103 protein-coding genes and 1 pseudogene (2 of these 104 cut by a window edge) are annotated in these 114,672 nt (G+C 58.8%); 37 read left to right on the top strand and 67 right to left on the bottom strand.

The genetic code is table 11. The annotated features are described in order from the left end of the window. Nucleotides 1–1,046 carry the 5' portion of a nucleotide 5'-monophosphate nucleosidase PpnN gene (ppnN, locus tag ACYZTS_RS21815; RefSeq protein ID WP_028623577.1) on the bottom strand. It extends 328 nt beyond the left edge of the window, so 1,046 of the gene's 1,374 nt are visible here — the first part of the coding sequence; the start codon lies at nt 1,044–1,046; the stop codon falls past the left edge of the window. 211 nt (nt 1,047–1,257) lie between these two features. Between ppnN and ACYZTS_RS21810 the strand changes: the two genes are divergently transcribed. Next, nucleotides 1,258–1,785, top strand: a complete 528-nt coding sequence (locus ACYZTS_RS21810) for a DUF3087 family protein (protein WP_461996513.1) — start codon at nt 1,258–1,260, stop codon at nt 1,783–1,785. Between the two features lie 22 nt (nt 1,786–1,807). Here the strand turns inward: ACYZTS_RS21810 and ACYZTS_RS21805 are convergent, their stop codons facing one another. The 3 genes from ACYZTS_RS21805 to ACYZTS_RS21795 form a co-directional block, all read right to left on the bottom strand. Further along, nucleotides 1,808–2,182, bottom strand: coding sequence for a DUF2784 domain-containing protein (locus tag ACYZTS_RS21805; RefSeq protein WP_028623579.1), 375 nt, complete (start codon nt 2,180–2,182; stop codon nt 1,808–1,810). Nucleotides 2,183–2,297: 115 nt separating this feature from the next. Further along, complete coding sequence (locus ACYZTS_RS21800; protein WP_028623580.1) at nt 2,298–2,570, bottom strand: hypothetical protein; 273 nt, start codon at nt 2,568–2,570, stop codon at nt 2,298–2,300. 237 nt (nt 2,571–2,807) lie between these two features. Continuing rightward, complete coding sequence (locus ACYZTS_RS21795) at nt 2,808–3,527, bottom strand: SOS response-associated peptidase (protein ID WP_461991984.1); 720 nt, start codon at nt 3,525–3,527, stop codon at nt 2,808–2,810. A gap of 216 nt (nt 3,528–3,743) precedes the next feature. Between ACYZTS_RS21795 and ACYZTS_RS21790 the strand changes: the two genes are divergently transcribed. Next, nucleotides 3,744–4,073, top strand: coding sequence for a hypothetical protein (locus ACYZTS_RS21790; protein ID WP_028623581.1), 330 nt, complete (start codon nt 3,744–3,746; stop codon nt 4,071–4,073). A 6-nt stretch (nt 4,074–4,079) separates the two neighbouring features. On the opposite strand, the gene ACYZTS_RS21785 is transcribed toward ACYZTS_RS21790, so the two are convergent. Next, nucleotides 4,080–4,868 (bottom strand): alpha/beta hydrolase, encoded by a 789-nt coding sequence (locus ACYZTS_RS21785; protein WP_461991981.1) that lies wholly within the window; start codon nt 4,866–4,868, stop codon nt 4,080–4,082. An 88-nt stretch (nt 4,869–4,956) separates the two neighbouring features. Between ACYZTS_RS21785 and ACYZTS_RS21780 the strand changes: the two genes are divergently transcribed. Then, nucleotides 4,957–6,243, top strand: a complete 1,287-nt coding sequence (locus ACYZTS_RS21780; RefSeq protein ID WP_461991979.1) for an NTP/NDP exchange transporter — start codon at nt 4,957–4,959, stop codon at nt 6,241–6,243. Then, nucleotides 6,230–7,174: an aldo/keto reductase gene (locus ACYZTS_RS21775; protein WP_028623584.1), complete on the top strand. Its 945-nt coding sequence runs from the start codon at nt 6,230–6,232 to the stop codon at nt 7,172–7,174. Before ACYZTS_RS21780 ends, ACYZTS_RS21775 begins: the two co-directional genes overlap by 14 nt. A gap of 12 nt (nt 7,175–7,186) precedes the next feature. On the opposite strand, the gene yghX is transcribed toward ACYZTS_RS21775, so the two are convergent. Then, nucleotides 7,187–8,074: a YghX family hydrolase gene (yghX, locus tag ACYZTS_RS21770; protein WP_028623585.1), complete on the bottom strand. Its 888-nt coding sequence runs from the start codon at nt 8,072–8,074 to the stop codon at nt 7,187–7,189. A 77-nt stretch (nt 8,075–8,151) separates the two neighbouring features. Further along, nucleotides 8,152–9,915 (bottom strand): L-lactate permease, encoded by a 1,764-nt coding sequence (locus tag ACYZTS_RS21765; RefSeq protein WP_461991976.1) that lies wholly within the window; start codon nt 9,913–9,915, stop codon nt 8,152–8,154. 157 nt (nt 9,916–10,072) lie between these two features. On the opposite strand from ACYZTS_RS21765, the gene ACYZTS_RS21760 reads away from it, so the two are divergent. Beyond that, entirely contained in the window at nt 10,073–10,309 is a 237-nt protein-coding gene (locus tag ACYZTS_RS21760; protein ID WP_028623587.1) for a hypothetical protein, read from the top strand. Nucleotides 10,310–10,506: 197 nt separating this feature from the next. Continuing rightward, nucleotides 10,507–10,887 carry a RidA family protein gene (locus ACYZTS_RS21755; protein WP_461991974.1) on the top strand — a complete coding sequence of 127 codons (381 nt, stop codon included), beginning with the start codon at nt 10,507–10,509 and terminating at the stop codon, nt 10,885–10,887. 17 nt (nt 10,888–10,904) lie between these two features. Here the strand turns inward: ACYZTS_RS21755 and ACYZTS_RS21750 are convergent, their stop codons facing one another. From ACYZTS_RS21750 to ACYZTS_RS21740, 3 genes are all read right to left on the bottom strand, one after another. Further along, entirely contained in the window at nt 10,905–11,390 is a 486-nt protein-coding gene (locus ACYZTS_RS21750) for a hypothetical protein (RefSeq protein WP_236645640.1), read from the bottom strand. A gap of 93 nt (nt 11,391–11,483) precedes the next feature. Then, nucleotides 11,484–11,732, bottom strand: coding sequence for a DUF6555 family protein (locus tag ACYZTS_RS21745; protein WP_028623590.1), 249 nt, complete (start codon nt 11,730–11,732; stop codon nt 11,484–11,486). Nucleotides 11,733–11,848: 116 nt separating this feature from the next. After that, entirely contained in the window at nt 11,849–12,406 is a 558-nt protein-coding gene (locus tag ACYZTS_RS21740) for an ATP-dependent Clp protease proteolytic subunit (protein ID WP_028623591.1), read from the bottom strand. A gap of 401 nt (nt 12,407–12,807) precedes the next feature. Between ACYZTS_RS21740 and ACYZTS_RS21735 the strand changes: the two genes are divergently transcribed. Next, nucleotides 12,808–13,254 carry a cupin domain-containing protein gene (locus ACYZTS_RS21735; protein ID WP_028623592.1) on the top strand — a complete coding sequence of 149 codons (447 nt, stop codon included), beginning with the start codon at nt 12,808–12,810 and terminating at the stop codon, nt 13,252–13,254. Nucleotides 13,255–13,261: 7 nt separating this feature from the next. Here ACYZTS_RS21735 and ACYZTS_RS21730 read toward each other — a convergent pair whose 3' ends face one another. Then, the gene (locus ACYZTS_RS21730; RefSeq protein WP_461991970.1) at nt 13,262–14,686 is read right to left on the bottom strand and encodes an MFS transporter; all 1,425 of its coding nucleotides are present in this window, start codon (nt 14,684–14,686) and stop codon (nt 13,262–13,264) included. 136 nt (nt 14,687–14,822) lie between these two features. Here ACYZTS_RS21730 and ACYZTS_RS21725 point away from each other — a divergent pair, with 136 nt between their 5' ends. Beyond that, nucleotides 14,823–15,740 carry a LysR family transcriptional regulator gene (locus tag ACYZTS_RS21725; protein WP_028623594.1) on the top strand — a complete coding sequence of 306 codons (918 nt, stop codon included), beginning with the start codon at nt 14,823–14,825 and terminating at the stop codon, nt 15,738–15,740. Here ACYZTS_RS21725 and ACYZTS_RS21720 read toward each other — a convergent pair. Beyond that, nucleotides 15,710–15,946 carry a hypothetical protein gene (locus ACYZTS_RS21720; RefSeq protein ID WP_028623595.1) on the bottom strand — a complete coding sequence of 79 codons (237 nt, stop codon included), beginning with the start codon at nt 15,944–15,946 and terminating at the stop codon, nt 15,710–15,712. The genes ACYZTS_RS21725 and ACYZTS_RS21720 overlap by 31 nt on opposite strands. A 324-nt stretch (nt 15,947–16,270) precedes the next feature. Here ACYZTS_RS21720 and ACYZTS_RS21715 point away from each other — a divergent pair, with 324 nt between their 5' ends. Together ACYZTS_RS21715 and ACYZTS_RS21710 are read left to right on the top strand one after the other, a co-directional pair. Further along, the gene (locus tag ACYZTS_RS21715) at nt 16,271–17,335 is read left to right on the top strand and encodes a hypothetical protein (protein ID WP_461991968.1); all 1,065 of its coding nucleotides are present in this window, start codon (nt 16,271–16,273) and stop codon (nt 17,333–17,335) included. Nucleotides 17,336–17,354: 19 nt separating this feature from the next. Further along, complete coding sequence (locus ACYZTS_RS21710; protein WP_028623597.1) at nt 17,355–17,708, top strand: DUF1428 domain-containing protein; 354 nt, start codon at nt 17,355–17,357, stop codon at nt 17,706–17,708. 11 nt (nt 17,709–17,719) lie between these two features. On the opposite strand, the gene ACYZTS_RS21705 is transcribed toward ACYZTS_RS21710, so the two are convergent. Further along, nucleotides 17,720–17,914, bottom strand: coding sequence for a hypothetical protein (locus tag ACYZTS_RS21705; protein WP_028623598.1), 195 nt, complete (start codon nt 17,912–17,914; stop codon nt 17,720–17,722). A 60-nt stretch (nt 17,915–17,974) separates the two neighbouring features. Here ACYZTS_RS21705 and thpR point away from each other — a divergent pair, with 60 nt between their 5' ends. Continuing rightward, on the top strand, nt 17,975–18,514 hold the full coding sequence (gene thpR / locus ACYZTS_RS21700; protein WP_461991966.1) for an RNA 2',3'-cyclic phosphodiesterase: 540 nt from the start codon (nt 17,975–17,977) through the stop codon (nt 18,512–18,514). A 276-nt stretch (nt 18,515–18,790) separates the two neighbouring features. On the opposite strand, the gene ACYZTS_RS21695 is transcribed toward thpR, so the two are convergent. The 5 genes from ACYZTS_RS21695 to ACYZTS_RS21675 all read right to left on the bottom strand — a co-directional run bounded on the left by ACYZTS_RS21695 (nt 18,791) and on the right by ACYZTS_RS21675 (nt 24,190). Beyond that, nucleotides 18,791–19,888, bottom strand: a complete 1,098-nt coding sequence (locus tag ACYZTS_RS21695; protein WP_461991964.1) for a polyamine ABC transporter substrate-binding protein — start codon at nt 19,886–19,888, stop codon at nt 18,791–18,793. 150 nt (nt 19,889–20,038) lie between these two features. Next, nucleotides 20,039–20,911: an ABC transporter permease subunit gene (locus tag ACYZTS_RS21690; protein WP_028623601.1), complete on the bottom strand. Its 873-nt coding sequence runs from the start codon at nt 20,909–20,911 to the stop codon at nt 20,039–20,041. Further along, the gene (locus ACYZTS_RS21685) at nt 20,908–21,789 is read right to left on the bottom strand and encodes an ABC transporter permease subunit (protein ID WP_161781302.1); all 882 of its coding nucleotides are present in this window, start codon (nt 21,787–21,789) and stop codon (nt 20,908–20,910) included. Before ACYZTS_RS21685 ends, ACYZTS_RS21690 begins: the two co-directional genes overlap by 4 nt. 29 nt (nt 21,790–21,818) lie before the next feature. Then, nucleotides 21,819–22,961 carry a polyamine ABC transporter ATP-binding protein gene (gene potA, locus ACYZTS_RS21680; RefSeq protein WP_028623603.1) on the bottom strand — a complete coding sequence of 381 codons (1,143 nt, stop codon included), beginning with the start codon at nt 22,959–22,961 and terminating at the stop codon, nt 21,819–21,821. 467 nt (nt 22,962–23,428) lie between these two features. Continuing rightward, the gene (locus tag ACYZTS_RS21675) at nt 23,429–24,190 is read right to left on the bottom strand and encodes a gamma-glutamyl-gamma-aminobutyrate hydrolase family protein (protein ID WP_461991962.1); all 762 of its coding nucleotides are present in this window, start codon (nt 24,188–24,190) and stop codon (nt 23,429–23,431) included. 280 nt (nt 24,191–24,470) lie between these two features. On the opposite strand from ACYZTS_RS21675, the gene ACYZTS_RS21670 reads away from it, so the two are divergent. The 5 genes from ACYZTS_RS21670 (at nt 24,471) to ACYZTS_RS21650 (ending at nt 30,797) form a co-directional block, all read left to right on the top strand. Continuing rightward, the gene (locus ACYZTS_RS21670; protein ID WP_461991960.1) at nt 24,471–25,847 is read left to right on the top strand and encodes a glutamine synthetase family protein; all 1,377 of its coding nucleotides are present in this window, start codon (nt 24,471–24,473) and stop codon (nt 25,845–25,847) included. Between the two features lie 577 nt (nt 25,848–26,424). Beyond that, on the top strand, nt 26,425–27,915 hold the full coding sequence (locus ACYZTS_RS21665) for an aldehyde dehydrogenase (RefSeq protein ID WP_461991958.1): 1,491 nt from the start codon (nt 26,425–26,427) through the stop codon (nt 27,913–27,915). A 52-nt stretch (nt 27,916–27,967) separates the two neighbouring features. Next, nucleotides 27,968–29,254, top strand: a complete 1,287-nt coding sequence (locus ACYZTS_RS21660) for an NAD(P)/FAD-dependent oxidoreductase (protein ID WP_461991957.1) — start codon at nt 27,968–27,970, stop codon at nt 29,252–29,254. Nucleotides 29,255–29,641: 387 nt separating this feature from the next. Further along, a complete protein-coding gene (locus ACYZTS_RS21655; protein ID WP_028623608.1) occupies nt 29,642–30,190 on the top strand; it encodes a cupin domain-containing protein in 549 nt (182 codons plus the stop codon). Between the two features lie 139 nt (nt 30,191–30,329). After that, nucleotides 30,330–30,797 (top strand): GNAT family N-acetyltransferase, encoded by a 468-nt coding sequence (locus tag ACYZTS_RS21650; protein ID WP_461996510.1) that lies wholly within the window; start codon nt 30,330–30,332, stop codon nt 30,795–30,797. Between the two features lie 140 nt (nt 30,798–30,937). Here ACYZTS_RS21650 and ACYZTS_RS21645 read toward each other — a convergent pair whose 3' ends face one another. Continuing rightward, the gene (locus ACYZTS_RS21645) at nt 30,938–31,156 is read right to left on the bottom strand and encodes a PLD nuclease N-terminal domain-containing protein (protein WP_461991954.1); all 219 of its coding nucleotides are present in this window, start codon (nt 31,154–31,156) and stop codon (nt 30,938–30,940) included. Nucleotides 31,157–31,432: 276 nt separating this feature from the next. Next, complete coding sequence (locus ACYZTS_RS21640) at nt 31,433–31,858, bottom strand: hypothetical protein (RefSeq protein ID WP_461991953.1); 426 nt, start codon at nt 31,856–31,858, stop codon at nt 31,433–31,435. A gap of 269 nt (nt 31,859–32,127) precedes the next feature. Between ACYZTS_RS21640 and ACYZTS_RS21635 the strand changes: the two genes are divergently transcribed. Next, nucleotides 32,128–32,799 (top strand): ATPase, encoded by a 672-nt coding sequence (locus ACYZTS_RS21635; protein WP_461991951.1) that lies wholly within the window; start codon nt 32,128–32,130, stop codon nt 32,797–32,799. A 170-nt stretch (nt 32,800–32,969) separates the two neighbouring features. Here ACYZTS_RS21635 and ACYZTS_RS21630 read toward each other — a convergent pair whose 3' ends face one another. Next, complete coding sequence (locus tag ACYZTS_RS21630) at nt 32,970–33,821, bottom strand: CAP domain-containing protein (protein ID WP_028623613.1); 852 nt, start codon at nt 33,819–33,821, stop codon at nt 32,970–32,972. 145 nt (nt 33,822–33,966) lie between these two features. On the opposite strand from ACYZTS_RS21630, the gene ACYZTS_RS21625 reads away from it, so the two are divergent. Then, nucleotides 33,967–34,587 carry a cell wall hydrolase gene (locus ACYZTS_RS21625; RefSeq protein WP_461991949.1) on the top strand — a complete coding sequence of 207 codons (621 nt, stop codon included), beginning with the start codon at nt 33,967–33,969 and terminating at the stop codon, nt 34,585–34,587. A 99-nt stretch (nt 34,588–34,686) separates the two neighbouring features. Here the strand turns inward: ACYZTS_RS21625 and ACYZTS_RS21620 are convergent, their stop codons facing one another. Together ACYZTS_RS21620 and ACYZTS_RS21615 are read right to left on the bottom strand one after the other, a co-directional pair. Next, the gene (locus ACYZTS_RS21620) at nt 34,687–35,385 is read right to left on the bottom strand and encodes a dienelactone hydrolase family protein (RefSeq protein ID WP_461991947.1); all 699 of its coding nucleotides are present in this window, start codon (nt 35,383–35,385) and stop codon (nt 34,687–34,689) included. A 54-nt stretch (nt 35,386–35,439) separates the two neighbouring features. Further along, nucleotides 35,440–35,955 (bottom strand): HvfX family Cu-binding RiPP maturation protein, encoded by a 516-nt coding sequence (locus tag ACYZTS_RS21615; RefSeq protein WP_461996508.1) that lies wholly within the window; start codon nt 35,953–35,955, stop codon nt 35,440–35,442. Between the two features lie 417 nt (nt 35,956–36,372). On the opposite strand from ACYZTS_RS21615, the gene ACYZTS_RS21610 reads away from it, so the two are divergent. Next, nucleotides 36,373–37,875, top strand: coding sequence for an aldehyde dehydrogenase family protein (locus tag ACYZTS_RS21610; protein ID WP_461991945.1), 1,503 nt, complete (start codon nt 36,373–36,375; stop codon nt 37,873–37,875). Between the two features lie 54 nt (nt 37,876–37,929). Here ACYZTS_RS21610 and ACYZTS_RS21605 read toward each other — a convergent pair whose 3' ends face one another. The 3 genes from ACYZTS_RS21605 to ACYZTS_RS21595 all read right to left on the bottom strand — a co-directional run bounded on the left by ACYZTS_RS21605 (nt 37,930) and on the right by ACYZTS_RS21595 (nt 41,165). Then, nucleotides 37,930–38,232, bottom strand: coding sequence for a hypothetical protein (locus tag ACYZTS_RS21605; RefSeq protein WP_461991943.1), 303 nt, complete (start codon nt 38,230–38,232; stop codon nt 37,930–37,932). 121 nt (nt 38,233–38,353) lie between these two features. After that, nucleotides 38,354–38,683: a hypothetical protein gene (locus ACYZTS_RS21600; RefSeq protein WP_028622142.1), complete on the bottom strand. Its 330-nt coding sequence runs from the start codon at nt 38,681–38,683 to the stop codon at nt 38,354–38,356. 532 nt (nt 38,684–39,215) lie between these two features. Then, nucleotides 39,216–41,165 (bottom strand): DNA topoisomerase III, encoded by a 1,950-nt coding sequence (locus tag ACYZTS_RS21595; RefSeq protein ID WP_461991941.1) that lies wholly within the window; start codon nt 41,163–41,165, stop codon nt 39,216–39,218. 292 nt (nt 41,166–41,457) lie between these two features. On the opposite strand from ACYZTS_RS21595, the gene ACYZTS_RS21590 reads away from it, so the two are divergent. Continuing rightward, nucleotides 41,458–41,826: a DUF427 domain-containing protein gene (locus tag ACYZTS_RS21590; protein WP_028622140.1), complete on the top strand. Its 369-nt coding sequence runs from the start codon at nt 41,458–41,460 to the stop codon at nt 41,824–41,826. An 83-nt stretch (nt 41,827–41,909) separates the two neighbouring features. Here ACYZTS_RS21590 and lldD read toward each other — a convergent pair whose 3' ends face one another. From lldD to ACYZTS_RS21575, 3 genes are all read right to left on the bottom strand, one after another. Continuing rightward, complete coding sequence (gene lldD / locus ACYZTS_RS21585) at nt 41,910–43,052, bottom strand: FMN-dependent L-lactate dehydrogenase LldD (RefSeq protein WP_028622139.1); 1,143 nt, start codon at nt 43,050–43,052, stop codon at nt 41,910–41,912. A 1,120-nt stretch (nt 43,053–44,172) separates the two neighbouring features. After that, a complete protein-coding gene (locus ACYZTS_RS21580) occupies nt 44,173–45,795 on the bottom strand; it encodes an MFS transporter (RefSeq protein WP_028622138.1) in 1,623 nt (540 codons plus the stop codon). 68 nt (nt 45,796–45,863) lie between these two features. Further along, nucleotides 45,864–47,570, bottom strand: a complete 1,707-nt coding sequence (locus ACYZTS_RS21575; protein WP_461991938.1) for a GMC family oxidoreductase — start codon at nt 47,568–47,570, stop codon at nt 45,864–45,866. 122 nt (nt 47,571–47,692) lie between these two features. Here ACYZTS_RS21575 and ACYZTS_RS21570 point away from each other — a divergent pair, with 122 nt between their 5' ends. Further along, nucleotides 47,693–48,589 carry a LysR family transcriptional regulator gene (locus ACYZTS_RS21570; protein WP_461991936.1) on the top strand — a complete coding sequence of 299 codons (897 nt, stop codon included), beginning with the start codon at nt 47,693–47,695 and terminating at the stop codon, nt 48,587–48,589. A gap of 246 nt (nt 48,590–48,835) precedes the next feature. Here ACYZTS_RS21570 and ACYZTS_RS21565 read toward each other — a convergent pair whose 3' ends face one another. Both ACYZTS_RS21565 and ACYZTS_RS21560 read right to left on the bottom strand, forming a co-directional pair. Next, on the bottom strand, nt 48,836–49,936 hold the full coding sequence (locus ACYZTS_RS21565; protein ID WP_461991935.1) for a DNA alkylation repair protein: 1,101 nt from the start codon (nt 49,934–49,936) through the stop codon (nt 48,836–48,838). After that, nucleotides 49,936–51,747, bottom strand: coding sequence for a monovalent cation:proton antiporter-2 (CPA2) family protein (locus ACYZTS_RS21560; RefSeq protein WP_461991933.1), 1,812 nt, complete (start codon nt 51,745–51,747; stop codon nt 49,936–49,938). Before ACYZTS_RS21560 ends, ACYZTS_RS21565 begins: the two co-directional genes overlap by 1 nt. A gap of 185 nt (nt 51,748–51,932) precedes the next feature. Between ACYZTS_RS21560 and ACYZTS_RS21555 the strand changes: the two genes are divergently transcribed. Beyond that, nucleotides 51,933–52,241, top strand: a complete 309-nt coding sequence (locus tag ACYZTS_RS21555; protein ID WP_028622133.1) for an RcnB family protein — start codon at nt 51,933–51,935, stop codon at nt 52,239–52,241. A 49-nt stretch (nt 52,242–52,290) separates the two neighbouring features. On the opposite strand, the gene ACYZTS_RS21550 is transcribed toward ACYZTS_RS21555, so the two are convergent. Beyond that, the gene (locus ACYZTS_RS21550) at nt 52,291–52,614 is read right to left on the bottom strand and encodes a protealysin inhibitor emfourin (RefSeq protein ID WP_461991931.1); all 324 of its coding nucleotides are present in this window, start codon (nt 52,612–52,614) and stop codon (nt 52,291–52,293) included. After that, nucleotides 52,611–53,675, bottom strand: a complete 1,065-nt coding sequence (locus ACYZTS_RS21545) for a M4 family metallopeptidase (protein WP_461991929.1) — start codon at nt 53,673–53,675, stop codon at nt 52,611–52,613. Before ACYZTS_RS21545 ends, ACYZTS_RS21550 begins: the two co-directional genes overlap by 4 nt. Before the next feature lie 147 nt (nt 53,676–53,822). Between ACYZTS_RS21545 and ACYZTS_RS21540 the strand changes: the two genes are divergently transcribed. The 3 genes from ACYZTS_RS21540 (at nt 53,823) to ACYZTS_RS21530 (ending at nt 56,330) form a co-directional block, all read left to right on the top strand. Continuing rightward, nucleotides 53,823–54,161, top strand: a complete 339-nt coding sequence (locus ACYZTS_RS21540) for an FKBP-type peptidyl-prolyl cis-trans isomerase (RefSeq protein WP_461991927.1) — start codon at nt 53,823–53,825, stop codon at nt 54,159–54,161. A 109-nt stretch (nt 54,162–54,270) separates the two neighbouring features. Further along, nucleotides 54,271–55,491, top strand: coding sequence for a putative DNA modification/repair radical SAM protein (locus tag ACYZTS_RS21535; protein ID WP_461991926.1), 1,221 nt, complete (start codon nt 54,271–54,273; stop codon nt 55,489–55,491). After that, on the top strand, nt 55,488–56,330 hold the full coding sequence (locus tag ACYZTS_RS21530) for a TIGR03915 family putative DNA repair protein (protein ID WP_461991924.1): 843 nt from the start codon (nt 55,488–55,490) through the stop codon (nt 56,328–56,330). The genes ACYZTS_RS21535 and ACYZTS_RS21530 overlap by 4 nt, the downstream gene beginning before the upstream one ends. 53 nt (nt 56,331–56,383) lie before the next feature. Here ACYZTS_RS21530 and ACYZTS_RS21525 read toward each other — a convergent pair whose 3' ends face one another. The 5 genes from ACYZTS_RS21525 to ACYZTS_RS21505 all read right to left on the bottom strand — a co-directional run bounded on the left by ACYZTS_RS21525 (nt 56,384) and on the right by ACYZTS_RS21505 (nt 62,684). Next, nucleotides 56,384–57,403, bottom strand: a complete 1,020-nt coding sequence (locus tag ACYZTS_RS21525; RefSeq protein ID WP_461991922.1) for a branched-chain amino acid aminotransferase — start codon at nt 57,401–57,403, stop codon at nt 56,384–56,386. 315 nt (nt 57,404–57,718) lie between these two features. Continuing rightward, on the bottom strand, nt 57,719–59,101 hold the full coding sequence (gene lpdA, locus ACYZTS_RS21520) for a dihydrolipoyl dehydrogenase (RefSeq protein WP_461991920.1): 1,383 nt from the start codon (nt 59,099–59,101) through the stop codon (nt 57,719–57,721). 3 nt (nt 59,102–59,104) lie between these two features. After that, the gene (locus tag ACYZTS_RS21515; protein WP_461991918.1) at nt 59,105–60,388 is read right to left on the bottom strand and encodes a dihydrolipoamide acetyltransferase family protein; all 1,284 of its coding nucleotides are present in this window, start codon (nt 60,386–60,388) and stop codon (nt 59,105–59,107) included. Continuing rightward, entirely contained in the window at nt 60,389–61,447 is a 1,059-nt protein-coding gene (locus ACYZTS_RS21510; RefSeq protein ID WP_461991916.1) for an alpha-ketoacid dehydrogenase subunit beta, read from the bottom strand. Between the two features lies 1 nt (nt 61,448). Beyond that, on the bottom strand, nt 61,449–62,684 hold the full coding sequence (locus ACYZTS_RS21505) for a thiamine pyrophosphate-dependent enzyme (RefSeq protein WP_461991914.1): 1,236 nt from the start codon (nt 62,682–62,684) through the stop codon (nt 61,449–61,451). 186 nt (nt 62,685–62,870) lie between these two features. On the opposite strand from ACYZTS_RS21505, the gene bkdR reads away from it, so the two are divergent. Beyond that, nucleotides 62,871–63,359 (top strand): Bkd operon transcriptional regulator BkdR, encoded by a 489-nt coding sequence (gene bkdR / locus ACYZTS_RS21500; protein ID WP_028621883.1) that lies wholly within the window; start codon nt 62,871–62,873, stop codon nt 63,357–63,359. Nucleotides 63,360–63,489: 130 nt separating this feature from the next. Continuing rightward, on the top strand, nt 63,490–65,241 hold the full coding sequence (locus tag ACYZTS_RS21495; RefSeq protein ID WP_461991912.1) for a PI-PLC domain-containing protein: 1,752 nt from the start codon (nt 63,490–63,492) through the stop codon (nt 65,239–65,241). Here the strand turns inward: ACYZTS_RS21495 and ACYZTS_RS21490 are convergent. Continuing rightward, on the bottom strand, nt 65,228–66,091 hold the full coding sequence (locus ACYZTS_RS21490) for an MBL fold metallo-hydrolase (RefSeq protein WP_461991910.1): 864 nt from the start codon (nt 66,089–66,091) through the stop codon (nt 65,228–65,230). The genes ACYZTS_RS21495 and ACYZTS_RS21490 overlap by 14 nt on opposite strands. Nucleotides 66,092–66,249: 158 nt before the next feature. Between ACYZTS_RS21490 and ACYZTS_RS21485 the strand changes: the two genes are divergently transcribed. Then, nucleotides 66,250–67,050 carry a sulfite exporter TauE/SafE family protein gene (locus ACYZTS_RS21485; protein ID WP_461991908.1) on the top strand — a complete coding sequence of 267 codons (801 nt, stop codon included), beginning with the start codon at nt 66,250–66,252 and terminating at the stop codon, nt 67,048–67,050. Between the two features lie 3 nt (nt 67,051–67,053). Here the strand turns inward: ACYZTS_RS21485 and ACYZTS_RS21480 are convergent, their stop codons facing one another. The 9 genes from ACYZTS_RS21480 to copC all read right to left on the bottom strand — a co-directional run bounded on the left by ACYZTS_RS21480 (nt 67,054) and on the right by copC (nt 75,770). Beyond that, nucleotides 67,054–67,923: an aldose 1-epimerase gene (locus ACYZTS_RS21480; protein ID WP_461991906.1), complete on the bottom strand. Its 870-nt coding sequence runs from the start codon at nt 67,921–67,923 to the stop codon at nt 67,054–67,056. 162 nt (nt 67,924–68,085) lie between these two features. Beyond that, entirely contained in the window at nt 68,086–69,366 is a 1,281-nt protein-coding gene (locus tag ACYZTS_RS21475) for a TRAP transporter large permease (RefSeq protein WP_028621887.1), read from the bottom strand. After that, nucleotides 69,367–69,894 (bottom strand): TRAP transporter small permease, encoded by a 528-nt coding sequence (locus ACYZTS_RS21470; protein WP_028621888.1) that lies wholly within the window; start codon nt 69,892–69,894, stop codon nt 69,367–69,369. It abuts the gene before it with no gap. A gap of 78 nt (nt 69,895–69,972) precedes the next feature. Next, a complete protein-coding gene (locus ACYZTS_RS21465) occupies nt 69,973–70,944 on the bottom strand; it encodes a TRAP transporter substrate-binding protein (RefSeq protein ID WP_028621889.1) in 972 nt (323 codons plus the stop codon). A gap of 65 nt (nt 70,945–71,009) precedes the next feature. After that, a complete protein-coding gene (locus ACYZTS_RS21460) occupies nt 71,010–71,897 on the bottom strand; it encodes an SMP-30/gluconolactonase/LRE family protein (RefSeq protein ID WP_461991903.1) in 888 nt (295 codons plus the stop codon). Nucleotides 71,898–71,941: 44 nt separating this feature from the next. Next, entirely contained in the window at nt 71,942–72,757 is an 816-nt protein-coding gene (locus ACYZTS_RS21455) for an NAD-dependent epimerase/dehydratase family protein (protein ID WP_461991901.1), read from the bottom strand. 286 nt (nt 72,758–73,043) lie between these two features. Further along, nucleotides 73,044–74,339, bottom strand: a complete 1,296-nt coding sequence (locus ACYZTS_RS21450) for an OprD family porin (RefSeq protein ID WP_461991899.1) — start codon at nt 74,337–74,339, stop codon at nt 73,044–73,046. Between the two features lie 201 nt (nt 74,340–74,540). Next, a complete protein-coding gene (copD, locus tag ACYZTS_RS21445) occupies nt 74,541–75,398 on the bottom strand; it encodes a copper homeostasis membrane protein CopD (RefSeq protein ID WP_461991897.1) in 858 nt (285 codons plus the stop codon). A gap of 3 nt (nt 75,399–75,401) precedes the next feature. Then, a complete protein-coding gene (copC, locus tag ACYZTS_RS21440; protein ID WP_028621894.1) occupies nt 75,402–75,770 on the bottom strand; it encodes a copper homeostasis periplasmic binding protein CopC in 369 nt (122 codons plus the stop codon). Nucleotides 75,771–75,910: 140 nt separating this feature from the next. Between copC and ACYZTS_RS21435 the strand changes: the two genes are divergently transcribed. Next, nucleotides 75,911–76,531 (top strand): TetR/AcrR family transcriptional regulator, encoded by a 621-nt coding sequence (locus ACYZTS_RS21435; protein ID WP_461991895.1) that lies wholly within the window; start codon nt 75,911–75,913, stop codon nt 76,529–76,531. Nucleotides 76,532–76,660: 129 nt separating this feature from the next. Here the strand turns inward: ACYZTS_RS21435 and preA are convergent, their stop codons facing one another. From preA to hydA, 3 genes are all read right to left on the bottom strand, one after another. Beyond that, the gene (preA, locus tag ACYZTS_RS21430; protein WP_461991893.1) at nt 76,661–77,932 is read right to left on the bottom strand and encodes an NAD-dependent dihydropyrimidine dehydrogenase subunit PreA; all 1,272 of its coding nucleotides are present in this window, start codon (nt 77,930–77,932) and stop codon (nt 76,661–76,663) included. Next, nucleotides 77,933–79,300 (bottom strand): NAD(P)-dependent oxidoreductase, encoded by a 1,368-nt coding sequence (locus tag ACYZTS_RS21425; RefSeq protein ID WP_461991891.1) that lies wholly within the window; start codon nt 79,298–79,300, stop codon nt 77,933–77,935. Between the two features lie 162 nt (nt 79,301–79,462). Then, on the bottom strand, nt 79,463–80,902 hold the full coding sequence (gene hydA, locus ACYZTS_RS21420) for a dihydropyrimidinase (protein ID WP_461991889.1): 1,440 nt from the start codon (nt 80,900–80,902) through the stop codon (nt 79,463–79,465). A 551-nt stretch (nt 80,903–81,453) separates the two neighbouring features. Between hydA and ACYZTS_RS21415 the strand changes: the two genes are divergently transcribed. The 7 genes from ACYZTS_RS21415 (at nt 81,454) to ACYZTS_RS21385 (ending at nt 92,570) form a co-directional block, all read left to right on the top strand. Next, nucleotides 81,454–82,938 carry an NCS1 family nucleobase:cation symporter-1 gene (locus ACYZTS_RS21415; RefSeq protein ID WP_461991887.1) on the top strand — a complete coding sequence of 495 codons (1,485 nt, stop codon included), beginning with the start codon at nt 81,454–81,456 and terminating at the stop codon, nt 82,936–82,938. 141 nt (nt 82,939–83,079) lie between these two features. Continuing rightward, complete coding sequence (locus tag ACYZTS_RS21410; RefSeq protein ID WP_461991885.1) at nt 83,080–84,363, top strand: Zn-dependent hydrolase; 1,284 nt, start codon at nt 83,080–83,082, stop codon at nt 84,361–84,363. 185 nt (nt 84,364–84,548) lie between these two features. After that, entirely contained in the window at nt 84,549–86,042 is a 1,494-nt protein-coding gene (locus ACYZTS_RS21405) for a helix-turn-helix transcriptional regulator (protein WP_028623055.1), read from the top strand. A gap of 180 nt (nt 86,043–86,222) precedes the next feature. Beyond that, entirely contained in the window at nt 86,223–86,474 is a 252-nt protein-coding gene (locus tag ACYZTS_RS21400) for a DUF1652 domain-containing protein (protein ID WP_461991883.1), read from the top strand. 861 nt (nt 86,475–87,335) lie between these two features. After that, the gene (locus tag ACYZTS_RS21395) at nt 87,336–88,028 is read left to right on the top strand and encodes a hypothetical protein (protein ID WP_461991881.1); all 693 of its coding nucleotides are present in this window, start codon (nt 87,336–87,338) and stop codon (nt 88,026–88,028) included. A gap of 92 nt (nt 88,029–88,120) precedes the next feature. After that, a complete protein-coding gene (locus ACYZTS_RS21390) occupies nt 88,121–89,434 on the top strand; it encodes a hypothetical protein (protein WP_461991880.1) in 1,314 nt (437 codons plus the stop codon). A gap of 268 nt (nt 89,435–89,702) precedes the next feature. Continuing rightward, a complete protein-coding gene (locus tag ACYZTS_RS21385) occupies nt 89,703–92,570 on the top strand; it encodes a hypothetical protein (RefSeq protein ID WP_461991878.1) in 2,868 nt (955 codons plus the stop codon). A 166-nt stretch (nt 92,571–92,736) separates the two neighbouring features. Here ACYZTS_RS21385 and ACYZTS_RS21380 read toward each other — a convergent pair whose 3' ends face one another. The 4 genes from ACYZTS_RS21380 to ACYZTS_RS21365 form a co-directional block, all read right to left on the bottom strand. Further along, the gene (locus ACYZTS_RS21380; protein ID WP_028623050.1) at nt 92,737–93,504 is read right to left on the bottom strand and encodes an SDR family oxidoreductase; all 768 of its coding nucleotides are present in this window, start codon (nt 93,502–93,504) and stop codon (nt 92,737–92,739) included. Between the two features lie 41 nt (nt 93,505–93,545). Next, entirely contained in the window at nt 93,546–94,613 is a 1,068-nt protein-coding gene (locus ACYZTS_RS21375; protein ID WP_028623049.1) for a phosphotransferase family protein, read from the bottom strand. Nucleotides 94,614–94,756: 143 nt separating this feature from the next. Beyond that, nucleotides 94,757–95,722, bottom strand: coding sequence for a 2-hydroxyacid dehydrogenase (locus tag ACYZTS_RS21370; protein WP_461991876.1), 966 nt, complete (start codon nt 95,720–95,722; stop codon nt 94,757–94,759). 193 nt (nt 95,723–95,915) lie between these two features. Continuing rightward, the gene (locus tag ACYZTS_RS21365) at nt 95,916–96,299 is read right to left on the bottom strand and encodes a tautomerase family protein (RefSeq protein ID WP_461991874.1); all 384 of its coding nucleotides are present in this window, start codon (nt 96,297–96,299) and stop codon (nt 95,916–95,918) included. 366 nt (nt 96,300–96,665) lie between these two features. On the opposite strand from ACYZTS_RS21365, the gene ACYZTS_RS21360 reads away from it, so the two are divergent. Next, nucleotides 96,666–97,946, top strand: a complete 1,281-nt coding sequence (locus ACYZTS_RS21360) for a serine/threonine transporter (protein WP_461991872.1) — start codon at nt 96,666–96,668, stop codon at nt 97,944–97,946. 115 nt (nt 97,947–98,061) lie between these two features. Here ACYZTS_RS21360 and ACYZTS_RS21355 read toward each other — a convergent pair whose 3' ends face one another. The 12 genes and pseudogenes from ACYZTS_RS21355 to ACYZTS_RS21300 all read right to left on the bottom strand — a co-directional run. Further along, nucleotides 98,062–99,732 carry an ATP-binding protein gene (locus ACYZTS_RS21355; protein ID WP_028622808.1) on the bottom strand — a complete coding sequence of 557 codons (1,671 nt, stop codon included), beginning with the start codon at nt 99,730–99,732 and terminating at the stop codon, nt 98,062–98,064. Further along, nucleotides 99,729–101,231: an ATPase domain-containing protein gene (locus ACYZTS_RS21350; RefSeq protein WP_028622807.1), complete on the bottom strand. Its 1,503-nt coding sequence runs from the start codon at nt 101,229–101,231 to the stop codon at nt 99,729–99,731. Before ACYZTS_RS21350 ends, ACYZTS_RS21355 begins: the two co-directional genes overlap by 4 nt. Nucleotides 101,232–101,345: 114 nt before the next feature. Continuing rightward, a complete protein-coding gene (locus tag ACYZTS_RS21345; protein WP_461991870.1) occupies nt 101,346–102,401 on the bottom strand; it encodes a tetratricopeptide repeat protein in 1,056 nt (351 codons plus the stop codon). Nucleotides 102,402–102,499: 98 nt separating this feature from the next. After that, a pseudogene (locus ACYZTS_RS21340) lies at nt 102,500–104,454 on the bottom strand (acetoacetate--CoA ligase). A 120-nt stretch (nt 104,455–104,574) separates the two neighbouring features. Next, nucleotides 104,575–105,360 (bottom strand): 3-hydroxybutyrate dehydrogenase, encoded by a 786-nt coding sequence (locus ACYZTS_RS21335; RefSeq protein ID WP_461991868.1) that lies wholly within the window; start codon nt 105,358–105,360, stop codon nt 104,575–104,577. Between the two features lie 7 nt (nt 105,361–105,367). Next, entirely contained in the window at nt 105,368–106,759 is a 1,392-nt protein-coding gene (locus tag ACYZTS_RS21330; protein WP_028622803.1) for a GntP family permease, read from the bottom strand. A gap of 287 nt (nt 106,760–107,046) precedes the next feature. Then, nucleotides 107,047–108,462, bottom strand: a complete 1,416-nt coding sequence (locus ACYZTS_RS21325; protein WP_028622802.1) for a sigma-54 interaction domain-containing protein — start codon at nt 108,460–108,462, stop codon at nt 107,047–107,049. A 162-nt stretch (nt 108,463–108,624) separates the two neighbouring features. After that, entirely contained in the window at nt 108,625–110,199 is a 1,575-nt protein-coding gene (locus tag ACYZTS_RS21320; protein WP_461991865.1) for an ABC transporter ATP-binding protein, read from the bottom strand. A 120-nt stretch (nt 110,200–110,319) separates the two neighbouring features. Then, nucleotides 110,320–111,342: an ABC transporter permease gene (locus ACYZTS_RS21315; protein WP_028622799.1), complete on the bottom strand. Its 1,023-nt coding sequence runs from the start codon at nt 111,340–111,342 to the stop codon at nt 110,320–110,322. Beyond that, complete coding sequence (locus tag ACYZTS_RS21310; RefSeq protein WP_461991864.1) at nt 111,342–112,403, bottom strand: microcin C ABC transporter permease YejB; 1,062 nt, start codon at nt 112,401–112,403, stop codon at nt 111,342–111,344. The genes ACYZTS_RS21315 and ACYZTS_RS21310 overlap by 1 nt, the downstream gene beginning before the upstream one ends. Further along, the gene (locus tag ACYZTS_RS21305; protein ID WP_461991862.1) at nt 112,403–114,271 is read right to left on the bottom strand and encodes an extracellular solute-binding protein; all 1,869 of its coding nucleotides are present in this window, start codon (nt 114,269–114,271) and stop codon (nt 112,403–112,405) included. Before ACYZTS_RS21305 ends, ACYZTS_RS21310 begins: the two co-directional genes overlap by 1 nt. A gap of 135 nt (nt 114,272–114,406) precedes the next feature. After that, nucleotides 114,407–114,672 carry the 3' portion of a peptidylprolyl isomerase gene (locus ACYZTS_RS21300; protein WP_028622714.1) on the bottom strand. 16 nt of this gene lie beyond the right edge of the window, so only the last 266 of its 282 coding nucleotides appear in the window; its start codon lies off the right edge, out of view — the gene reads right to left on this strand; it ends in the stop codon at nt 114,407–114,409.

Here is a 114,672-nt window from a genome sequence, read left to right as displayed (position 1 = left end):
AACGCGTCGTTGCGTTCGCGGCGGAACTGTTTCACCGCTTTCAGACCCTGGGTCATCTGCCGGGCCACTTCCGCCGGGTCGTTGATGATGATCTCGTAATGCTGCTTGGCCGCGTCCCCCAGCGTCGCGCCGACAAACGCGTCGAGCTGCTCCAGATACGGCGCGGCATGTTTCGGCCCGGTGAGGATCACGGGGAACGGCACGCCTTTGTTGTCCGGGTGCATCAGGATGCCGAGCAAGTACAGGAATTCTTCGGCAGTACCGGCGCCGCCTGGAAAGATGATGATGCCGTGACCGACGCGCACGAAGGCTTCCAGACGTTTTTCGATGTCCGGCAGAATCACCAGCTCGTTGACGATCGGGTTCGGCGCTTCTGCGGCGATGATGCCGGGTTCGGTCAGGCCGAGGTAACGTCCGCCGTGGATGCGCTGTTTGGCGTGGGCGATGGTCGCGCCCTTCATCGGGCCTTTCATCACGCCGGGGCCGCAACCGGTGCAGATGTCCAGACTGCGCAGGCCCAGTTCGTGGCCGACTTCCTTGGTGTATTTGTATTCTTCGGTATTGATCGAGTGCCCGCCCCAGCAGACCACGATTTTCGGCTCGATACCGGGACGCAAGGTGCGCGCATTGCGCAGCAGGTGGAATACGTAGTCGCTGATGCCCTGGGAAGTGCTCAGGTCGATTCGCTGGCTGTCGAGTTCATTCTCGGTATAGACGATGTCGCGCAGGGCGCTGAAGAGCATCTCGCGGGTACTGGCAATCATTTCGCCGTCGACGAATGCGTTGGCCGGAGCGTTCAGCAGTTCGAGGCGCACACCACGGTCCTGCTGGTGAATGCGGATTTCGAAGTCTTTGTAAGCTTCCAGAATGGTCTTGGCGTTATCAACATGGGCGCCGGTGTTGAGAATGGCCAGGGCGCACTGGCGGAAGAGGGTATAGGTGCTGCCGGATCCGGCTTCGCTCAGTTGTTGAACTTCGCGTTGAGAAAGGGTTTCCAGGCTGCCCTTGGGGCTGACGGAGGCGTTGATTACATGTCGTTGGGTCATTCAGTAATCCTTAAAACGATGTCACCCGCCGACGGCGCATGGCATCCGAATAGTGTGTATCCAAGAAAGAAGATGGCACGAACTGAGCTGTATCGCTACGTTCCCCTTTGACGATGAAAAGATGTAAAGGAGCCCCAGCATAGCTAAATCCCCCACAGAGGCGATAATGCCCCGCAGTCTTTTTGCCGATCACGTGAGGAAACCCGACGCAATGTTCGATATCCAGCCGCAAAATCCCGAATTCTACCGCCGCCAGACGCGCCGCAGTACGGTCATCATCGCCCTGATTTTCCTGGCCTTGGCGATGACGCTGTCGACTGCGGCGGTCAGCCTGTTTGGCGAGCCGGGCGGCGATAATCTGCGCTTCAACGTGGGTGGTGTGTTTGTCGCGGTGTTGCTGATGGTTGCGCTGATGCGCAGTGTGTTCTGGGAACAGGAATGGATGGCGCCGGCGGTCTACGGCTGGCAGCTCAAGCGCAGCCTGATGAGTGTTACCAACGTCATGCATCAAGTGACAGCGGCGGTTGAGAGAGAAGATCCGAGCGCCATGAAGCTGCTGCGTTTTTATCATTTGGGGTTGAGCCAGATGCACGAACTGGATGGAAATTCCAGCGATCATGGCCAGTTGATACGGGAGATGGATCTGCATAAGGACAGGATGGAATCCTTGGGGCTGGACCCGAACCAGACCCGTTTGAACCCGGCCTGGATCGATGCCGTGAAGCAACCGGCGTCCTGATCAACTGATTGCTCGCTGAGTTTCAGTGTGAGCGTTGGGTCGTCCGGCGTTTGATCAGCGTGGCGTAAATCACCAGATTGATTCCCAACACCACTGCGCCCAAAACCCATTGAATACCGGGCGTCAGACCTGCCGGATAAATGATCGGCCAGACGTAATGGTCGATGAAACCGCCGCCATAACCGGTTTGCCCGGCGGCAAGGCGGGTGGAGTTTTCCCAGGTTGTCAGCGGGCAGGGCAGGTGCAGGACCTCAACACACACTCCCCACAGTGCTGCGGGCAGATGCAGCCAGATCAGCGGCCGCCAACTGAGCACCAGCAGCCCGCCGAACAGCACGAACAGAATGAACGCCAGATGGAACAGCACCAGGCCGTCGGCGGCGATTCGATAAAGCATGGCTGGGCTCCACGTTATGTTGCTGATGCGCGGAGTCTGGCGCGAACTTCTGGCCAGGTACAGGTCCGATTGTCCCCATCACTGACCATGGAAAATCAGCCCCGGCGAAACCGGATCAGTGATCATCCACCGGCAATTCATCCGGATGAGCCGCGCGGAAGCCTAGCGTTTTGTCGATCCACGCATTCAGTTCGTTGACCCGCACCGGTGGCTTGCCCGGATAGTCCTTGAGGGCCAGGCGCAGGCGGCTTTCAATTCCCGAAACTGATCGAAGATTGCGGGTCTTGATGTATTGCCCGATAAAGCAGTCAAGCTGTAAGCGTTCAGTCTTGGAAAGATGAACATACGGCAGACTGACGACGGGATTCGATGAAAAATCGTCGCGCAATTTAATACTCTTCAAGTCTTGGATGTATGGAGATTTCAGCATTTGCTGACTGATCGGTCAGCCAGATAACTCAATGGTTATGCGGCGCGCATGCTATCCGGAGTAACCCGTAATGTATGTAATACAATCTGGTTGTCTGACAAGCGGTGGAATATCAATCTGCCAGTGACCGCCAGACTGTCTCTGCCATGAGACAGTCCGTGTAACGGATAACGAAGCGAACGGTCTATACAGGTATCAATCTATGAGAGGTTTTTGGCGATACTGATCGGATCCAATCGCTTCCTCGATCAGCGATGCATCTTTGTTTCTGACATTGCCAACAGCTTTACTGACCCTGTACCACTCGAACGCGTCGCTGCTTTCCCCCTGTAATAGAGCCATTTGCTCGGCACGTTCGCGTGGCGTGGCAGGGTCCAGCCATTCCCGCGCCAGTTCCGGGGAAAACACCACCGGCCGACGATCGTGGATGTCGAGCATGCCGCCGGCGCTGTCTGCCGTGATGATCACAAAACCGTCATCGTCCCGCGACGGCTCATCTCGTTGGGGAAACTGGCCGATGGCGGCGCAAAATACCGGCGCGCGATCACGGCGGCGGATCAACCACGGCTGACGGGTAGAATCGCCAGGCTCTGTAACCCATTCAAACCAGCTGTCGACCGGCACGATTGCCCTGCGTGACCAGATCGCCCGAAAAAAAGGACCGTAGGCGACTTTTTCGACCCGCGCATTGATGGGTGCCGCACGGTCTTTCGCCCAATGCGGGCGCCATCCCCAGCGCACTTTGTCCGCCGTCAGGCCGTTGTCTTCCTGATGCAGCAATGCCAGCTGATCGGTAGGCGCGGCGTTGTAGCGGGCCAACGGCTCGTCGCCGACGTGATTGATCAACGCATCGGGAATGCTCAGCACCGCGACAAAGTCATGGATGCCGCGGTATTGGGTCAGTCTTCCGCACATGGGGGTGATCTCTGGCCAAACGTTTTGATTAATCATCTTGAGTCAGAGCGCGGCCCGCAAGTTCGCTCTCCTTGACAACTTGACCGCACTCCGACCCTCTGCGAACGCCGCGAGTCATTCGTCAAATAACCAGTGAATAAGGCATTTTGCTGGCCCCTCGGTGACCTGCACCTCGGCAAAATCGCTTCATTTTCAGCCGGTTAGGGCAGGGTTTAAATGCGGATTGTATGGATCACACTGGTTTCCCTCGGCCTGACAGGCATCGCTGTCTCCGCGTCCGCCAAAGAGCTCAAGGACAACGACCGCTACATGTGCAGTTGGGGCGCGGGTACGGCGGCAAGGGCGCAGGAGCTCAAACTCGCAGGCGTGTCGTTGTATGCCGCCCGGCAGAAACTTCAAACGTACAAATTCAACAAGCCGTGGATGCGCATGATGGCCATGGGCATTACCGAGCAAACTTACGACAGCTCGTCGCGCCTCAAGCCGGCAGCGTTGCGCAAGAGTTTTTATGACGATTGCCTGCGCTACAAATTGGCGCGCAAGTGATCGCGCCTACAGACCTTCCGCCAACAGCTTGAAATAGCCGGGGCTGTCCGATAGCGAATTGTGCCCCGCACCCGGTATGACCTTTAACGTTGCCACCCCGGGGGCGAAATGCTCGAGCAGCGCTTCAGTGCTGGCGCGCGGGATGACCTCGTCATTTTCAGCCATCACCAGCAGCGTCGGCACGTTGATATCAGCGGCGTATTTGAACGATTCAAACGTGTCCTTCAATAACCACTTCACCGGAAAAATCGGGTACTGGCGCACCGCGAGGTCTTTCAGGCTGTTGTAAGGCGTGATCAGCACCAGACGCGTCGCCGGACGGTGGCTTGCCAGGCGCACCGCGACGCCGGAGCCGAGGCTGCGGCCCATCACGGTAATCTGTGGATGTTCGCCGTAAACGCTGTCGAACAGGGTCATCGCATCGCGCTGGATCGCTTCCTCCGAGGGCGAGCCGGTACTGCCGCCAAACCCCCGATAGTGCATCAGGTACAACGCATGTTCGGGAAACGCCTGGCTGAACTCCGGCAGGTTCCTCGAGACATCCTCGGCATTGCCGCCAAAATAAATCAGCGCTTTGGGCCCCGCGTGGGGTCTCACACTCACCAGCACTTGCGCGTCGGCGACCGCCAGCGTCATCAGGGTCTCGGCACCACCGACAGTACGCGGTTGCGGGAAATAGATCAGCGAGCGTTGAAACACGAACAGCGCCGCGCAGAGCGCCAGGTACAAGAGAACGGCGATGGCGAGGATGGTCATCAATGTTCGCGGCATTCGGCTAACGTTAGGGGTCGGCATTGATTGCTCTTGGCCGTAGTGTGCAGGTGCTTGAGCGCTGCCAGAGTGTAGTTGAACCCAGGCAAGTGGGCTGAAGAGGAGGGCACCGATGCCCATCGCCGCCAAATGGCTGAATGTCCTGCCCAGCGAAAGGGCCGCGCTGATCCTCGGCTTCGGCTTTCATTTCTGCGTGCTCGCCAGCTATTACCTGGTGCGGCCGTTACGCGATGCTCTGGGCCTGGAAGGCGGCGCCGGTCAGCTGCAATGGCTGTTCACTGCGACATTCGTAGTGATGCTGCTGATGGTGCCGGTGTTCGGTGCCCTCGCTTCGCGCCTGCCGGCCACGCGTTTTGTGCCGCTGATTTATCGTGCGATTGCCTTGTCGATGTTGCTCTTCGGTGGATTGATTGCCAACCACGTCGCACCGGTCGCGGTCGGGCGGGTTTTTTTCGTCTGGATCAGCATTTACAACCTGTTCATCGTGTCGATTTTCTGGAGCGTGCTGGTCGACCGTTTCTCCAGTGAGCAGGGGCGGCGGCTGTTTGGTTTCATTGCGGCGGGCGGCACCCTTGGCACGTTCATCGGGCCGCTACTGGCGGCCACCATGGCCACGCGACTCGGGCCGGTGGCGCTGACGGTCGGGGCAGCGCTGCTGCTGGAAATGGCGGTGCGCTGCTTTCGTGCCTTATTGTCGCGCACGGCCTCGCAAAGCGGCCGTTCGTCGCTGGATGACCGGCGCATGGGCGGAGGCATGTTGGCCGGAATCACCCTGATATTGCGCTCGCGCTACCTGCTGGGGCTGGTGCTGTTCATGCTGTTGCACACCAGCGCGGCGACATTGTTGTACTTCGAACAGGGACGAATTGTCGCCGACAGCTATTCTGATGTGGCCAGCAGGACGCAATTCTTCGCCCTGGTCGATTTGACCGTGTCGGCGCTGACCCTGATCTTCCAGCTGCTGCTGACCGCACCCCTGATTCGCCTGATCGGCATCGGCGGTGCACTAGCCATGTTGCCGCTGGCGACCATTGTGGCGTTTACGGCGATGGCCATGGCGCCGGTGCCGGCCACGGTGGCCTTGTCGCAAGGGCTGCGCCGCGCCGTCGAATTCGCGATCGTGCGACCGGCCCGCGAGGTGCTCTGGACGGTGGTCAGCCGCGAGGAAAAGTACAAGGCCAAGAATGTCATCGAGACGCTGGTCTATCGCGGCGGCGACGCGGCCAGTGGCTGGTTGTCCGTCGGTTTGACGACAGTGGGCGCGGGGTTCGGGCTGGTCGCGCTGGTGATCGTACCGATTGCCGGATTGTGGGGCGTTTTATGCGCCTGGCTGGCCAGGCAGCAGGCGCACAAGGCGCAGCGCAACGAAGCGGAGGAACACGGCCATGAGCCGCACTGAAGGTTTCACACGTCGCAAATTACTCACGCTGGCTGCCGGTGCTTCGGCGGTCCTCACCTTTGATCGGGCCTTTGCGACTACTGCGCCATCGAAGGACACAGGAGGCAAGACCATGCTGACCCGCGCCATTCCTTCCACCTCCGAACCATTGCCGCTTGTCGGTCTGGGCACGTATCGCGGCTTTGACGTCGCGCCCTCCGACGCCGCTTACAAGAATTTGCCCGCAGTGCTCAGTGCACTGTTCGCAAAAGGTGGAACGGTGATCGACAGCTCACCCATGTACGGTCGCGCCGAGCAGACCACTGGCGAGCTGCTGTCGATCCATGAACCCCGTTCGCCGGCGTTTCTGGCGACCAAGGTGTGGACTCGCGGGCGCGAGGAAGGCATTGCGCAGATGGAAGAATCCTTCCGGTTGCTGCAGACCGACCGCATCGACCTGATGCAGATCCATAATCTGCTGGACTGGAAAACCCACCTGCCGACGCTGCGCAAATGGAAGGAAGAAGGGCGCATTCGCTACATCGGCATCACCCACTACACGGCGTCGGCCTACGATGAAGTGGAGGCGGTGCTGAAGGCCGAGCCGCTGGATTTTCTGCAGATCAACTACGCGCTGGATGACCGAGGCGTGGAAAAACGCATCCTGCCGCTGTGCCGGGAGCGCGGTGTGGCGGTGATGTGCAATCGGCCGTTCGGCGGCGGCGGATTGCTCGCCCGCTTGAAAGACAAACCGCTGCCCGGCTGGGCGTCACAGGTGCAGGTCAACAGCTGGCCGCAATTGGCGCTGAAGTTCCTGCTGGCGCATTCGGCGGTCACCTGCGTGATCCCCGGCACCGGCAATCCGCGTTACATGGCGGACAATGCCGGTGCGGGGTTCGGCCCGATGTTGACCGGTGCACAGCGCGAGCAATTGATTGATCTGGTGGGTTAAAAACAGTTTGCGTCAGACCAGATAGCGGCGAAACCAACCCAGCGTCCTGTCCCAGGCGAGCTGGGCAGCGGCTTCGTCGTAACGCGGTGTGGAATCGTTGTGAAAGCCGTGGTTGGCCCCCGGGTAGATCCAGGTTTCGTACGTCTTGCCGCCCGCTTTCAGCGCCTGTTCGTAGGCTGGCCAGCCTTCGTTGATGCGCGTGTCCAGCTCGCCGTAATGTATCATCACCGGCGCTTTGATTCGCGGAACATCCTTGGCCTCTGGCTGCCGGCCGTAGAAGGACACGGCGGCCCCCAGCTCCGGAAACGCCACAGCCGCCGCGTTGGCTACACCGCCGCCGTAACAGAAACCGGTGATGCCGACCTTGCCTGTGGTTGCGTCGTGCTGCATCAGCCACTCGATGGCGGCGAAAAAATCATTCATCAGTTTCTCGGGGTTAACGGTCGCCTGCAGCTCGCGACCCTTGTCATCGTTGCCCGGATAACCGCCCACAGACGTCAGGCCATCTGGCGCGAGCGCGATGAACCCGGCTTTGGCCACCCGCCGCGCAACGTCCTCGATGTACGGATTGAGCCCGCGATTTTCGTGAACTACTACCACGGCGGGCACTTTGCCGCTGGCCTTGGCCGGACGCACCAGATAGCCACGGACCTGGCCGTTTCCCTTCGGCGAGGGATAGGTGATGTATTCGGCGATGATGTCCGGGTCGGTGAATGCCACCTGCTCGGCCAGCGCGTAATTCGGGCTCAACGAGGCGAGCAACGCCCCGGCGGTCAATCCACCGAATGTGAATAGCGCGGCGCGATCGAGAAACTCTCGCCGATTGATTTTGCCATGCGCGTAATAGTCATAAAGCTCCAGCAGTTGCGGGGCGAAGTCTTTGGCGGTCAGTCGATTCATCTGTTCAATTCCTCCAGAAGGTAGCGGCGCCAGGTTCGCTCGCGATGGGCAAACCTGGCTCCCGTGGATAAATCGCGTCAGCGCCCGCCGACGACCATGCTGCTGAACGGCTCCACGTAGGCCTGCAACGTCACCAGCCCGCCGACCAGAATGGCCAGGACGATCGAGTGGAAGAACACGTAGCGCAGGATTTCCCCTTCATGGCCATACCAGCGCGTGGCGGTCGAGGCCACCACGATCGACTGCGCGTCGACCATTTTGCCCATGACCCCACCGGAGCTGTTGGCAGCGGCCATCAGTACCGGGCTGAGACCGAGCTGCTCGGCGGTGACGCGTTGCAGGCCGCCGAACAGCACGTTGGAAGCCGTGTCCGAGCCGGTCAGGGCGACGCCGAGCCAGCCCAGCAGCGTGCCGAACATCGGGTAGAAAATCCCCGTGGCGGCGAACGCCAGTCCCATCGTCGCGTCGAGTCCCGAGTAGCGCGTGAGAAAGCCGAGGGCGAGCATCGCGACAATGGTGATCAGCGAATACCGCACCACCCATATCGTTCGCACGTACTGCTTGATCAGCTGCGGAATGGAGTAGCCCATCAGCAGGCCGCCGAGAATGGCCGACAGGAGAATGCCGCTGCCGGTGGCGGTGAGCCAGTTGAAGCGATACACCGCGTCTTCGGTTTTGGCCGTCGGCACTACCGGCGGTACTTTTTCGATCTGCTGGTGAATAGTCGAGAAGGTGATGGTCGGTGCGAACACCGGGTTGGCTTCGCGCATCGGCTTGCCTTGCGGATCCAGCCTGGCTGAGTTGGTCACCGGGTCGATGGCCGGGCGGGTGTCGAAAATGTTTTTGAAGCTCTGAGTGCCCCAGGCGAACACGAAGACGGTCAGGATGATCCACGGCATCCACGCACGCATCACCGCCGAGCGGTTTTCACTGTTGAAGCTTGAGGTCGCTGTCGGTTTGACGTCGTGCTCTTCGGCGATTTTGGAGTTGTCGACTCGCCCCGACAGCGCGGCCGAGGTGTGGATGGTGGCCGGCTTCCAGACCTTGATGAAGCCGGTCAGGCAGGCCATCGAGATCAGTGCCGCGATCACGTCAACCAGTTGCGGCCCGTGGTAGTTGGACACGATGAATTGCGGGACGGCGAAGCTGACCCCGGCCACCAGAATCGCCGGCCAGATTTCCAGCATCTTGCGCCAGCCGGCGAATGCCCAGATCAGCCAGAACGGCACGATCACCGAGAAAAACGGCAGTTGCCGACCGACCATCATCGACAGCTCCATTTCATCCAGCCCGGTCACTTTGGCCAGGGTGATGATCGGCGTGCCCAAGGCACCGAACGCGACGGGTGCGGTGTTGGCGATCAACGCGAGGCCGGAAGCGGCCAGCGGCGAAAAGCCGAGGCCGATGAGGATGGCCCCGGTCACCGCGACCGGCGTGCCGAACCCGGCAGCGCCTTCGAAGAACGCGCCGAAGCAGAAGGCAATCAGCAGCAGCTGCAATCGTCGGTCGTCGGTGATGCGCGCGAGGGAATCCTGCAGTACCTTGAACGAGCCATTCTCGGTGGTCAGCCGGTGCAGGAAAATGATGTTGAGGACGATCCAGCCGATCGGCAGCAGACCGTTGGCGGCGCCGTACAGCGCGGCGGAACCGGCCATGTCGGCAGGCATGTCGAACGCGAAAATAGCAATGAGCAAGGCTGAACCCAACGCCATCAAGGCCGCCAGGTGCGCTTTAACATGGAAAAACGCCAGGGCCGCCAGCATCACCACAACCGGCACGGCGGCCATGATGGTTGAAAACACCGGGCTATTGAACGGATCGTAGATTTGCTGCCAAACCATGTTCCACCTCTGCTTTTATTGTTGGTAATGCAGACCCCGGGGGGGACGGTGGCTTGTAGTATAGGTGGCATTACGACGCTGTCAGGCCAGGTTTCCATCGGTTTGAGTGAGCGATTTTGGTGCGTGAAGATGGCTTAACCACGATGAGGATGCAGTGATGACTGAACGGCATTTGCTTCACACGGAAACGCTTTCCAATGGATGCGAGATCAAGGTCAAGGCCGAGATTCTGAGGGATGGTTCGTTGGGGATGTTTATCGGGGTGTACTTGCCCAATGGCACGGCGGTCGAGGAAAACGACCATCCAAAGCTGCATTTCCTCGACATGGAAGGGGCGATGGAGTGGGGCGTCGGGGAGGCCAGGAAGATCGGCAACAGTCAACAGACGTTGTAGGGTCCGATAATCCTTGTAAGCCGGAGACCAGCACCGGCCACCTACTGATTCCCAACGCCCGCCTCGTGCGGGCTTTGTCGTTGAGGCCGATTGATCGTTGCTCTTGAAGGCTAACTGCAGGTTTCAAACGGCCGCCTGAACAACCTGTCAACGAGCCTGTAAACTGCACCACTTATCTCCACAAACAAGAGCACCTCATGGCGAACCAAGACATCTCCTTCCTGCCCGACCCAGACGCAGATTCCATCTCTTCCGACGTTGCCGGTTTTGCCGGGCTGCTGGTTTCCACGCAGATTCCGACCCGTGCTGACGGCAGTCTTGAATTGGGCGGAATTGTCGAACAGAGCGAGTGCACGCTGCAGGCGTTGAAAGTGGCGCTTGAACGTTCGGGCAGCTCGATGGATCGGGTGCTGCATCTGACCATCTACCTGACCGACATGGCTGATCGCGCCGCGTTCAATGAAGTCTACAAGCGCTTTTTCGCGAAACCCTGGCCGGTGCGCGCCGCAGTTGGCGTAGCGGCGTTGGCAGTTGAGGGCATGCGTGTGGAAGTGACGGCAATGGCTGCGAAAGGCTGAAGCCGGCGATCAGCGTATCAGGTGCAACTGACGCTGACGGCTTTGGCGGCGCGCAGCAATTGCTGCTTTACATCGACCGGTATGCGCTGTTTTTTCAGGCGCTGCTCGAGGAAGATCTGGTCGCCGCGGGTGTCCACTTCCGCGTCGATCACGGCGTTTTTGGCTTCGATTGACGCCGCGTGCGCCTCGATGGCCCGGTCAACTTCTGCTTCATTGGTGGCGGCATCGAGTGCGCGGATCAGCGCCGCCACTTCGTCCTCTTCCGCCTTGGCATAATCGTCAACCGTCAGCCCGGCCGCGAGCGCACGCGCCTGGACTTCCACACCTTTGAGGGTTTGCTTGGCTTCGCCACACAGCGATTGCTGCGTCCGGGTACCAACCGCCTCCCAGTAAAAGAGCCCGTAAGTGGTCGTGGCGATCAATGCCACAACGATGGACGCTGCCAGAATCCGCTTCACGGCGACGCTCTCGAATGCCTGGCGGGTGACTCTTCGCTCGAACATTGTGTTGCCTCTGCCAACGAACTAAAAGCGTAGCACTGGAATCGGTTTAACCCCGATTCCAGTGCTCGTGCAAGCACTATGCGGACCGGCTGATCAAACCTCGGTCCATTCAATGGTCTCGGATTCGCGCCATTTCACCTCCGTAATGCCATAACGCTCGGCCTGCGGCTTCGATAGAGTCTTCAGCGGCCGCCGCCCCGGTTTGGGAATCGGCGCAATGCCAGCGTCACAACTCGCCCAATGCCACGCATCCGCGTTTTGCATCATTTGCGCGCGGATGATGAAGGATTTGGCCTTGCCATGAAGGTTGTATTCGATGATGTACAGTCCCGTGCGATTCATAAGGCCCCCCTTAATGCTCTTAAGCAAATGAGTGGGCCCGTCAATAAAAATTCAAAAGAATTGCGCAGTGATTTTTAGCTCTTGATTTGCAATGGGTTTGCTTGAGTTGCGTTGATCTATCCGCCGCTAACCGTCCAGTGTTTTACGCCCTCGTCGAAGACCATCTGCTTGATCTCGTAAGCGATCCCATATGCCAGGGAGTCTTCGGCGGCGATGACTTTTTCCTCGGCAGACAGGCAGTGGAAAATATCCAGTTTGGTCTCGGCGTGGGCGGTTTCCAGGGAGAAAATCTGCACGTAGCGCGCCAGGTCGTTATCCAGGCTGGACAGGTATTCGCGCAGGCGTTGGTGATCTACGGATTTCTGATTGAAATACCAGTTCATCGGGTGAATCAGAAAACGTGAGTGCGGCGAGGTGATGCGGTGCCCTGCGGCGAGAAACATGATCATGCCCATCGATTCGATATTGCCGGCATTCACCGCGCAGAGCGGCACCGGCAACGACTTCAGAAACGTGTACAGGGTGAAACCGAAGTTGGTGCTGCCACCCGTGGTGGACAAGTTGAGCATCAGCGAGGTGGCCCCCTGATTCAGGGCTTCAAGGCAGCAATCACGGAATCGCTCAGTCGTGCCCTGATCGATCTGGCAATGGAAGTGGACGATGTGTTCGCTCATCGGCTTGTCCTGCTCTCTGGAGGGCCGGTTCAGCCCTTGTGCTTGATTTAAGGATTGACCGGTTTCAGAAAAAATCAACGTCGCTGCGCAGACGCGTTCGTGTAGCAGCTGCCGAGCCTGCGAGGCTGCGTTCGGCTGCGCAGCAGTCGTCAGTTCCGGGAACAAGGTTTTCCTGACCCACCGCATAGGTCTGTTTTACGACTGCTGCGCAGCCGGACGCAGCCTCGCAGGCTCGGCAGCTGCTACAGGGGCCTGCGGGAAAACGGGGATTTGTATCGCCACGTATCGCCGGCGTACGGAGCCATGTTCGCTTACAAAACCACGACATTGGCGACACGAGCGCGATACACGGCACCTGCTTAATCGGGCCACCACAAACGGTATCAACCCGGAGAAGAACCATGTCACTGATCAAATCCCGTCACCCAGGTCGTCTTTACGCGTTCGCCCTGGCCACCGTAGCTGCACTCGCCAGCTACTCGGGCGTTTCCCAAGCTGCCGACCCTGTGCCGGCAAAAAGCTGGCAGGCCGGGCTGCATCGCACTGATTTGCTGCGCCAGGACCTTGATGTTTCCGGGCGTGAAGTGATCCAGGTTCGCGTCGACTTCGAGCCAGGTGTTGCCTCGCCCAATCATTCTCACCCTGGCGTGGAAGTCGCTTACGTGATCGACGGGACGTTCGAATATCAACTCGAGGGGCAGCCGCCGGTGACGCTGAAAGCGGGGGATTCGCTGTACATACCGGCGGGCACCGCGCACATCGCCAAGAATGTCGGCACGGGCAACGCATCGGAACTGGCCACCTACATCGTCAAAAAAGGTGAGCCGCTGGTGGTGATCAAGCCATAAACGAGCGTCAGGGACGGTTTCGCCGCGCAACCAGTGGGTGGATGGTCAGTGCAATCATGATTGCCAAAGCCATCAATCCTGTGGCGACGGCGAAGGTGATGCGCATCCCGTGCGCTATGGCTGCGGGTGGCGCCGTGCGGATATCTGCCACGCCGGTGGCGAACACGAACACGGCGCCCAGCGCGGCCGCACCAGTGATCAAGCCGAGGTTGCGCGACAGATTCAGCAAACCCGAAATAACGCCGCGCTGGTCGGCTGCGACGTCAGCCATTAGCGCGGTACTGTTGGCGGTCTGAAAAGCACCATAACCGAGCGTCAGTAGCATGATCGATGCAACGTAACCAGCCATGCCCAGCGTCTGCGGCAATATTGACAACGCGAGGCCGCCGATCGCCATCGCGATCAACCCGGCGAGGGTCATTGGGCGGGCACCGAAACGGTCGGCCATCCGCCCGGCGGGCACACCCGTCAGCGCCGCCACCACCGGCCCGACTGCGAGAACCATCCCGATGGTCACGGCGTCAAGCCTCAGTGCATGCGCGAGATAAAACGGCCCGACCACCAGCGTCGTCATCATGACGCTCATCACCAACGCACTCATGATCAGGCCGCCGCTCAGCAGCGGGTCCCGAAACAGGCTCAACTGAATCAGTGGCGAGGCAGCGCGCGACTCGATGAGCACAAACAGCCCGACGCCGGCGACACTTGCTACCAGCAAAGCAGCATTCACCACTCCGAACTGACCCTGTCCCAGCGTCACCGACAATGCGTATGCCGCCAGCGTCAGGGCCAGCACCAGCGTACCGGGTGCGTCGAAGCGTGGCGGCGATGTGTCGGTTTTGTTGCGGTCGGCTGGCAGATAGCAATGACCGAGCAGCCACGTCATCAGGCCCAGCGGCACAGTGATCAGGAAGAGTGCGCGCCAGCCAAAACCCTCAATCAGCAATCCGCCGAGGGACGGCCCCATGGCCGTGCCAATCGCTGACATCGTCCCCAGCAAGCCCATGGCGCCGCCGGTTTTATCCTTCGCGACCGTCTCGCTGACCATTGCCAGGGTCAGCGCCATCATGATGGCTGCGCCGAGCCCCTGCAGCGCCCGGGCAGCGATCAGTATGTCCAGAGTCGGTGCAATGCCGCACAGGCCCGACGCCAGAGTAAACAGCGCGATTCCGATGAGCAGCAGACGCCGACGACCGATCCGGTCGCCGAGCCGCCCGGCACTGACAATGAGTGTGGTGATGGCCAGCAGGTAGGCGATGACGATCCACTGCACCTGCTGAAAACTGGCGCCGAACGCCTGTGCCAGAGTGGGCAGCCCGACGTTCGCGATGCTGGTGCCGAGTGACGACAACAGCATTGATAGCGACAGGCAAAGCAGTGCCCAGCGCCCGGATGATGTCCGTTGACCGCTGACGGCAATGGTCGATTTCACGTTATATCCCTCGATTTCGTTAGCGCCTGCAGCGACGCTGTTCGAAATCTACGCCGAGGCCTAACATGGCGGAAGGCGCACGGGTTGCACTTTATACATGCGCGTCACGCCCTATGACCTTGCCGCAGAGCGATGCCTGTCGATGCCTGATCTGAATTTGCTGGTGACCCTGGATGTGCTGCTCGCCGAAGGTAGCGTCGCGCGCGCGGCCAAGCGATTGCAGCTCAGCCCCTCGGCTATGAGCCGGGCGCTGGCGCGTCTGCGTGAAACCACCGGCGACCCGCTGCTGGTGCGCGCCGGACGTGGCCTGGTGGCGACACCGCGCGCGCTGGAACTGCGCGAACGCGTCAGTCAATTGGTGGAGGATGCGCAAGGGCTGCTGAGACCGGTGCAAGCGCCTGATCTCGCGCAACTGAGCCGTACGTTCACGCTGCGCATTCGCGAAGGCTTCGTCGAGAACTTCGGTGCGGCACTGCTCGCGCGCATCGCCGAGCAGGCACCGGGCGTGCGCCTGCGTTTCGTCGACAAAACAGACAAGGACAGCACGGCGTTGCGCGACGGCAGTGTCGATCTGGAAACCGGTGTAGTGGGGAAGTCGGCCGGACCCGAGTTACGCACGCAAGGCTTGTTTGGGGATCGCTTTGTGGGTGTGGTGCGCGTCGGCCATCCGCTGTGCGAAGGCGACATTTGCGCCGCACGATATGCGTCCGGTAAACATGTCAGCGTGTCGCGGCGCGGGCTCGACAGCGGGCCGATCGATGCAGCGCTGGCGGCGGTTGGGTTGCAACGGCAGATCGCCACGTTTGTCGGTGGTTTCTCCACTGCGCTGGCCCTCGCGCGCAGTACCGATCTGATCGCCACTGTTCCCGAGCGCCATACAACTAACCTGCGAGAGGGACTGTTCAGCTTTGAATGTCCGGTGACGCTGCCGACGTTCACGGTCGCGATGCTGTGGCATCCGCGCATGGACGCCGATCCGGTACACCGCTGGTTACGCGGTTGCTTGCGAGAGGTGTGCGCGGATTATGAGAACCACGTGGCACGGGCGAGGTGATCTTCGAGCACGTCGTTCAAAAAACGGAACTGATCGTTTAGCCCTACCACTTCATTGCTAAAATGATTGGCGGCGGCGGGCATCAGCACATCATCGAACGCCTCGTCGAACAGCAGTTCGAAAGTCTTGCGCGAGACGTGCGTCTGCGCGTAGTAGTTGCGGCCAAACACCGGAAAACTCACGGCAAGGGTCACGGCGACAATCATGATGGGCACTCCTCGGTCAGCACGTACCAGGAAAATACGCTGAGGGTAAAGGCTGTCAGGGCCAGGCAAGTGAGTAGGTGGATAATCATGATTCGCCCCTCCGATGCGGGGTTTTGCGTTGGGTTGAGAGTGATCCTACGCTGACGGTTATTGGGCGGAAGGCATTCGTCGCGATGGTGAATATCGACGGCAGTGATGGTCGGGCTTTGGTGGCGAGGGGGCTTGCAAGAGCATCATCAAACCCAAGTCCGCCACCTATACTCAAATCAAGCCTTAACCCCCCGAACATCCCGTTCCCCGGGGAACCTGCAGGAAATCACGATCTTGAACCTGCGTTCGCTGATCGTTGCTGTGCTGCTGATATTGGCCGGGTGCGCCACGCCTGAGCGCGCGCCGGTATCCGCGCCGCCGGTAGTGGTGTCCCGCAGCACATGGCAGCAAGTCGACCGCGAGATAGTTGCCGCGTCGCGCTCGGCCACCGAACAAAGCAAGATCTACGCGCGCGGGGCCATGGACTACTGGCGCACGCGGGTCTATCAACTGACCGAAGAAAATTTCATCCCCTGGTTCAGCAGCTACTGGACCCAGGAATGGCTGTCGATGAAAGTCAGTTGGTACGCCATCAGCGGCTCGGACGAGCAGAATCAGTCAGAGAAACGGCTGGCCGCATATCTGCTGGAGCAATACCAGCGGCGAGTGCTGGCACCGGTCGCACTGGAAATCGATCCCGATCAGATTCTTGGCCTGGCCACAGCGTTTTACGTCGACATTCTCCAGGAAGAATTGCAGCGCATCTCCCAGCGTCACGGCGTGCCGATGGCCCAGCTCAACGGCCGCATCCAGAAGATTCCGGCCATTGCCCTGGGACCGCCTGCAGCACGCAACGCTTCGCTGTACCAGGTGGTGCGCACGCAGCCGCTGAATACGTTGCCGGCTTACGCGGCGTTGATCGACAAGATTCACAAGGCCGGCGGTGACAGGGGCGTGGATTCGACCGACACCGCCATGGCACCAGTCGCCAAGCGCGCCAGCAAGCGGATCGAAGCCGAGATGGCCCCGCGTGGGGCGGCCAGTGCCGTGGCCGCCGTGGCCGGGAAATTGGCTGGGGCGCTGATTTCTGTAGGCGTGGCGGGCGTCAGGGCGGTGATTCAGGCCAATGACCGGCCCGACAGTGAGGCGCTGATTCGCAGCAGCCTGGGCAACACCTTCGACAAGGCGTGGATCAAACTGGTGCAGAATCCGACCACCGGCGTGATGGCGGGGACGCTGTACCTGGCGGCGCAAATCGAGGGCAATCTGGCCAGCAGTCTGCAACCGTCGGTCGGTCTCGAAGCCGGCACGGTCGAATGGAGCCCTGGGCAATCGACTAACCCGCAGATTGGCCCCTAACTCACGCAGGAGAATGACCATGTCATACGTCGACGGTTTTGTGCTTGCCGTGCCCACCGCCAGCCGCGAGCAATTCCGCCAGCACGCCGCCACCGCCGCGCCGGTGTTCATCGAGTGCGGTGCGCTCAGCGTCGCCGAGTGCTGGGGCGATGACGTCCCGGATGGCAAAGTGACGTCGTTCCCAATGGCGGTGAAGCTCAAGGACGATGAAACCGTGGTGTTTTCCTGGATCATCTGGCCCGACAAAGCCACGCGCGACGCCGGCATGGATAAAGTCATGAAGGATCCGCGGCTGCAGGCCGACATGAATGCGATGCCGTTCGACGGTCAGCGCATGATCTTTGGCGGTTTCGAGGTGATCGTCGAAGCCTGACTCGTACCGGATCACTCCGACACCGGGGTGATCCGGCAACTTTTGCGTTGCTGGATTTCCCGGTCTGACGGCCGCTCCCGGATAAACTCGAAACGCGGCTCACCTTCGCTATAGTGAACCAGCCAGCCCCATTCCAGCTCGGACTCAGCCTGACCAGCCTGCGGCGGCGCGGCCCACCAGGGTTCTTTGCTGATGATCTGTCGCATGGCGTCCTCCCGTTGAATCGGTTGGGTCAACTATAACGTGCCTACAAGGAGCTGCCAGGCGTGAGCGACGAAGCCCATGAGCCGGTCAAACGGCTGTTTTTTGCCCTGAGCTGCCCGGCCGAGCAACGCCGGGCCATTGCGCAGTGGCGTAACGCGCTGGAGCTGCGGATCGGGCGCCCGGTGCCGACGGAAAATTTTCATCTGACGTTGCTGTTTCTCGGCGCCGTAGGTGCGGCGCATATTGCTGAGATTTGCACGGCAGCAGGCAAGGTTCGTGTGCCAGGGGTGGCGTTGCGGGTGGCGCTGGATCGTCTGGATGTCTGGCGCAGGGCAGGGGTGCTGGTGCTGGCGCCGGAACAGGCGCCGCCGGAGTTGCTGAGGCTGGTGTACGCCCTGGAACAGGCGATGTTACCGTTTGGGCTGGAAGAAACGGTGAAGGAATTCCGACCGCACGTGACGCTGATGCGCGAATTCCGCGCACCGGTGCCGGAGTCCGCTACGCCGCCGGAATTTTTTCTGCGTGCTGATCGCTTTGCGCTGTTCGCATCGCACAAGGGCCGCTACCGGGCGTTGGCCGAATGGCCGTTGGTTGCGCCATAAAAAAAGGCGCCCGAGGAGGGCGCCGAATTCACCTGAACCGAGGAAGCCAGGTGAGGCCGTTCTAGACAGAGGTGCAGCGGTGGTAAGGCGCTGCGTGAACGGAAACGGTTGAATGGTGTGTGGCCAGCGATGGGTTCTTCGCTGGAATACCGCCATCGCGAGCAAGCTCGGCTCCCACAGGTATGCGGGTCGCCTACAGTTCTGCGTTTCAACACAATCACTATGGGAGCAAGGATTGCCCCGGGCGGTGTTCCAACGAAGCGTCGGATTCAGCGCCTACTTCCCGAGCTTCACCCGAGTCCAGCCGCGCGTCATCACCCGCTGCACACCGATCGGCATGTCGGGAATCGCATACAAGGTCGCTATCACCGCTTGCGTTGGATATGAGCCCGGATCATTGCGAATCGCGTCATCCACCAACGGTGTCGCCGCCGCGTTGGCGTTGCTGTAGCCGATGTTGTTGGTGATCTCGGCGATGATCTCCGGACGCATCAGGAAATTCATGAACAGGTAGGCATTGTCGACATTCGCCGCATCCTTGGGGATCGCCACCATGTCGTAGAAACTGCCGGCGCCTTCTCTCGGAATGCTGTAATCGATCTGCACCTTGCCGCCGGCTTCCTGGGCGCGGGCCTTGGCTTGCAGCACATCACCGGAATAGCCCACCGCCACACAGATGTTGCCGTTGGCCAGATCGGAGATGTATTTCGACGAATGGAAATAAGCCACCGACGGCCGAATCTTCATGAACAGCGCTTCCGCTTCGGCGATCTGCGTCTTGTCCTTGGAGTTCACCGGGTAACCCAGATAGTGCAGGGCGGCCGGCAGCATCTCGGTTGGTGAGTCGAGAAAACTGATCCCGCAGGCTTTGAGTTTTTCCGCATTCTGCGGTTTGAACAGCAGGTCCCAGGAATTGACCGGTGCGTTGGCGCCGAGCACTTCCTTGACCTTCTGCGGATTAAAACCGATGCCAATCGACCCCCACATGTACGGGAACGCGTGCGCGTTATCCGGGTCGCTGGCCGCAGCGTTTTTCAGCAGCACCGGGTTGAGGTTTTTCCAGTTCGACAGCTTCGATTTGTCCAGTTCCTGATACACGCCAGCCTTGATCTGCTTGGCCAGAAAACTGTTCGACGGCACCACGATGTCGTAGCCGGATTTGCCCGCCAGCAGGCGCGCTTCAAGCGTCTCGTTACTGTCGAATACATCGTAGGTCACGCGGATCCCGGTTTCGTCTTCAAACTTTTTGACGGTGTCCGGGGCGATGTAATCCGACCAGTTGTAGACGCGCAGAACCTTGTCATTGGCCTGGGCGCCGGTGGCTATCGCGCCCAGTAAGGACAGTGTCAGCAGAGTTCTGCCAAACATTTTCATCGGTACAACTCCAATTCTTATTCAAATCACAAAACACAGCTAATCGACTCACCCCACTTTTGTAGGAGCTGTCGAGTGAAACGAGGCTGCGATCTTTTGATCTTGAAAAGCAAAATCAAAAGATCGCAGCGTGCCGCAGCTCCTACAGGGTCAGGCAGTGGCGGCTGGTTGCGGCTGCCACGATTCACTGGCGGTCTGGTCCATCGCTTCCTGGATCGCTCGCTTGCGATTGGCTTCGGCGCGGCGGCTGAAATACCAGACCAGGAAAGTCACCAGCGACACCGCCAACAGAATCAGACTCGCCACAGCATTGATCTCAGGCTTCACCCCCAGACGCACCGCCGAGAACACCTCCATCGGCAAGGTCGTCGAGCCCGGTCCCGAGACGAAACTCGCCAGCACCAGGTCATCCAGCGACAGCGCAAACGACATCATGCCGCCGGCCGCCAGAGACGGCGCGATCATCGGAATGGTGATCAGGAAAAACACCTTGAACGGCTTCGCTCCGAGGTCCATGGCCGCTTCTTCGATGGACAGGTCCAGTTCACGCAGACGCGCAGAAACAACCACCGCCACATAGGCCGCGCAAAACGTCGTGTGCGCAATCCAGATGGTCACAATGCCTCGCTCCATCGGCCAGCCGATCAGTTGCGCCATCGCCACAAACAACAGCAACAGCGACAGACCGGTAATCACCTCCGGCATCACCAGCGGCGCCGTGACCAGACCGCCAAACAGCGTGCGGCCCTTGAAGCGCGTCACGCGGGTTAGCACGAACGCGGCCAGCGTGCCCAGCGCCACCGCCGCGATGGCGGTGTAGCAGGCAATTTCCAGCGAGCGCAGCACCGAGCCCATCAGTTGCGTGTTGTCGAGCAGACCGACGTACCACTTCAGCGACCAGCCGCCCCACACCGTGACCAGTTTCGAGGCGTTGAACGAGTAGATCACCAGAATCAACATCGGCAGGTAGATGAACGACAGGCCGAAAATCAGCATGAACTTTGAAAATCCGAAGCGTTTCATCCCCGACCCTCCATCTCTTTGGCCTGGCTACGGTTGAACAACAGGATCGGCACAATCAGGATCAACAGCATCACCACAGCCAGCGCGGAGGCCACCGGCCAGTCGCGGTTGTTGAAGAATTCCTGCCACAGCACGCGACCGATCATCAAGGTCTCGGGGCCGCCCAACAGTTCCGGAATCACGAACTCGCCCACCACTGGAATGAACACCAGCATGCAGCCGGCGATGATGCCGTTCTTGGCCAGCGGCACGGTGATTTTCCAGAAGTTGTTGAAGTTGCTCGAACCCAGGTCAGATGCGGCTTCCAGCAGGCTGCCGTCGTGCTTGACGAGGTTGGCGTACAGCGGCAACACCATGAATGGCAGGTACGCGTACACCACGCCGATATACACCGCAATATTGGTGTTGAGGATTTCAATGGGGTGGTCGGTCAACCCGGTCCACATCAAAAAGCCGTTGAGCAAACCGTTGTTGCTGAGGATGCCCATCCACGCATACACGCGGATCAGGATGGCGGTCCAGGTCGGCATCATAATCAGCAGCAGCAAAACGTTTTGCGTTTCCTTCTTTGCTTTGGTGATGGCGTAGGCCATCGGGAAGCCGATTCCCAGGCACATCAGCGTGCTGAAGAAAGCCACTTTCAGCGAACCGAAATACGCCGAGATGTACAGCTCGTCTTCAGTCAGCAACAAGTAGTTGCCGACGTTCAACAGAAGCTGAAATTTCTGCTCGGCGAAGGTGTAGATCTCGGAGTACGGCGGGATCGCCAGCGCCGCTTCCGAGAAGCTGATTTTCATCACCAGAAAAAACGGCAACATGAAAAACAGGAACAGCCACAGGAAAGGGATTCCGATGACGAGCTTGCGACCACTCGGCATCAGCCGCAGGAACTGCTGATTGAGTGTTTTCATGAGCGCAGTACCACGCCGCTGTCGTCTTCCCACCACACGTAGACGTTGTCGTCCCAGGTCGGACGTGCGCCACGGCGTTCGGCGTTGGCCATGAACGACTGGACGATTTTGCCGCTCGGCAGCTTCACGTAGAACACCGAGTGGCCGCCAAGGTAGGCGATGTCGTGCACCTTGCCTTGCGACCAGTTGTAGCGGAACTCGGGCTGAGTGGTGCTGACGAGCATTTTTTCCGGGCGGATGGCGTAGGTGATCGACTTGTCCTGTACCGAGGTGCTGACGCCATGACCGACGTAAATCTTCTGTTCCAGATCGGGGCTGTGAATGATCGCGTGGCCTTCGAGGTCTTCCACCACGGTGCCATCGAACGCGTTCACGTTGCCGATGAATTCGCAGACCATGCGGCTGACCGGCGCTTCGTAAATGTCGACCGGGCTACCGATCTGCGCGATCCAGCCCAGGTGCATGATCGCGATGCGCTGAGCCATGGTCATGGCTTCTTCCTGGTCGTGCGTCACCATCACGCAGGTCACGCCGACGCGCTCGATGATCTCCACCAGCTCCAGTTGCATCTGCGAGCGCAGCTTTTTGTCCAGCGCGCCCATCGGTTCGTCCAGCAACAACAGCTTCGGACGTTTGGCCAGCGAACGGGCGAGGGCGACGCGCTGACGCTGTCCACCGGAGAGTTGATGCGGTTTGCGTTTGGCGTATTGGGTCATGTGCACAAGGCGCAGCATCTCTTCGACGCGGGCGTCGATTTCGCTGGCCGGCAGACGGTCCTGCTTGAGGCCGAAAGCGATGTTTTGGGCGACCGTCATGTGCGGGAACAGGGCGTAGGACTGAAACATCATGTTGATCGGGCGTTCGTACGGCGGCATGTCGGTGATGTCGACACCGTCGAGGAAAATTCGCCCGTCGGTGGGGCGTTCGAAGCCTGCGAGCATGCGCAGCAAGGTTGATTTGCCCGAACCGGAACCGCCGAGCAGGGCGAAGATTTCCCCTTGATGGATCTCAAGCGAGACGTCGTCGACTGCGCAGGTTTCGTCAAACTTCTTGGTGACGCGATCGACTTTCAACAAGACCTTTTTCGCGGCTTGCTGACCTTCAAGAGCCTTCCTGTGAATGCTGGAGGCGTTTGCCATGTGAAACTCCCAACAGGTTTCAGTCGTCGGGCCAACGCGGCCTGACTTAAGAGTGGATTGCAAGCCCAAAGCGAGCAGTGCCAGAGCGTTCAACGGCGGTCCTTTGGGAAAGAGCGCTTGTGTGGCGAGGGGGCTTGCCCCCGTCCGATTGCGGAGCAATCGTAAACCGGCCACCGAGTTCCATCTCAGGATCTCGGTGGCTGATTACGGGGTTGCTTCGCACCCCAACGGGGGCAAGCCCCCTCGCCACACAAGCCCCTTGGACACACAAGCCCCTTGGCCACACGAGCTCGTTCCTACAGGGAGTTGCCTTTGAATCACTGGCCCATACCCATCGGGCTTATTCGGCGCCGCCGTCCTGGCTGCCTGGGTCGTACTTGTTGTTATTGCAGTGTGTTGTTTCGCAAGTACGGACGCGCCAAAGCACGTCCGCCAGTCTTGCGGGGGCAGTCAATAAATGTTTTGAATCAGCGGGCTTTACGCAGCGCAGCCCTTTGCCGGCAGGCATCGCCAAACGCCTGGAAAATTCTCAGATAAGAAGGATTGGAAAGAACCTGCCATTCCGGGTGCCATTGCACGCCGACGGCGAAGGCTTCGCTGTCCTTTACGGAGATCGCCTCGATCAAGCCGTCTGGCGCAATCGCTTCGCAGCGCAGCCCTGTTGCGAGTCGATCAATCCCCTGGCTGTGAATCGAATTCGCCTGAAACTGCTCCGGCAAATCCAGCGCCTGAAACACGCCGCCCGTTTGCACGATGACAGCATGCGCGGGAGCGTATTGCACCGCCAGTTGCGGGCTGTCCGCTTCGCGGTGATCAAGCATGCCCGGCAGCTCGTGCACCTTCTGATGCAGGCTGCCGCCGAACGCCACGTTCATCTCCTGGAAGCCCCGGCAAATGCCGAGCACCGGAACGCCCGCAGCGATGGCTGCACGCAATAAGGGGAGGGTAGTGGCGTCCCGCGCCGGATCGTGATCCGTGCCGGGAGCGCTGGCCGGGCCTTGATAGTGGAAAGGCTCCACATTCGACGGCGAACCGGTCAGCAGTAAACCGTCGAGCTGCGCGAGCAGGTCGTCGATTTCAGTCAGATCACCCAGGGAAGGAATGACCACGGGAAGCCCCAGAGCCGCGACGCTGACAGCACGCAAGTACTTGTCGCCGCTGACGTGGTAGGGGTGCAGGCCAATCTGTTTGACGCATGCAGTAACGCCGATCAATGGCTTGAATGCCATTTTTATCACCTCGAAGTTTCACACTTGAACGAGCTTTTCCGGAGCTTAGCCTTGTTGATTTTAATTAACAACTCTCATGTAAAAAATTCTAAACGCCACACGTCTAATCTTCATGATTTCTGCAGTGCTGGCACTTTATCTGGCCCTGTCGTGCCCTAAAAAGGCCTGAAAATAAAGGATGAGGCGCTGGGTGTTCGCTATTGACTTCACTTTGCCGTTCGGGTTGACTGAGCTCGCGAAACAGCAGTGAACATAATAATTAACAGCCTATAGGTGCATCATGTCGGTCCCTCTGCGTACCGTTCAACTCAACGAAGCAAACGCATTCCTTAAGAAATATCCTGAGGTTTTGTACGTCGACCTTCTGATTGCGGATATGAACGGTGTGGTGCGCGGCAAGCGCATCGAACGCACCAGTCTTCATAAGGTTTACGAAAAAGGCATCAACCTTCCCGCGTCATTGTTTGCCCTGGACATCAACGGTTCTACGGTGGAAAGCACCGGCCTGGGTCTGGACATCGGCGACTCTGACCGCATCTGTTTCCCTATCCCCGACACCCTCAGCATTGAGCCATGGCAGAAGCGCCCGACCGCGCAACTGTTAATGACCATGCACGAACTCGAAGGCCAGCCGTTTTTTGCCGATCCGCGTGAAGTGCTGCGTCAGGTCGTGAGCAAGTTCGACGATATGGGTCTGACCATTTGCGCCGCGTTCGAACTCGAGTTTTATCTGATTGATCAGGACAACATTAACGGACGTCCGCAATCGCCACGCTCGCCTGTGTCCGGCAAACGTCCGGTGTCGACTCAGGTGTACCTGATCGACGACCTCGACGAATACGTCGATTGCCTGCAAGACATCCTCGAAGGTGCGAAAGAGCAGGGCATCCCTGCCGACGCCATCGTCAAGGAAAGCGCCCCGGCGCAATTCGAAGTCAACCTGCATCACGTCAATGACCCGATCAAGGCCTGCGACTACGCGGTGTTGCTCAAGCGTCTGGTGAAAAACATCGCCTATGACCACGAGATGGACACCACGTTTATGGCCAAGCCGTATCCGGGTCAGGCGGGCAATGGTTTGCACGTGCACATTTCGATTCTCGATAAAGAAGGCAACAACATCTTCACCAGCGAGGATCCCGAGCAGAACGCCGCGCTGCGTCACGCGATCGGCGGTGTGCTCGAGACCCTGCCGGCACAGATGGCTTTCCTCTGCCCGAACGTCAACTCGTACCGCCGCTTCGGTGCGCAGTTCTACGTGCCGAACTCGCCGAGCTGGGGCATCGACAACCGTACCGTGGCGGTGCGAGTGCCGACCGGTTCGGCGGATTCGGTACGCATCGAGCATCGCGTTGCCGGTGCGGATGCCAACCCTTACCTGCTGATGGCGTCGGTGCTGGCCGGTATTCACCACGGCTTGATCAACAAGATCGAGCCGGGCGCACCGGTGGAAGGCAACAGCTACGAGCAAAACGAGCAGAGCCTGCCGAACAACCTGCGCGATGCCCTGCGCGAACTGGCGGACAGCGAAGTCATGTCCCGCTACATCGACCCGCTGTACATCGACGTGTTCGTGGCGTGCAAGGAAAGCGAGCTGGCCGAGTTCGAGAACTCCATCTCGGACCTTGAGTACAACTGGTATTTGCATACCGTCTGACGCAACACCGCTGATCAACTGTGGGAGCGAGCCTGCTCGCGAAGGCGGCAGCACGGTCAACATAGATGTCGCCTGACACACCGCCATCGCTGGCAAGCCAGCTCCTACAAGGGGATTGGCGGTGTACACAAGCTCTGCGAACACCGCTGATCAACTGTGGGAGCGAGCCTGCTCGCGAAGGCGGCAGCACGGTCAACATAGATGTCGCCTGACACACCGCCATCGCTGGCAAGCCAGCTCCTACAAGGGGATTGGCGGTGTACACAAGCTCTGCGAACACCGCTGATCAACTGTGGGAGCGAGCCTGCTCGCGAAGGCGGCAGCACGGTCAACATAGATGTCGCCTGACACACCGCCATCGCTGGCAAGCCAGCTCCTACAAGGGGATTGGCGGTGTACACAAGCTCTGCGAACACCGCTGATCAACTGTGGGAGCGAGCCTGCTCGCGAAGGCGGCAGCACAGTCGACATTGATGTCGCCGGACACACCGCCATCGCTGGCAAGCCAGCTCCTACAAGGGATTGCGTTTCAAGTTTTAACTGACGATCACTTATTCCTCCGCGTCGAGTCACCACAATGACAAACACTCGCAGCGACTGGGAGCAACGCTTCCAGTCCTTATCCATCGAAGGCCGCGCGTTTATCGACGGCCAATACCGGCCGGCACTCAGCGGCGATGCCTTCGAATGCATCAGCCCGGTCGACGGCCGGTTCCTGGCCAACGTCGCCAGCACTGACGAAGCCGATGCCAACGAAGCGGTAACCGTCGCCCGCCGCACCTTCGAGTCCGGAATCTGGGCACACCTGGCCCCGGCCGAACGCAAGCGCATCCTGATCCGCTTCGCCGATCTGATCCTCGCCAATCGCGAAGAACTCGCTCTGCTCGAAACCCTCGACATGGGCAAACCGATCAGCGATTCGATGAACATCGACATTCCAGCGACCGCGAACGCGATCCGCTGGAGCGCCGAAGCCATCGACAAAATCTACGACGAAGTCGCCGCCACGCCGCACGATCAACTGGGCCTGATCACCCGCGAACCGGCCGGTGTCGTCGCCGCGATCGTGCCGTGGAATTTCCCGTTGATCATGGCCAGCTGGAAGTTTGCTCCGGCCCTCGCGGCCGGCAACTCGTTCATCCTCAAGCCTTCGGAAAAGTCGCCACTGACCGCGATCCGCATCGCGCAGCTGGCGCTGGATGCCGGCATCCCGCAAGGCGTGTTCAACGTTCTGCCGGGCTATGGCCATACCGTCGGCAAAGCGCTGGCGTTGCACATGGACGTCGACGTGCTGGCCTTTACCGGCTCCACTGCGATTGCCAAGCAACTGCTGATCTACGCCGGCCAAAGCAACATGAAACGCGTCTGGCTCGAAGCAGGGGGGAAGAGTCCAAACGTGGTGTTCGCCGATGCGCCGGATTTGCGCGCAGCTGCACACGCGGCGGCCAGCGGGATTGCCTTCAACCAGGGCGAAGTCTGCACCGCCGGTTCGCGTTTGCTGGTGGAGCGCTCGATTCGCGAGCAATTCATCCCACTGCTGGTGGAAGCGTTGCAAGCATGGCAACCGGGGCATGCACTCGACCCTGCAACCACGGTCGGCGCGGTTGTGGATCAGCGGCAACTGGACAACGTGCTGCGCTACATCCAGATCGGCAAAGACCAGGGCGCGAACCTTATTGCCGGCGGTAACCGGACCCTCGAAGCCAGCGGTGGATTGTACGTGGAGCCGGCGATTTTCGATGGCGTGACCAACGCCATGACCATCGCGCAGGAAGAGATCTTCGGCCCGGTGCTGTCACTGATCACTTTCGACACCGAAGAGGAAGCCCTGGCGATCGCCAACGACAGCATCTTCGGCCTGGCCGCCGGTGTCTGGACCAGCAACCTGAGCAAGGCGCACACCTTCGCTCGCGGCTTGCGTGCCGGCAGCGTGTGGGTCAACCAATACGACGGCGGCGACATGACCGCGCCATTCGGCGGGTACAAGCAGTCGGGTAACGGTCGCGACAAATCGCTGCACGCGTTCGACAAATACACCGAACTCAAAGCGACCTGGATCAAGCTCTGACACCTCTAAATCGGTGGCCGCCGGCCAGTGTGGGCGGCCCTCGGAGAAACCTATGAAAACAACAACACATGTAAACAGCTACTACGCCGCCACCCGCAACTTCACCGGTGACTTTCCGGTGCTTGAGCAAGCCGTGGATTGCGACGTCTGTGTGATCGGCGCCGGCTACACCGGATTGTCCTCGGCGCTGTTCCTTGCCGAAGCCGGGTACAGCGTGACCGTGCTCGAAGCCGCCAAAGTCGGTTTCGGTGCCAGCGGTCGCAACGGTGGGCAACTGGTCAACTCGTACAGCCGCGACGTTGATGTCATTGAAGACCGCTACGGTGACAAGACCGCTGAAGTGCTGGGCAGCATGATTTTTGAAGGCGCTGACATCATCCGTCAGCGCATCCAGCACTACGACATCCAGTGCGATTACAAGCCCGGCGGCATCTTCGCCGCGCTGAATAAAAAGCAGCTCAAAGGCCTGGCCGAGCAGAAAAAAAGCTGGGAACGCTACGGCAATAAGAACCTGAAGATGCTCGACGCTGCAGACATCAAACGTGAAGTCGGTTGCGACCATTACGTCGGAGGCCTGCTCGATTTGCAGGGCGGCCATGTCCACCCGCTGAACCTGGCCCTCGGTGAAGCCTCGGCGATCATTGGCCTGGGTGGCAAGATCTACGAACAATCGGCGGCGGTGGAAATCACCTACGGCGAACCGATCACCGTGCGTACCGCCAAAGGCGTCGTGCGCGCCAAGTATCTGCTGATTGCCGGCAACGCCTATCTGCCGCAGGGCCTGGACAATCGCGTGACCAGCAAAAGCATGCCGTGCGGCTCGCAAATCGTCGTCACCGAACCGTTGTCCGAGCACGTCGCGCGCAGCCTGATCACAAACAATTATTGCGTGGAAGACTGCAATTACTTGCTGGATTACTACCGCCTCACAGCAGACAACCGCCTGCTGTACGGCGGCGGCGTGGTCTACGGCGCGCGCGAGCCGGATGACATCGAACAGCTGATCAAGCCGAAAATCCTCAAGACCTTCCCGCAACTCAAGGACGTGAAGATCGACTACCGCTGGACCGGCAACTTCCTGCTGACCATGTCGCGCATGCCGCAATTCGGTCGTATCGAGAAAAACGCTTATTACATGCAAGGCTACAGCGGTCACGGCGTCACGTGTTCGCACCTGGCCGGGAAGCTGATCAGCGAGATGATCCGTGGCGACGCCGAACGCTTCGACGCTTTCGCCTCGCTCCCGCACATGCCGATGCTCGGCGGCCGCACCTTCCAGGCCCCGCTCACCGCTCTGGGCGCCGCGTACTACGCGCTGCGTGATAGGTTTGGTATCTAAGTCAGCCACAACTGGCGCCGACTCAATATCTGTGGGAGCAAGCCTGCTCGCGAAGACGGCGGCACTGCCAACATCAATGCTGCCAAAACCACCGCTTTCGCGAGCAGGCTCACTCCTACAGTCCGCCAACGGTGTACACAGAATTGGCAGTTGGCCCGGACCAAACTGTAGGAGTGAGCCTGCTCGCGAAGAGGCCATCACTGCAGACACAAGCCCAATCATGCACCGCACAATGGCCATCAACCTCACCGCCTTCAGCAACACCTGCAAACGTGATTTAATACCCGCCTTTCACCTCTCCGGGACAGGGGAAGCGGTATTTTCGCGGTCAAAAGTCGCCCGCCATCCATCCCCATAACCCTTGAGTATTTTTCGCATAAGGCTGTCATGGACACGGGCTCACGACTCAAACTGGTACGCGAAAGCTACAAACTCTCCCAGCGCGAGCTGGCCCGGCGCAGTGGCGTGACCAACGCCACCATTTCCCTGATCGAACAGAACCGCGTCAGCCCCTCCGTCAGCTCCCTGAAAAAGCTGCTCGAAGGCATCCCCATGTCCCTCGCGGATTTCTTCACCTTCGACCAACCGCCTCGTGAACATCAATACGTCTTCCGCGCCAATGAACAGCCCGACCTGGGCCGCCATGGCCTGCGTCTGCTGCTGATCGGCGCGTCCGTGCCGAGCCGGCAGATGCGACTCTTGCGCGAGCAATACGCACCCGGGGCGAGTTCGGGAGAAGAGCCGATTGTGCATTCCGAAGGCGAGGAGTGCGGGCTCGTGACGCGCGGCACGGTTGAGCTGACGGTGGATGGGCAGATCAGCGTATTGAATGCCGGCGATGGCTATTACTTCCCGACGACGCTGCCGCACCGGTTTCGCAATATCGGCCAGGATGAAGCGGAAATCATCAGCGCCAACACCCCGGCAAACTTCTGATCCTGAAACGAGCGCCGCCCTGTAGCAGCTGCCGAAGGCTGCGTCCGCGGCTATCACCCATCCCGGATGGATGCAGGGTCTAAAGGATTAATACCCAGTAAATGGACTTCATTTCATGACTATTCGCTATAGCGACGCCATGCTCGAAATCAAAAGGGCCGCCCAAGGTGACGCGCAGGTTGCGTTTGACATTCGCCTTCAAGCAATACGTCATCAATGTATCGGGGCCTACACCTCGGACCAGATGATGGCGTGGACCAAAGGCTCAGCAAGTGATGGTTATGACGTGCTGATGAAGAAGCACTTTTACCTCGGTTGTATCGACGGCCAACCGGTGGCGACAGGCATGCTGGATCTCGACAACCGCGAAATCGGTGCGATCTTTGTCCTTCCGGATTTTATGCAGCGTGGGATCGGTCTGAGAATGCTCAGCCATCTTGAACGCGTTGCGCGGGATTTGGGGCTCAAGGAGGTCATTCTCGACGCTACGTTAAATGCAGCGGATTTTTACCGACGCTGCGGATATGTAGGTGAGGCATCTGCCATCTATCATTCGCCAACCGGTCTTCAACTGGCGTGTATACCAATGGCGAAAAGTATTGCCTGAATTCCCCCCGGCCACCGGATGACTTGACCCATAAAAGTTTGATCATTAGTTGTATCTGCGCTGAAAACAACGAAGCCCCAACTTTCGTCGGGGCTTCGTTTTTTGCGTTTGTCGCAGTTGTTAACTGCCGCGTGCCTGAGTTACTGCTTGGCCTGCGGCGAATGCGGATTCGGGTTTTTGTGCTTCGGTCCCGCGACTGCCCAGGCGATCAATCCGAGCAACGGAACGAACACGATCACGACAATCCACACCAGTTTGTCGCTGGATTTGCCTTCGGCTTTGCGGACTTTATTGATAGCCCATAGCTCGACCAGTACAAGAATTGCCGCCAGTACGATCCAGATGGTTTCGATTTGCATTGGTCACCTCCTAAGGTCTTGTCATTAGGTGGTTTTCTGGGGGCAGGGTTCCATCTTTTATTGGGGCGCTCTCGGATAAAAGATCGCAGCCTCGTTGCACTCGACAGCTCCTACGAATTCGCGGGTGGCTGCTGAAATGCGGTACTTCACACATCCGTAGGAGCCGGCTTGCTGGCGATAGCGATAGCGGCGATGCATAGGAAGCCGCCATTGCTGGCAAGTCAGTTGCGCGTTCAATCGGGGGTAACGGCATATGGATTCAACGGAGCACACCGCTTAATTCGGCTTCCAGTGACCGCCGCCCGACTCGCAATCAATTTTCGCCTGGCTCAGGTTGTCGGCGCCGTAGTAATAGGTCGTGACCTTGGCATTGTCCGGGACGTTAGGCCGCTCGCTGTTTTTGTCTTTACTGGTGGAATGGGGATTGGCCAATGATTCCTGGGTCAGTGTGGCGACACAGGTGGCCTGGTAACGTTCTGCGCATTGAGCGACTTTTTTCTTGGTGCTGGTGATCATTTCCTTGCTTTCATTGCTGCACGACCAGTCGATGGCGTTCACCGGCATGCCTTCGTACTCATAACAGCTGTGGGATTCGACGACCGGCACGGACGGGCTTTGGGAGCGGGTCTGCACGTCACAGGCTTCGGCGAAGACCAAGGTAGGGCTGAGGCTGGCGATCAGAAGCAGGACTCTACTGTTCATCGGGGTTTCCTCTCCAATGGCGCGTCCCTAGAGCTTAGTTCAGCGCTGATAGAGTTTCGAAACTTCGACAGGGCGTACGGTTCAATACGTTTTCGGCTAACACGCGTGGCAGTGTCGGACGCAGCCTTCGGCAGCTGCTACAAAAATTCCGCTGGTCAGAACAATCATTGGTTTAATCGATATCGAACATCAAAAAAGGCAAGTTCTGTTTTTCTGTCATGAGAGGAGGATAGCGTCATACCTGTTTCGCCTCTGAAGGAATCTGCGCGATGAGAATGTCTACCTGGCTGGCCCTTGTCGCCGTAATGACCGGCAGCTTCACGGCCATCGTGCCGGCCTACGCTGCCGAACCTTCCTGCCATTTCCTGCCGGTGGCCAACAGCGCCGCCCATTTGCAGCACGCACAAACGGTTGGCGTGTTGTACAGCGAAAACACCATCGACACGCTGGCGTACCTTGAGCAGTACCACTCGGTGGCGCTCAACGGTGCGAAGAATCCCGAGCTGGATTCTCGGATCAGCGGGGCGTTCGTCAACAGTTCCGATCCTCAGCGGGCAATCAATTGGTTGATGACTTCGTTGCAGAAAGAGTTTGCGGCGGTGACGGTCTACGACAACCTCGACGCGCTGATGCATGCTCGTCCGGATGTGGTGGTGATGCTCGACACGTACAGCCGTCTGGTGTCCAAACGCAACAATCAGGTTGAAGCGCGGTTCATGGCGAAGTTTTATGATTCGAACCTGCAATACATCGGCAAAGCTGAAGGCTCGCGGATGCAGCAGATGCCCTCGGTGTGGGTGAAAGGCAAAGCGGCACCGGAGATTGCGGCGCAGATCGAGCAGCAAACTGCGTTGCAAGTGAATGCGCTGAAGCAGTTCGACACATCACTGAAAGCACTTGTAACTTCCGGCACCATCGCCCAGCTTGCGGTGCAGCAATAAGCCCACTTGCCCTTGAAGGAGGTTGCTCGCTAATGTGGGCTTGCAACAGGCGAGAATGTTGGCGGACTCGGCTCCTTCGCGAGTAAGCCCGCTCCCACACGGAGTTATATGTGGCGAGGGGGCTTGCCCCCCGTTGGGCTGCGAAGCGGCCCCCTCCATTCATTCAGGCATCATGGCGTGCCGAACATCGCGGTCCAGTAAATCCCCGAATCACTCTTCGGATCGACCGCATACGCCGCGCCCAACTCCTGAAACTGCGGGTTCATCAGGTTGGCGCAATGACCAGGGCTGGCGATCCAGCCGTCCACCACTCTGCGCACGGTGTCTTGCCCGGCGGCAATGTTCTCGCCGACCTGCTGACCGACGTAACCGCCCAATTCCGCCCGGTCGCCGGGTGTGCGGCCGTCGCGATCCTTATGATCAAAATAATTATTGTTGGCCATGGACCGAGAGTGGCTTTCGGCTGCCGCCCCCAACACTGCGTTCCACGTCAGCGGCGCGGCAGCGGCGAGGTTCTGGCTGCCGCACTGGCGTGCGCGACTGCGCGCAGTATTGACTTCGGCCAGCAGCTTTTGACCTTCCGCCTGCCAGTCGCCCAACCGCGCACTCAACAGTGGGCGCGCCAGCACGATTCGCCATTCGCGCCCCTCGCGGCTGACGCCAATGTCAACAAACTGCGGGTCGAGCACCACCTGGCAGAAGCTCTCGCGAATGGCCGTCATCGCCGACTGCGCGTCCCGCGGCCCCGACAGACTGATCGCCTGCACATTGACCATCGGATAACCCGCGCTGGCCATAGCCTGCTGCAGGTTGCCAACACCTGTGGCCGAAAGCGCCAGACGTGGGTCGCCGGCCAGGGGTGGCAGCTCGGACGAGACCTCACCGGCACATTTCTGCACTTCGCTGCGGTAAGTGTTGATTGAGTCGATCAGCTGTTTCTCGTCGACCGCCCATGCATTCATGACGAACGACAGACCCAAGGACAACGCAGCAAAACGCCTGACGGATGATGTGAAACCCATGAAATATCTCCCTTGAACGGACGGTGCCCATGATGCGTGAAGTTGCGCCTGTTGAGGCAATGCATTTACGCAAAATGTTGCACGACAGTGGCTATCATTTCACTACTACACTCAACCGACCCCGGCCAACCGAGTTAATCCAACTATGCGTCAAAACTGGATAGCCACCTTCCTCGCAATCACCCTTCTTGTTGGCCCGGCAGCTGCCGCCGAACAGGAACAAAAGCAACAAGCGGCCGAAAACAAGGCTGAAGTCCTCGAGCAGAAAGCCGCCGATAACAATCGTTCGGCGCCCGCACCCAAAGCCGAAGCCATTACCCAATCCGAAGTTCAGGCGGTAGACCCCGAAGGCGTCGCGCCGCTCGATGACGCCATCACCTGCCTGGCGCGCTCGATCTACTGGGAAGCCAAAGGCAAGGATTCCGCCGATATGGAAGCCGTGGCCAACGTCGTCATGAATCGACTCGGCCACAAGGGTTTTCCGGACACGGTGTGCGGTGTGGTCAAGCAGGGTTCAGAAGCGAAGAACTGCCAGTTCTCATGGTGGTGCGACGGTCGCGCAGATTCGGTTCAGGAAGAAGTGCCCTACGCGCTCGCCAAAGAAATCGCCCGCAAGGCGCTGAACAAGCAGCTCGTGGACCGCACCAAAGGGGCGCTGTATTTCCACGACCGTACGGTGCGTCCGGATTGGTCGAAGACGTACATCAAAACCGCAGACATCGGTTTGTTCCGTTTCTACAAACCGCGTCAAGCCACGGCGAAGTAGCCCGTACTGTCTGACGCGAAACCTGTGAGCACGGCTTGCCGGCGAAGGACTTGAAGGGCGCCTTGACGGTCAAGCCGTGCTCCGTTCAACAATGCGTACTTACAGTTCCATGCCCAGGAAAATCAATGTATTGCCATGGGCTTCGGCCGAAGCACGCTGGTTGTAGCTGTCGCGGTGCGAGCAGTTGAAGCCGTGCTGAGCCTCCGGGTACACAACGATTTCCACGTTCTCGTTGTTTTCGAAGCGCTCGGCGATTTTCTCCACGGCTTCCAGTGGAATGTGGCTGTCTTCTTCACCAAAATGCATCAGCAGCGGCACTTCAATTTGATCGGCGCGTTCCAGTTGGTCCTGGATACCGCCACCGTAATAAGCGATCGCCACATCCACCAGGCCATTGGCGGCGGTGTGGTACGAGAGCAGGCCGCCGAAGCAGTAACCGATCGAGGCAATGCCGCCATCCAGACCCGGATGGGCTTTCAAGGCATTGATGGCCAGTTCGATATCGACTTGGGCTTTGGCGATGTCGGTGGCGTTCATCAGTTCGACGGCGCGTTTCCAGCCCGGCTCGTCGTAGGTGAGCTCGATGCGGTGGCCGCTGCGCCAGAACAGGTCCGGAACGATCACCACGTAACCGTCGGCCGCGTATTGTTCGGCGACCGAGCGAATGTGTTCGTTGACGCCGAAAATTTCCTGGATCAGGACGATGCCCGGGCCTTTGCCGGTGTGCGGGATAGCCAGATAAGCGCCGAATTTACCGTCGGCGCTGTCGATGTCGATCCATTGGGTGGTCACGCTCATGGTGGCTCCTGTCTGCACAAGTGAAGTAAAAGTGAAGGCTGTCACGTTAACATTTCAGCGATTGTTGCGGTGCCAGAAGAATCGCGACAGCAGCGCATCGAGACTGAGCTTGCCGGCACCGGAAAAGACCAGCGGCAGCAGGGCGACGAGGTAGATCAGCGGCAGTTTGAAGTTGCCGTGCCCTTTGTTGCTGATCGCATAGCCTTGGGCAAGCTCACTGAATGTAGACCAATCGGCGGGCCAGTGAACGGCAGCCGTCGCCACAATGGTCACCACAATCAGGATGAGCGCGCTGATGCGCGTGCCCAGTCCAGCCAGCAGCGCGAGGGCGCAGATCAGTTCAGCCCACATCGACAGTTCCCAGTTCCAGGTGGCCGGCACATGGTTGAAGGGAAACGGAAAGCGCTCCTGAATGTCGGCGAACCAGTTTTCGCCGTTAAATTTCTCCAGACCAGACTCGAAAAATTCCCAGGCGAGGAACACCCGCAGCGTCAGCGGCGTGATCCAGTGGCCGGCACGGTCGAGGTTCAGGTGCAGGCCTTTCACGGCCGATAAAAATGAGGTGGTCATGGGCTTGATCTCCGGTAGTCGGGGAGGGGGCCGCAGCGTGCCCCGCGCAGGTGAGTGATGCGCTCTGATCGGCAGGGCCAATCGACCGGCACAGTTCATCAACCGGGTGTATCTGTGATGTGTCGTAGCAGGGGGCTTTTATGCGGTGATGTGTCTGAGGCGGGGTCATATACAGGCTGATACAAGACTCAAGTTGTAACCGTGTAGCCGCTGGCGCAGCCTGCGTCCGACTGCAAAGCAGTCGTAACACTGGCGTTCTGACACACCGCGACCGCTGATGAAACGACTGCTGCGCAGCCGGACGCAGGCTGCGCCAGCTGCTACACGGGCCGAGTGTTTTCCGGCGGGCGGGCAGATGACGCTCAGGAAAATTTGCTATACATTTTCCGGCCGTCCCTTGCATGGTGAAACCGCTTCATGTCTCTCGCGCTCGAACGTCTAGTCGCTGGCACGCCGATTCCTTTCGCCGGTAACCGTGTCACAGTGGTCAGCCCCGAACTGGCAGCGCGTTTTCAGCCCGGGGACCATTTGCTGGTGGAGCAGGTCAGCGGTGAACTGCTGCTGATCCCGGTGGCGGATCAGCAAGCGGCTGTGGTGGCAATCGAGCAGGCAGAAACAGCATTCAGCTTGATGTCCGCGGTTTCCGATGGAGCCATCAGCGATTTTTTCGACCAGTTCGCCCGGCGTCTCGAAGACCCGCAGTGCTGGGCGTTGATCGCGACCGCTAATTGCGCCGATATCGAGAGAGCGAAAACCCGCGGGCGATCGACCACGCGGCTGCTCGCCGACGAGCGCATGCGTCGCGACATGATCGCCGGCCTGCGGGCCTGGCGTGACGCGTCGGCGTCGCGCGGCAAAGTGATCAGCAGCGTCGAACATGACGGCTGGACCGTCGAACAAGTCGTCGCGCCGCTGGGCATTGTCGCTTTCGTATTCGAAGGTCGGCCCAATGTGTTCGCAGACGCTGCCGGTGTCTTGCGCACCGGCAACACCGCGGTACTGCGAATCGGCAGTGATGCGTTGGGCACCGCTCAAGCGATCGTGGCCCACGCCTTGAATCCGGCGATGAATGAAGCCGGCTTGCCGGCCGGGGCGGTGTCGCTGGTGGAAAGCGTCAATCATGCAGCCGGTTGGGCGATGTTTGCCGATCGACGTCTTTCACTGGCGGTGGCTCGCGGTTCGGGTCGCGCGGTCAGTCAGCTGGGCAGCATCGCGCAACAGGCTGGCACGGCCGTCAGCCTGCACGGTACCGGTGGCGCGTGGTTACTGGCAGATCAGGACGCAGATGCCGGGCGTTTTGCCGCCGTGGTCCGCAACTCGCTGGACCGCAAAGTCTGCAACACCCTCAACGTCTGCCTGATCCACCGCGACCGCGTCGCCGACCTGGTCCCATTGTTTCTCGAGGCGCTGCAACAGGCCGGCGTCGCACGAGGGCAGGGCTGTAAATTGCACATCGTCGAAGGCAGCGAAACGTATTTGCCGAGTGCTTGGCAAACCGCCAGCGTCGAAGTCTATCGCGCCGAAGGGTACCGCACCGAGCCATTGGCCGAACCGTTGCCGGAAGGGCAACTCGGTAAAGAGTGGGAATGGGAAGAGACGCCGGAAGTCAGCCTGCACATTATCGACGACCTCGACAGCGGCATTGCTTTGTTCAACCGCTACAGCCCGCAGTTCACTGTGTCGCTGATCAGTGAAAACGCGGCGACTCAGGATCGCTTTTACAACGCAGTCAACGCGCCGTTCGTTGGCGATGGCGTTACCCGCTGGGTCGACGGCCAGTACGCCCTGAACAAGCCGGAACTGGGACTTTCAAACTGGGAGAGCGGACGCCTGTTTGCCCGCAGTGCGATTCTTTCCGGCGATGGCGTGTTCACCATTCGCAGTCGGATGCGGCAGACCGATCTGTCGGTGAAACGCTAACATTCGCTAGACGAGCCTCGAACGAGACATCGAAAACGCGGCTTCATCGCCGCGTCAGTCTTCCACTGACTCGCACACTCCGTTGGATGCTTTGCCCTTAGATGAAACCGCGACCGAGTCGTCTTCGGCAATCACGATTGTAAGCGTCACATCCGCCCCCTTGGCCTCGAAGCGGCGCTCATTGATGGCTTTGGTTTCGGCTTCCTGGGTACCGATCATTACAGCCCCATCCTGATCGGCCTGCACCAACAGTTTTCCGGGACACTCAACTATGAATGACGGCACTCCCGGCAGACTGTTGGCCTGAGCTGTATTTGCAGTAACCAATAACGCCATGATTGTCAGAACGGACTTCATCTCACATCTCCAAAGGCTCACTGCTGGATACCGTTAACAATAGCTGTATTTGCTGCGCAGACGACAAACAAATAAGGCCCCGCTCGATCACTCGGGCGGGGCCTTTCAGTTAGCGGGTGTATCAGTAGAAACGGTCAATCACCCGCGTTTCATTCTGATTCTGCATCGAGGACCAGGCCTGTTTCAGCGTCTGCAGAACATTACCGATAAAGTCTTTATCCGCAGCGGCTTTCTTGCCGACATAACCTTGGCCGCGACGGTACATCTTCAGTCGGGCCAGCAGGTTCTGGTTGTTCTGGTCGAACTCGGCTTCGTGGGCGTGCGGCGACAGGCAGTCGATGTGCACCTGACCCGATTTGCTGATCCACAGAATGTGGCTGTCGTGGCTGTCTTTTTGCGCAGCGAACAGACGAGCCAGTTCATCGATAGTCGGTTGATTATTCAGATTCATCATGTAAACCCCTTGACCATTTGGTGATCTTTCAAAGTTGATTCGCTAATACAGGTAGCCCATCGGTTAGTTGATCCCTGGCACCGAAACCAGGACGTCAGCGGTCGACCGTCGAAATGACGGGGACGCGCATCTGCTGCATGTAGTCGTGTTGAATAACTGCTACGCAATAGCGTCACAACGAGGAGAAGCGGCGAAAACCTTTTGGCCACTGCCGACGTTTTGAGGGTCGGTCACAAGCTTCATGAGGATTGATCGCCAGCGTTTCTCGTCCTTGTACTGGACGTTCAGGCCAGGTCAGCTTCTTCAATCTGCCTTGTGGGCAGCGTGTATCCGGAATAACAGCTCGGCGGTCAGACGAGCTTGCTCAAACATGTTGCCTGTCTCCCGATCGGGGTGACGTCTGCATCATGCAAGGGCAAATCGGAGGCGTCAACGGTTTTGTAGTGATTATTTTCAAGCACTACATATTGTCCGACAAAGACGTTTTGGAATTAAAACCGGGTGGTTTCTGCGGAGCTTTTTTGCGGAATCAAGCTCTGCTGGCGGGTTTCGCGCTGCGTTTGGCAGCGGTTGCAGGCTTGCGCTTGGTGGGTTTTCGTTTGTTTTTCCAGGGTGTCGCACCCCGTCCGGACGGGCTTGCCGGGCCGCTGATGGTCAGGCTCAGGCCGGCACACCGCGCCACTTGCTTGCTCATCCACGCCGCTTGCTTGGTGACGAATTCCTCCAGGCTCATCTCGCCGCTTTGCACCATGTCCAGGGCTTGTTCCCAGATGGCTGTGGTGCCCGGGTCGGCGATGGCGCGCGGCACCGCGTCGATCAGGCTGAAGGCAGCCGGCGTCGCCGCCAGCGCCTTGCCGTTCTTGATCAGATAACCGCGATCGAGCAGGCCTTGAATGATCGACGCGCGGGTCGCTTCGGTGCCGATGCCGGTGGTGTCCTTGAGTTTTTGCTTGAGCAGCGGATCCTCCACCAGTTTGGCGACATTTTTCATCGCCTTGATCAGATCGCCCTCGGTGAACGGCTTGGGTGGCTGGGTCCAGAGATCCTTCAGCTTGACGTCGGCCACTGCGCAGTCACGGCCCTCGGCCAATGCCGGCAGCGTTTGCGGTGCCGGTGCTTCGCGGCCTTTGGCCGGCGCCAGTGCCTCGGGCAAGGCGCGCTTCCAGCCCGCTTCGACAATCTGCTTGCCGACGGCGCGCAAGGATTCCCCGGCGCAGTCGAAGTCGGCCTGAGTGCGATCGTATTCGTGGTTGGGCAGAAACTGCGCCAGGTAGCGAGCGCGGATCAGGGTGTAGACCGCGCGCTGCTTGCCCACCAACCGGTCGAGATTTTTCGCTGCCGCCGTGGGGATGATGCCGTGGTGAGCGCTGACCTTGGCGTCGTTCCAGGCGCGCGAACGGCGTTGCGGTTGCAGGTGGTCCTGCAAGGCATTCAGTGCCGGATCGGCCTGGCGCAATGCCGCGAGAATGCCTGGTGCTTCAGCGTGCTGACTGACCGGCAGGTAACCGCAGTCGCTGCGCGGGTAGGTGATGACTTTATGGGTTTCGTAAAGCGCCTGAGCGATGTCGAGGGTTTCCTGAGCGCCGAGCCCGAGTTTCTTGGAACACACTTCCTGCAACGTGCCCAGATCGAACGGCAATGGCGCGACTTCACGCATGCGCTCGGTGCGCAGTTTGATCACCCGGGCGGTCGTCGCGCCGATCATCGCCGCCGCGGCCTGTTGCGCCAGCGGCTGATTCAGGCAGCGATCCTGATCGTCGCACGCGTCAGAGGGCGCGCGCCATTGCGCGGTGAATGCCGTGCCGTCGTGCAGCAATTGCACGTCGATGGCCCAGTAAGCGACCGGTACAAAATCGGTGATGGCGCGATCGCGATCCACGACCAGACGCAGGGTCGGCGTTTGCACCCGGCCCACCGGCAACACGCCCTGGTAACCGGACTGTCTTCCAAGCAACGTGAACAACCGGCTCATGTTCATGCCGATCAGCCAATCCGCCCGTGAACGCCCGAGTGCCGAGTGATACAGGCTGAACGTCTCGGCGCCGGGTTTCAGCGAAGCCAGGGCCTTGCGGATCGATGCATCATCGAGCGCCGATAACCACAAGCGTTGAATCGGCCCGCGATAAAGACAATGCTCGACCAGTTCCCGGGCGATCATCTCGCCCTCACGGTCGGCATCGGTGGCGATCACCAATTCATCGGCTTCACCGAGCAGGCGCTTGACCGCTTTGTATTGGCTGGCGGTGCGCGGTTTGACGGTCATCTTCCACTTGTCCGGGATGATCGGCAGATCCGCCAGCACCCAGCGCTTGTAACGCGCGTCATAGGCATCCGGCGGGGCGGTTTCCAGCAAATGGCCGATGCACCAGGTGACCGTGACATCTGTTCCCAGCCAGCAGCCGTCGCCGCGTCGCTTGGCGCCAAGCACCGCGGCAATGTCTTTGGCCTGGGAAGGTTTTTCACAGAGGTACAACCGCATAACCACCATCGTTCATCAAGTGCCGGGAAGTGCACAGAATGGCGGCTGAGGAGCGATCGGGCAATCTTTATCTGTATGGATGTACAGCAAAGCTGTTGCGCCAGTTTGCCGCAGACGAAATGCGCTCCGTTTGGCTGTGAGGCGGTCGTGACTGAAAAATTTGCGTTATACCTGATCTACCGTGGTCTCATTTTTTGCGGCCGCTGCATGACCCATCGCGGGCAAGCCGGATTGCCGGATTGCCGCATCGCACGCTCCCACAGGTTTATCGTCGTATCGAGGAACGCATGTCATGAAAAGCACCGGTCCCAGTCCTGTCATCACCATTGCCGAGCAGCCAGGTTGTCTGTTGGTGAAATTCCACGGTATTCAGGTAGCAGCGTCCACCCGCGCGCTGGTGCTGCTGGAGGCCAATTACCCGCCGGTGTATTACGTGCCGCGTGAGGACATCGCCGAAGAGTTTTTCGCCCGTACCGACCACACCAGCTATTGCCCGTACAAAGGCGACGCGAGCTATTTCAGCCTGCAGGTTCCGGGGCATGAGGGCGCCAATGCGGTGTGGACTTATGAAACGCCCAAAGTGTCGGTCGAGCAGATCAAGAATTACGTGGCGTTTTATCCCGATCAGGTGACATTCGAGGTTCTCAAAGACGTCGAGTGATCAGTGGGTCAGCGTGAGTTTTCAATGTCTGCACCAGCCCAACGCCGTGCCTGTGCGCGGCGTTTTTTTGCAGGGGTGTTTGCTCATCGGGTGGCGTTTACCAGCGTCGATTCGTCAATCTGAGCGATCGAAGTGACCCCGGTCAGTGTCATCGCCACGCGCATTTCCTTGGCGAAAATATCCAGCAGGTTTTCCACGCCGCGTTGACCATCGGCCGCCAGTGCATAGGCCATGGAACGTCCGAGCAGGACGCCTTTCGCGCCCAGCGCGAGCATGCGCACGACGTCGAGACCCGAGCGAATGCCCGAATCGACCAGCACGGTCAGATCATTGCCCACCGCTTGCATGATCGGCGGCAATGCCTTGGTGGTCGACAGCACGCCGTCCAGCTGCCGCCCACCATGATTCGACACCACAATTCCGTCTGCGCCGAAGCTGACCGCGTCTTTGGCATCCTGCGGGTCGAGGATGCCTTTGATGATCATCGGGCCTTGCCAGAAATCGCGAATCCACTCCAGATCGCTCCAGCTGATCGAGGGATCGAAGTTGTTGGCCAGCCAGCCCATGTAGTCTTCGAGGGTGACGGCTTTGCCGAGGTACTTCGATATGTTGCCGAGGTCGTGCGGGCGTCCCATCAGGCCGACGTCGAAGGCCCACTGAGGTTTGGTGAGGGCCTGCAGCAGGCGCCGCGACGAGGCGAAGCGCCCGGACATTCCCGAGTGCGCATCGCGATATCGAGCGCCGGGGGTTGGCATGTCGACGGTAAACACGAGGTTCTTGACCCCGGCGGCTTTTGCCCGTTCGAGGGCGTTTTTCATGAAGCCGCGATCTTTCAGTACGTACAACTGGAACCAGATGTTTTGCTCGGTTTGCGCCACCACTTCTTCGATCGAGCAAACTGACACCGTGGACAGGCACAACGGGATGCCTTTTTTCTCGGCCGCTCTGACCGCCTGCACTTCGCCACGGCGGGCGAACATGCCGGTCAGGCCGACCGGCGCGAGGATGACGGGCATGGACAGTGGCTGGTTGAAGAGGGTGGTTTCAAGGCTCAGGGTTTCGACGTTTTTGAGGATCCGCTGGCGCAGGCTGATGCCGGTGAGGTCGGCGCTGTTGGCCCTCAGCGTGTGTTCGGCATAGGCGCCGCCGTCGATGTAGTCGAAGAGGAATCGCGGAAGTTTGCGGCGTGCTGCCTCGCGGTAGTCGGATGCGGATGAGATGATCATAGTGCCTCGTTCGGTGAGTGGCGGGGCGGTTGCATCGGGTCAGAGTAGCGAAAATGGCTGGGGTTTGCGGTAATTGTCTTGGCCTTGCGGTGTGTGGTGGCCATCTCTTGGGCTGGTGTACATATCCATTGCTGCGGTGATGGCTGATATTGGTTCCGCTCTTACAGCGGGTCACTTGGAGAAGCGCCAAGTAACCAAACGCTCTTGCCCCTGACGTCCGGTGGCTCGCCAAGGCTCGCCATGCCTTCGCTCCGGTCCTGCTCCGTGGGCCCGGCGCGATCGGCCATCCTTGGCCGTGCGCGCCTAACCCGGCATCCATGCCGGGTTGCCCACTGCGCAGAACCTCCACTCAGCCTCCCGACGGGACGCTAACCGCCACAGCCGCCGAGGCGGCCTGGTAGCCGACCTGGCTCACGTTATTCCGCCCCCACACAAATCCGTGTAGCAGCTGGCGCAGCCTGCGTCCGGCTGCGCAGCAGTCGTAAAATCAGGCGGCGCGGTTTGATAGATAAACGCATGCTCGGGATCGAGTACGACGAAAACAACGACCACCACGACGACTGCTGCGCAGCCGGACGCAGGCTGCGCCAGCTGCTACACGTTCTGTGGCGCGTCGGGCTGAATGGGTCTAGCAGACGAATCTGGGAGCTGCTTGCTTTGCTTTGCTTTGGATCTTGATGCTGATCTGGATCTGCCCCGTCGGAAGGCCGAGCGCAGGTTCTGCGCAGTGGGCAACCCGGCAAGGATGCCGGGTTAGTCGCCCCCGGCCATGGATGGCCGATGGCGACGGGCCCACGGAGCAATGCTGGAGTGAGGGCATGCCGAGCCTAGGCGAGGCACCGAATGGCGGGGCAGAGCGCTTTGGTTACTTTGGCGCTTTTCCAAAGTGACTCGCCGGAAGGGCGAAACCAATAGCAGCCTTAACCGCAAAAACGGATATGTACACCCTCAAAACAACCGTCGCCCAACCCACCGCCATCGTCGGAACGCCGCCCGGAGCAAGCCCGGCTCCCACATTTGATCGGGTGCATTCGCAAGCAAGTGGTCGCCGACACGCCGGGCGCTATATTGAGCAGGCTCGTCGCCATGTAAGCATCAAGCCTGCTCCTTTCAGCCCCAATCAGTTGGTATCAAGATCCACATTCTTGGTCTCGCGCAAACAGATCATCCCCACCACCAGGCTCACCCCGGTAATCACCACCGGGTACCACAACCCATAGAAAATATCCCCGGTATACACCACCAGCGCGAACGACACTGTTGGCAAGAAACCGCCAAACCAGCCATTACCGATGTGATACGGCAGCGACATCGAGGTGTAGCGAATCCGTGTCGGGAACAATTCCACCATCAGCGCCGCCAACGGGCCGTAGCACATCGCCGAGATGATGATCAGCGCCACGATCAGCGCCACGATCATCGGCTTGTTGATCGCCTGAGCATCAGCCTGGGACGGATAGCCCGCCAGGGTCACCGCGCCGCGCAGAGCAGCTTCATCGTAGCCGTCGATTTTCACGTCGCCGATGCTGACCTGCACGCCGCTGCCGGCAGGGGCCGCTGCGCTGGAATAGGGCAGGCCCTGCTTGACCAGGAAGGTTTTGACCTTGTCGCACGGGCTGTCGAATTTCGCCTTGCCCACCGGATCGAACTGGAAGGTGCAGGTCGCCGGGTCGGCCAGCACAGTGATCGGCGCCTGACGGCTGGCCTGATCAATCGCCGGGTTGGCGTAATGCGCCAGGGTCTTGAAAATCGGGAAGTACAACGCGGTGGCCAGCAACAGCCCGATCATCAATATCGGTTTGCGCCCGACCTTGTCCGACAGCCAGCCGAAAAAGATGAAGAATGGCGCGCCAATCATCACGCTGACGATCAGCAAACTGTTGGCCAGCGCCGGGTCCATGCGCAGAAACTGCGTAAGGAAGAACAGCACATAAAACTGCGCCGCGTAAAACGTCACCGCTTGCCCGGCGTTGATGCTGAAAAGCGCAATCAGCACGACTTTGAGGTTTTCCCATTTGCCGAAGGAATCACGCAGCGGCGATTTTGAGACCTTGCCTTCTTCTTTCATTTTCACGAAGGCAGGGGACTCGTGCAGGCTCAGGCGAATCCAGGTCGAGATGCCCAGCAACACAATGGAAAACAGGAACGGCAGACGCCAGCCCCAGACTTCAAACTGATCGCCGGTGAAGTAGCGGCAGCCCAGCACCACCAGCAGCGACAGCAGCAGACCGAGGGTCGCCGTCGATTGAATCCAGCTGGTGTGAAAGCCGCGTTTACCCATCGGCGCGTGCTCAGCCACATACGTCGCGGCACCACCGTATTCGCCGCCCAGCGCAAGCCCCTGCAGCATGCGCAGCACCACGAGGATGATGGGCGCGGCGATGCCGATACTGGCGTAGGTCGGCAGCAAGCCGACGCAGAAGGTCGCCACACCCATGAGGACGATGGTGGCGAGGAAGGTGTATTTGCGCCCGATCATGTCGCCCAACCGTCCGAATACCAGCGCGCCGAACGGCCGCACGATGAAGCCGGCAGCGAACGCCATCAAGGCGAAAATGAAAGCCGTGGTGTCGTTGACCCCGGCAAAAAACTGCTTGCTGATGACTGCCGCGAGGGCGCCATAGAGGAAAAAGTCGTACCACTCGAAGACCGTCCCGAGTGATGAGGCGAAGATGACTTTTCGCGTATCCGGGGTGGTGATCGCACCGGGCACGGCTTCCAGAGGCTGCACATGTTCTGACATATCGGTATCCCTCACAGTGATTGTTTTTGTTGTTCCACTGTCGGCGCCGGCCTTGTGGTCTGGCGTCGCTACTGTCCATTCAACGCTATCTGCATCGGTCTTTCCGTTACTACAGTGTCCGTGGATGATGACGGGTGTGTGGCAAACGCCTTTGGCGTGATGATGCTCCTGGTATCTGGTTCCAGAATCAGTTGCGCAGCTTTTTCAGCAATCATCAGCGTAGGCGAACATGTGTTGCCCGAGATGATGCGCGGCATGATTGAAGCGTCGGCGACGCGCAGGCCGGGAATACCGTGAACCTTGAGTTGCGCATCAACCACCGATTGCTCGTCATGACCCATGCGGCAAGTGCCCACCGGATGAAAGATCGTCGTGCCAATGCGCGCGGCGGCTTCGTGCAACTCTTCCTCGGTCTGCAAACTGTCGCCCGGCAAATATTCGACCGGTTTGAATGCTTGCAGGGCCGGCGCGGCCACGATGCGCCGGGTCAGGCGAATGGCATCGGCAGCGACGCGCAAATCTTCCGGATGGCTCAGATAATTGGGTTGGATCGACGGCGCGTCCTGCGGGTCAGCCGAACGAATATCGACACGGCCGCGGCTTTGCGGGCGCAGATCACACACCGACGCAGTGAAGGCGGGGAAGGCGTGCAACGGCTCGCCAAAGCGTTCGAGCGACAGTGGTTGCACGTGGTATTCGAGATTGGCCGAGGTCTGCTCCGGCCCCGAGCGGGCAAACGCACCGAGCTGACTCGGCGCCATCGACAGCGGGCCACTGCGGTCATACAGATAGCGCAAACCCATGCCCATTTTGCCCCACACACTGCCGGCGATCTGATTCAGGGTGCGCGCGTTTTCCAGCTTATAGATCAGGCGCAATTGCAGGTGGTCCTGAAGATTGCCGCCCACGCCGGGCAACTCCATGGCGACGCCGATGCCGAGTTTTTCCAGCAGCGGGCGAGGGCCAATGCCGGAGCGCTGGAGGATGCCCGGCGAGCCGACGGAGCCAGCGCACAAGATGATTTCCTTGCGGGCCTTGAACGTCCTTGCCTGGCCTTGCCACTGAGCCTTGACCGCGGATGCCCGGCCGTTTTCTAGCAGTACGCGGTCGACTTCGACGCCGGTCAACACGGTCAAATTGGGCCGTTGACGGACCGGTTTGAGAAAAGCCTTCGCCGCGTTCCAGCGGATCCCGGCTTTCTGATTGACCTGAAAGTAGCCGCAACCTTCGTTATCGCCCTCGTTGAAATCGTCCACGCTGGCAATGCCGCTTTGTCCGGCAGCGCTGCGGAAGGCATCGAGAATTGGCCACGACAGCCGCTGGCGTTCGATGCGCCACTCGCCGGCAGCGCCGTGGAATTGCGAGTCGCCGGCAAAGTGATTTTCGCTTTTCATGAACAGCGGCAGTACGTCGTTCCAGGCCCAGCCCGAATTGCCGTCGCCGGCCCAGCCATCGTAATCGCTGGCCTGACCGCGCATGTAGATCATGCCGTTGATTGAGGAGCAACCGCCCAGCACCTTGCCGCGTGGGTAGCTCAAGGCCCGTCCTTGCAGGCCGGGTTGCGACTCGGTTTTGAAGCACCAGTCGGTGCGCGGGTTGCCGATGCAGAACAGGTAACCCACGGGAATATGAATCCACGCGTAGTTGTCGCGGCCGCCGGCTTCGAGCAACAGCACGCGGTGTTGCGGCGAGGCCGAGAGTCGATTGGCCAGCAGACACCCGGCCGGTCCGGCACCGACCACGATGTAGTCGAATTCATCAAGGGAAGTCTGCATCCCTGACCTCTTACTGTTGTTCTTGTTGCCAGTCATCCTAGTTGTTAGCTTTCGTTAAAAGAATGTTAGTTTTTGCGCAGCTGCTGTGCATTTTCAAACAGCAACTCTTTCAAGGAAGGTTCATGTTTGACTGGAATGATCTGAGGTTCTTTCTCGAATTGCAGCGCAGCGGACGCTTGCTCACCGCTGCCCGGCGACTGAACACCACGCATGCCACGGTGGCCCGGCATATCGAGGCCATTGAAAAGAGTCTCGGTACTGCGTTGTTTGTTCAGCACGCTCAGGGCTACGAGCTGACCCCCGCCGGGGAAGCGCTGCTTAAACACGCCGAAGCGATGGAAAATGTCGCACTGCTGGCTGAAGAAGAGATCACTCAGTCGACGGCGCCGCTGGGCAAGATTCGCGTCGGCGTGACGGAGGGGCTGGGCATCATGTTTCTCGCCAGTCGCATGAATGGGCTATTCGAGCGTTACCCGGGACTGGAAGTGGAACTGGTGGCGGTGCCACGCTTTGTGAGCATTCTCAACCGCGAAGCCGAGATCAGCATTCACCTCGAGCGCCCGGCCGCGGACATGCTGGTTACCCGCAAGCTCTCTGAGTATCGACTGGCGCTGTATGCCAGTCAGGCATATCTCGACCGCTCACCGCCGCTGCGCAGCCGCGAAGACCTCGGGCGGCACGCGTGGATTGGTTACGTCGACGACCTGCTGTTCAGTCAGGAACTGAAGTTCCTCAATAGCTTCTGCCGCAATCCGCAGGTGGTGTTCCATAGCACCAGCGTCATCGCCCAACAACAGGCTGCACGCTCCGGGCTGGGGATCGCGGTATTGCCGTGCTACATGGCCAGCGCCGATCCGGGCCTGGTGGCCCTGTTGCCGGACGAGAGTATCCAGCGCAGCTACTGGATCAGCACCCGACGCGAGTTGCACAAATCCGTGCGCTTGCGCGTGGTCTGGGATTACGTGGTGGAATTGTGCGAGCGCGAGCAAAACCTGTTGCTGGGAATGCCGGCTCTGTAGAAACACGCTTGCTCGCGAAAGCAGTTCGTCAGTCGCTGATATCTGACGGCTGTACCGGCCTCATCGCGGGCAAGCCACGCTCCCACAAGGGGCGGCTCTGTGCGCGAATTCTGAGTCTGCCACTCAACAAGCTAACGACGCGATCCCTGTGGGAGCGTGGCTTGCCCGCGATGGCATCGGCTCAGGCGACAACAATAGTGACTGACACCACGGGCAAGCCGGATCGCCGCCGCGCTTGCCCCTACATCACGAAAAAATTTCAAATTCACTGCTGGCCAGGCGTTCGCCGTTGACCAGGATGTGCACGGCATGGCGTCCGGCGTAATGCTTGCGCGTAGTGAGTTCCTTGATCTGCTGACTGCGAGCAACGAATTCGCTGGCCTTGCCGGGCAGTGTCAGGGCTTTGAGTTTGAACACCTTCGCCGAGGTGCTGCCGTTGGCTTTTACGTAGTCGATGGCGTAATCGATCACCAGCCGCTGACTGTTCTCGACAGTCGATTTGACGGTGAACGACAGGGTGATTTTCTCCCCGAGCCTGACGACGGCAGGTTCAACTTGCGCATCAATGATCTCAACCTCAGGTTTACCGCCCGCGCCAATGATCGCCAGTGCGCGGTTATTGCCCTGTTTGATCAGGCTGCGCAGCGCATGTTTGGCGATCCAGGCCGTGTGGCGGTTCTCCAGCGACCAGCTTTCAATGAGGTCAAGCACCCACTCGGAGTGGTCCTTGGTGATGTCGTTGAGGTGATTGGCCACCGACTTGCGCACGTACAGGCTTTCGTCGGCCTTGAGGTTATCGAGGATCGCCGCTGCAAACGCGGGGTCCGCCTGAATGCGCTCCAGACGGAACGACCACGGCAGACGTGGCCGGCAGCCTTCACTCGCCAGTCGCCGCACATGCTCATTTTCATCCAGTGACCACTCGTGCATCACCGCCAGGGTGCGCTCGAAATGGCTGCGCAGAAAATACCGGATCGCAAACTCAGCGGAGCCGAAGGTAGTGAAGTATTTGAGGGCCGCCATCGACCGCTCGAACGAACGGCCACCGTACAGTGCGACGTAATGTGGCAAGGCAATGCTGACGAATCCGCTGTTCAGGCGCGGTGCGAGCGCGTAAAGCACATCGATTGATTGTTCGTAGTTAAGTGGCAACACCGCATGCAGGGACTCGCTGACCCGGGCCATGCGCTGCATGATCGACAACTCGGCGAGTCCCTGGTTAGCCATTTCAAGGAATGTTTTGGCGTTGAACGCGGGATAGACCGCAGTCATTTCTGTGGCAATGTGCTCAAGGCGGGCGGCGTTGAAGATTTCCTTGAGGGCTGGGGCGGGTTGTTCGGCAGCCATTATGAATTCCTCGCCGATTGCTCTTCCAGCTGATCCGACTCAAACAGCTTCGCCAGTTCCGCCCGTGCTTCCTGGGCTGTCTGCAGCACCTTCGCGGCATCGTCGTACACCGCGTGCTGCGCCTCCAGAACTTGTTCATCGTGATGCTTGAAGCGCTTGATCCGTGCATCGGCCTGCGCTTGGGTCAGACCCAGGCCGACCAGCGTACGCCGGCTCATTTCGAGGCTCGAATAATACGTCTCGCGAATCGCCTCGGCGCCGAGGTCGACCAGCCGGTGCACATGCTGACGGTTACGGGCGCGGGCGATGATCTTGATGTGCGGGTACAAGCGGTGTACGACCTCGGCCGTTTTGATATTGGTTTCCGGGTCGTCCGTGGCGATCACGAAATATTCGGCCTGCTCGACTTTGGCCGCTTTCAGGATTTCCGGGCGCATCGGGTCGCCGTAGAACACCGGCACGCCACCGAAACTGCGCGACAGCTCGATGGTTTCCACCGACGTATCGAGGGCGACGAACTTGATGTTCTGCGCCCGCAGGATGCGCGCCACGATCTGCCCCATCCGGCCCATGCCGGCGATGACCACACGCGGCTCGTCGGTATCGATCTCGCGAAATTGTTCCGGGACCACCACCGGTTGCACCTTCGGACTGACCAGTCGCGCGCACAGCAACAGCAGCAGCGGCGTAACCGCCATGGAAAGGGTGATTGTCAGCACCAGCAAGTCGTACAGACGCGGTTCGAACAAACCCTGATCGCGGCCGATCTTGAACACCACAAAGGCGAATTCACCGCCCGCCGCCAGCACAATGCCGAGGCGAATCGCACTCACCTTGCCCAGACCGCCGGCCAATCGCCCGACGACGAACAACAACGGCAGCTTGATGGCGATCAGCAACAGCGTCAGCCCCAACACGGTAATCGGCGCAGTGAGCAGCAAGCTCAAGTTGGCGCCCATACCAACGCTGATGAAAAACAGGCCCAGCAGCAAACCTTTGAACGGTTCGATCTGCGCTTCCAGTTCGTGGCGATACTCGGAATCCGCCAGCAGTAATCCAGCCAGGAACGCCCCCAGCGCCATGGACACGCCGACCTGATCCATCAACCACGCCGTGCCGATAACCACCAGCAACGCCGTGGCTGTCGAGACTTCAGGCAAACCGGTTTTGGCTACCACGCGGAATACCGGGCGCAGCAGATAACGTCCGCCGATCACCACCACGGCAATACTGCCCAATACGCGCAAGCCGAGATTGATGTCTTCGGCCGTGCTGGTGGTGTGATCACTGCCGGCCAGCAGCGGCACCATCGCGATGAGCGGAATCGCAGCGATGTCCTGGAACAACAGAATCGCGAACGCCAGCCGCCCGTGGGGGCTGGTCAGTTCCTTGCGCTCGGCCAGGCTTTGCAGGCCAAACGCGGTGGAAGAGAGCGCCAGACCGAGGCCCAGCACGATGGCGCTGTTCAGCGGTTGCCCGAAGACATACAGCGCAACCACGCCGATCACCGAGGCCGTCAACACTACTTGCGCCAGGCCGACGCCGAACACCGCTTTGCGCATCACCCACAAACGTCGCGGCGACAGCTCCAGACCAATAATAAACAGCAGTAACACCACCCCGAGTTCCGAGAAATGGCTGACGCTTTGCGGATTACCGATCAAACCCAGCACTGACGGGCCGATGATCACCCCGGCAAACAAATACCCGATCACCGCCCCCAGTTGCAGGCGCTTGGCCAGCGGAACGGTGAGCACGGCCGCCAACAGGAACACGACGGCGGCTTGCAACAGGTTGCCTTCATGGGGCATGGGGAACTCCAGAACTCGATACGGCGGGGTCGACAAGGATAAGGCGTGATTCGAAGAACGTCAGCCTGAGACGTGGAAGATTGTATAAATGAGCGGTTGTTGCGGATTTACGCGCATCAATACGGAATGTTTCGTTACCGCCGCAGTCGGAGTGCTGTCATGAAAACATTACCGGAGGTTCACCCATGAACAACAAGACCCTTATTGCCAGCCTTGCCCTTGTTGCCGGGATGGCCGGTGTCAGCTCGATGGTTCAGGCAGATGAACCGCATAAAACCGTTCAGCCTAGCTCTACCAATACCCGTGAGCTGGTCGAAAACGATCGCGCCCCGGACATTTACATGCGTGCCGACAAGGCCATCGACTGGAAAGCCAAAGGCCTGAAAGCGCCTGGCAAAGAAGAGCAGTGGGTTGAGAACAATGGCAAGTACATGCGCGTGAAGACCACTAACGGCACGATTGTGGAAATCACCCCAGTGAAGAAGCAGAAGTGACTTCACGGTGAATGCCTTTCTGGCCAGGGAGGGCCAGAACGTTACGCGTTCAGTTCATTTCCCCCTTGTCCCACAAATGCACCAACTCGCCAGGCGCCTTGTCCTCAGGCACTTTCAGCACCATCCGGTCATCCTTTTCATTTAGGCGATAGCGCACTTCGATTTCATAGAAGCGCTGGTCATTCTTGCCCGGGCTTTCCTGAGTCAGCGGCAGGCAGTCCTCCAGCAACGTACAGATGCGAGTGCGCTGAGAGATATCGCATTGCGCGAACTCGATTTCACGAGGGCGTGAAAGCGCATGGATCGGCGCAAAACCCCCTTGCCGCGAGAGGCACACCACCGCTTCATCGCCCAATGTCGGCAGAGTTTTCATGCAGCCTCCTCAGTCAGTTTGACCCCCACTTCAGCCCAGGCTTTAGCCACCGCTCGAACCTCATCCGCGCCGAAATTCCTGCGCGCATGAGCCACGGTCAACATCGCGAATTCTTCGAATGTCGCCTCGCTGGACAGTTGTTTGTCGCACAACGTGTCATACCAGATGCGTCCGGCTTTCTCCCAGGCAAATCCGCCCAGCGCCACGGCCGCCAGATAAAAGGCGCGGTTGGGAATGCTGGAATTGATGTGCACGCCGCCATTGTCCTCCTGGGTGATGACAAATTTGCGCATGTGATCCGGTTGTGGATCCTTGCCGAGCAGCGGATCGTCGTAGGCGGTGCCGGGATGCGACATCGAGCGCAATCCGACGCCTTTGATTCTAGGCGTCAGCAGGTCGGCGCCGATTACCCAGTCGGCTTCTTCAGCCGTCTGGCGCAGCACGTGTTGCTTGATCAACACGCCAAAGACGTCTGAAATCGACTCGTTCAAGGCGCCGGACTGGTTGGCGTAGATCAAACCGGCTTCACTTTCGATCACCCCATGGGACAGCTCGTGGCCGATCACGTCCAGTGAGCGAGTGAAACGCTCGAAAATCTCGCCATCGCCGTCACCGAACACCATCTGCGCGCCATTCCAGAAAGCGTTCTCGTAATCCTGGCCATAATGCACGCTGCCGATCAGCGCGAAGCCCTGATTGTCAATGGAATCGCGACCGAATACTTTCCAGAAAAAATCATAGCTGGCGCCCAGGGCATCGTAAGCTTCGTCGACCGCTGGATCGCCTGTGGCGGATTGGCCCTCAAGCCGGGCGGGCATCCCGGGCAGCAGCATTTTGCCCTGCGCGTCATGGACGCTGCGTTGCGCCAAACCAGGTTTGCCAGGTTGCGGCAGAAGTGTAGTGGCCGGCGGGCGTTGCGGCGGGGCGGGAGTGTGTCTAAGTGTGCGCACGTGGGTCAGCGTGGTCAGCGCACTGGAGCGCTGACGCTCGGAACCATGGGCAATGATCCGGTTAAGAATGTAGGGAGGAATGAAACTGTGCAGCGGTCGTGAGTCGGTCATCAGAGCGTCCTTACCCGAGTACGAAGTTGTTACTCATGTGAGCCGGCGGGAGGCTTTCGGTTCCATGGATTGCCATTGACGACCAATTCTGCGAAAACCTCCGTCCACGCCCTTTAGATCTGGGCGATTGTTTTTCGAGTAAGGCGTATGAACGAAGAATTGCACATTGTTGATCTGGAATTGGGTGACGGTAAGGCTGCCGTCAAAGGCGCGCTGATCACCACCCAGTATCTTGGGTGGCTGGAAGATGGTACCGAGTTTGATTCTTCCTACAGCCGGGGAAAACCGTTCCAGTGCGTGATCGGCACGGGTCGGGTGATCAAGGGCTGGGATTTGGGAATCATGGGAATGCGGGTTGGCGGCAAGCGCAAATTGCAGGTGCCGGCGCATCTGGCGTATGGGGAGCGGACGATGGGGTCAATTCCGCCAAATTCGAATCTGGTGTTTGAGATTGAATTGCTGGAGGTGCTGACGCGGGATGATTGATTTTCTCGGTGGGCTCGCGAATTCGCCCAACCCGACCAAGGGTCGGTCTGCGACTTGTTTCCCCGCACCTGAGGCTTTACTGTATATAAACACAGTAAAGGCGTGCCCTATGGAACTCATCGACAAGCTCAGCATCCTCGCCGACGCCGCCAAGTACGACGCGTCCTGCGCCAGCAGTGGCGCGCCCAAGCGCAGTTCCGAGAGCAAGAGCGGGCTGGGTTCGACCAATGGCATGGGTATTTGCCACAGCTATACGCCGGATGGGCGCTGCGTTTCGCTATTGAAAATCCTGCTGACCAATTTCTGTCTGTATGACTGCCAGTACTGTGTGAACCGGCGTTCCAGCGACGTGCCACGCGCGCGCTTTACGCCGGAGGAAGTGGTGACACTGACCATGGATTTCTACCGACGCAATTGCGTTAGCGGCCTGTTTCTCAGCTCCGGGATCATTCGTTCAGCCGACTACACCATGGAGCAGTTGATCCGTGTGGCCAAGCTGCTGCGCGAGGATCATGAGTTTCGCGGCTACATTCACCTCAAAACCATTCCCGAGGCCGACCCGGCGCTGATCGCGGAAGCGGGGCGGTACGCCGATCGCCTCAGCGTCAATATCGAACTGCCGACCGATGCCAGCTTGCAAACCCTGGCGCCTGAGAAGCAGTTGGTCTCGATCAAGCAAGCGATGAAGACCATCTACACCGGCGAACAGACGGTGCTCAATGAGCCACGCTTGCCGAAGTTCGCCCCAGCCGGGCAGAGCACGCAAATGATCGTCGGCGCCGATGACACTGACGACAGCACCATTCTTCACGGCGCGCAGGCCCTGTACGGCAATTACAAATTGCGCCGGGTTTACTATTCGGCGTTCAGTCCGATTCCCAACAGTCCGAAAAGCGTGCCACTGGCTGCGCCGCCATTGATGCGTGAGCACCGTCTGTATCAGGCTGATTTTCTGCTGCGCAGTTACGGCTTCAAGGCGGGCGAACTGTTCAACGGCCCCGGGCATCTGGCGCTCGACATTGATCCGAAGCTGGCTTGGGCACTGGAGAATCGCGAGGTGTTTCCACTGGACCTCAATCGCGCTGAAGCCTCCTTGATCGCGCGGATTCCAGGTATCGGTCTGCGTACCACGGAGCGATTGGTGGAACTGCGCCAGCAGCGGCGCATCCGTTATGAGGATCTTGCGCGGATGCGCTGCGTCCTCGCCAAGGCCAAGCCGTTTTTCATCACCAGCGATTACCATCCGCAGCAGGCCGAAGTCACCAGCCACATGCTTTATCAGCAACTGCGCGACCGGCCGCAACCGCAGCAGATGGGGTTGTGGGGATGATCAATCTGGACTGTGACGACCTGTTCGACGTCTGGCGTCAGCAAGCCCGCTGGCTGCTCAGCCACGAGGTTGACCCCAGTCAGGTCAGCTGGGCCAGTGAAGGCGTAGCCGACCTGTTTGCCAGCGAAAATGCGCCGCCGGATATACAGGGGCCGTTTCAAGCGCGGATCCCGCGAGCACTGCTCGATACCCTCGAAAGTGCTGCGCGCTATCGCGGAGATCAGCGCTGGAGCCTGCTTTACGAAGTGCTGTGGCGGGTCAGTCATGGTGACCGCACGGCGATGATGGCCGGTGACAGACTGGGCAGCGAACTGCAGCGCAGAATCAAGCAGGTCCGGCGTGAAGCTCACCATCTGCATGCTTTCGTCCGCTTCGTCGAAACACCGCTCAGCGAGGGGCCGCAGTACGTTGCCTGGCATGAACCGGCGCACGACATTTTGCACAGCGCCAGTGAGCACTTCATCGGCCGCATGGGCCGCCATCGCTGGTTGATCGCGACACCTCGCGACGGGGTCTATTACGACGGTGAACAATTGATTTACCAGCGACAATGCCCGCCCGAATGGCAGCAACTGGCGAAAAACGTCGATGATCCGCACGGGCAGATGTGGCTGACGTATTACAGCCACATTTTCAATCCGGCGCGGCTGAACCCGAAAGTCATGCAAGGGCATTTGCCGGCGCGGTTCTGGAAGAATTTGCCGGAGGGCGCGCTGATTCCCGGGTTGATCACCCAGGCGCGCACCGGTAAACAACAGGACGGACAAGCCAGCAGCATCAAGGGCAGGGGTGGCAAGCGCATCGCGCTGGGTGAGCTGGAGCGCAATCAGAGCTCATGAAAAAGCCCCCCATCGAGTGAGCAATGGAGGGCCTGGATGTCTCTGGTATCAGATCAGACTTTGACGATCCATCCAGCCGGCGCTTCGATGTCGCCAGTTTGTACACCGGTCAGCTCTTTGTAGAGCTTCTGGGTGATCGGGCCAACTTCGGTTTCGCTGTGGAACACGTGCAGGTGATCGTTGTAGCGGATGCCGCCGATCGGGCTGATCACGGCGGCGGTACCGCAGGCGCCGGCTTCCTTGAAGTCCGACAGCTTGTCGATGAACACGTCGCCTTCAATCACTTCCATGCCGAGACGGGAACTGGCCAGTTCGATCAGCGACAGGCGGGTGATACCCGGCAGAACCGATGGCGACTTCGGCGTGATGAACTTGTTATCGTGGGTGATCCCGAAGAAGTTGGCCGAGCCGACTTCTTCGATTTTCGAATGGGTCATCGGGTCCAGATAAATGCAATCTGCGAAGTTCTCTTTCCTGGCCTGGGAACCCGGCATCAGGCTGGCGGCGTAGTTGCCACCGACCTTGGCCGCGCCGGTGCCTTGCGGGGCTGCACGGTCGAAGCTGGAGATCAGGAAGTTATGCGGGGTCAGGCCACCCTTGAAGTAGGCGCCGACTGGAATGCAGAAAATCGAGAAGATGAACTCAGGCGCAGTACGCACGCCGATGTTGTCACCCACGCCGATCACGAACGGACGCAGGTACAGCGCGCCGCCAGTGCCATAAGGTGGAATGAAACGTTCGTTGGCGCGAACCACCGCTTTGCAGGCTTCGATGAACTGTTCGGTTTCCACGAACGGCATCAGCAGACGTGCACAGCTGCGCTGCATGCGCTGGGCGTTCTGATCGGGTCGGAACAGGTTGATCGAACCGTCTCTGCAACGGTAGGCCTTCATGCCTTCGAAGCATTGCTGCCCATAATGAAGGGCAGTGGAGCCTTCGCTGATGTGCAGTACATTGTCTTCGGTCAGGGTGCCTTCGTCCCACGAGCCGTCACGCCAGTACGACAAGAAACGCTTGTCAGTCTTGATGTAGTCAAAACCCAGCTTGTCCCAATTGATGCTTTCGTTACTCATGACACCCTCTATCACTGAACAACCGCCGAAACGGTTCAAGGCTTCTGACATATTTTGGATGGGGACAACAATACTTCATTCCGGGCCTGTTTCGCAGCCGGACTATCGCCTGAATGGCATATTTCTTAGCCTGCTATGAAATAAACCTCGATCCCTGGCGACACCAAACCCTGTGGCGAGGGAGCTTGCTCCCGCTCCAGTGCGCAGCGCTGGTAAAGCCCGGCACTGCGGTGTATCAGGCGCAACCGCAGTGAAGCAGTTGTGGTTGCTTCGCAACCCAGCGGGAGCAAGCTCCCTCGCCACAATTGATCGCGTTTACAAGTGCAACGCGTGACCGAGCGCTCGCAACGCGGCTTCCTGTACCGCCTCGCCCAACGTCGGGTGCGCATGGATGGTGCCAGCGATGTCCTCCAGTCGCGCGCCCATTTCCAGGCTTTGCGCAAACGCGGTCGACAATTCTGAAACGCCAACCCCCACTGCTTGCCAGCCGACAATCACGTGGTTGTCGCGACGCGCCACGACCCGCACAAAACCGCTTTTCGATTCCAGCGTCATCGCCCGACCGTTCGCGGCGAACGGGAAGTTCGAAACGATGCAGTCCAGACCCGCTGCCTTGGCGTCGTCCGGCGTCTTGCCGACCACAACCAGCTCCGGATCGGTAAAGCACACCGCCGCAATGGCGGTCGGGCTGAACTCGCGGGACTTGCCGCTGATCAACTCGGCCACCATTTCGCCTTGAGCCATCGCCCGATGCGCGAGCATCGGTTCGCCGCTCAGGTCGCCGATGGCGTAGACATTGCGCATGCTGGTTTGGCATCGACTGTCGATCTTGATCGCCGAGCCGTTCATGTCCAGATTGAGCGCTTCAAGATTCCAGCCTTGGGTATTCGGTTTACGACCGACAGCCACCAGAATCTGATCACTTTCCAGATTCATTGAACCCCCGTCGGGTGTCGAAACCTGCAGAATATTTCCAGCAGCATCAAAGCTTTGAACGCTGTGCTTCAAGTAAAGCTTCACGCCGAGTTTTTTCAGTTCGTCATGCACCGGTTGCGTCAGCTCAGCGTCGTAAGCCGGCAGAATTCGATCCTGCGCCTCGACCACGCTGACATCCGCGCCCAGCTTGCGGTAAGCGATCCCCAACTCAAGACCGATATAACCACCGCCGACCACGATCAGCCGCTTGGGAACAGCCTGAGGTGCCAGCGCTTCGGTGGAAGAAATGACCGCGCCGCCAATGGGCAACATCGGCAGGTTCACACTTTTTGAACCGGTGGCCAGCACCAGGTGCTCGCATTGGATCCGCGTGTCGCCGACGTCAACCGTTTTGCCGTCAATGACCTTGGCCCAGCCCTGAATGACCTGAACCTTGTTCTTCTTCAACAGCGCCGCGACGCCGGTGGTCAGGCGGTCAACAATACCGTCCTTCCACTCGATGCTTTTGCTGATGTCGAGGGTCGGCGCCGAAACGCTGATGCCCAGCGCCGAATGCTGGCTGTGCTGCTGTGTCTGGTGAAACTGTTCAGCCACGTGGATCAGCGCCTTCGATGGAATGCAGCCGATGTTCAGGCACGTGCCGCCCAGAGATTCGCCTTCCACCAGAATGGTCGAAATGCCCAGTTGGCCAGCGCGAATAGCCGTTACATAACCGCCGGGGCCGCCGCCGATGATCAGCAGTGTGGTGTGCAAAGTCTGCATCGTTTACTCCATGAACAGGGTGGCGGGTTGTTCCAGCAAGCCACGAATGGCCTGGATGAATAGCGCCGCGTCCATGCCATCGACCACGCGGTGATCGAAGGAGCTGGAGAGGTTCATCATCTTGCGGATCACGACCTGGCCTTTGACGACCATCGGCCGTTCAACGATCTTGTTCACGCCGACTATCGCTACTTCCGGCAGGTTCAGCACCGGGGTGCTAACGATCCCGCCCAACGCGCCGAGGCTGGTCAGGGTGATGCTCGACCCCGAAAGCTCGTCGCGGTTGGCCTTGCCAGTGCGCGCGGCCGTGGCCAGGCGCGAAATTTCCGCCGCGTTGTCCCATAGGCTTCGGGCTTCAGCGTGACGCACCACGGGCACCATCAAGCCGATGTCGGCTTGCGTGGCGATGCCCACATGCACCGCGCCAAGGCGGGTGATGACCTGCGCTTCGTCGTCATAACGGGCGTTGATCTGCGGGAAGTCGCGCAGGGCGACGACCAGGGCGCGTACCAGGAACGGTAACAACGTCAGTTTGCCGCGCGTGGCGCCATGTTTTTCGTTGAGGTGAGCGCGCAGTTCTTCAACTGCGGTCACGTCGATTTCTTCGACATAACTGAAGTGCGCCGCACGTTGAGTGGCGTCCTGCATGCGCTGGGCTATCTTGCGGCGCATGCCGATCACCGGAATCTGTTCTTCATCGTTGCGCTCGGCGTAAGCGCTGGCGGCGGTCGATGCGTTTGACTGACCCGCAGCCAGATAGGCATCCAGGTCTTCATGCAGCACGCGACCGGCCGGGCCGGTGCCGCGCACCAGGCGCAACTGGATGCCGAGGTCGAGCGCATGTTTGCGCACAGCCGGCGAGGCCAACGGTCGCTCATCGGCTTCGCGAGCGACTATCGGACCAGGGCAAACCGCAGCGCGTGGCGATGCCGTGGCAGCCACAGCGGGTTTGCTTTCAGCCACTGGCTCAACTTTTGGCGCAGGAACCGGCGCTTCTTTCGGAGCAACCGCCGCCGGCTGAGCCGACTCTCTCACATTGCCCGCGCCTTCTACTTCGATGCTGATCAGCACACTGCCGACCGCCATGACTTCGCCCGGCACACCGCCCAGCGCAATCACCTTGCCATGCACCGGCGATGGGATGTCGACCATCGCCTTGTCGGTCATGACATCGGCCAACACCTGATCTTCCACGACCATGTCGCCGACCTTGACGTGCCACACCGACAATTCAACTTCTGCAATGCCTTCACCGATGTCCGGCATTTTAATAACGTGCGTGCCCATTCAGACCTCCATAACCCGTTTCAACGCCGCGCCCACTCGGGTCGGCCCTGGGAAATACGCCCACTCTTGCGCGTGCGGGTAGGGCGTGTCCCAACCGGTGACGCGCTCGATTGGCGCTTCCAGGTGATGGAAGCAATGCTCTTGCACCAGGGCGACCAGTTCGGCGCCGAACCCGCAGGTGCGGGTGGCTTCGTGAACCACTACGCAGCGGCCAGTCTTTTTCACCGATTTGACGATGGTTTCGAGGTCCAGCGGCCACAAGCTGCGCAGGTCGATGACTTCCGCGTCGATGCCGGTTTCTTCAGCGGCCACTTGCGAGACATACACCGTGGTGCCGTAGGTCAGGATGGTCACGTCCTTGCCCGGACGAGTGATGGCAGCGACGTCCAGCGGCACGGTGTAGTAGCCGTCCGGCACTTGCGCGGCAGGGTGTTTCGACCAGGGTGTGACGGGACGATCGTGGTGGCCATCGAACGGGCCGTTGTACAGGCGTTTCGGCTCGAGGAAGATCACCGGGTCATCGTTTTCTATGGAGGCGATCAACAGGCCTTTGGCGTCGTAAGGGTTGGACGGCATGACCGTGCGCAAACCGCAGACCTGAGTGAACATCGCTTCGATGCTCTGGCTGTGCGTCTGGCCGCCATAGATGCCGCCGCCGCAAGGCATGCGCAGGGTCATCGGCGCGGTAAATTCGCCGGCCGAGCGGTACCGCAGGCGTGCGGCTTCGGAAATGATCTGGTCTGACGCGGGGTAGACGTAGTCGGCAAATTGAATCTCGGCCACCGGCCGCAACCCATAAGCGCCCATGCCGACGGCAACGCCGACGATGCCGCTTTCGGAGATCGGCGCATCGAATACGCGGGAGGTGCCGTACTTGGTCTGCAGGCCTTCGGTGCAGCGGAACACGCCGCCGAAGTAGCCGACGTCCTGGCCGAACACCACAACGTTGTCGTCACGCTCAAGCATCATATCCATGGCCGAGCGCAGGGCCTGGATCATGGTCATGGTGGTGGTAGTCATGGCGGTTTCCGGCTGAATATTATTGTTGTGATCGTTCATGTCAGATCCCCAACTCTTGACGCTGGCGCTTCAAGTGCTCCGGCATCTCTTTATAGACGTCCTCGAACATGGTCGCCGCGCTCGGGATCTGGCCGCCGGCGAGGGTGCCGTATTGCTCGGCTTCTTTCTGCGCAGCGATCACTTCGGCTTCCAGATCGGCGCTGACAGCGGCATGTTCCTCTTCGGACCAATGGCCAATCTTGATCAGGTGCTGTTTGAGACGCACGATCGGATCGCCTAACGGGAAAAAGCTCCAATCGTCGGCAGGACGGTATTTAGAAGGATCATCAGAGGTCGAGTGCGGGCCGGCGCGGTAGGTGACCCATTCGATCATGGTTGGGCCAAGATTGCGGCGGGCGCGTTCGGCGGCCCAGGCGGAGGCGGCGTACACCGCGACGAAATCGTTGCCATCGACCCGCAGGGACGCAATCCCGCAACCGACACCACGACCGGCAAACGTTGTAGCTTCACCACCTGCGATCGCCTGGAACGTGGAGATCGCCCATTGGTTGTTGACCACGTTGAGGATCACCGGCGCGCGGTACACGTGGGCGAAGGTGAGGGCGGTGTGGAAGTCGGATTCAGCGGTAGCGCCATCGCCGATCCAGGCCGAAGCGATTTTGGTGTCGCCCTTGATTGCCGAAGCCATGCCCCAGCCCACGCCCTGTACGAATTGGGTGGCAAGGTTGCCGGAAATGGTGAAGAAGCCGGACTCTTTCACCGAATACATGATCGGCAGTTGGCGGCCCTTGAGCGGATCGCGCTCGTTGGACAGCAGTTGGCAGATCAGGTCGACCAACGGCACTTCGCGCGCCATCAGGATGCTTTGCTGGCGATAGGTAGGGAAGCACATGTCATCAATGTTCAGCGCCAGAGCCTGGGCGCTGCCGATGGCTTCTTCGCCGAGGCTCTGCATGTAGAACGACATTTTCTTTTGACGCTGGGCGACCACCATGCGGTTGTCGAAGATGCGCGTCTTGAGCATGGCGCGCATGCCTTTACGCAGGATCTCGACCGGCACGCCTTCACCCCACGGACCGAGGGCATTGCCCTGATCGTCGAGCACGCGAATCAGGCCTTTGGCCAGGTCGGCCGTGTCGGCAGGTTCTACGTCGATAGCGGGTTTGCGCACCGTGCCGGCGTCGGTCAGCCGCAGGTAGGAGAAGTCGGTTTTACAGCCTGGTCGGCCCGACGGTTCGGGAACGTGCAGGCGCAACGGTTCGTATGCTGGAGTCATGGCTTCTACGCTCGATCTTGTGAATTTCTTGTAGTGAGCTGACCGTCATTCCACGTGTGATGGAAATCTTGTCCTACAAACATCATAGGCGTCGCGTAGGAGAATATTTCTCTCTGTTTCGTTGCGCTGGTGATCATTTGGAGATAAAAAACCTGCATAAACATAAAAATCAGGTGGTTTTGTCTCATGCGCAAACTGGACCGTACCGATATCGGCATTCTCAACAGCCTTCAGGAGAACGCCCGCATCACTAACGCCGACCTTGCACGCTCGGTCAATCTCTCGCCGACACCCTGTTTCAATCGGGTCAAGGCAATGGAGGAATTGGGGCTGATCCGTGAGCAGGTGACGCTGCTGGATGCCGATTTGCTGGGATTGCACGTCAACGTGTTCATTCACGTCAGCCTGGAGAAACAGGTGGAGGAGGCGCTGCAGCATTTCGAGGAGGCGATTTCGGATCGGCCGGAGGTGATGGAATGCTACTTGATGGCCGGTGATCCGGATTATCTGATCCGTGTGCTGGTGCCGACCATTCAGTCGCTGGAGCGCTTCATGATGGACTTCCTCACCAAAGTCCCGGGCGTTGCCAACATTCGCTCAAGCTTTGCGCTCAAGCAGGTGCGCTACAAAACTGCTCTGCCGTTACCTGCCGGTGGAATGATTCTAAGTAAGTAGTTTTCGGCTTTGTTCTTCATAAAGCAGGCTGGCCTTACATGTCGTTACAGCAGAAGTATTTGTTCTGCATGTAATCCGTTTATATTCGTTCTCCTTGAATCAGGCGCGATGAGCTGTCAGGAGAAATAATATGAAGTATGAAATGTTGGGTGCGGCATCGCTAGACGGTGCTGTATTGGAAAAAGAGTTGCCGGGAGCTAGCATGCCGGACATTGTTTTGTTGGCGAGCGCACTCGATGTTCGACCTGATGATCTGGATGCGAATGGCAACTTGAAAGATTTACCACCTCCCGTATTTGGACCTTACGTAGAAGATGAATTTGAATTCAAGTCCATCCATCCCGGTTCGCTTTTTGACCTCGGGGCCGAAGACGGTGCAGAAATAAACAGCGGTTGGTGTCCGGGCGGCAGTGCCAGTGGTGGGGTCTGCAAACCATTCAATAACAATCGAACTCACTGGATGAGTACGTATAGCGGCGTACGAAATCTGCCAATCCACATGGCGATTTTGCCCGGCACCCATAACTCGGCGTTCGATAAACAGGCTTCCACAGCGCCGAGTTCCGAAGTTTGTCAGGACGTTTCACCGCATGTTCAATTGAATTCGGGTATACGGGTTCTGGATATTCGTGTTCAATATTTCTCGGGATATCCAGTGGGTCATCCCTCACGTTTTTCGATATTTCACAGTACTACCAATGGCAGGACGGTGCAGTACGATATTGTACGAGGCGTTAAATCCTATCATTATGGGCAGGGGTGGGATAGAAGGCGTGAGATTGTAATTCTCGACTTCCACGAATTCAAAAATTTCACTGTCGCCGCTCATGCGGAATTAATCAGTATCTTGAAGACGTCTTTTGGTGATTCTATTATTTCACCTACCTACAAAGAGTTAAGTATTTCGCAAATTTGGCGGTTGCCAGGATATAAGAATACGGTGATCGCCTACAACAATGGCGCACGTGACAGTAGCTTCTGGCCAGGCGTCAACCAACGCTGGATCGGCTCCAACACACCTTCGGAATCGCAGCTCAAGGCATTTATTGATCGTGTCGGGTCGGAAAGTAAACCTGCGGGCGAGCTCCGCTCCATTCAGGCCGCCCGTTATGTTCTGCCTTTTTTTGTACCCAAGGACATGTCCGGTCAACTGATGTCCTGGTTTGCTGCAGGCTCTGCCGGCCACCCCATCATGAAGTATTTCATCATCAATTGTGATTGGTCTCTGCGTCATAGGCTCGTCGATAACATCATACATTCCAACTATTTTCGCGCTCAGGCGCTGGGGCTGCAGGATCTCAAGTACCTGAACGCAGGAGATCCAGCGATTCAAGGGACGTCGCCAGTGCGGCACGCAATGCTGAGCATCAACAATCAGCACTGGGCTGCAAGGGTGACGCTGCCGCCGATTGTGGATGACGAGCCGCATCGGTTATTGGTCTGCTCTGACGCGGACGCTGAAATACAGTTGGACCTGCAAGGCAGTGACGTTGCGCTTGAACATGTCACGCTGGTCAAAGGCGATGCCTTAGCGTTTGTGTGTCTTGACGGCTCCCGGCGATGGGCATTGCAGGTTCAGGAATGCACGCCTGCGGAACAGGGTCACAGCATTCCCGCCCCTGGGGATGGTGAAAAATTCATTCGATACGCGATCTCTCATGGCAACTACGCACCGCTGGTGTCGCTGCCGAAGCTGGCAGAGGCAAACAGTGTGGTAATGGTCGTTTCCATTGCATTGTTGGAAACCAGAATCCGCGATGGCCTGGGACCGAATGACTTTGAACATGTCATCCGGCCCGGAGAAACCTGTGCGTTCACTTACGACGCCGAAACTGGTAGTTGGAGCCTGGAGTCAGTAATGAAAAACGTCATAACTGATTGAGCGGAATCTTCAAATAGGTAACGCCATTCGCCTCAGCCGGCGGCATATTCCCCGCGCGCACGTTCACCTGAATTGCCGGCAGCAGCAACGTCGGCATCCCCAGCCCGGCATCGCGCTCGGTGCGCATCTCGACGAAGGCTTCCTCATCAATGCCATCGCGCACATGAATGTTGCTCTGGCGCTGTTCGCCTACCGTCGTCATGCACCGCGATTCGCGGCCCTCGGGCGGGTAATCGTGGCACACGTATAAGCTGACGCTGGCCGGGAAGGCCAAAATTTTGCGGATCGATTTGAACATCTGGCTGGCGTTGCCGCCGGGGAAGTCGCAGCGGGCGGTGCCGACGTCCGGCATGAACAAGGTATCGCCGACCAGGATCGCGTTGCTATCGATCACATACGCCATGTCCGCCGGCGTGTGGCCGGGAACATGCAAGGCGGTGGCCTTGAGATTGCCGATCATGAACGACTCGTCCGGCGCAAACAGATGATCGAATTGCGAGCCATCGCTGCGAAATTCCGGCTCAAGATTGAACAGCGTCTTGAACACGTCCTGAACCTTGCTGATCGACTGGCCTATCGCAATCTTGCCGCCCAGCTCCCACCGAAGGTAAGGCGCCGCCGACAGGTGATCGGCGTGCGCATGGGTCTCCAGCAACCACTGCACCTGCAAGCGATGCTCGCGGACGAAGGCGATAATCTTGTCTGCCTGCGCCGTGCCGGTTCGACCACTCGCTGCATCGTAGTCGAGCACCGGATCGACGATTGCACACTGGCCGCCATCGACTTGATAGATCACGTAGCTGTAGGTCGACGAGGCAGGGTCGAGGAAGGGTTCGATCAAGGCAGGCATGGGAGCAGATTCTTTCTGGGCGAGCCATGAGGGTAAATTCATTTTCCCTGCGTTGACCAGCCCCGAATTAATTCAATGCACTAAAAACCGGCGCGAGCTTTATCCTGTCACCCATCGATACCGGGCGTTCCCGGCTTTTCAAAGATCGTGAGTTTTTTATGCTGCTGGCAAGTTTTTTTGGCGTGGTCATGGGCGTGGTACTCGGCTTGACCGGTGCCGGAGGTGGAATCCTGGCGGTGCCCGCGCTGGTGCTTGGTTTGGGGTTCAGCATGACGCAAGCCGCCCCCGTCGCCTTGTTAGCGGTGGGCAGCGCGGCGGCGGTGGGCGCCCTGGACGGCTTGCGCCACGGCCTGGTGCGCTATCGCGCCGCGTTGTTGATCGCTTTGCTGGGCGCGCTGTTTTCCCCGATCGGCATCTATTTCGCGCATCAGTTGCCGGAAAAAATCCTGATGGTTCTGTTCAGCCTGCTGATGACCATGGTCGCCTGGCGCATGCTGCGCCGCGAGCGCCAGGTCCAAGGTCCCAGCGACCATGGCCACGCCAACTGGGGCCAGAAAAACTGCATGCTCGATCAGCAAACCGGGCGCTTCTCATGGACCGCCAAATGCACGGCGACACTGGCTGCTTTGGGCGCGGTGACCGGTGTGGTCTCGGGGCTGCTGGGCGTGGGTGGCGGGTTTCTGATTGTTCCGGCGTTCAAGCAACTGACGGACGTGCAAATGCGCGGCATCGTTGCGACTTCGTTGATGGTGATCAGCCTGATTTCTGCAATCGGCGTGATCGGCGCCTTTCACGCCGGGGTGCGCATCGATGATGTCGGTGTGGCGTTTATTGTCGCCAGCATCGTCGGCATGATCATTGGCCGCAAGCTTTGCGAGAAGGTGCCGGCGCGGGCGTTGCAGATCGGGTTCGCGAGCATTTGCCTGGCGATTGCGGCTTGTATGCTGATCCGCGCTTGAAGCTCAGAGTGGGCGGTAGTGCAGGGCGAACGTCAGCTCAACCGACTGCCCTTGCTCCAGCAGCCGCAACCCCGGCCGGCCGGGCAAGTGGTGCGCATTGACTGGATGGCTCACCGGTTCGATGCAGAAAAAACCCAGGTCCAGCGGGCAATAGAGCAGGTAGTAATCGCTGCCGCCGGCCTGGCAGTCCAGCGCATAACCGAGGTCCGGTTGCTCGATTCGGCAGCGGCCATCCCATTGGCAAAAACCGTTATCGACCAGCGTGTCGGGTAATGCTCGCAGCTGATCAAAATCCCATTCGCCGGGCAGTTTGCTCAGTGCTGTCGGTAACCTGGAAGCGTCGCACAACCAGACCTTCTCGGCCTTCGCTTGCAATCGCGTGTTCAATGTCCGCGGGAAATACGGGTGCAGACCAAGACCGTGCCACGCAGCGCGATCATCCAGATGAGTCACGCGCAGCTCAATGCTCAAGCGACCGTCGCTCAGCAGAAACCGTTGCCGGGCGCGGTAGGCGAATGGCTGGGAGCTGTCGAGTTGCAGGACAATTTCATCATCGGTTTGGGACAGCACCTGCCACGGTTGCTGCCAGGCACTGCCGTGAATGGGCAGCGCTTCGGTGAGGCTGTTGGGCGTGAGTGCCAGCCAGCCGTCCGGACAATCGAAGCCGCCTTCGGCGATGCGATTGGACCACGGCGCCAACGGAAAACAGCCCAGCTTGTTTGCCAGGCCGGTGTTCGAAGCTTGCGCATTGCTGTGACGAAACAGCGGCTGACCGGTGCCGAGGACCGTCCAGTTGACGATGGCACCGCCGCGTTCGGGGGAGAGGGTGAGGCGGGTGAGCGAGTCTTCGAGTTCGAGAAGTGTTGGAGTCATGTCAATCCTCAAATCCACCGATGCCTGTTTAGCAGCCTGCGTCCGTCTGCGCAGCAGTCGTTGAACCAGTCCATGCGGTCAGTCAGATACATGCGTTGGCCAAATAACGACTGCTGCGCAGCCGGACGCAGGCTGCGCCAGCTGCTACAGGTTATGGATGGATTACAACACCAGATTCGGCAACCACAGCGAAATAGCTGGAATGTAGGTCACCGCGATCAGCACCAGGAACAGTACGCCGTAGAACGGCAGCAGTGCTTTTACGGTACTTTCAATACTGACTTTACCCACGGCCGACCCCACAAAGAGCACCGCGCCCACCGGCGGTGTTATCAATCCAATCCCCAGGTTCACCAGCATGATCATGCCGAACTGCACCGGGTCCACGCCAATGTCCAGAATCACCGGCATCAGGATCGGCGTCAGGATCAGGATCAGCGGCGCCATGTCCATCACCGTGCCGAGCAACAGCAGCATGACGTTGATGCACATCAGGATCACGTAACGGTTGTCCGACAGGGTCAGGAACATCGTGGTGATTTTCGCCGGGATCTGCATCAGCGTCATGATGTAGCCGAAGCTCGCCGCGAAGCCGATCAGGATCATCACAATCGAAACCGTGCGTACCGTGCGGTGCATCAGCTTTGGCAGTTCGCTCCACTTGTAGTCACGGTAGATGAACATGGTCACGAAGAACGACCATAGCACTGCAATCGCCGCCGATTCGGTGGCGGTGAAGATACCCGAGAGAATGCCGCCGAGGATGATGACCATCGCCATCAGGCCCCATAAGGCTTCGCCGCAGATCTTCAGCGCCTGGCGCATCGGAATCACTTCGCCTTTAGGGTAGTTGCGCTTTTTAGCGAAGATCAGGCACAGCACCATCAGGCACGCGCTCATCATCAGGCCGGGAACGATGCCGGCCATGAACAGCGAGGCAATCGACACGGTGCCGCCCGCGGCAAGCGAGTACAGCACCGAGTTGTGGCTCGGCGGCGTCAGCAACGCTTGTACCGAACCGCTGACCGTGACCGCGGTAGCGAAATCACGTGGATAGCCACGTTTTTCCATTTCCGGGATCAGCACCGAACCTACCGAGGCGGTGTCCGCGACCGAGGAACCCGAGATCGCGCCAAAGAATGTCGACGCCATGATGTTGACCAGCGACAACCCGCCGCGGACAAACCCGACCAGCACACCGGCAAACGCCACCAGGCGCCGCGACATGCCGCCCTCGGCCATGATCGCGCCCGCCAGAATGAAGAACGGAATCGCCAACAGAGAAAACTTGTTCACACCGCCGGCGACTTGAATCATGACCGCCTGGTACGGAATATCGATCCACCACGCGCCGATCAGGGCGGCAAGGCCCAGGGCGTAAGCGACCGGCATGCCGATCACGATCAATGCGATGAAACTGCCCAACAGAATCAGAGCGTCCATTTATGCGGCACCTTCGCTTTCTTCAACCAGGTCGAAACGCACGACCCGCCGGTTGCTCTGGTCACCGAGCAGAAGTTTTTCCAGAACAAACAGCAAGGTCAACAGGCCGCCTATCGGGATCGGCATGTAGGTAATGCCCACGCGCAGGGTGGGCAGCGCGCTCATGAACTGGTTCCAGGTCGACATGCAGAGCTTGGCGCCCCAGATGGTCATGAACAGGCAGATGGTGGCCATCAGCAGTTGGGAAACGATGCTCATGGTATTGCGCAATTTCGGCGACATGCGGTCGGTCACCATGGCCACGGCCATGTGCGCACCGGCGCGATAACTGGCGGCGGCACCGATGAACGTGAACACCAGCATCATCAGGATTGCGACGGGCTCCGGCCAGCTTGAGCCGGTGCCGAGGACGTAGCGAGCGAAAACGCCCCAGGGAATGATTAACGCGATGGCTAACACGGACAGACCGGCCACCCAGATGCAGGACATGTAAATCCTGTCGTTAATACGCAGCAGCAAATTCTTCATCGGGTTCCACCGTAACCGGGCGCACGCTGACTGACATCTGTGTCAGCGGCGCCGGGCCTGCTTGATTGCTATAGAGATTTATTGAACGGCTTCGATACGCTTGAGCAGGTCAGCGTATGGCGCACCGTATTTCTGGCGGACCGACGCGGTGGCGTCATAGAACGGTTTTTTGTCGACGGTGATGAACTCGACGCCGGCAGCCTTGAGCTTCTCTTCGCTGCTGGTGGATTTTTTGTCCCACAGCACGCGCTCCTCGGCCTGTGCGGTTTTGGCGGTTTTCTTCACCAGCGCCTGTTGCTCGGGGGTGAGTTTTTCCCAAGTGATTTTCGACATCACGATCGGCTCAGGCAGGATCAGGTGGCCGGTCAGGCTGTAGTACTTGGCGTTCTGGTAGTGGTTGTGTTCAAGCATGGTTGGCGGGTTGTTTTCCGCGCCGTCGATCACGCCCGTCTGCAAGGCACTGAAGATTTCGCCGGTGTCCATCGCGATGCCGTTACCGCCCATGGCGTTGATGGTTTCGATGAACATCGGGTTGCCTTGTACGCGGATCTTCATGCCTTTGAGGTCGGCGAGACTGCGTACCGGTTTCTTGGTGTAGAGGTTGCGCGTGCCGCCATCCATCCAGGCCAAGGCCACCAGACCGAATTCGGAGTTGGTGATTTTGTCGAGGATCGCATCGCCCACTTCACCGTCGATCACGGCACGCATGTGCGCCTGGTCGCGGAAGATGAATGGCATGTTGAACACGTTCACATCAGGCACGACCGGGCCAACGATGCCAAGACTGACGCGAGCCATCTGGATGGCACCGACCTGCATCTGTTCGATGACTTCCTTTTCCGAACCGAGCACGCCGCCGGGGAACATTTTGACGGTCAGTGCGCCGTTGCTGTCGGCCGTGAGGGTCTTGGCCATTTGTTCTTCCGCCACCACGGTTGGATAACCCTTGGGGTGGATGTCGGCAATTTTCAGTTCCAGCGCGTGAGCGACGCTGCTGAAAGTGAAGGCCAGCGGGAGTGCAGCGGCGAGCAAAGTGCGTTTGAAGCCCATGAGGGTGTCTCCAGTGTTGTTATTTTTTTTGTGTTCATTCAAGGCGCAGCGGTGGAGCAGTGTCGCTAGGGATTGAAAACAGGTTCAGCCAGACCTTTCACGCCAGGGTTGAGGGCGAACACACCGCCCGCCAAAGACTGTTCATCCTGATCGCCGCCGGGACGGATCGAGGTGACGAACAAGGTGTCCATGCGGCTGCCGCCAAAGGCGCACATGGTCGGTTTTTTCACCGGCACTTCCAGCGAACGGTCGAGCCGGCCATCCGGGGTAAAGCGGTGAATCAGGCCTGCATCGTTGGCGCAGATCCAATAGCCGCCTTCGGCATCGACCGCAGCGCCATCGGGACGACCGGGGAACTGATTCATGTCGACGAACAGCCGACGATTGGACGGCGTACCGTTGTCGATGTCGTAATCGAAAGCCCAGATCTGTTGAATCAGCGGGTGTGAATCCGACAGGTACATGGTTTTGCCATCCGGGCTGAATGCCAGGCCGTTGGGCACGATGAAGCCGTCGAGTTGCGCGGCGATCGGTCCTTGCTGCCCGGCGCTGTAGCGATACAGCGCGCCCTCGGCGGCATTGGCGCCCATGTTCAACACCATGCTGCCAGCCCAGAAACGGCCCTGACGGTCGCAGCGGCCATCATTGAGGCGCATGTCGGGACGTGCGTGGTCCACGTGTGCCAGCGGTTCGCTGTCGAGGCTGCCATCGTTGTTTGGGCGCAGACGGAAAAAGCCGGTTTCCATGCCCGCCACCCAGCCGCCATCGCGGTGACGTGTCAGGCAGGCGAGCATCTGCGGGGCGGTCCACGCGTCAACGTGGCCAGTGTCCGCGTTCCAGCGTTGCAGGCCGCCGGCCGGAATATCCACCCAGTACAGGGCGTTTTCCTCGGGCACCCAGACCGGACTTTCACCGACCGCGTTACGGGCATCGACAATCAATTCAGCGTGCATGGCAACTCATTCCCTGGGCTTTTATTGTGGGGATCGGTGCGGGTTCAGTCGCCAAACGGGCCGGCCGCGCAGAAGGCGCCGCCCTGATAAACCCGCGCCGGATCATCAGCGGCCGGCATCGGCTGGGCTTCGACCTTGTCGCGAAATACTTCGGAGCTGTCCTTGGGTTTGAACCCGAGCAATGCCGCGTGGCGGTTATCCCACCAGATGTCCTTGTTATCCGACATGCCGTACACCACGGTGTGACCGACGCCCGGAGTCGTCAGCGCACGTTCGAGCAGTTGCGTCAGGTCGCCGAAGCTCAGCCAGGTGCTCATCATTCGGCGGTTTTGCGGTTCCGGGAACGACGAGCCGATGCGGATGCTGACGGTCTCGATGCCATAACGGTCGAAGTAGAAAGAGGCCACGTCTTCGCCGTAGCATTTGGACAAACCGTAGTAACTGTCCGGGCGGCGAGGGGAGAGGGCGTCGATCACTTCATCCTGTTTATAGAAGCCGATGACGTGGTTGGAACTGGCGAAAATCACGCGCTTCACGCCATGCCGGCGCGCCGCTTCGTAAATGTGAAAGACGCCGCAGATGTTGGCGCCGAGGATGTCTTCGAACGAGTGCTCGGTCGACACGCCGCCGAAGTGCAGGATCGCGTCGACGCCTTCGACCAGTTGATGCACGGCCTGCTTGTCGGCGAGGTCGCAGATGACGACTTCTTCGTGCTCGTCACGGGCCGGCGCGATGTTGGCGATGTCCGACAGACGAAGAACGTTGGTGTAGGGGCGCAGACTTTCGCGCAGGACTTTGCCGAGGCCACCGGCGGCACCGGTCAGCAGCAAACGATTGAAAGGGGCTGGAGTGGTAGTCATGAAAGTCCCTGGACACGCAGTCGTTATTAAATTTGTTGTAGGTTGTCGTACGACATAGTCGAAGTATCGTAAGCCTTTCCGGGTCTTGTCAACGCGACTTTGGTGGAAGTTGACGGAGGGTGTCTCACCTCCGAATAGCGATGGACCCGTGGGAGCAAAGCTTGCTCGCGATGCGGTGGGCCAGCCACCAGTGATGGCAACTGACACGGCCCCATCGCTAGCAGGCTAGCTCCCATATTGATCGGGCATATCCAGACATCCGTGTTTAGGTCTGCCCGATAACGCCTTACAACAACGAAAGCGGATAGCTGATGAAAATCCGGTTCTCATCGAATTCGTTGGTGCTGAAGTCTCGGCGAATCGTCGCGTTACGCCATTTCACGTTGAGGTTTTTCAGCGCGCCGCTCTGCACGGTGTAGGCCAGTTCCGATTCGCGGCCCCACTCCTTGCCGTCGGTGATTGCGCCGGTGTGCACGTTGTCGCCGCTGATGTAGCGGTTCATCAAGGTCAGGCCGGGCATGCCGACGGCAACAAAGTTGTAGTCGTGACGCAACTGCCAGGATTTTTCCTTGGCGTTATCGTAGCTGGCGTTGTAGCTATCGTTGGCCAGTGTGCCGCCGCTGGTGCCGTTGACGCGCATCCAGCCACTGTCGCCGCTGAGTTTCTGCAGGCCGACGTAGAAGGTGTTGCCGCCGTATTTGGCCGAGAGCAAAGCGAAGGCGGTTTTGTTGTCGAGGTCGCCGGCCAGTGCGCTGCCGTCTTCCTTGCCGTTGAAGAAGCCGAGGTTGGCGCCCAAGGTCCAGCTGCCGACCGGTTGGCTGTGGCTGACGTTGAAATATTGCTGCTGGTAGATGTCGGACAGTTCCGAATACCAGACGCCGACCAGCGTGCGTTTGTCGTTGAAAGCGTATTCACCGCCGCCGAAGTTGAAGCGGTCCGAGGTGAACGCGCCGCGACCGTTCATGGACATGTCTTCCATGCTCGCATCGTTACGCGGGCTGTTGCCGCGAAACTGGCCGCCGTAGAGGGTCAGGCCGTTAATTTCGCTAGAGGTGATCTGGCCACCGCGAAAGGTTTGTGGCAGCGAGCGGCCATCGTCGGAACGCAGAATCGGCAGCACCGGCATCCACTCGCCGACCTTCAGTTCTGTCTTCGAGACCTTGCCTTTGAGCGCCACACCGAGCCGACCAAAGTTGTCCGCCGGGCGACCGTCGCCATGGATCGGCAGCAACTGGGTACCGCCGGTACCTTTACCGCCATCGAGCTTTTGCGAGTACAGGCCGAGCACATCAACCCCGAAACCCACGGTGCCCTGGGTGAACCCGGACCGGGCGTCGAGAATGAAGCTCTGCGTCCACTCTTCAGCCTTGCCCTGCGGGTAGGCCGGGTTGGTGAAGTTACGGTTGAAGTAGGCGTTGCGCAGGTTCAGCGTGGCTTTGGCATCATCGACGAAACCTGCAGCATTGCCGGTCATGGGCAAAGCGAAGGCTAATCCACCGAGGCCGATCAGGCTCAGGGAATGACGAGGTGCGAAGGCTGGACGGAGACTTTTGACGGAGGAATTGCGGACGAGTTTGATCACTATGACGCTCCCATGCTGCTTTTTTGTTTTTATTGTCGTTATACGTCGTCGTACAACATGGAGGCGATTATTTGCGAGGGTTCAGGGGATGTCAATCAGAAGTTATAGGATGACTGAATGTGATACCTGACTATCACCGCCAACCCGCGTGTGAACCGGAATTTGGGAGCGGTGGGAGCTTTGCCCACTGGGAAATGAGCGTCAGTCGGCAATCATCGGCGGGAGTGTTCCCAACAGCGAAACAGCCGCCACCGCGCCAATGCCCAGTAGCCATTCCAGCATCACGCTGGCCCGTAACGTGCCCAACCGCTGTTCGCAACCTTCGACCTGTATCCGGTTGAACAAGGCCAGCCCCAGCATCAGTGTCACCAGCATCACCTTGATCAGCAGGATCAGTGCAAATCCGCTGAACAACGGCGTAGGCCAGAACTGCCCGGTGAGTACGCGCACGTTGATCAGTCCGGTGATCAGCAATCCTGCAACCAGCGCGTAACCGATCCCGCTGAAGCGACGCAGGATCGCGCGAACATCATGACCGACCGGTTGCCGCAGGATCATAACCAGCCACATCAACCCGCCGAGCCAGGCACCCACGCAAACCAAGTGAACAATCTGATTGAGGATCAACAACTGACCGCTCAACCCGTCAAGCAAGGCGCCATGACCGACCGGTGCCAGTGTGGCCAGGAGCAAGCCGCTGAGTATCAGGCGCAGAGGTTGATGGTTGTGCAGGGGAGCCCATAGCACCGCCATCAACATAACGTTCAGCAACAGGTGCCAGACCCACACTTCTCCGAAAAAAGTCTTGCCCAACACCTTGCCGATCATCTCTGGATCGAACGCCGCGTCCGGCCTTCCCGTCAGGGTCGCAGTGATCAACAGCAGCCAGGCGATGCCGCTGACCAGCGCCACCGCCACCAGCCAGCGACTGATGCGCAGCAGCGACGCATCGAGCGCGCTTTCTCCGCGCGACAACATCGGCTTGAACACCCACGCGCCGAACAGCATCAGCACTACGGTGAAATGCACAAAACGGCACAGCACCATCGCATCCGGCATGGGTTACTCGCCCACCGTAAAACTGTAAGTGCCTTCAAGTTTGTGGGTGTCGACCGACGTCACGTTCCATTTGACCGTGTAATCCCCGGCAGTCAGTGGCGCTGCGGGGGATACGATCAAGGTGTTCTTGTCGCTGCCGTTAATGCTCAGGTTTTTCACCAGAACTTCGTCGCCGTCCCTGGTGAGCGTGACCGTGCTGAAGTCCGCTTCGACGCCTTCGGTGAACACCAGGCTCAATTCTGACGGCGGCGCGCTTACGGTGCTGTCGGCCGCCGGTGTCGAACTTTTCAGATGCGCATGGGCAAATGCCGAAGAAGCGACGAGCAGTGAGCCGAGCAGGGCGGCAGCGGTCAGGGCGGTTTTGAACAGCATCGTGGATACCTCGCGGGCAGGTTCGAAGAAGCGCGCAGTTTACCTTCGAGAGACGGTGTGTACGACGTTTGCTTTTTACGCGGTCGCTGCGACGTAGAGCGGATGCTAGTCTTGGACAACGCTGCAGTCAGGGAGCCCTCATGGGCAATCACAAGATCGAGATACGCCGCAGTAACGTCGAGAAAATTCTGCTGGGGGCCGAGAAAGTCTTTGCCGAAAAGGGTTTCGGCGGCACTGCGATGGCCGACATCGCGGCTGAAGTGCAGCTGCCGCGTTCCAATCTGCATTACTACTTCAGCACCAAAAGCGAGCTTTACAGCGCTGTGTTGTTTGATTTACTCGAGGTCTGGAAGCAGGACGCGTTGTGTTTCGAAATGTTCGACGACCCACGCGTGGTGCTCAGCAGCTACATCCGCGCCAAAATGAACCACTCCCGCAGCCGTCCGCACGGCTCGAAAGTCTGGGCCAACGAAATCATTCACGGCGCACCCACCCTGGGGGAGGCGCTGGACGTCAGCCTGTACGACTGGGCCAAGATGAAGGAAGCGAAGATTCGCCAGTGGGTAGAGGACGGCCGCATCCTGCCGGTGGAACCGTCGAGCCTGCTGTACATGATCTGGGCGTCGACCCAGCATTACGCGGATTTTGATCATCAGGTGAACATTTTGAATGACCACCAGCCGCTGTCGGACATGCAGTTTGAAAGAGCGGTGCAGACGGTGACGAGTGTGATCTTGCGCGGGATTGGGTTGGAGCCGTAGTTAGCAAGTCGCAGGTTGATTAACAGATCGCAGCCTCGTTTCACTCGACAGCTGCTACGCAGATATCCGCGCCCCAGCCGGACCTATGTAGCAGCTGTCGAGTGCAACGAGGCTGCGTTCGTTCAAAGATCAAACCACATGATACGGATTTCTCGGGTCATGATTCCAGTCCAGAAACGGCTTGCCATTCTCCATCGGCACCATCTCGATGCAGTCCTCCACCGGGCAGGTGATCTGGCACAGATTGCAGCCCACACACTCTTCATCAATCACCTCATATTTGTGCGTTCCGTCGATTTGCCTGACGCTGGCCACCGCCTGGTGTGAGGTGTCTTCGCAGGCGATATGGCAGCGACCGCAACCAATGCACGCGTCCTGATCGATCCTCGCGATCACTTGATAGTTGATGTCCAGGTACTTCCAGTCGGTGGTGTTCTCCACCGCGCGACCGGAAAAGTCCGCAAGGCTCGCGTAGCCCTGAGTGTCCATCCAGCGGGACAAACCGTCCTTCATCTCTTCGACAATGCGGAAGCCATGCAGCATCGCCGCCGTGCACACCTGCACCGAACCGCTGCCCAACGCAATGAACTCCGCCGCGTCACGCCAGTGGCCGATGCCGCCGATGCCGGAAATCGGCAGGCCGTGAGTCTGTGGGTCACGAGCAATTTCGGCGACCATGTTCAGCGCGATCGGCTTCACCGCCGAGCCGCAATAACCGCCGTGAGTGCTTTGGCTGCCGACGGTAGGGTAGGCGACCATGCGCTCCAGGTTGACGCTGGTAATCGAGTTGATCGTGTTGATCAACGACACCGCGTCCGCACCGCCACGATGCGCTGCGCGGGCAGCGACACGGATGTCGGTGATGTTCGGCGTGAGCTTGACGATCACGGGTAGCGAGCAGTACGTCTTGCACCACCGCGTGACCTGCTCAACATACTCGGGCACCTGGCCAACGGCCGCGCCCATGCCGCGTTCCGGCATGCCGTGCGGGCAACCAAAATTCAGTTCGATGCCATCGGCGCCAGTGGCTTCCACCAGCGGCAGAATGTATTTCCACGATTCTTCAACGCACGGCACCATCAGCGAAACGATCACCGCGCGATCCGGCCAGTCCTTTTTGACCTGAGTGATCTCCCGCAGGTTGATCTCCAGCGAGCGGTCAGTGATCAATTCAATGTTGTTGAAACCCAGCACTTCGCGATTGGCGCCGAAGTGCGCGGAGTAGCGCGACGACACGTTGACCGCCGCCGGATCCTCACCGAGGGTTTTCCAAACGACACCGCCCCAACCGGCCTCGAATGCGCGAACCACGTTGTAGGCCTTGTCGGTCGGCGGCGCGGAGGCCAGCCAGAACGGATTGGGTGATTTGATGCCAGCGAAAACAATCGACAGATCGGCCATTTACGCAGCCTCCACGTTAAGCATCAGTTGCGCGTTGATCGCCTCGGCGGCGAGTTTGCCGTGCTGTACGGCTTGCACGGTCAGGTCTTGATCGAGACTGGTGCAGTCGCCGCCGGCGTACACCCCAGGAATACTGGTGCGCAGGTTGGCGTCCACTTCAATGCGCTCGCCGATGCGTCTGAGCTCACGAGCCAGCGGGTCGGCGAGGGCACTTGAATCGAAGGCCTGGCCGATGGCTTTGAAGATAGCGTCAGCGGCCAGTTCGAAGGTTTCTCCTGTTGTTAGCAGGCAGCCTTCCACCAGCGTTGTCCGAGCGAAGCGCATGCCGCGCACGTGGCCGCTGTCGTCGAGCAGCACGTCTTGCGGTTGCGCCCACGTCAGCAACCGCACCTGATTGGCTTTGGCGATGTCCTGTTCGTGACCGGTCGCGCCCATGTCCTCGACACCGCGGCGATACACCAGATTGACGTCGCGTGCACCGAGACGCGCCATTTGCACGGCCATGTCGATGGCGGTGTTGCCAGCGCCGAGCACGATGCAACGGTCGGCCAGCGGCAGTTGCGTTAGATCGTCGGCCTGGCGCAATTCGCGGATGTAGTCGGTGGCGGCGAGCAGGCCCGGTGCCTCTTCGCAGGCAAGCCCCAGCTGTTTGCTGGCGGCCAGGCCGAGACCGAGGAACACGGCATCAAATTGCTGATGCAATTCGCTGAGGGTCAGGTTTTCCCCGAGTTTGTGCCCATGACGGATTTCGATCCCGCCGATCTGCAGGAGGAAATCGAGTTCCTTCTGCGCGTAATCGTCGACCAGTTTGTATTTGGCGATCCCGTATTCATTCAGTCCGCCGGCCTTCTCCCGAGCTTCGAAAATCACCACCTCATGCCCGTGCATGGCGCTGCGATGAGCGCAGGACAAACCGGCCGGACCGGCACCCACCACGGCGATGCGTTTGCCGGTAGCGGCCGCGCGCTGGAAGGGGTGGGCCTTGAAGTGTGCGTTGTCGACCGCGTAGCGCTGCAGCAAGCCGATCAAGACCGGCGCGCATTCCTGCGCGTTGTTGCGCACACAGGCTTGCTGGCAGAGGATTTCCGTCGGGCACACCCGCGCGCAGCTGCCGCCGAGGATGTTCGCCGAGAGGATTTTCTGCGCCGCGCCCTGGACGTTGTCCTGATGGATATTGCGGATGAAGGACGGAATGTCGATGTCGCTGGGACAGGCATTCACGCAAGGTGCGTCGTAGCAGTAGAGACAACGTGAGGCTTCCAGGTGCGCCTGGCGTGCGTTGAGCGGCGGCGCCAGATCGCTGAAATGACTGGCGAGAGCGGCCGCGTTTTCGTGCGGGTGCGGTAGATGGTTCAGGGTTTTGATCACGGTGTGGGCCTCAGGGTTGTTGAGGTGCTGCCTCTTGTGGGCAGTGGTATTTGTGGTGTCCGGACTGGCGTCTTCGCGAGCAGGCTCGCTCCCACAGGATTTGTGAACACCTGAGATCCCTGTGGGAGTGAGCCTGCTCGCGATAGGCCGAAGGCCTCGATCTCAGCGTTTCACAGCAGCAGGCTTGTTCAACTCTGCCCGCTTGCTCAGCAAATCAAACACCGCCGGATATGCCGGCCGTTCGACGTAGCGCCCGGCACCACGCTCGGCGCGCAGATCGCCATCGGCCCATACCACACGGCCCTGGCTGATGGTGTGGCTCGGCACGCCGCGCACGGTTTTGCCCTCGAAAATATTGAAATCAACCTGCTGGTGGTGCGTCTTCGCCGAAATCGTCCGCGTACCCTGCGGATCCCAGAGCACCAGGTCGGCATCGGCGCCGACCCGAATCGCCCCCTTGCGCGGGTACAGGTTGAAAATTTTGGCCGTGTTGGTCGAAGTCAGCGCGACGAATTGCTGCATCGACAAGCGCCCGGTGTTGACCCCCTCATCCCAGAACACCGCCATGCGGTCTTCAATGCCGGCCGTGCCGTTGGGGATTTTGCTGAAGTCGTCACGGCCGGCGGCTTTTTGTTCGGCGCAAAAGCAGCAATGGTCGGTGGCGGTGGTGTGCAGGCTGCCGGATTGCAAACCGTGCCAAAGCGCTTCCTGGTGGCCGCGAGGGCGGAAGGGCGGGCTCATCACGTAACCGGCGGCGGTCTGCCAATCCGGGTGCTGGTAGACGCTGTCGTCCAGCAACAGATGTCCAGCCAGAACTTCACCGTAAACCTGTTGACCCTTGCTGCGCGCATAGGTGATTTCGTCGAGGGCTTCCTTGGTCGAGACATGCACCAGGTACAGCGGCGTGCCCAGGGTTTCGGCGATCCGGATCGCGCGACTGGCGGCTTCACCTTCCACTTGCGAAGGGCGCGACAGCGGGTGCGCTTCCGGACCGGTCATGCCTTGCGCCATCAGCTTGCGTTGCAGGTGATAAACCAGTTCACCGTTTTCCGCATGCACGGTCGGCACTGCGCCCAGTTCCAGGCAACGCTCGAAGCTTGCGACCAAGGTGTCGTCGGCCGCCATGATTGCGTTTTTGTAGGCCATGAAATGCTTGAAGCTGTTGACACCGTGATGGCTGACCAGCTCGCCCATGTCCTCGCGAACCTGCTCGCTCCACCAGGTAATGGCGACGTGAAAGCCGTAATCCGAAGCTGACTTCTCGGCCCAGCCGCGCCACTGGTGAAAGGCTTCCATCAGTGATTGCTGCGGATTGGGAATCACGAAATCGATGATCGAAGTCGTGCCCCCGGCGAGACCCGCAGCGGTGCCGCTGAAAAAGTCTTCACTGGCCACGGTGCCCATGAAGGGCAACTGCATGTGCGTGTGCGGGTCGATGCCGCCCGGCATCAGGTATTGGCCGCTGCCGTCGAGCACTTCGGCGCCGGCGGGAATATCGAGGTTTTCACCGATGGCTTTGATCACGCCGTCCGCGCAATACACATCGGCACGATAACTTTCATCATGGGTAACAACGGTGGCGCCACGGATCAACAAAGACATGCCGAGTTCCTCGCAGGCTATGACCGACTTGTGCCGGTTCTAAGTGTTTTATATGGAGCCGGCGTCAAAAGGGGTATTCCTGTCAACGCTGTCAGGAATAGAAGCTAGTCTTAGAATTGCGAATCAGCAAGAATAATTTTCATAAGCTTATATCGATCCTAAATAGCTGAAATATAAGAACTAATTACGCAAATCACCAAAATGGTGAGCCTCATCACCATTTTGACGCACTTGACAGGATCCGATTATCGACAAGATTTTCTATATGAAATCAGCCGCTTGAGAATGGTCTATGGTTGATGCGCAGTGTCAGAAAAAAAGAGCGATGCACCACTTTGAGTCTTGACCGTATCGACAACTTGTCCGGCATTCGGCCTGAGTGCCTCTCAAGTTGCTCAACGCTCTCCGAAATGCATTTATAAAAACAACAACATCAATACGTTACAACGAGTTATGGAACTGCCCGATGCGCAAACGGAGTGCCCGGCACGGTTATTGATGCCGTCAGCCCCTGATGAGCAAAAAATAATTCAAAGAACAGTGGAGCGGCCATGCAACAGATCAGATCGCAAGTGACCGAACGCGACGGCTTGTTCGAGCTCGAAGCCGGCAGCGACGTCCTCGACAGTCCCCGTTACAACCACGACATGGCACCGACCAAGGTGCACGAGCGAACCTGGAACAAATGGCACATCACGGCCCTGTGGGTCGGCATGTCCATCTGCGTGCCGACCTACACCCTCGGCGGCGTATTGACCGCGTATTTCGGTCTGAGCGTTGGCGAAGCGTTGCTGGCGATTCTGTTCGCCAACATCATCGTGTTGATTCCGCTGACGCTGAACGCTTTCCCGGGCACCAAGTACGGCATTCCGTTTCCGGTGTTGCTGCGCTCGTCCTTTGGCATTCTCGGTTCCAACGTGCCGTGTCTGATTCGGGCGCTGGTGGCGTGCGGCTGGTTCGGCATCCAGACGATGTTTGGCGGGCTGGCCATTCACCTGTTTATGGGCTCGGTATTCGAGGGCTGGAAATCCCTCGGTGGTACCGGGGAAGTCATCGGCTTCATGCTGTTCTGGGCGCTCAACCTGTGGGTGGTGATTCGCGGTGCCGAGTCGATCAAATGGCTGGAAACCCTCTCGGCGCCACTGCTGGTTCTGGTCGGCGTGGGCCTGTTGGTCTGGGCAATGCCGAATGTGTCGATGACCGAGCTGATGGCAATCCCGCCCAAGCGTCCGGAAGGCGCGAGCGTGGTCAGTTACTTCGCCGCGGGGCTGACCGCGATGGTCGGTTTCTGGGCGACGTTATCGTTGAATATTCCGGACTTCAGCCGCTATGCGAAAAGCCAGAAGGATCAAATCGTCGGGCAGATCATCGGCTTGCCGCTGACCATGTTCCTGTTCGCCGCGCTGGGCGTGGTGATGACCGCCGCCTCGGTGAAGCTGATTGGCGTGACCGTGTCGGATCCGGTGTCCCTGATCGGGCACATCCAGAGCCCGGTATGGGTGGCCATCGCTATGGCTCTGATCATCATCGCCACGCTGTCGACCAACACGGCCGCGAACATCGTTTCACCGACCAACGACTTTCAGAACATTGCGCCAAAGCTCATCAATCGCACCAAAGCGGTGATGCTGACGGGGCTGGTCGGCCTGGTGCTGATGGCGCATGAATTGTTCAAGAAGCTCGGCTTGATCGTGTCCGACGTGAGCCTGGAAACCGTTTATTCGAACTGGTTGCTGGGCTATTCAAGTCTGTTGGGGCCGATCGCGGGGATCATGGTGGTGGACTACTTCCTGATCAAGAAACAGCAGCTGGACCTCGCCGGGTTGTATCGCGACGACGTTTACCCGGCGTGGAACTGGTTCGGGTTCATCGCATTCGGTGTGCCGGTGGCGTTGACGCTGCTGTCGCTGGGCAGTGACGCGTTCAGCTGGTTTTACAGCTATGGCTGGTTCACCGGCTCGGCGTTGGGCGGGGTGATTTATTACGGCTTGTGCGTGATGAAGCCGCAGCCTTCGACCGTGAAATCTGCGGTGTAGCGGATGGCGCTTTCGCGAGCAAGCCCGCTCCCACAGGGGGATGCAATCTACATGTGGGAGCGAGCCTGCTCGCGATGACGGAATCAGATTCCCCCGATTACTGCCTTAAAAAACCTATAACAAACGCCTGAGGAGATCCCCATGAACGCAGCCGTAGACGTTCTGCAATCCGCTCACCAGCACATCAACCGCGATCGCCTGTGGCAGTCGCTTATGGAGCTGGCCACGCTCGGCGCCACCGTCAAGGGCGGTGTCTGTCGTCTGGCCCTGACCGATCTCGACCGTCAGGCCAGAGACATTTTTGTCAAATGGTGCGAAGACGCCGGTTGCTCCGTGAGCATTGACGGCGTCGGCAATATCTTCGCCCGTCGCCCCGGGCGCAATCCGGATCTGCCACCGGTGATGACCGGCAGCCACATCGACACCCAACCCACCGGCGGCAAGTTCGACGGCTGCTTCGGCGTGCTTGCTGGCGTCGAAGTGCTGCGCACGCTCAACGACCTCGGCGTAGAAACCGAAGCGCCGCTGGAAGTGGTGGTTTGGACCAACGAAGAAGGTTCACGCTTCGCCCCCTGCATGATGGGCTCGGGCGTGTTCGCGGAGAAATTCACCCTTGAGGAAACACTGGCCAAGGTCGACGCCGAGGGCATCACGGTCGGCGAAGCGCTCAACGCCATCGGTTATGCCGGCACGCGTGCCGTCAGCGGCCATGCGGTCGGCGCCTATTTCGAAGCGCACATCGAACAGGGTCCGATCCTTGAGGACGAACGCAAAACCATCGGTGTCGTCATGGGCGCGCTCGGGCAGAAATGGTTCGACCTGAAACTGCGCGGCGTTGAAGCTCACGCCGGTCCGACGCCGATGCACCTGCGCAAGGATGCCCTTGTCGGCGCGGCCCTTATCGTTGGCGCGGTCAATCGTGCCGCCCTTGGCCATCAGCCTCACGCCTGTGGCACGGTGGGTTGCCTGCAAGCCTATCCGGGCTCACGCAACGTCATCCCCGGCGAAGTTCGCATGACGCTCGATTTCCGCCATCTGGAACCGGCGCAGCTTGATTCGATGATTGCCGAAGTTCGCCAGGTCATCGAATCAACCTGCGAGGCGCACGGCTTGTCTTATGAGCTGACACCGACCGCGGACTTCCCGCCACTGTATTTCGACAAAGGCTGCGTCGATGCCGTGCGCGGTGCAGCGCACAGCTTGGGCTTGTCGCACATGGACATCGTCAGCGGGGCAGGGCACGACGCTATTTTCCTCGCCGAGCTCGGCCCGGCCGGGATGATTTTCGTGCCGTGCGAAGGCGGCATCAGCCATAACGAAATCGAAAACGCAGCGCCGGATGATCTCGCGGCAGGTTGCGCGGTGCTGTTACGAGCCATGTTGGCTGCGTCGGCAGCAATCGCCAAGGGGGGCCTCGCTGCCTGAATTGACGACCGTTATCAACGCAAAGCTTGCTCCCGAGCCGACCGCAGATTCTGTGCACGGCCCAATCTGCAGGAGCAAGCCTGCGCCAACCGATGTGCATTGTTTGCTCGCACTATCTCAACCCTCTGCGGTCGACATCTTCACAGAGCGCCACCCGCTGGCGTGACAAGATATGTGGAGAGCCAATGAGCCAGGACGTCCTGTCAACCGAAACCAATCGTCGCCATTTGCAGCAGATCATTGCCGGCTTGTCCGACGGCGTGATCGTGCTGGATCCCGATCAAACCATTCGCTGGGCGAATGAGGCTGCGCTGGCCATGCATGGGGTGGCGCAAGTCAGTGATATAGGGCGCAACGCGAAGGAATACGCCAAGCGATTTGCGCTTCGTTATCGCAATAATCACACTGTTCCGGTCGATAATTACCCGATCCAGCGTGTGTCGCGCGGCGAAGTTTTCGACGATGTGCTGGTCGAAGTGACTCACGCGGATAACGATGAGCGCAACTGGGTGCACAAGGTCCGTGGCATGGTGCTGACCGACAACCAGGGCGAAGCGGAGTCAATGGTGTTGATCATGGACGATGTCACCGAATGGGCCAGTGCCGAGCAGCGCTTTGAAAAGACTTTCAACGCCAACCCGGCGCCGGCGGTGATCTGTCGTCTCAGCGATTTGCGCTACATCAAAGTCAATTCCGGTTTTCTGGAAATGACCGGATATGCCCGCGATCAGGTCATCGGCACGGCTACCTATGAGCTGGATATTCTGGAGGGTGCCGAGAACAGGGACCTCGCCAAACAGCGCTTGCGCGAGGGCGCGACCATCCCGCAAATGCAGGCCGAGCTGAACCTGCCCGAAGGCGGCAGCAAGCAGGTGATCGTTGCCGGCCAGCCACTTGAACTGAATGACGAAGCCTGCATGTTGTTTTCCTTCGTCGACGTTGAGCCCCGGCACAAAGCCGAAGTGGCTCTGCGACAGAGTGAAGAGCGCTTCGCGAAAGCTTTCCGCCTCAGTCCGGTACCGATTGTGGTGTGCAGCGCGCAAGATCAAGTGGTGATGGATGTCAATGAAGCGTTTCTCGACACCCTGGCGTATCCCAGCGAAGAAATACTCGGAAAAACGATCAGCGAACTCGATTTTTTTCATGACAAGGGCGCCAGTGCCCGATTGTTTGCGGCACTGGAGAAGATCGGCAGTCTTGACCGCATCGACGTAACCTTGTGTAAAAAAAGCAATGAGCTGATCGAATGTGCGGTTTCGGCAGACACCGTGAACATCCAGGACAGCCCCTGCTATCTGCTGGTCCTCATGAACATCACCGAGCGCAAGCGAACCGAGCTTGAACTGGTAGCGGCGATCGAGGAGGTAATGAAGGACGCGTCCTGGTTCAGCCGCACGCTGATTGAAAAACTCGCCAACGTAAAAAGCGTCAACTCGCCGAAACTTCCAACTGTCTCCTTTACTGATCTCACGGCGCGAGAGCGCGACGTTCTGGGCCTGATCTGCGAAGGACTGGCTGACAAGGAAATCGCCGCCCGACTTAAATTGGCACCCAATACCGTGCGCAATCATGTCGCGACGGTCTACTCCAAACTTGATGTACACAGTCGCAGTGAGGCGATCGTCTGGGCACGCGAGCGCGGTCTGTTTTCCACCGAGCGGCGGCCGGCCGGTCGCTGAGGTGCAAATGCACTAGTTGCGCCAGTGCAAATTGATGTGGTGGCGCGGAGCGGTGGTTCTTAGTCTGTGAAGGTGCGCTACAAGTCTGCATCGGTAGTGCATCCCTTCAAAACAGCAAAGGAACAGCCTAATGGTCGCAGCCACCTTGCAGTCGATTGTGCAGGGTAGAGGTCAGTCGAAATGATCTCCCTTACACACTTGCGTACGCAGCTCGAGCACAGCTTTTCGCCGCTGGCTTGCGAGTGCACATTGACCGGGGATCACTCATTGACGGTCAAGCTTTATCACCCGGATTCTGGCCAGGTGGACCTGGTTGTCAGCGGCTTGAAAGTAGCGAATTTGCGCACCCCGGCGTCGGTGCAGGGATTAATTGAAGAGCTGCGCTACGAACTCCAGAGCAACAGTCTCCCGCGGTCCAATCCAGTCATGTAGTCGCCATCGCCAGCGTTGATTATTGCTACCTGACTCGATATTTCCCCGGACTTGGCTGGTTTGCTACAACTGGCATTCACGACTGAGTGAGCTATAAGAAATACGATGGCTATTTCTCTGTGATGCGCTCGCAAGGTTCTATCGGCGTTCGCGGTATCGCAGACATCTTTCGTTCCTTACTGCGGGTCCGCCTATGAACAGTCTTGGGAAACGCGTTATCGCATCGCTTTCGTTGGTCTTTTGCGTTGCCATCCTTGGTGGCTGTGCCAGTCCGCCACCGCCGGCCCCCGCTGCTGCGCGGCCCGCGCCACAGCGCACCTGCGACACCTCTGAACAAACTGACGTGCTGGGCGATATGCGTGCGGACGGGCAGGTGACACGGGTGACCACGCTTACCCGATGCGTCACCCAGTAGTTGCCGCGAGCGGTGTTTATTCTTTATAACGAATAAATCTATACGGACTGTCAATTCTGACAGTCCATCTGCTCTGGATTTTCTCGATAGTGGGTTGGCCTGTGTTTAAACACCGACCGACCCATTATCGAGCCTTCGCCATGAGCATGCTTTCAGATCCCGTATTTGCGCCAGTGGTGACACCTTTGAAGAAAAGGAAGTCGACATGATTGATTATGAAAGAGATCCCTGGGCGGACGCGATCCTGACGGTTAACGTCAAGTCGGTTGAGCATCAAAATGGGCGAGGGTGTATTCGACGTTACAAATGTTCCCGGCTTCCAGTTAAGTCATTTTGATCGAGTTAAGTTGCCGGCTTTTTCTTGTGAATCGTATGATTTACAGCGATTTAAAAGTCGCTCCGTTGGATATGTGCGCCCATCACCGATGTGCCATTGGAGTTTCGTTATGACCAACACGATAACACCCGGGCCCGATGCTCCATGCCGTGATTCAGCGCGCCAGGCAGGCTCTTGGGATGGTGCAGAATTTTATGTGGAAGGCGAAAAATTAGTTCACGGTCTTCGCTTTGGGTTGCTTGCCGCAAGAGAGAGCGTAATTACCATAAAGGCTCCGGGTATAACCCAGTTGTCCATGGTGCTGGTTAACGAAGGCAGCTTGAAGTTAACTTCCACTCCGGAATTCGGAAGCCTCCTTCCTCTGATCAACGGAGTATTTCAATGCACGGTCACTCCGCAAGCAGGTCAAACAGGCAAAGGAACTTTCGTGTTCTACAGCCCGGATGTAGACACTGCATTGGAATTTGATTTGAGCGTGCCTGGAGCGCTCTTCACTTTTGAAAGTCTTTCCCTAAACCCTTTGCCTATTCCACCCGATAAATTTCTGTTGCCTGCAGGCGTGCCAGTGGTGAGGATCGTTGCGTATCTTAGGGATTTAAAAGATGTTCCATTGGCGAATGTGACTGGAAAGTTTTTTCATCCCGACATGACGCCGCGTACCTTCACGACAAGCGCCAGTGGCAGACTACATTTTGCAGTGGTAAATCATAATTATCCGACCGGCTTTAACTTTACAATTGCAGCATTGGCAGAGTTACCTGAAGGGATCGTGGTAATAAGGCTGATTGTAGAAGTGCAATAGCGGCTTTCCTTACTGCTCAGAATATTGAAGTGCTTACGCAAAACACGGCAGTAGTGACAATTTCCTGATATTACACGTTTGAAGAGAAGGGGGTGGATATGACGGGTCATGGAAAGAATCCCTGGGCGGACGCGGTCCTGAAAGTTCGTGGCAAATTGGTGAACCCGGACGCCGGCATTGTGCTGCTCCGCGACGAGGGAAACGAGATCAGTCTCGAGGGGGTGTCAGACATCATAGAAACCGTCGGACTGCTTCTCTCGGACGGAGGTGGCTTGAACGTAGACGCCAATCCCGCCTTCGAGGCCTGGAACCCTCCTGAGGAGAAGAAATTCGTCTGGACAGTCACCCCAGGTGCCGGCAAGAGCGGCCATATCAAGCTGCTTCTGATCAGTCGCGAGGGGGAGCCAATATCCTGGGAGATCTCTTGCCGGGTGCTTTCATCTAATCTGAGCGACGAAGCGGATGTGATGATTGGCGGTGTGCCCGTGTCGGCACAAGGCAATTTGTTTTTTCGCGACATTCGCCAGACCGTCACTCTGGTGTCAAAAGCCGGCAGCCCGCTGGGCGATCACCCGGTGGGGTTGAAGTGTGTGGTCAGAAGCAATCTTAATGACCGTGATGTGGTGAGCACACCCGCCTTCGATAGTCCGCAGACCGTTCACAGCTGGGCGGTAACTGGCTCTAACAATAGTGGCTCCTTCGTGCTGAGTTTGACGGGCGAAAACATGCCGACCCCTATTACATTGCCGTTCAGTACATTGCTGTCGAGTGATCTTGCCATGGAAATAACGGTAATGCTGGACGGCATCGCCATATCGCCTGACGGTGAGAACTTCATTGGCGGCGTGACGCGTAAGATCTCACTTTATTATAAAAATGGACATGTACTTAGAGATATCCCGCTGACTCTGGACGTGATACCTGTTGCCGGAGTTGAAACAAGTGACTTCCAGAGTGATCCGTCACTGGGTGATCCGTCGGTCGCCCATCAATGGGATATTACGCCGGCCGATAAAGTTGGAACCTTTAAGTATAAAATTGCCATTCCGGCGGAGGAGGCTTGCCTTGTCTCCCCGGTCAATCGTCTGGAATCGAGCGTTGATTTCAGGTTCATCGATCTGTTAGATCAGCCATTGCCTTTTCCACCGAAACCGACACCTGTCTATAGAAATATTTTGTACGCGGCCGGCGTGGCACTGAAAGCGAAGGATGGCACACCCATGGTCGCCATACCGGTAACTTTTGATATTGCAGAGCATGGAGAGTTCAGTGCTAAAACCGGCGACGCGGGTAAGGCTGCTGCAGGGCTAGTCAGGTTCACGACCGTTGGGAAAAGAGAGCTGCGTGCGGTGGCATCGCTTCCAAGCGGTGACTTCACTGTCGAGGCATGGATAGAGGTGGTTTGACCAGAACGGCCAGTAGCCGGCGATTACATATCGACTAAATAGTAATCGCGGCAACTTGTCTTCCGCTGGAAGACATGTTGAAGGGATGCAACATGAAAAATCCTTATTTATATAATCACCCTTTGAACGGAAGTGCTCTTAGTGTCATCCGCAATTGGTGAAGTGACATGAACAAAACCGTTAGTGCTAACAGTTCATCCGTTCGCCTAATGCTTGGTATTTCATGGATCAATGTTTTTAAAATCCATCACTGACTTCCGAGGCCGTCATGACTGTCCTGTTAAAACCCGATTCAGCTGAACAAGGCCCTGTATATATCTGCCACGGCGCTGAAGGCGATTTTCACCACACGCTCAAAATAGCGGGAATGGCGGACAGCATCTGGTTCGCTGGAGAAGTTAGTCTCAATTTCGCTACCGGCGAGACACCTGAAATCATTACCGATCCCCCAATCGGTGATCTTCGGCCATTCGATCCGCAGGGCGTTGAGTGGAAGCTCCATTGTCCGGCAGGAGGAGTCGACCGGGCATTTGAATGCTGGGTGCAAAGCGAATACACGGCGACGCCTTCCAGAGTCCAGATGCATCTAGGACATTACCGCCGGATTGTTCTCGATGCCCGAGCCCCCATCAAGGCGCCGGTGGCAGGTGACAAGGTCACGGCTGCGGTGACTGTCGGATCCTATTACACCGACGAACGTCTGGACGGTATTGATGTGGAGTGGTCGGTCAATGGAGATCACGTCGCGACCATTCCCACCGATGTCAGCGGCGAAAGTGCGTTCAGCCACACTGTCAGGCTCCAGGACAGCACTATCAAGGCGACCATTCAGAGTCCCTATGACGGCCCCCCACAGGAAAAGGAGTTCGAAATGACTGTTTATGAACAAAGCCCCTGGACGGAAGCAATCCTCACGGTCAACGGTAAGCAGGTGAAATGGAATGACCCAATTGTGCTGCTCCGTGGAAAGGACAACGAGCTCAGCGTAGAGGTGGAACCAGCGATCGCAAAAAGTCTTAGATTGGAATTGGTGGAACACGGGGGCTTGATTGTCGCAGCCTTGCCAGCGTTTGAGACGTGGACGGATCCGGTTGGAGAGAAATTTAACTGGACTATTACCCCTGAATCCTCCAAAAGCGGCCATATCAAGCTGCTTCTACTCAGCCGCGATGTGGACGCGCCTTGGGAACTTTCATGCCGGGTACTGTCTTCCGATCTGGCTGATGAAGTGGCGAAAATTCAGGTGAATGGTAATGATATTCCACTTGAAGGTGTCCTGTTTTTCCGCAACGAACCCATGACAGTCACTGCGGTGCCAATGGATGGCAGCCCGCTGGCCGGCGGTAGTTTGGAGTTAAAAGCTATTCCGTTGACCGGGGTCTCCGATGCCAATCTGACTGTGACCCGCAGTGACGATCTTACTTGGGCAGTGAACGCCCACACGTTGAGTGGCACCTTCAAGTTTGAGCTGGTAGCGGCCGACGTGCCCACCGGCATTAACTCGCCGGTTTGCAAAGTGATGTCGCGCTGGTTAACCGAGGAAGTGGATAAGATCAAGGTGGATGGTGTTGACATTCCGGCAACGGGAGTTACGTTCTTCAGGAATGAGTCCAAAACCGTCACTATTACCTATAAACCGCACAGTCCCCTGCAAGGCTACCCGTTAGAACTGGCGGGAGTTGAACTCAGCGACGGAATGTCGGGAAATGTGGATGTAACCAGCACAGGAGCGCACACGTGGGGGGTAAACGCCCACACGAACAGCGGCACTTTCAAACTTGAATTGAAAGGTACCGACATGACCGTTAGGGTGAAGACTCCGGGCTGTAAAGTGATCTCTCGGGATTTGTCGGCAGAAGTGGACAAGGTACAAGTGGATGGCGTCGATTACCCCTCCACCGGTATTGTACTGTTTCGCGGCGTGCCTCAGACGGTGACTGTAACCTATAAGGAAAACAGCCCGATCGCAGACCATCCTTTGACGCTTACACCCACAGTCGCGACAGGTCTGCAACCCTCTGATGTGAAAGTGACTACTCCTGGTGATCATACCTGGACGCTGACGGCATCAACCCGCAGCGGTACGTTCTGGCTTGATCTGACCGGACACGAGATGAGGAGCGGCATAAAACTGCCCACCAGTAAGGTTTTGTCGCGCCATCTGGCGGATGAAGCTGACGTGCTGATAGATGGAGAACCAGTGCCTGCCGAAGGTACAGCGTTCAGAAAAAATACAAGTCGATTAGTGACACTCAGGCCTAAATCTTCGAGTCCGTTGAGTGGTTATCCGATAAAACTCAAACGTCGTTTGATTGAGGGGCTTGAGCCTGGGGATCTGGTCAGTGCACCGATTTTTGACTTGGAGCAAAGTGCTCATCGTTGGGACGTTACCGGGTTAGCCGGGAATGGCACATTTGAACTGAGCTTCGAAGGTGCCGGCATGACTTCAGCGCTTACCGCGCCTGTTTGTCGGGTAGTCGGTTCCGTGTCTGATTACTTCACTATTCAACTGGACGGCAGACCGCTGGCTGAGGGTGAGAAGATGCTACTCACCCGGTATGGACTGCACACTATTACTTTCATACCCAAAAACGGCACGCCAACTCCCAAGCTCAAGTCGTCTTGGGGCTCAACCCCGCCTGCGGGCGTTGAAATGCTCCCTGCTGCGGGTGTACCCCAGACAGTCGATCCCGTCAAGGGAGCGTCCTGGGAGGTAAGATGCCTGGACAGCGATGGCGAATTTTCGCTGAAGGCCGCTTTTGAGGGTTCAGACGCGGTTGCGATGGAGGTTCCGATGTCGGTGGCGGCAGGGCCATATAGATTGGTCTTTACTTATCTCGGCGTACCTTTGCTGCCTCCTCCTGCGATGTGGCCAGGTTACATCGGATACGAATATAGGCCTAGAATACGCGTTCGCACTTATGCGGATGCTCCCGTCGTAGGTATAACAGTTCAGATCATTGCCCCTGGTTTCGACGATGGTGTTGGAACAACCGATATTTTAGGGCACGCAGACAGCTCACAGTTAATCAAATTCGAAGCATTGGGTGACTACGAACTCATTGCAAAGACCACGGAAGCGACTGGCCGGGTATCAATGACGAGGTGTCTAGTTAGTGTAATGGATAAACCTTGATTGCGTCACACCCTAGCCGAAGCGTACAGCGGCGCTGAGTAGAGGAACTCGCCGCTGTTGCGTCGAAGCGTGTTAAGGGTCGGAATCAATAGGAGACGGTGTGACACATGCCGTCTCCCCTTGGTCCTGCGAATCTATGAGCGCGCACCGTGTCGCCGCCAATGGCTCACGACAGAAAACCACCATCCACATTCAACGAAACCCCCGTCGTGTAACTCGACGCATCACTCGCCAGAAACAACACCGCACCTGCCATCTCGCTCGGGTCCGCCACACGCTTGAGCGGAATCTGCGCCAGCGCCGTCTTCAGGATCGCATCGTTCTTCACCAGCGCCGAAGCAAACTTGGTATCAGTCAGACCCGGTAGCAAGGCATTGCAACGAATGTTGAACTGCGCACATTCCTTGGCGAATACCTTGGTCATGTTGATTACCGCAGCCTTGGTCACTGAATAGATGCCCTGGAAAATCCCCGGGGAAATACCGTTGATCGAGGCCACGTTGATGATGCTGCCGCCGCCGTTGTCGCGCATCAGTTTGCCGGCTTCGACCGACATGAAGAAGTAGCCGCGAATGTTCACGTCGACCGTCTTCTGGAAAGCCCCGAGGTCGGTGTCCAGTACGTTGCAGAATTGCGGGTTGGTCGCTGCGTTGTTGACCAGAATGTCGAGGCGGCCGAACTGTTCGCGGATGCCGGCAAAGACCTGGCTGATCTGTTCCATTTCACCGATGTGGCAAGCGACCGCGGTGGCTTTGCCGCCAGCGGCGATAATGGCGTCGGCGACATGCTGGCAGCCTTCGAGCTTGCGGCTCGAGACGATCACGTGGGCACCTTGCTGGGCCAGCAACTTGGCGATGGCTTCGCCGATGCCGCGGCTGGCACCGGACACAAAAGCGATCTTGCCATCGAGGTCGAACAACTGAGTCTTGGACATGGGATTCCCTTATGAAAGGTCTTGTTATTGGTCAACGGCGATCAAAGGCTGGATTTCTGAATGACCTGCAGGCTCATCTGCTCGAGCAGTTTGTTCATGTGAATAAACGGCGCGAAGCGTTTGTCCTGGGTCTGACCATGGAAGAAACGGTAATAGATCTGCTGCACGATACCGGCCAGGCGAAACAGTCCGTAGGTGTAATAGAAGTCGAAGTTGTCGATCTGGATGCCCGAGCGCTGCGCGTAATAATCTACGAATTCGCGGCGGGTGAGCATGCCCGGCGCATGGCTCGGCTGACGGCGCAGCAATTGCACCGGCGCCGGGTCGCCGGCTTCGATCCAGTAGGCGAGGGTGTTGCCCAGATCCATCAGCGGATCGCCCAAGGTAGTGAGTTCCCAGTCGAGCACGCCGATAATCTGCATCGGGTTGGTCGGGTCGAGGATCACGTTGTCGAAGCGATAGTCGTTGTGCACGATGCTTGAAGTCGGGTGATCGGCGGGCATCTTGTCGTTAAGCCAGGCCTTCACCGCCTCCCACTGCGGCGCGTCCGGGGTCAGCGCCTTTTCATAGCGCTCGCTCCAGCCCTTGATTTGCCGCGCAACGTAACCTTCCGGTTTACCCAGGTCGCCCAGTCCGCAGGCGTTGTAATCGACTTGGTGCAGTTCGACGAATTTGTCGATGAAGCTCTTGCACAATGCTTCGGTTTTCGTCGAGTCCAGGCCCAGTTCCGGCGGCAGATCGGAGCGCAGGATGATCCCCTTGACCCGCTCCATCACGTAGAACTCGGCGCCGATCACTGACTCGTCAGTGCAGTGCACATAGGCTTTCGGGCAATACGGGAAACCGTCGCGCAATTGATTGAGGATGCGGAACTCGCGGCCCATGTCGTGGGCGGACTTGGCTTTGTGGCCGAACGGCGGGCGTCGCAGGACAAATTCCTGTTGCGGGTATTCGAGCAGGTAAGTCAGGTTGGACGCGCCACCAGGAAACTGGCTGATGCGGGGCAAACCGCTCAGGGCTGGAATGTGCGCTTTGAGGTACGGATCGATCAGGCTGGCATCGAGTTCTTCGCCGGTTCGGATTTGGGTGGATTGGTCAGTAAGCGCCATGCTTATCCCTTCTGCTTATTCTGGAGGCCTGAAACTATTGGCTAATCTAATGCGCGCACGGGACAGCGACAACTACGATCACCCCTTATAGGTGAGCGTGTTGCCGGGCAATCATTGCTCTTGATACGCCCGTTTGAATTGTCCTACAGGACCGCCTGACTCTCCGCTGTCGGCAAGTCAATCGGTGTCAAAACCGGTTGCCCGGAAAAGAATGCCGCCAGGTTGCGGCCGACCAGTTCGACGGTGCCCTTGGTAGCTTCCGGCGACAGCCCTGCAACGTGCGGCGTCAGGATCACGTTGCTCAGGGCCTTGACCGCGTCTGGCACCAGGGGCTCGTGATCGAATACATCGAGTGCTGCGCCGGCAATGCGTCGCTGTTCAAGAGCACCAATCAAATCAGCAGTCTGAATGACGCTGGCGCGCGCGATATTCACGATGAACCCGTTAGGTCCCAGGGCGTCCAGCACCGATCGGTTGATCAGATGCCTGGTGCCCAGTCCGCCAGGAGTGGCGATCACCAGAAAGTCTGAAGCGCGCGCCAGTTCAGTGGGCGTTGAGCAGAATGCGTAAGGTACGTCGCTGCGCTGCTGGCGGTTGTGGTAACTGACCTTCATCTCGAAACCGTTGGCGGCGCGTTTGGCAATGGCCATCCCGACCGCGCCGAGCCCCAGAATGCCCAGGTGCTTGCCGGCCAGCGAGGGGCGCATGATTTTCGGCCATTCCCCACGGCGTACGGCGGCGTCGCAGCGGGGAATGTCACGCACCAGTGCAAGCAGCATCGCCATGGCGTGGTCGGCGACCGAGGAGGCATTGACGCCGGCGCCGTTGGTCACGGTGATGCCGCGGTCGGACGCAGCCTGCAGATCGACGTGTTCGTAACCGGCGCCGATCACGCAGATGATCTTGAGCAGGGGCAGGGCGGCCATCTCTTCGGCATACAGGCCCAGAGGCCCGCGCGTCAATACGGCATCGATTCGCGCACCGTGGGTCGCGATGGCCTCAGCGCGTTCAGCAGGAGTCGGAGCCAGAATCAGGTGGAAACCCTGATGTTCGAGGATCGGCAAATAATCGTTGATGGTTTCAACCAGTACCAGAACGGTTGCGGGCATGCTGGGCTCCTGTGGCTCGAATATCGCTTGAGGGTGCTGGCTCGAATCTGCTTTGGCAATGAGCAAAGACCACCGCCTCCAGATGATCATAGCCGCATCGGCGACGGAAGATTTTTGGCGGACGAGAAAGTTTGTTGCCGCATGAAAAATTTCATCGAACCGAGCAGAACCCGCACCACGGGGCGTGAAATCATCACAATGCGTATTGAGCGATTCCGTTACCGAACGACCAGTTTTCCTTTTTCACTTCAACCAGATTGATGAACACATCTTCGAGGCGTATCGCCAGTTGCGCATTGAGGCTTTCGGCGATGGTCTTGTAGAGCAGCTTCTTCTGGTCGACGGTTCGGCCTTCGCTGAGCGTGATCTGGATGATCACCAGGTTGTCGGTGCGGCTGATACCCAGGTATTGCGGGTCGTAGATGAAGTGCTGTTCATCGTGTTCGCTAAGAATCTGAAAGTTATCGCTCTCTGGCACGTTTATGGCGCTGTGCATGGCCGCGTAGATGAGTTGGCCGATGCGTTTGGCGTACGTGGGATCTTCTTGCTGTTTGATGCTGACGCGGACCAGTGGCATGGCGCGGACCTCCAGTTGGATGAGGATTGCTTATGAATGCATGACGGTAGACGGTTATCGAGGGTGCTGCTGTTTGGCGTTCCCGCATTATGAGACATGGATGCATCCGGCAATTGCTAACGGGTTGTATTTGGGGCTGCTGCGCAGCCTTACGGGGACAAGTCCCCTCGCCACAAAAGCTCGCTCCCACCTGGGGAAGCTGAGTTCAGCTGGCCGATTCGCTTAACCGCTCCTCAGCCAAGTCTTTGCTTCTGTTCATTTATCCCGGACAATCGCGCCCCTGTTTCGACCAGGGCGCTGCCTGTCGGATTTTTCCGACTCGTCCTGGCCGGGTAGCAACTGACCGGAATGTGGAGATCCCACCGGATGAAAGATCAGGCCAATAGCGTCGATGAACGCTATGTAACGGCGACACCAGCGACGCTGACAAGCTGGAACCGCCATGACACCACCTGGATGCTCGGCCTGTTCGGCACAGCAATCGGTGCCGGCACGCTGTTTTTACCGATCAATGCGGGGCTCGGCGGTTTCTGGCCGTTGCTGATTCTTGCCGTGTTGGCATTTCCGATGACGTTTTATGCGCACCGTGGCCTGACCCGATTTGTATTATCCGGCCGCGAAGGCGCGGACATCACGGAAGTGGTCGAAGAGCATTTCGGCATCAAGGCCGGAGCCCTGATCACTCTGCTGTATTTCTTCGCGATTTTCCCGATCCTGCTGATCTACAGTGTGGCGTTGACCAATACCGTGGGCAGTTTCCTCGAACATCAATTGCACATCACGCCGCCACCGCGCGCGATTCTGTCGCTGGTACTGATCCTTGGTTTGCTGGCGGTGGTGCGTTGCGGCGAGCAGGTGATCATCAAGGCCATGAGCCTGATGGTGTATCCGTTTATCGTCGCGCTGCTGTTTCTGGCGGTGTTCCTGATCCCGCACTGGAATGGCGGCATTCTCATCACGGCAACCACGCTGCCGGAGCCGTCGGCGCTGCTGCACACGCTGTGGCTGGCGATTCCGGTGATGGTGTTCTCGTTCAACCATTCGCCGATCATCTCGGCGTTCGCGGTAGACCAGAAGCGTCGTTACGGCGAGCACGCCGAGGAGCGCAGTTCGCAGATCCTGTCGTGCGCTCATGCGTTGATGGTGGTGATGGTGCTGTTCTTCGTCTTCAGTTGCGTGCTGACCCTGTCGCCGGCGCAGCTGGCAGAAGCGAAGGCGCAGAACCTGTCGATCCTGTCGTACCTGGCGAATCACTTCAGCAACCCGACCATCGCTTTTGCGGCGCCACTGATCGCGTTTGTGGCGATTTCGAAATCCTTTCTCGGGCATTACATCGGTGCCAGTGAAGGCTTGAAAGGCTTGATCGTGAAGAGCGGCAAGCGTCCGGCGCCGAAGACGCTGGACCGTCTGACGGCGGCGTTCATGCTGGTGGTTTGCTGGATTGTCGCGACACTGAATCCGAGCATTCTGGGCATGATCGAGACGCTGGGCGGCCCGATCATCGCGGCGATTCTGTTCTTGATGCCGATGTATGCCATTCGCAAGGTGCCGGCGATGGCTCGGTATCGCGGGCAAGCTTCCAATGTTTTTGTGGCCGCGGTAGGGCTGGTGGCGATATCGGCGTTGATTTATTCGCTGAGCGCCTGATCGTTCGCAGAGTGTCCTGAGTACGGCTGATCCGCCATGCGGGTCGGCCGTTTTTGTGCTCAGGGTCCAGACCGGGCAGCGGTTTCATGTTGACGCAGGACTGCGCGCGGAACCGTCAGATCCGAATCATTTCCCGCACCTTCGCCGTCAGCAAATCAAAGGTAAACGGCTTGGTGATCATCTGCATGCCCGGGTCAAGAAACCCGCCGCGCACGGCCGCATGTTCTGCGTACCCGGTGATGAACAGCACCTTGAGGTCCGGCCGGTATTGCCGGCCGATTTCCGCCAGTTGCCGACCATTCATCCCGGGCAGGCCGACGTCGCTGATCAAAAGATCAATGCGTTGAGCCGAGTTGAGGATCGGCACTGCGCTAGGGGCGTCGACGGCTTCAACGAAGGCGTAACCCAGGTCACTCAGCACCGTGCTGACCAGTACGCGCACAGCGGGATCATCCTCGACGATCAGCACGGTTTCACCGTTCTCGGCGATCAGCGCGTGTTGAATATCGACGGGTTCTTCCTGATGGATGTCGCCCCCGAAACGCGGCAGGTACAGGTTCACCGTAGTGCCTCTGCCTTCTTGGCTATCGATCATCACGTGACCGCGCGATTGTTTGCTGAAACCGTAGATCATCGACAAGCCAAGCCCGGTGCCCTGGCCGATGGGTTTGGTGGTGAAGAACGGGTCAAAGGCGCGGTTGATGGTGCTTTGTGGCATGCCGCAACCAGTGTCCGTAACGCTTAGCACCACATAGTCTCCGGGTTCGAGATTACCGTGGGCTGCGGTGAAGTTCGCATCCAGGTATTGATTGCTGGTTTTGACCACCAGGTTGCCGCCGGTCGGCATGGCGTCGCGGGCGTTGATCACCAGGTTGAGCAGGGCGCTTTCCAGCTGATTGGGATCGGCCTCCGCCACCCACAATTGCGGGTCCAGTTGCATATCCATGTGAATAGTTTCATTGATACTGCGTTGCAGCAATTCGCCCATCGAAACGACCAGTGAGTTCATCTCGACGGGTTTCGAATCCAGCGACTGGCGTCTGGAAAAAGCCAGCAGCCGATGGGTCAGACCGGCCGCGCGGTTGGCGGAGGTCACGCCCAAATCGATCAGGCCATCCAGATCATCGGTGCGGCCCCGGGCCAGGCGCCGGCGCAGCAACTCCAGGCTGCCAATGATGCCGGTCAGCATGTTGTTGAAGTCGTGGGCGATACCGCCGGTGAGTTGACCGACCGCTTCCATTTTTTGCGACTGGCGCAGCGCTTCTTCATTGTGACGCAATTGGGCTGTGCGCTCCTCGACCTGTTGTTCCAGGGTTTCGAGGGTGGTCTGCAATCGCAATTCACTTTGACTCAGGTCGATCAACCGATCCCTGGCTTCGTACTGTCGTCGGCGCCCACGCAGCGCCGTGGTTACCAGACTGATCAGCGTGACCGGATGGAAAGGACGCTCCAGGAACGTGACGTTGCCCAACTGCGGGCCAAAGCGGGACGCGGGATTTTGTTCCGGACCACCGTGATATGTCAGCAGCACGATAGGCAGATCCGACCACGCTGGCTGTTCCTCGATCAGGCTGAACAGCGGCCCGAGATCACTGCCAAGCAGAGCCTCGGAAGAAATCAGCAACAGGCCCGCACCGTTCTCCAGCTCCGCGCAAAGCTCCATCAGGTTGCGGGTGATGATGCCATCGTAACCCGCTTCATTGAGCATCATTAACGCAAGCTGGCTGTCACGTCCAAGTGGCGCGAGGATAATTGCGCGTTCGGAGGTCGCGTGCCCGACATTCACTGGGCTTCTTCCTCAAGCAGCGGCTTGCTTTCACCCATGTAGGTTGGCACCCCGCGCAGCACGCCCTGGAACGAATCCAGCGGCTTGCCGATGGTCATCCCGGTCGAACTGATGCGATATTCGCGAATGGTCGACTCGTGGCTACCCGTGCGTTTCTTGATGACCGAAATCGCCCGGCGGACCTGGCCCAGCGCCTCGAAGTAACGCAGCAGAATCACGGTGTCGGCCAGATAAGTAATGTCGACGGGTGCCTTCATGTCGCCGACCAGGCCATGCTGGGCGACTGTCATGAATGTTGCGGCGCCACGGCGGTTGAGGTAGAGCAGCAACTCATGCATGTGCAAGACCAACGCATTCTCTTCCGGCATTGCGGCCTGATAGCCGTTGATGCTGTCGATCACAACAGTCTTGATATCGCGCTCATCGACGCAGCGGCGCACGCGGTGTGAAAACTCGCCCGGCGACAGCTCTGCGGCGTCGACTTGCTCGATCAACAGATTGCCGGTGGCTTGCAAGGCTTTGAGATCGATGCCCATGTTCTTCATGCGCTCGAACAGCAGACCGAGTTCTTCGTCGAAGATGAACAGCGCGGCTTTCTCGCCACGAGCCACGGCAGCGGCAGCGAAGATCATCGAGATCAGCGATTTACCGGTACCGGCCGGACCCAGGATCAAGGTGCCGGAGCCGGTTTCGATACCGCCGCCGAGCAGGGCGTCCATTTCCTTGATCCCGCTGGACAATTGCAGGCGGTCATAGCCGCCGCGATGCTCGGCCGCCACCAGCCGCGGAAACACATGCACGCCATCGCCCATGATGGTGAAGTCGTGAAAGCCGCCACGGTATTTCTGCCCGCGGTATTTCACCACGCGAACGCGGCGGCGTTCAGCACCATAGTTAGGGGTCAACTCCTCAAGGCGGATGACACCGTGCGCGACACTGTGCACAGTCTTGTCGAGGGATTCAGTGGTCAAGTCATCCAGCAACACTACCGTAGCGTCATAGCGCACGAAGTAATGTTTGATCGCGAGGATCTGCCGACGGTAACGCAGCGAACTCTGCGCCAGCAGACGAATCTCGGAGAGGCTGTCGAGCACCACGCGGGTCGGTTTGACGCGTTCGACCACTTCGAAAATCTGCCGGGTGGCTTCGCCCAATTCAAGGTCGGAGGAGTAGAGCAGACTTTGCTGGTGCTCAGCGTTAAGCAGGCTTTCCGGCGGGGTCAGCTCGAAGATGTGGATGTTTTCATCCAGCTCCCAGCCATGTGACCGCGCGCCCTGGCGCAACTCATGCTCGGTTTCGGAAAGGGTGATGTACAACGAGCGCTCACCGGCTCTTGCGCCGGCCATTAAAAATTGCAAAGCAACCGTGGTTTTACCGGTGCCGGGTTCGCCTTCCAGCAGGAAGACGTGACCGCGAGACAAGCCACCGGCCAGGATGTCATCCAGACCTTCGATGCCGGTGGCGGCTTTTGCACTGAACAACTCGTTAGACGTAGTCAAAAAAAGCCCTCTCATGACTAGGGGAAGTGAGGCAGCAAGCCTGAATAGCCTGAATGAACTGCCTGATCACTTGACCTTTGGCCGAGAGAGCGGTTCCACAATATTTAGCGGTTATTACAGGCCCTGTTGAAGGGCCGGGTCGTCTGGATTCAATTGTTCGAGTTGCGCGAGCAGAATCTGCACATTCTGCAACTGGCCACTTTCCTTCCAGTAATTGATCAGCAGGACCCGGGCGCGACGGTCGGCGGGGTAGCGCTGAACGATCTCCTGCAACTGTTTCTGCGCCGCTTCCAGTTCTTCCTGGTCGTGCAGCGTGGTCGCGAGGTCGTAGCGGTAGTTCTTGTTGTCGGGTTCCAGCTCGACGGCTTTGGATAAGCCAAGCAAAGCGAACTCACTTTGATCGTGGTGCAGCAGCCACATGCCCAGCGCATGTTGCAGATAGGCCGAATCGGGCTGTGCTTTCAATTGCCTGGCCAGCAACAGGCGAGCCGCTTCACTCTGGCCCTGTTTGTCCAGCACTTCGATCTGCATCACCAGCGCCGGCAGATTATCCGGGGCAAGGCGCAAGGTGTGTTCGAGGGCCAGCTGCGCTTCTTTGTACTCGCCATTGTGCACGTGCAATCGGGCCAGCTGGATCTGGTTGTCAGCGGTCTCCGGGGTGTTTTTCAGTGCTTGCTTCCACGCATCGACCGCCTGCTGCAAAGGCCCGAAATACAGGCCGAGATTGTCCGGTGACAAGCCGAGCAGGGCATTCACGGCGGCAAATCGGACGCTTTGATCGCTGTCGTCCAGCAATGGCCCGAGGAGCAAACTGCGTTGCCCGCCGGGAACCAGTCCGCTGATGCTTTGAATAGCAGCGATGCGCACAGTCGCCGATGGGTGCTGCAGGTCGACGCCGGCCAGTTTCAAGGCGACCGAGCTGGGGTAATTGGGCAGTTCGGCGTGCAGCCAGATGCGCCGCTTGGGCGAGATGTCCGGGCGGGCGAGTTGCTGATAAAGCACCCGCGCGGCACCTGGGCGGCCTTCGCGGGCCTGGATCAAGGCTTCGCTGTAGCCGCGCTTGATCGCTTCCGGTATCACCGGCGTGCTGCTGCGCAGGTACAGCCAGGCGACGCCGATGGCGAGCAAAACGCACAGGCTGATGATCAGGTAGCGGCGGGACTTGGGCATGCAAATATCCGAAGCTGGCAAGCTTTTGCAAAGCAGCCAGCTTCGGTCAGGCTGGGCTGCGAGTCAAACCTGGCATTCTGCATAACAGTCGCGGCCAGTCAATCAAGCAGCTCCGGGCGCTGACGAAACTGTTCGAGCGCTTCGGGATTGGCCAGCGCATCGGTGTTTTTGACCGGTTGGCCATGCACCACGTTGCGTACTGCCAATTCGACGACTTTGCCGCTGATGGTCCGCGGAATGTCCGTGACCGCGACGATTTTTACCGGTACATGACGCGGGGTTGTGTTGGCGCGAATCACCTGGCGGATTCGTTCTCGCAACGCGTCGTCAAGCTCGACGCCGTCCTGCAGGCGCACGAACAACACCACGCGCACGTCGTCCTGCCATTGCTGGCCGATAGCGACGCTGTCAGTGACCTGCGGGACTTTTTCTACCTGACGATAAATTTCCGCTGTGCCGATGCGCACACCGCCGGGATTGAGTACCGCGTCGGAGCGGCCATGAATCAGCATCGCGCCGTGAGGCAACTGTTCGGCGTAATCTCCCTGCGCCCAGACGCCGGGGAACAGCCTGAAATAGGACGCGCGCAATTTGTCTCCACTCACATCATTCCACAAGCCTATGGGCATGGCGGGGAAGTGACGGGTGCAGACCAGCTCACCTTTCTCGCCGATCACCGGGCTGCCGGCGTCGTTCCAGACTTCAACGGCCATGCCGAGGCTTTTGCCCTGGATTTCGCCGCGACACACTGGCTCCAGCGGATTGCCATTCACAAAGCACGAGACGATGTCGGTACCGCCCGACATCGACGCCAGGCACAACTCGCTTTTGAAATCCCGATAGACGTAGTCATAACTCTGCGGAGACAGCGCGGAGCCGGTGCACAAGAGGATTTTCAGGCTGTCCAGCTCATGGCTTTGCCGAGGTTTTACGCCGCTGCTTTCGAGAGTCGCGAGGAACTTCGGGCTGGTGCCGAAAACGCTGATGCGCTCGTCGTCGATCAGATCGATCAAACGCTCGGGCCCAGGATGAAAGGGCGAACCGTCGTACAGCACCACCGCGCTGCCGACCGCGAGGGCCGAGACCAGCCAGTTCCACATCATCCAGCCGCAGGTGGTGTAGTAGAACAAACGGTCGCCGGGGCCGAGATCGCAATGCAGGCCGTGTTCCTTGACGTGTTGCAAGAGCACGCCGCCGGTGCCGTGGATGATGCATTTGGGCACGCCGGTGGTGCCGCTGGAATAGAGGATGTACAGCGGATGATCGAAGGCTACGGCGACGAAGTCAGGTTCGCCGCCCGCTTCGTAGAAGTCATCCCACAACGCGACGTCGGCCTGAGTGTGGAAGTGCTCGATGCGTGCCTGCGGTCGCGCATATGGCACAACGATCAATTGCTGCAGCGTCGGCAGGCGCTCGAGTATTTCGTTGACCTTGCCGTCTGGTCGATGTCCTTGCCGGCGTAATGGTAGCCGGCGCAGGTGATCAGCACTTTCGGTTCGATCTGGCCGAAACGGTCGATCACGCCTTGAGTGCCGAAGTCGGGCGACGAGCACGACCAGATCGCACCGAGGCTGGTGGTGGCGAGCATGGCCACCAGCGTTTGCCAGGTATTGGGCATGCACGCGGCAACGCGATCGCCGATGCCGATGCCAGCCGCCTGCAGGCTGTTCTGAAAACCGGCGACGTGTTCTGCCAGTTCTGCCCAGGTCAGCTGTTCGCGCTGCCCGCTCTCGCCGATGGCGATTACCGCCACGGCATCGTCGCGTCGACGCAGCAAGTGCTCGGCGAAGTTCAGCGTGGCCCCGGGAAACCAATGGGCGCTGGGCATTTGCGCGCCTTCGATCAGCACCGCGTCTGGTTGCGCGTGAAAGCGCAGGTCGAAGAAATCGACGATCGCCTGCCAGAAATCCTCCCGTTGATCGATGGACCACTGGTGCAGGGCAGGGTAGTCATCAATCTTCAGGTGATGGCGATTGTTGATGAAGCGCCGGAAAGCGTGCATGCGCGTTTTGCCGATGCGTTGGGCGCTGGGTTGCCAGAGGATGTCAGACATGAGTTGCCTCTTTTTCTACCTTCGGATCCATTCGCGAGCAGGCTCGCTCCCACAGAGAATCACCTTTGGATGTGGGAGCGAGCCTGCTCGCGAAGAACGATAACGCGGTCTGTCGAACAGTTACTGCGCCAGCCACCCACCATCAATATTCCACGCGGCCCCGCGCACCTGGCTGCCGGCCTCGCTGCACAGGAACAGCACCAGTTCACCCAACTGCGGCGGGGTCACAAACTCCAGCGACGGTTGCTTTTCGGCAAGCAGATCATGCTGCGCCTGTTGCGGATCGGTCCCGGTGGCGATGCGGTCATCAATCTGCTTCTGCACCAGCGGCGTCAGGACCCAGCCCGGGCAGATCGCGTTGCAGGTCACGTTGCTGGTGGCCGTTTCCAGGCCGACCACTTTAGTCAGACCGATGACGCCGTGTTTCGCCGCCACGTACGCCGCCTTGCCCACCGAGCCGACCTGGCCGTGCACAGAGGCGATGTTGATGATCCGTCCCCAGCCCTTGGCGCGCATGCCCGGCAAGCTCAAGCGTGTGCTGTGAAATACCGATGACAGGTTGATCGCGATGATCGAATCCCAGCGTTCGACAGGGAAGTCCTCGACCGCTGAAACGTGCTGAATGCCGGCGTTGTTGACCAGAATATCGACGCCGCCGAACTCCCGCTCAGCGTAGGCCAGCATGTCGGCAATCTGCGCCGGGTCGCTGACATCGGCCGGGTGATGGCCGACCTTGCCACCGCTGCTCTTGTTGAGTTGCTCGACCTCGGCGATCACTGTTGCCGCATCGCCGAAACCATTGAGGATCAGGTTCGCACCCGCCTTCGCCAGGCTCAGGGCGATGCCCAGGCCAATGCCGCTGGTGGAGCCGGTAACCAATGCCGTCTTGCCTGAAAGAGTAGTCATCAATACCTCACACAATGCCAGTGGCGTAGAACGTACCGATCACCACGAAAACCGCCAGGGTCTTGATCAGCGTAATACAGAAAATGTCTTTGTAGGCTTCGCGGTGCGTCAGGCCGGTCACCGCGAGCAAGGTGATCACCGCGCCGTTGTGCGGCAGGGTATCCATGCCGCCGCTGGCCATGGAGGCCACACGGTGCAGCACTTCCAGGGGAATGTTCGCAGCATTTGCCGCTGCGATGAAATCATCGGCCATCGCCGCCAGAGCGATGCTCATGCCGCCCGATGCCGAACCGGTGATGCCCGCCAGCAGGGTGACGGTCACGGCTTCGTTGACCAGCGGATTGGGGATGTTCTTCAACCAGTCGGCCAGCACCAGGAACCCTGGCAGCGAAGCGATGACCGCACCGAAGCCGTATTCCGAGGCGGTGTTCATCGCCGCCAGCAGTGCACCGCTGACCGCACTTTTACTGCCTTCGGCCAACTTGCTGCGAATCGCCTGGAAGCCGAATGCCAACACCATCAGGATGCCGACCAGCAGCGCTGCCTGAACCGCCCAAATGGCCGTGAGTTTGGCGATTTCGGTGGTGACCGGCGCGCTCATGCCCGGCAGTGCAAGGCTGTGGGTTTTGCCGTACCACTGCGGAATCCAATGGGTGAACAGCAGGTTCATGATGCCGACCGCCAGCAATGGCGAGAGGGCGAGCCACGGGTTGGGCAGTTTGATGTCAGCGGCGGTTTCCGGCTCGTTGCGCAACTCGGTGCCGTAGCCTTCGCCACTGCGCTGAGCTTTGTTGCGTTGCCGCTGGAGGAACAGCATGCCGGCGCTGAAAACGAAAATCGTGCCGATCACGCCCAGCCACGGCGCTGCCCACGCGGTTGTGTTGAAGAAGGTGGTGGGGATAATGTTCTGGATCTGCGGTGTGCCGGGCAGGGCGTCCATGGTGAACGAGAAGGCGCCGAGCGCGATGGTCGCCGGGATCAGGCGCTTGGGGATATTGCTCTGGCGGAACATCTCGGCGGCAAACGGATAGACCGCGAAAACCACCACGAACAGCGATACGCCGCCGTAGGTCAGCAAGGCGCAGACCAATACGATCACCAGCATCGCCTGACGGGTGCCGAGCAAGCGAATGGCGGCAGCAACAATCGAGCGCGAGAAACCCGACAACTCGATCAGCTTGCCAAACACCGCACCGAGCAGGAACACCGGGAAATACAGTTTGATGAATCCGACCATTTTTTCCATGAACACCCCGGTGAATGCGGGGGCAACGGCGGATGGGTCGGTGAGCAGGACGGCGCCGAGGGCGGCAATCGGGGCGAAGAGGATTACGCTGTAGCCACGGTAGGCGGCGAGCATCAGCAGCGCTAGGGCTGCCAAGGCAATGGTCACACTCATGGTGTGTCTCCTGGATTGTTATTTTTTTGGGTGAGGCTGGTAGGAGAGTGCTTTAGCGAGATTTGTGCCAGATTCGTAACATTCTGATTTATATGGATATTTAGCGGATTTTCACGTGGGCGTTATGAATATATCTCAATCTGGAGATATTTGATGTTTGAGATGGACCCTTCGCGAGCAAGCCTTGCTCCCACAGGTGATCTCCTTGGCGCCTGAAAATCAAGCCTCTGTGTGAGCAAGGCTTGCCCGCGAAGAGCCTCTGTCTACCAATGGAGATCAATGTCTCTTTACAGAGACTCAACAACCCCCAACGCCACCATCTTCTTGTACAACGTCGAACGGCCCAAGCCCAATCGGGCCGCCGCCTCAACGACTTTGCCCCCGCATTGCGCGAGTGCATGCTCAATCAGCTGCCGATCAAACCGCTCCCGTGCCGCGTTGAATGTTTCCAGCGCAACCGGTTCGAGCACCGTTGAAATGGTGCGCTCCACTGGCGTGAACGTCCCGATTGCCGCGCGGATGTCCCCGGCGTTCAATACCAGATCATCACTGAGCAGCGCCGCGCGTTCCAGCACGTTGCGCAACTCGCGAATATTCCCCGGCCAGGCGTGTTGGGCCAATAACGCCAGTGCTTGAGGGTTGAGCTCGTGCTGACTGCGCAGTTCTTCGAGAATCGCTTCGCTCAGGGCCGGCAAGTCATCCAGACGATCGCGCAGCGGCGGGACCTGGATCGGCAGGACGTTGAGGCGGTAGTACAAGTCAGCACGGAATTCGCCGCGCTTGATCGCCGCTTCAAGGTTGGTGGAGGTCGCAGCGATCACCCGCACATCGCTTTGGATCACCTCATTGGAGCCGACCGGCTCGAATTCTTTTTCCTGTAAGACCCGCAACAATTTGCTCTGCAACGGCAGCGGCATATCGCCGATTTCATCAAGGAACAGCGTGCCGCCTTGGGCGATCTGCAACTTGCCGACGCGGCCTTTGCGATCAGCACCGGTAAACGCGCCGGGCGCGGTGCCGAAAAACTCCGCTTCCAGCAACGCCTCGGGGATGGCCGCGCTGTTGATGCTGACAAAGGCTTTGTGCGCGCGCGGCGAAGCGCCATGAATGGCCTGCGCGAGCAGTTCCTTGCCGGTGCCGGTTTCGCCCAGCAGCAATACTGGCGAATCGGCGCTGGCGCTGCGGCGGGCGCGGCGTTTGACTTCCAGGCTCGCCGCGCTGGTGCCGATGAAGTGGGCGAAGTTGTATTTGGTCTGGCGTGCGCGCAGCAACGAGCGCGTGGAAGCAAGCTCTTCCTGCATGCTCATGTAGCGCTTGAGCATCGGCGAGAGGCTGCGCAATTCATCGAACAAGGCAAAACCGATCGCGCCGATGACCACACCGGCGTCGTCGTGAATTGGCAGACGCATGACCACCAGGGGTTCCTTGGGCGTGTCCTGCATGTCGAGCAGGATCGGCCGACCCGTGCGGACGACCTCACGCAGCAGGCTGCCGGGGATCACGCTTTCGCAAGGTTTGCCGATGGCCACTTCCGCCGACTCCAGGCCGAAGCGCCGGGCATAGCGTTCGTTCATCCATACGATGTTGGCGTCGCGGTCGACAATCACCGTGCCTTCACTCGACTGCTCGATGATTTCGAACAACGAACGGATCGCCAGCAGTCGAACGCGCTGGTAATCCTTGAGGCTTTCGGTGGTGTTCATGGGGGCTGATCCTGATTGTGTATTGCCTGTGCGGACGCCATCGCGAGCAAGCTCGGCTCCTACAGGTTCGCGGTGAAACCATAAAATCCATGAGCGCCGAAGATCCTGTGGGAGCCGAGCTTGCTCGCGATGGCCGCAACGCGGTGCACGGGCCCCACGGGGTTATCGCGCATGCGCCGCCGCCAACAGCTCTTTGGTATACGGATGCTGCGGCGAATCAAATACCTCATGACTGGCACCGCGTTCAACCACTTTGCCGTCTTTGATCACAATCAGGTCATGCGCCAGCGCGCGCACGACTGCCAGATCATGGCTGATAAACAGATACGTCAGGCCATGTTTCTCCTGCAATTGGCGGAGCAGGGCGACCACTTGCTTTTGCACGGTGCGATCCAGCGCCGACGTCGGTTCATCGAGCAAAATCAGCGCCGGTTTCAACACCAATGCGCGGGCAATGGCGATACGCTGGCGTTGACCACCGGAGAACTCATGCGGATAACGGTGCCGGCTCAGCGGGTCGAGGCCGACTTCCTGCAGCGCTTGAATGACCTGCGCGTCACACTGAACGGCGCTGGAATGGCTGTGCACTTCAAGGCCTTCGCTGATGATCTGCGCCACCGACATACGCGGGCTCAAACTGCCAAACGGATCCTGGAACACCACCTGCATTTTCTTGCGCCATGGCCGCAGTTGCTTTTGCGTCAAGCCATCCAGTGCTTCGCCCTGAAAGCGAATGCTGCCATCGGAATCGAGCAGCCGCAGGATCGCCTGGCCCAGCGTCGATTTGCCGGAACCGGACTCACCCACAATGCCCAGGGTCTTGCCGCGCTGGATGTTCAAGCTGATGCCATCCACTGCGCGCAGGTAGGTCTTGCGCCGAAACAGGCCTCCGCTCAGTTGAAACTGCACGTTCAGGTTGTCCACTTCAAGGACATTTTCACGCTCGTCCCGGGGCAGCGCTTCACCTTCCGGCTCAGCGTTCAGCAGCACGCAACTGTAGGGATGTTGCGGTTCGGTGAACAAGGTTTCGCAGGTCGCCTGCTCGACGATTTCGCCGGCCTTCATCACGCACACGCGCTGGGCGATGCTGCGCACCAGATTGAGGTCGTGGCTGATCAGCAGCAGCGACATGCCAAGGCGCTGTTGCAGGGATTTGAGCAGAATCAGAATTTTGCGCTGAACGGTCACGTCCAGCGCTGTGGTCGGTTCGTCGGCAATCAGCAATTGTGGTTCGCAGGCCAGCGCCATGGCGATCATCACCCGTTGCCGCTGGCCGCCAGACAGCTGATGCGGATACGCCTTGAGTCGTTCCTGGGGTTTCTGAATGCCCACCAGCTGCAGCAGTTCGAGAATGCGCGTCTGTGCCGGTTTGCCGGTCAGGCCCTTGTGCAGCAACAGGGTTTCGCCAATCTGCTTTTCGATCGTGTGCAGCGGGTTGAGCGAAGTCATCGGCTCCTGGAAGATCATCGCGATGCGGTTGCCACGCAGTTCCCGCAAAACCCTGGACGAGGCACCGAGCAATTCCTTGCCGTGATAGCGAATGCTGCCTGTCGTCTCGGTACCGGTTTCGGGCAGCAATTGCAGGATCGAGTGCGCAGTGACCGATTTGCCGGACCCCGACTCACCCACCAGCGCCAGGCATTCGCCGGGACGGATGTCCAGGCACAGGTTACGGACCACGGTCTGACCATTGAAGGCGACGCACAGATCACGGATTTCGATCAGGTTGAGACTCAAGTTTGTAATCTCCGCATCAGCATTGTTGTTCAAGTCCGGCGATCAAGATCGAGGATCAAGATCGAGGATCAAGATCGAGGATCAAGATCGAGGATCAAGATCGAGGATCAAGATCGAGGATCAAGATCGGGGATCAAACGCATCGCGCAATGCCTCGCCTATGAACACCAATAAAGAAAGAATCAGCGCCAACGTGAAAAACGCCGTCAGCCCCAGCCAGGGCGCTTGCAGGTTCTGCTTGCCCTGACCGATCAGCTCGCCCAGCGACGCGCTGCCGGCCGGCATGCCGAACCCGAGGAAGTCCAGCGCCGTCAGCGTCGAAATCGCTCCGGTCAGAATGAACGGCAAGTAACTCAGCGTCGCGTTCATCGCGTTGGGCAGAATGTGTCGCACGATCACTTTGCGATCGGTCAGGCCCAGCGCCCGGGCGGCTTTGACGTATTCCAGATTGCGCCCGCGCAGGAACTCGGCGCGCACCACGTCGACCAGTGCCAGCCACGAAAACAAGGCCATGATCCCCAGCAGCCACCAGAAATTCGGCTCGACGAACCCCGAGAGGATGATCAGCAAATACAGCACCGGCAATCCCGACCAGACCTCCAGCACCCGCTGGCCGATCAAGTCGACCCAGCCGCCGTAATAACCTTGCAGGGCGCCCGCTGCAATACCGATCAGCGCGCTGATTACGGTCAGCATCAACGCAAACAGAATCGACACCCGCGCACCGAAAATCACCCGGGCCAAGACGTCGCGCGCCTGGTCGTCCGTGCCCAGCCAATTTTCACTCGATGGTGGGCTGGGCGCGGGTTTGCTCAAGTCATAGTTGGGCGTGTCGTCACTGAACGGGATCGGCGGAAACAGCAGCCAGCCACCGTCTTTCCTGATCAGGTTCTGCACATAGTCGCTGCGGTAGTCGGCCTGGAAGGGCAACTGTCCGCCGAACTCCTGTTCGGTGTGGCGTTTGAGCACCGGGAAATACAGCGAGTCCTGGTAGCTGACGACCAGCGGTTTATCGTTGGCGATCAATTCGCCGCCGAGGGTCAGCAGAAACAGACCGATGAACAACCACAGCGACCACCAGCCACGGCGGTTTTTCTTGAAGCGTTCCAAGCGGCGACGGGCCAGCGGCGAGAGCGTGAGCATCAGGCATTCCTCGCGGCGAAGTCGATGCGCGGGTCAACCAGCGTGTAACACAGGTCGCCGACCAGTTTTATCAGGAGTCCGAACAGGGTGAAGATGAACAGCGAACCGAACACCACCGGATAGTCCCGAGACACGGCGGCTTCATAACTCATGCGGCCCAGGCCATCGAGCGAAAAGATCACTTCGATCAGCAGCGACCCGGCAAAAAACACGCTGATAAACGCCTGCGGAATACCCGACACCACCAGCAACATTGCGTTGCGAAACACATGGCCGTAAAGCACACGGCGTTCGCTCATGCCTTTGGCGCGGGCGGTGACCACGTATTGGCGGGTGATTTCGTTGAGGAAGGAATTTTTGGTCAGGATGGTCAGGGTCGCGAAACCGCCAATAACCAGCGACGTCACCGGCAACACCAGATGCCAGAAGTAATCGGCAATTTTGCCCACGGTCGACAAGGACTCGAAGTTGTCCGACACCAGGCCGCGCACCGGAAACCAGTTCAGCGACGTGCCGCCGGCGAACACCACGATCAGGAACATCGCGAAGAGAAACGCCGGCATCGCGTAACCGATGATGATCGCGGTGCTGCTCCAGATATCGAAATGACTGCCATGACGCACCGCTTTGCGAATGCCCAGCGGGATGGACACCAGATAAGTGATCAGCGTCGCCCAGAGCCCTAGGGAAATGGTCACCGGCATCTTTTCGAGGATCAGGTCGGTGACCGTGGCGCCGCGAAAAAAGCTCTTGCCGAAGTCCAGTTGCGCGTAGCTTTTGAGCATCAGCCACAGGCGTTCGGGTGCCGGTTTATCGAAGCCGTACTGCTTTTCAATTTCCTTGATCAGTTGCGGATCAAGGCCGCGACTGGCGCGCGAGCTGCTGCTCATGACTTCGCTGGAGCCGCCGCCGACACTGCCGCCGCCGATGCCCTGCAGGTGCGCGATTGCCTGTTCGACCGGACCACCCGGTGCAGCCTGCACAATGATGAAGTTGACCAGAAGAATGATCACCAGCGTCGGGATGATCAATATCAGGCGCCGCAGAATATAAGCCCACATCAGTGCGGCCCTCCGGGTCTGCCACGTTTGATCAGTTCAGCGGTCATCTGCTGGTTGGTCAGTGGCGTGGTGCTCACCTCCCACCAGCTTTCGATGACTTCGTCGTTAGCCGCCTGCACGCTGGGAATTCCGAAGCGGTTCCACCACACCGTCGAACTGCCCGGCGGATAGTAATTGGGGATCCAGTAATAACTCCATTGCAGCACCCGGTCCAATGCATGGGCGTGGCGCAACATGTCGGTTTTGGTGGACGCGCGCACCAGCCCGTCGACCAGTGTGTCGACGGCCGGGTTCTTCAACACCATGTAATTGTTCGAGCCCGGATCGTTTGCCGCGACCGAGCCGAAATAGTTGTACAGCTCATTGCCGGGAGAGGTGGTCACCGGGTAGCCGGTGACGATCATGTCGTAATCGCGGGACATCAGGCGATTGACGTATTGAGACGAATCGATACGGCGGATGTTCAGGTCGATACCGATCTGCTTCAGCGTGCGCTTGTACGGAAGTAACATTCGATCCAGGCCGTTCTGACTGATCAGAAACGTGAAGCTCAGGGGCTTTCCTTCGGCATTCACCAATTGATCGCCATCGGGTTTCCAGCCGGCCTGTTCGAGCAGTTTCAACGCTTCCAGTTGCTTGTCGCGGATCATGCCGCTGCCGTCGGTTTTTGGCGCCTCGAATACTTGGGTAAATACTTCGTCCGGTATTTGCCCGCGCAACGGCTCCAGAATCGCCCGTTCGGCAGCGTCTGGGAGCTCGAGCGCGGCGAGCTCGCTGTTGGAAAAATAACTTCGCTGGCGGATATACAGGCCGCGCATCATCTGCCGGTTGGTCCATTCAAAATCCCACAGCATAACCAAGGCCTTGCGCACGCGCAGGTCCTGAAACAGCGGGTTTTGCAGGTTGAATACAAACCCTTGGGCTGACTGCGGCGCATTCTGTGCCAAGTGAGCCTTTTGCAGTCGACCGTCGCTAAGCGCCGGGCTGTCGTAGCCGATCGAGTAACCGGTAGCGGAAAATTCGCGGTTGTAATCGTAAGCGCCACCGCGCAAGACCTGTCTCGCTACGTCTGTGTCGCCAAAATACTCGATGCTGAAGTGATCGAAGTTGTACAGGCCACGACTGACTGGCAGGTCCTTGCCCCACCAGTCGGGATTGCGTTCAAAAGTGATCGTGCGCCCGGAGTCGACCTTGCCGACCCGGTACGGGCCGCTGCCCAAGGGAGGTTCGTAACCGCCGCCGCCAGCGAAATCGCGGGTCTTCCACCAATGCTCCGGAAGTACCGGCAGGGTCGCGATGTCGAGGGGCAGGGTGCGGTTTTCATTGGTCTTGAAGTCAAAGCGTACTGTGCGCGGCGACTCTACCTCGACGCCTTTGACGTCGGCGAACTGAGTGCGGTAGCGCAAACTGCCTTGGGTCATCAGCAGGTTGAATGTGTACCGCACGTCTTCAGCAGTGATCGGTTTGCCATCGGCAAAACGCGCTTCGGGGTTCAGGTAGAAACGTAGCGAGAGGCCGTCATCGGACCGCTCCATTTGCTGCGCCACCAGGCCGTACACGGTGTAGGGTTCATCCTGCGAGCGCTGGGCCAGAGGCGAATAGAGCAGGCCGTCGATCTGCGATACGCCGATGCCCTTGTCTATATAAGGAAGGATGTGATCGTAGTGACCGATCTCCAGCGCCGAGCGGCGCATTGTGCCGCCCTTGGGGGCTTGTACATTGGTGTAGGCAAAATGACTGAAGTTGGCGGGATATTTCGCCGGTTCGCCATACACGGTCAGCGCATGCTGTGGGGCGGCATTCACACCGGCAGCACTCAAAAGCAGTGCCACGGCAGTGAGCAATAAAGTAGGGAAAGCCAGTCGCATTATCAGCCTTAAAGCCGGGTGGTCAAAAAGCGTAATTTGTACGCTAGCGGCGCGTTCCTCGCCAGCCGTATCGCGTAACCAAAACACAACGGCCCGCCAAAAAGGCGGGCCGTTGTACAGGCAATCAGACGATGATCAGTCCTGACGGCTGGTCACTTCGAGCAGGTGATAGCCGAATTGGGTTTTCACCGGGCCTTGCACGACGTTGATCGGCGCGCTGAAAACCACGGTATCGAATTCCTTGACCATTTGACCTGGACCGAACGAGCCCAGATCGCCGCCCTGACGGCTGGACGGGCAAGTCGAGTTGGCCTTGGCCACTTCGGCGAAATCAGCGCCGCCTTCGATTTGCGTTTTGAGTTCGTTACATTTGTCTTCGCTGGCAACCAGGATGTGACGGG

Source organism: Pseudomonas sp. TMB3-21 (genome assembly GCF_054898145.1).
The sequence above is the reverse complement of the archived record's forward strand: the minus strand, read 5'-3'. Positions and strand labels throughout refer to the sequence as shown.

Coding starts and splice junctions, on each gene's coding strand:
- ACYZTS_RS21675 (WP_461991962.1), bottom strand. CDS start 24,190: ATGGCATTCAAGCCATTGATCGGCGTTACTGCATGCGTCAAACAGATT.
- ACYZTS_RS21545 (WP_461991929.1), bottom strand. CDS start 53,675: ATGACCGACTCACGACCGCTGCACAGTTTCATTCCTCCCTACATTCTT.
- ACYZTS_RS21580 (WP_028622138.1), bottom strand. CDS start 45,795: ATGTCAGAACATGTGCAGCCTCTGGAAGCCGTGCCCGGTGCGATCACC.
- ACYZTS_RS21525 (WP_461991922.1), bottom strand. CDS start 57,403: ATGAGTAACGAAAGCATCAATTGGGACAAGCTGGGTTTTGACTACATC.
- ACYZTS_RS21475 (WP_028621887.1), bottom strand. CDS start 69,366: ATGGACGCTCTGATTCTGTTGGGCAGTTTCATCGCATTGATCGTGATC.
- ACYZTS_RS21625 (WP_461991949.1), top strand. CDS start 33,967: ATGCGTCAAAACTGGATAGCCACCTTCCTCGCAATCACCCTTCTTGTT.
- ACYZTS_RS21660 (WP_461991957.1), top strand. CDS start 27,968: ATGAAAACAACAACACATGTAAACAGCTACTACGCCGCCACCCGCAAC.
- ACYZTS_RS21765 (WP_461991976.1), bottom strand. CDS start 9,915: ATGGTTTGGCAGCAAATCTACGATCCGTTCAATAGCCCGGTGTTTTCA.
- ACYZTS_RS21620 (WP_461991947.1), bottom strand. CDS start 35,385: ATGAGCGTGACCACCCAATGGATCGACATCGACAGCGCCGACGGTAAA.
- ACYZTS_RS21705 (WP_028623598.1), bottom strand. CDS start 17,914: ATGCGACAGATCATCAGCAAAGAACCCTGGTGGGCCGCGCCGCCGCAG.
- ACYZTS_RS21495 (WP_461991912.1), top strand. CDS start 63,490: ATGAAGTATGAAATGTTGGGTGCGGCATCGCTAGACGGTGCTGTATTG.
- ACYZTS_RS21530 (WP_461991924.1), top strand. CDS start 55,488: ATGATCAATCTGGACTGTGACGACCTGTTCGACGTCTGGCGTCAGCAA.
- ACYZTS_RS21385 (WP_461991878.1), top strand. CDS start 89,703: ATGACTGTCCTGTTAAAACCCGATTCAGCTGAACAAGGCCCTGTATAT.
- ACYZTS_RS21695 (WP_461991964.1), bottom strand. CDS start 19,888: ATGAAAATGTTTGGCAGAACTCTGCTGACACTGTCCTTACTGGGCGCG.
- ACYZTS_RS21780 (WP_461991979.1), top strand. CDS start 4,957: ATGCCCATCGCCGCCAAATGGCTGAATGTCCTGCCCAGCGAAAGGGCC.
- ACYZTS_RS21415 (WP_461991887.1), top strand. CDS start 81,454: ATGCAACAGATCAGATCGCAAGTGACCGAACGCGACGGCTTGTTCGAG.
- ACYZTS_RS21505 (WP_461991914.1), bottom strand. CDS start 62,684: ATGACTCCAGCATACGAACCGTTGCGCCTGCACGTTCCCGAACCGTCG.
- ACYZTS_RS21645 (WP_461991954.1), bottom strand. CDS start 31,156: ATGCAAATCGAAACCATCTGGATCGTACTGGCGGCAATTCTTGTACTG.
- ACYZTS_RS21665 (WP_461991958.1), top strand. CDS start 26,425: ATGACAAACACTCGCAGCGACTGGGAGCAACGCTTCCAGTCCTTATCC.
- ACYZTS_RS21540 (WP_461991927.1), top strand. CDS start 53,823: ATGAACGAAGAATTGCACATTGTTGATCTGGAATTGGGTGACGGTAAG.
- ACYZTS_RS21630 (WP_028623613.1), bottom strand. CDS start 33,821: ATGGGTTTCACATCATCCGTCAGGCGTTTTGCTGCGTTGTCCTTGGGT.
- preA (WP_461991893.1), bottom strand. CDS start 77,932: ATGGCCGATCTGTCGATTGTTTTCGCTGGCATCAAATCACCCAATCCG.
- potA (WP_028623603.1), bottom strand. CDS start 22,961: ATGGCAAACGCCTCCAGCATTCACAGGAAGGCTCTTGAAGGTCAGCAA.
- ACYZTS_RS21380 (WP_028623050.1), bottom strand. CDS start 93,504: ATGTCCAAGACTCAGTTGTTCGACCTCGATGGCAAGATCGCTTTTGTG.
- ACYZTS_RS21395 (WP_461991881.1), top strand. CDS start 87,336: ATGACCAACACGATAACACCCGGGCCCGATGCTCCATGCCGTGATTCA.
- copC (WP_028621894.1), bottom strand. CDS start 75,770: ATGCTGTTCAAAACCGCCCTGACCGCTGCCGCCCTGCTCGGCTCACTG.
- ACYZTS_RS21720 (WP_028623595.1), bottom strand. CDS start 15,946: ATGATTGTCGCCGTGACCCTTGCCGTGAGTTTTCCGGTGTTTGGCCGC.
- ACYZTS_RS21670 (WP_461991960.1), top strand. CDS start 24,471: ATGTCGGTCCCTCTGCGTACCGTTCAACTCAACGAAGCAAACGCATTC.
- ACYZTS_RS21365 (WP_461991874.1), bottom strand. CDS start 96,299: ATGCCACTGGTCCGCGTCAGCATCAAACAGCAAGAAGATCCCACGTAC.
- ACYZTS_RS21810 (WP_461996513.1), top strand. CDS start 1,258: ATGTTCGATATCCAGCCGCAAAATCCCGAATTCTACCGCCGCCAGACG.
- ACYZTS_RS21305 (WP_461991862.1), bottom strand. CDS start 114,271: ATGCGACTGGCTTTCCCTACTTTATTGCTCACTGCCGTGGCACTGCTT.
- ACYZTS_RS21605 (WP_461991943.1), bottom strand. CDS start 38,232: ATGAAGTCCGTTCTGACAATCATGGCGTTATTGGTTACTGCAAATACA.
- ACYZTS_RS21455 (WP_461991901.1), bottom strand. CDS start 72,757: ATGACTACCACTCCAGCCCCTTTCAATCGTTTGCTGCTGACCGGTGCC.
- ACYZTS_RS21335 (WP_461991868.1), bottom strand. CDS start 105,360: ATGACTACTCTTTCAGGCAAGACGGCATTGGTTACCGGCTCCACCAGC.
- ACYZTS_RS21610 (WP_461991945.1), top strand. CDS start 36,373: ATGTCTCTCGCGCTCGAACGTCTAGTCGCTGGCACGCCGATTCCTTTC.
- ACYZTS_RS21685 (WP_161781302.1), bottom strand. CDS start 21,789: ATGCCGAGTGGTCGCAAGCTCGTCATCGGAATCCCTTTCCTGTGGCTG.
- ACYZTS_RS21435 (WP_461991895.1), top strand. CDS start 75,911: ATGGGCAATCACAAGATCGAGATACGCCGCAGTAACGTCGAGAAAATT.
- ACYZTS_RS21590 (WP_028622140.1), top strand. CDS start 41,458: ATGAAAAGCACCGGTCCCAGTCCTGTCATCACCATTGCCGAGCAGCCA.
- bkdR (WP_028621883.1), top strand. CDS start 62,871: ATGCGCAAACTGGACCGTACCGATATCGGCATTCTCAACAGCCTTCAG.
- ACYZTS_RS21535 (WP_461991926.1), top strand. CDS start 54,271: ATGGAACTCATCGACAAGCTCAGCATCCTCGCCGACGCCGCCAAGTAC.
- ACYZTS_RS21745 (WP_028623590.1), bottom strand. CDS start 11,732: ATGAATCGCACGGGACTGTACATCATCGAATACAACCTTCATGGCAAG.
- lpdA (WP_461991920.1), bottom strand. CDS start 59,101: ATGCAGACTTTGCACACCACACTGCTGATCATCGGCGGCGGCCCCGGC.
- ACYZTS_RS21775 (WP_028623584.1), top strand. CDS start 6,230: ATGAGCCGCACTGAAGGTTTCACACGTCGCAAATTACTCACGCTGGCT.
- ACYZTS_RS21560 (WP_461991933.1), bottom strand. CDS start 51,747: ATGCCCCATGAAGGCAACCTGTTGCAAGCCGCCGTCGTGTTCCTGTTG.
- yghX (WP_028623585.1), bottom strand. CDS start 8,074: ATGAATCGACTGACCGCCAAAGACTTCGCCCCGCAACTGCTGGAGCTT.
- ACYZTS_RS21410 (WP_461991885.1), top strand. CDS start 83,080: ATGAACGCAGCCGTAGACGTTCTGCAATCCGCTCACCAGCACATCAAC.
- ACYZTS_RS21755 (WP_461991974.1), top strand. CDS start 10,507: ATGGCGAACCAAGACATCTCCTTCCTGCCCGACCCAGACGCAGATTCC.
- ACYZTS_RS21785 (WP_461991981.1), bottom strand. CDS start 4,868: ATGCCGACCCCTAACGTTAGCCGAATGCCGCGAACATTGATGACCATC.
- ACYZTS_RS21485 (WP_461991908.1), top strand. CDS start 66,250: ATGCTGCTGGCAAGTTTTTTTGGCGTGGTCATGGGCGTGGTACTCGGC.
- ACYZTS_RS21735 (WP_028623592.1), top strand. CDS start 12,808: ATGTCACTGATCAAATCCCGTCACCCAGGTCGTCTTTACGCGTTCGCC.
- ACYZTS_RS21490 (WP_461991910.1), bottom strand. CDS start 66,091: ATGCCTGCCTTGATCGAACCCTTCCTCGACCCTGCCTCGTCGACCTAC.
- ACYZTS_RS21370 (WP_461991876.1), bottom strand. CDS start 95,722: ATGCCCGCAACCGTTCTGGTACTGGTTGAAACCATCAACGATTATTTG.
- ACYZTS_RS21570 (WP_461991936.1), top strand. CDS start 47,693: ATGTTTGACTGGAATGATCTGAGGTTCTTTCTCGAATTGCAGCGCAGC.
- ACYZTS_RS21315 (WP_028622799.1), bottom strand. CDS start 111,342: ATGCTCACGCTCTCGCCGCTGGCCCGTCGCCGCTTGGAACGCTTCAAG.
- ACYZTS_RS21360 (WP_461991872.1), top strand. CDS start 96,666: ATGAAAGATCAGGCCAATAGCGTCGATGAACGCTATGTAACGGCGACA.
- ACYZTS_RS21325 (WP_028622802.1), bottom strand. CDS start 108,462: ATGAACACCACCGAAAGCCTCAAGGATTACCAGCGCGTTCGACTGCTG.
- ACYZTS_RS21480 (WP_461991906.1), bottom strand. CDS start 67,923: ATGACTCCAACACTTCTCGAACTCGAAGACTCGCTCACCCGCCTCACC.
- ACYZTS_RS21470 (WP_028621888.1), bottom strand. CDS start 69,894: ATGAAGAATTTGCTGCTGCGTATTAACGACAGGATTTACATGTCCTGC.
- ACYZTS_RS21565 (WP_461991935.1), bottom strand. CDS start 49,936: ATGGCTGCCGAACAACCCGCCCCAGCCCTCAAGGAAATCTTCAACGCC.
- ACYZTS_RS21595 (WP_461991941.1), bottom strand. CDS start 41,165: ATGCGGTTGTACCTCTGTGAAAAACCTTCCCAGGCCAAAGACATTGCC.
- ACYZTS_RS21635 (WP_461991951.1), top strand. CDS start 32,128: ATGAGAATGTCTACCTGGCTGGCCCTTGTCGCCGTAATGACCGGCAGC.
- copD (WP_461991897.1), bottom strand. CDS start 75,398: ATGCCGGATGCGATGGTGCTGTGCCGTTTTGTGCATTTCACCGTAGTG.
- ACYZTS_RS21555 (WP_028622133.1), top strand. CDS start 51,933: ATGAACAACAAGACCCTTATTGCCAGCCTTGCCCTTGTTGCCGGGATG.
- ACYZTS_RS21460 (WP_461991903.1), bottom strand. CDS start 71,897: ATGCACGCTGAATTGATTGTCGATGCCCGTAACGCGGTCGGTGAAAGT.
- ACYZTS_RS21510 (WP_461991916.1), bottom strand. CDS start 61,447: ATGAACGATCACAACAATAATATTCAGCCGGAAACCGCCATGACTACC.
- ACYZTS_RS21375 (WP_028623049.1), bottom strand. CDS start 94,613: ATGGCGCTTACTGACCAATCCACCCAAATCCGAACCGGCGAAGAACTC.
- ACYZTS_RS21465 (WP_028621889.1), bottom strand. CDS start 70,944: ATGGGCTTCAAACGCACTTTGCTCGCCGCTGCACTCCCGCTGGCCTTC.
- ACYZTS_RS21790 (WP_028623581.1), top strand. CDS start 3,744: ATGCGGATTGTATGGATCACACTGGTTTCCCTCGGCCTGACAGGCATC.
- hydA (WP_461991889.1), bottom strand. CDS start 80,902: ATGTCTTTGTTGATCCGTGGCGCCACCGTTGTTACCCATGATGAAAGT.
- ACYZTS_RS21515 (WP_461991918.1), bottom strand. CDS start 60,388: ATGGGCACGCACGTTATTAAAATGCCGGACATCGGTGAAGGCATTGCA.
- ACYZTS_RS21760 (WP_028623587.1), top strand. CDS start 10,073: ATGACTGAACGGCATTTGCTTCACACGGAAACGCTTTCCAATGGATGC.
- ACYZTS_RS21795 (WP_461991984.1), bottom strand. CDS start 3,527: ATGTGCGGAAGACTGACCCAATACCGCGGCATCCATGACTTTGTCGCG.
- ACYZTS_RS21690 (WP_028623601.1), bottom strand. CDS start 20,911: ATGAAACGCTTCGGATTTTCAAAGTTCATGCTGATTTTCGGCCTGTCG.
- ACYZTS_RS21710 (WP_028623597.1), top strand. CDS start 17,355: ATGTCATACGTCGACGGTTTTGTGCTTGCCGTGCCCACCGCCAGCCGC.
- ACYZTS_RS21600 (WP_028622142.1), bottom strand. CDS start 38,683: ATGAATCTGAATAATCAACCGACTATCGATGAACTGGCTCGTCTGTTC.
- ACYZTS_RS21750 (WP_236645640.1), bottom strand. CDS start 11,390: ATGTTCGAGCGAAGAGTCACCCGCCAGGCATTCGAGAGCGTCGCCGTG.
- ACYZTS_RS21615 (WP_461996508.1), bottom strand. CDS start 35,955: ATGACCACCTCATTTTTATCGGCCGTGAAAGGCCTGCACCTGAACCTC.
- ACYZTS_RS21575 (WP_461991938.1), bottom strand. CDS start 47,570: ATGCAGACTTCCCTTGATGAATTCGACTACATCGTGGTCGGTGCCGGA.
- ACYZTS_RS21650 (WP_461996510.1), top strand. CDS start 30,330: ATGCTCGAAATCAAAAGGGCCGCCCAAGGTGACGCGCAGGTTGCGTTT.
- ACYZTS_RS21405 (WP_028623055.1), top strand. CDS start 84,549: ATGAGCCAGGACGTCCTGTCAACCGAAACCAATCGTCGCCATTTGCAG.
- ACYZTS_RS21310 (WP_461991864.1), bottom strand. CDS start 112,403: ATGTGGGCTTATATTCTGCGGCGCCTGATATTGATCATCCCGACGCTG.
- ACYZTS_RS21330 (WP_028622803.1), bottom strand. CDS start 106,759: ATGAGTGTGACCATTGCCTTGGCAGCCCTAGCGCTGCTGATGCTCGCC.
- lldD (WP_028622139.1), bottom strand. CDS start 43,052: ATGATCATCTCATCCGCATCCGACTACCGCGAGGCAGCACGCCGCAAA.
- ACYZTS_RS21655 (WP_028623608.1), top strand. CDS start 29,642: ATGGACACGGGCTCACGACTCAAACTGGTACGCGAAAGCTACAAACTC.
- ACYZTS_RS21345 (WP_461991870.1), bottom strand. CDS start 102,401: ATGCCCAAGTCCCGCCGCTACCTGATCATCAGCCTGTGCGTTTTGCTC.
- ACYZTS_RS21640 (WP_461991953.1), bottom strand. CDS start 31,858: ATGAACAGTAGAGTCCTGCTTCTGATCGCCAGCCTCAGCCCTACCTTG.
- ACYZTS_RS21550 (WP_461991931.1), bottom strand. CDS start 52,614: ATGAAAACTCTGCCGACATTGGGCGATGAAGCGGTGGTGTGCCTCTCG.
- ACYZTS_RS21805 (WP_028623579.1), bottom strand. CDS start 2,182: ATGCTTTATCGAATCGCCGCCGACGGCCTGGTGCTGTTCCATCTGGCG.
- ACYZTS_RS21400 (WP_461991883.1), top strand. CDS start 86,223: ATGATCTCCCTTACACACTTGCGTACGCAGCTCGAGCACAGCTTTTCG.
- ACYZTS_RS21740 (WP_028623591.1), bottom strand. CDS start 12,406: ATGAGCGAACACATCGTCCACTTCCATTGCCAGATCGATCAGGGCACG.